Raw genomic sequence first — 112,788 nt, forward strand, 5'->3', positions numbered from 1 at the left:
CTCCAGCACGTCGGGCGCGAGGGCGGCGGTGTGCCGCTCGGCGGGGGTGCGGGAGGTGTCGCGCAGGGCGTCGACCGCGGCCAGCACCACGGCGCGGCCGTCCTTCTTGGGTACCCCGGCCGCCGCGCGCTCGTGCAGTTCGGCCCCCTCCGCGAGGACCAGTTCGGTGTCGATGCCCGCCGGGACCTTGATGCCCGCGTGGTGCCGCCAGGTGGCCACCGGATCGCTCCAGGCCTCCACCGTGTACGTCCAGCGGCCCTCCGCGGTGGGCGTCACCTCGGCGCCCCACCGGTCGGTGCCGGGGGCGAGTTCGCGCATGGGGATCCGTGGCCCGGAACGTCCGGCGGGGTTGCGCAGGACCACGTTCGCCGCCACCGCGTCGTGTCCCTCACGGAACACCGTGGCGGTGACCTGGAAGGTCTCGCCGACCACGGCCTTGGCGGGGCGGCGGCCGCAGTCGACCAGCGGGCGGACGTCCAGTACGGGGATGCGACCGATCATTGCGCCTCACCAGTTTGTGCGGGTGGCCGGACGGGTACCTTCCGCTCTTTTTATCTGCTCCTTCGGATGCCTGCCTGTGGGCATGACCGCTCCTGTCCGCGTTCACTCGGGTGGGCGGATACGAGTTGTGGTGGGGGAGGGTTCGGCGCCGCGTCGCGCAAGGTTGAGCCTGCCCATTGGATGACGGTCGAATACTCCCGGGGAAGGGGTACTGGCGCGTAAGTTGCGCTCCGGGGGCCCCGGCGGCGCCCGGACGCAGACAACCGGCCACCCTCCGGCGGGCCGGCGCGCGTCCCCCGCCGGGGCGCCGGGCCGCCCTCCGTGGCCCCGTCCCGGCCGTCCGTCGTAGCCCCCGCGGTGCGCTCCGGCCGACGGCCCTGCAGCGCCGGTCGTAGCCGCCGCCCGACACGCTGACGAGGCGTCGGCGGGACCGCGCGCGGGGGCCCCGGGGCGCCCGGGACGTGCCGGTACGCCAGGGCACGGGTGCCGCGCGGCGCCGCCCGGCTTCGGGATGTTGGGTCCCCGGTTGTCACCACCGCACCGAAAGATGCCGCTACCGTCGGAGATGTGAAGGCTATTCGTCGATTCACCGTGCGAACCGTCCTGCCCGAACCACTACGTCCCCTGGGGGAGCTCGCGCAGAATCTGCGCTGGTCCTGGCACAACGAGACCCGGGAGCTGTTCCAGTCCGTCGACCCCGAGGGCTGGAGAGCGGCGGCCGGCGACCCGGTGCGGCTGCTCGGCGCCGTCTCGAAGGACCGGCTGAACGCCCTCGCCAAGGACCGCAGGTTCCTCCGCCGGCTCGGCACCGCCGTCGAGGACCTCCACGACTACCTCGGCAACCCGCGCTGGTACCAGGGCGCGGCCGAGGCCGGGGAACTACCGGCCGCCGTGGCGTACTTCTCCCCGGAGTTCGGCATCACCGCCGCGCTGCCGCAGTACTCCGGGGGCCTCGGCATCCTGGCCGGCGACCATCTCAAGGCGGCCAGCGACCTGGGCGTGCCGCTGATCGGGGTCGGCCTGCTCTACCGGCACGGCTACTTCCGCCAGTCCCTGTCCCGGGACGGCTGGCAGCAGGAGCACTACCCGGTGCTCGACCCCAACGAGCTGCCGCTCTCGCTGCTGCGCGACGAGGACGGCGGTCCCGTCCTGATCACCCTGGACCTCCCCGGCGGACGCGGCCTGCGCGCCCACGTGTGGCTGGCCAGGGTCGGCCGCGTCCCGCTGCTGCTGCTCGACTCCGACGTCGAGGAGAACCACCCCAACGAACGGGACGTCACCGACCGCCTCTACGGCGGCGGCAGCGAGCACCGGCTGCTCCAGGAGATGCTGCTCGGCATCGGCGGCGTCCGCGCCGTACGCACCTACTGCGCGCTGACCGGGCACCCGGAGCCCGAGGTCTTCCACACCAACGAGGGGCACGCGGGCTTCCTGGGCCTGGAACGCATCCGCGAGCTCGCCGCCGAGGGAGAAGGGCTGGATTTCGACTCCGCCCTGGAGGCCGTGCGGGCCGGGACGGTCTTCACCACCCACACCCCTGTGCCGGCCGGCATCGACCGCTTCGACCGCGAGCTGGTCGCCCGGCACCTCGGCGACGAGGGCGAGCTGCGCGGCGTGGACGTCCAGCGGGTGCTGGAGCTGGGGATGGAGACCTACCCCGGCGGCGACCCCAACGTCTTCAACATGGCGGTGATGGGGCTGCGGCTCGCGCAGCGCGCCAACGGCGTGTCCACCCTGCACGGCGGGGTCAGCCGCGAGATGTTCGCCGGGCTGTGGCCGGGCTTCGACCCGGAGGAGGTGCCGATCACCTCCATCACCAACGGGGTGCACGCACCCACCTGGGTGGCGCCCGAGGTGTTCCGGCTCGGCGCCCGCCAGGCCGGTGCCCAGAACGCCGAGGACGCCATGACCACCGGGCTCGCCGACACCTGGGAGAGCGTCTTCCGCATCCCGGACGCCGCGATCTGGGAGCTCCGCCGGGACCTGCGCGAACAGCTGGTGCGGGAGGTGCGCCGCCGGGTGCGCGCCTCCTGGCGGCAGCGCGGCGCCGGTTCCGCCGAGCTGGGCTGGGTCGACGACGTCCTCGACCCGGACGTGCTGACCATCGGCTTCGCGCGCCGCGTGCCGTCGTACAAGCGGCTCACCCTGATGCTGCGCGACCAGGACCGGCTGATGGAGCTGCTGCTGCACCCGTCCCGGCCGATCCAGATCGTCGTCGCCGGCAAGGCGCACCCGGCCGACGACAGCGGCAAGCGGCTGGTGCAGGAGCTGGTGCGGTTCGCCGACGACCCCCGGGTGCGGCACCGCATCGTCTTCCTCCCGGACTACGACATGGCCATGGCGCAGCACCTCTACCCCGGGTGCGACGTCTGGCTGAACAACCCGCTGCGGCCGCTGGAGGCCTGCGGCACCTCGGGGATGAAGGCCGCGCTCAACGGCTGCCTCAACCTGTCCGTCCTGGACGGCTGGTGGGAGGAGTGGTTCGACGGCAACAACGGGTGGGCGATCCCCACCGCCGACGGGTTCGGCGCGGCCGGCGACCCCGACCGCCGCGACGACATCGAGGCCGCCGCCCTCTACGACCTGATCGAGAACCAGGTCGCGCCCCGCTTCTACGACCGCGGCGCGCACGGTCTGCCGGTCCGCTGGATCGAGATGGTCCGGCACACCCTGAGCACCCTGGGGCCGAAGGTGCTCGCCGGGCGCATGGTCCGCGAGTACGTGACCCGGCTGTACGCGCCCGCCGCGCGCGCCCACCGCCTGGCGGGCGGCGGGGAGTGCGTCGAACTCGCCGCGTGGAAGCGGCGGGTGCGCGAGCAGTGGCCCCTGGTCGGGGTCGACCACGTGGAGACCGGTGCCTCGGTCGGCGGCTCGCCCGAGCTCGGCACCACGCTCACCCTGCGGGTCCAGGTGGCCCTCGGCGGCCTGGAGCCCGGGGACGTGGACGTCCAGGTGGTGTCCGGGCGCGTCGACGAGTCCGACCGCATCGCCGACCCGACGGTGGTCTCCCTCAAACCGGGCGGCCGGCCTGACCTGGAGGGCCGCTGGCTCTACGAGGGCCCGCTCGCGCTCGACCGGACCGGCCCCTTCGGCTACACCGTCCGCGTCCTGCCGATGCACCGGCTGCTCGCCTCGGTCGCCGAACTCGGGCTGATCGCCGTACCGCCCGAGGCGGCGGGGATGACGGCCGGCGTGCTGCGCTGAACCGTACGCCCGCGGGAACCGGAGCGGACCGGGCCCCGGCCGTCGCTGTCGACGGCCGGGGCCCGGCGTGTGCGGTCAGCCGACGGGGATCAGCTGCTGGTGTTCACCGCGGTGTCGTCGACCACGAAGCTCGTCTGCAGCGAGGAGTCCTCGGTGCCGGTGAACTTCAGGGTGACGGTGGAGCCCGCGAAGGAGTTCAGGCTGAAGGACTTCTGGGTGTAGCCCGAGGCCTTGTTGAGGTTGGAGTAGGTGGCCAGGGTGGTCGACCCGGCGGTGACCGTCAGCTTGTCGTACTGGGTGCTGGTGGTCGTCTCGGCGGAGTCGATGTGCAGCCAGAAGGTGAAGGTCGCCTTGCAGCCGGCCGGGATGGTCACCGACTGGGTGAGCGTGTCGGTGTGGGTCGAGCCGTAGCCGTCCAGCCACGCCTTGTACGAACCGCCGTGGGCGGCCTGGCCGCTGTCATTGGTGATCACACCGCTGCTCGCCGTCCAGGAGGCGCTGCCCGACTCGAAGCCCGGGTTGCCGAGCAGTTGTGCCGAGGCGCAGCTGCCGGGCGTGGTGACGGTCCACGTGAACGAGGCGGTGCCGGTCTTGGCCGCGGAGTCGGTCACCGTGACCGTGGTGTTGTACGTGCCCGCGGCGGTCGGGGTGCCGGAGATCAGGCCCGTGGAGCCGTTGATCGACAGGCCGGCCGGCAGACCGCTCGCCGCGTAGCTCAGCGCGCCGCTGTTGGTGCTGCTCGCCTGGACCTGCAGGCTGACCGCGGTGCCCACGGTGCTGCTCTGGTTGCCCGGGTTGGTGACCGTCACGCCCGACACGGGCGCGTGGCTGCCGACGCCGATGCCCGCGAAGGCGTTCTGCACGCCCGCGTACTGTGCGGAGCCGGCGCCGTACAGCGCCTGGGCGGCGTTCAGGGCGGCGGTGCGGGCGCCCGCGTAGTTGGTGCTGCTCGTCATGTACGAGGTCAGCGCCTTGTACCAGATCTGAAGCGCGGCGGCGCGGCCGATGCCGGCGACGGCGATGCCGTCGGCGGTCGGGCTGTTGTAGCTGACCCCGTTGATGACCTTGGCGCCGCTGCCCTCGGAGAGCAGGTAGAACATGTGGTTCGCCGGGCCCGAGGAGTAGTGGACGTCCAGGTTGCCGATGCCGGAGTACCAGTTGTCCGGCGAGGTGCCGTCGCGGGACGGCTTGTCCTGGTAGCGCAGCGGGGTGCCGTTGCCGTTGATGTTGATCTCTTCACCGATGAGGTAGTCACCGATGTCGTTGCTGTTGTTGGCGTAGAACTCGACGCCGGTGCCGAAGATGTCGGAGGTCGCCTCGTTCAGGCCGCCCGACTCCCCGGAGTAGTTGAGGTTCGCGGTGGCCGAGGTGACGCCGTGGCTCATCTCGTGGCCCGCGACGTCCAGCGAGGTCAGCGCGTGGGTGTTGCCCGATCCGTCGCCGTAGGTCATGCAGAAGCAGCTGTCGTCCCAGAAGGCGTTGACGTAGCCGCTGCTGTAGTGGACCCGCGAGTACGCGGCGACACCGTCGTTGCGGATGCCGCTGCGGCCGAAGGTGCTCTTGTAGAAGTCCCAGGTGGTCTGGGCGCCGTAGGCGGCGTCGGCGCCGGCGGTCTGGGTGTTGGAGCCCGTGCCGTCGCCCCACACGTCGTCGGCGTCGGTGAACAGCGTGCCGGTGCCGGAGGTGCCGCGGTTGAGGTTGTACGTCTTGTGGCCGCCGCGGGTCGTGTCGTACAGCTGGTACGTCGAGCCGGACAGCGTCGTGGACAGCGTCACCTGGCCGCTGTACTGGGTGTTGCCGGTGCCGGTCTTGATGTCCTGGAACCGGTACAGCTCCTTGCCGGTCACGGCGTCGGTGACGACGTGCAGCCGGCTCGGCGTGCCGTCGTCCTGCAGACCGCTGACGACGCTCTCCCAGGCCAGCTTCGGCGTGCCCTGCCCGGCCCAGACGACCTTGCGGGCGCCGTCCGTGGCGGGTGCCTCGGCCTTCAGCGACTTGGCGGTCTTCAGCGCGGCGGTGGTCGCGGCGGACTCGGCGACCTTCGGCGTCGTCGAGGGGACCGTGATCCTCCGGTCGGTGTTGAACGTCGTGCCGACCGTGCCGGCGCCCTTGGCGGGCGTGTGCACCACGAGGTCGCCGCCCAGCACCGGGAGGCCGGCGTAGGTGCGCTCGTAGCGGGTGTGCAGCGTGCCGTCGGTGTCCTTGACGACGTCCTTGACGACCAGCTTCTCCTTGCTGCCCAGACCCAGGGACCCGGCCGTGACGGCCGTCCTTTCGCCGGCGCTCTTGATCAGCGCGGTGCGCTGGGCGGGGGTGAGCTTCGCCTCGAGGGCCCCGGTGCGGAGCTGGCTCGTGTGGGGGGCGGCGTTCGCCGTCGCGGACGTGGCCGGTATGCCGACGGCGATGAACGCGGCGGTGGCGACCACACTGGCGGCCGCGACTGCCTTGCGGGGGGATCGTCTCACTCGGACTCCTACTGCGTCGGCCGCGGTTGGCGGCCGGGGACAGCCGGGCAGACGGGGTGTGCTGCCCGGGCGGAACTAGCCGTGCGGGTGGGACGTGCGGAGTTCGGCCGGTGCGTCAGCACGAGGTGGTGCGGTGTGTGGGCGTACTGACGGCCGACCGGGGGAAGAGTGCCACTGTTCATGGCGTCGTGTCATGTACGTGACGAGAAGTTGGCCGAATTCGTCCTTTGAGGGGAACAGCGGGTTCGCATATCGGACAGGGTGGGGCGAAGTGCCGCTCCGGAGGCGGGGCCGAGGCGGGTGGGGGGTGGTGCGGCGGTGGGGGTGGCGCGGCGGTGGGTTGTTCGGGTGTCGCGCCGTCTCGCGCCCTTCGGGCGCAAAGATGCTGGCTGCGGACGGGAGGGTGGGGGGCCGGGGGCGGTCGGCAGTGTGCGGGCGCGTGGGTGGCTGGCGTTCAGGCGCCGGAGCGGGTTGCCTTTCCGGTGGCCTGGGGTCCCGTTGCCGTCCGCGAGTACAGACGGCCGCTTCCACGCCCACTGCCGGTGGTGGGCGCGCCCGCCGTAACCCGCGACTGCGGGTATTTCGGGGTGCTGTCGCGCGGTCGGTGGGAGATCGGGCCCGCTTTCGGCGGTATATCCGGCGGAACAGAGCCCGATCTTTGAGCGGACGGAGATCGGGCTCTCTTTCAGCGGTATAGACGTCGAAACAGAGCCCGATGTCGGGGAAGCACCCGCAGACGCCGGTTACGGCGGGCGCGCCACCCACGAACGGTGGGCGTGGTCACCGGCCATCTGCACCCGCGGACGGCAACGAGACCTCCGCCACTGGAAAGGCACCCCGCTCCGGCGCCTGAACCCCAGCCGACCACCGGGCCGCACACTGCACACAAGGCAAGCCCCCCCACCCTCCCCTCCGCAGCCAGCGCTGTGCGCCCGAAGGGCGCGAGACGCCGCGAAAGCCGAACAACCGGCCCGGCACCCACGGGCCCCAGCCCGGCACCCACCGGCCCCGGCCCCGCCCCGCCCCTACACGAGGCTGTCGCGCCAGGCCTGGTGGAGATCGGCGAAGCGGCCCGCGCCCGAGACGAGTTCGTCCGGGGTGCCGTCCTCCACGATGCGGCCCTGGTCCATCACCAGGACCCGGTCCGCGATCTCCACCGTCGACAGCCGGTGCGCGATGATCACGGCCGTGCGGCCGCGCAGCACCTCGCGCATCGCCTGCTGCACCGCGCGCTCGCCCGGTACGTCCAGGGAGGAGGTCGCCTCGTCCAGGATGAGCACCGCAGGGTCGGCGAGCAGCGCCCGGGCGAAGGCCACCAACTGGCGCTGGCCCGCCGAGATGCGGCCGCCCCGCTTGCGCACGTCGGTGTCGTAGCCCTCGGGCAGCGCCGCGATGAAGTCATGGGCGCCGATGGCCCTCGCGGCCGCCTCGATCTCCTCGCGGGTGGCCTCGGGGCGGCCGATGGAGATGTTCTCGGCGACGGTTCCCGAGAAGAGGAACGCCTCCTGGGTCACCATGACCACCCCGCGCCGCAGTTCGGGCAGGGCCAGGTCGCGCAGGTCCACCCCGTCCAGGGTGACCCGGCCGTCGGTCGGGTCGTAGAACCGCGCCAGCAGCTTGGCCAGCGTCGACTTGCCCGCGCCGGTGGCGCCGACCACCGCGACCGTCTGTCCGGCGGGCAGCCGCAGGTCGAAGCGGGGCAGCACCTCGCCGCCCGTGCGGTAGGCGAAGCGGACCCCCTCGAAGACGACCTCGCGGCCCGGGATGTCCTTCTCCGTGGCCGGCAGCGCCCGCGGCGTCTCCGGCTCGGGCACGGACGGCCGCTGGGCCAGCAGACCGGCGATCTTCTCCAGCGAGGCGGCCGCCGACTGGTAGGAGTTGAGGAACATGCCGAGCGGGTCGATCGGCGCGTACAGCCGCCGCAGGTAGAGCACGAAGGCGGCCAGCACACCCAGTGCGAGGGAGCCGGAGGCCACGCGGTACGCGCCCCACAGCACCACCAGCGCCACCGAGGTGTTGGCGATCAGCCAGGAACCGACGGTGAAGCGGCCCATCTCCAGGATCGCGTCGCCGTTGGCCTGCCGGTGGGCGGTGTTGAGCTCGTCGAACGCCTCGTCGTTGGCCTTCTCGCGGCGGAAGGCCTGTACGGGCCGGATGCCGTTCATCGTCTCGGTGAAGCGCACGATGACGGCGGCGATCGCCGCGGAGCGGCGCGTGTAGACCTTCGCCGACCGGCGCCGGAAGATCCGCACCGTCACCACCAGCGGCACGGCCGTGGCGAGCGCGAACAGGCCGAGCCCCCAGTCCAGCCACAACAGTACGGCCGAGATGTACAGCACCGACAGCCCGACGTTCAGCAGCTCCTGGAGGCCCTCGGTCAGCAGCTCCCGGATCGACTCCACGTCGGAGGTGGCGCGGGCGATGATCCGGCCCGAGGTGTACCGCTCGTGGAAGTCCAGGCCGAGCGCCTGGGCGTGCCGGAAGATCCGGCCGCGCAGGTCGACCAGCACGTCCTGGCAGACCCGGCCGGCCTGCCGGATGAACGAGCGCTGCAGCAGACCGCCGACGACGGCGCAGCCGATGTAGGCGACCGCCACCGCGATCAGCGGGCCGTGGTCGTCGCGGCGCAGCGCCGGGATGGCCCGGTCGATCGCCACGGCCACGATCAGCGGGCCCGCCTGCACGGCCGCCTGCTGCAGGAGAAGGAGTACGGCCGCCAGCCACACGCGCCGCCGGTGCGGTCCGACCAGTTCCCGGAGCAGGGCGCGTGACGCCCCCTCGGGTGCCGGCAGCCGGTCCTGGTCGAAGGGGTCGTCCGCCCGGCCGTCCCGGCCCTCCTGAGCCTTCCCGGTGTCCGGGCGCCCCGCCGGTTCCTCCTCGGCCGCCTGCTCGGCAGGCTGCGACTCCGTGACGGAGGTCATCGGGTGCTGCTCCCTTCGAATTGCGGGCGGTCCGGCCCGGCGGGCGTGCTCCCGTCCCGGCCGGACATCAGGCGGCGGTAGGCCGCGGAGGAGGACAGGAGCTCCTGGTGGGTGCCGACCGCCGTGATCCGGCCCTCCGACAGCAGCGCCACCCGGTCGGCGAGCATCACCGTGGACGGGCGGTGGGCGACCACCAGCGCCGTGGTGGTGGCCAGGACCTGGCGCAGGGCCGCCTCGACGAGGGCCTCGGTGTGCACGTCGAGGGCGGACAGCGGGTCGTCCAGTACCAGGAAGCGCGGGCGGCCGACGACCGCGCGGGCCAGCGCGAGCCGCTGCCGCTGACCGCCGGACAGGCTCAGGCCCTGCTCGCCGACCTGGGTGTCCACACCCTGCGGCAGCTTGTGGACGAAGTCGCACTGGGCGATCTCCAGCGCCCGCAGCAGGTCGGTCTCGTCGGCGTCGGGCGCGCCCATCAGCACGTTCTCCCGGACGGTGGCGGAGAACAGGGTCGGTTCCTCGAAGGCGGTCGCGACCAGGGAGCGCAGCGCGGACCGGGTCAGCAGCGCCGCGTCGGTGCCGTCCAGCGTGATGCGGCCGCCGGTCGGCTCGTACAGCCGTGGGATGAGCGAGGTCAGGCTCGTCTTGCCGCTGCCCGTGGCGCCGACCAGCGCCACCGTCTCGCCGCTGCGGATGTGGAGGTCGATCCCGGTGAGCAGGTCGGGGGTGCCCTCGGGGGCGTCGGGGTAGCGGAAGCGGACGGCGCCGAACCGGATGCCGTCGGCGGGCCGCCCCTCCTCGCCGGAGTCCGTTCCCGCCGCCGTTCCCGTACCGGTCTCCGGCGGGACCTCGGTGTCCAGGACCTCGAAGACGCGGTCGGCGGCGGTGGCCGCCTCGTTGCTGAAGGACAGCAGCCAGCCCAGCGACTCCACCGGCCAGCGCAGCGCGAGCGCCGTGGAGAGGAAGGCGACCAGGGTGCCCGCCGACAGGTCGCCGTCGGAGACCTGCACCACGCCGAGGACCAGCGCCGCCCCGAGCGCGACGTCCGGCAGCCCGACGATGACCATCCACAGGTCGGCCAGCAGCCGCGCCTTGCGCAGCTCGGTGCCGCGCAGCTCGCGCGACTGCCGGCGGAAGGCCTCGGCCTGGCTGCGGTGGCGGCCGAAGGCCTTGATGATGCGGATGCCGAGCACCGACTCCTCGACCAGCGTGGTCAGGTCGCCGACCTGGTCCTGCGCGGCCCGGGAGGCGAGCTGGTAGCGCGACTCGAAGTAGGAGCAGAGGATCACCAGCGGCACGACGGGGACCAGCAGGATCAGCCCCAGCGACCAGCGCTGCACGAACAGGATGCCGAAGCCCGCCACGATGGTGGCGGTGTTGACCACGAGGAAGACCATCGGGAAGGTCAGGAACATCCGCAGGATCTGCAGGTCGTTCGTGGCGCGCGAGAGCAGCTGCCCCGATCCCCAGCGGTCGTGGAAGGACACCGGCAGCCGCTGCAGCCGCCGGTACAGGTCGGCCCGCATCGTCGCCTCGAGACCGGCCATGGGCCGGGCCACCAGCCAGCGCCGCACGCCGAAGAGCCCGGCCTCCAGGAGACCGAGCAGCAGCACCAGCCCGCCGCCGAGCCACACCCCGGACGGGTCGTGGTGGGCGACCGGGCCGTCCACGATCCACTTCAGGACCAGCGGGATCAGCAGTGCCAGGCAGGAGGCGACCACGGCCACGCCCGCGGAGCCGAACAGCCGGTGGCTGACCGGCTTCGCGTACGGCCACAGGCGCAGCAGCGAGCGCACCGCGGATCGGGAACGTTCGGGCTCGGGTTGGTTGGTCGACTCAGGCATCGTTCCAGAGACTACGTGGCGCCGCCGACAACGCTCATCCGGATTTTCGGCCGAGGTCGCGCACGGCCGGCACCGCGAGCAGCGCCACGCACACCAGCAGGGTCACCGCACCCCCGGCGAGCAGCACCGGGCGCGCCCCGAACACGCCCGCCGCCGGCCCGGCGAGGGCCTGGCCGACGGGCAGCATGGCGACCGAGCCGGCGACCTCGTACGCGTGGATCCGGTTGAGGATCTCGCCGGGCACCTGGGTCTGGACGCTGGTGGCCCACATCACACTCCAGAACGCCCAGGCCGTCCCCGCGACCAGCACCGCCGCCGCGACCGCCGGCACCGGCAGCCCCGCGCCGACCGCCGCCGGGTAGAGCGCGAACCCGAACAGCGCCACGGCCCCGCCCCGCAGCGGCCGGGCCGGCCGCAGCCGTATCGCCAGCAGCCCGCCGAGCGCGGTGCCCGCCCCCAGCGCGGAGGAGACCAGGCCGTACGCCTTAGGACCGTGCTCCGGCAGGATCTCCCCGGCGGCCAGCGGGGTCACCGGTCCCATGACGAGGATCATGAAGCCCATCCAGATGACGATCACCGACCACATCCAGGTGCGGGCCCGGAACTCCCGCCACCCCTCGACCAGGTCGGCCCGGAAACTGCTGCGCGCGGCGGCCCCCCGCGCCTCCCGGGCGGTGCGCCCCGGCAGCCGGAGCAGCAGCAGGCAGACGGCGCTCACCGCGTAGGTGCCCGCGTGCACGGCGAACACCCCGCCCGCCGAGGTGAAGGCCACCAGCACTCCGGCGAGCGCCGGGCCGGCCAGCGCCATCAGCGACTCGGCGGTGCGCACCACCCCGTTCGCCTCCTGGACGTCCCGGGCCACCTGGGGCACCGTGCTGGCCACGCCCGGCTGGAACATGGCGCCCGCCACGCCGTTGACCGCGCCGATCACGCAGATCTGCCAGAGCACGACGTGGCCGGAGAAGAAGAGCCAGGCGGCCAGCGACTGCGTGCCGACCCGCGCCAGGTCCGCCCCGATCATCAGGCCGCGGGCGCTGAAGCGGTCGGCGAACACCCCGCCGAGGACGACCAGCCCGGCGAAGCAGGCGGTGAAGGAGGCCATGGCGTAGCCGATGTCGCCGGCGCCGTAGCCGTGCTGGAGCAGTCCCGCCGACAGCGCGACGGGCAGCATCGAGTCGCCGAGCATGGCGACGCTGCGGGCGGTGAAGTACAGGCTGAACCCCCGTGACCACAGGCGGTCCCGGGGAACGGCCGGCGTGTCGAGGCCGGAGGCGCACGGCGGCGAGGGCGGAGATGCGGAGGTCACGGACGACGAGTGTGGACTGGACCAATCGGCCGAGTCCACACCTTTGCCGCCGCGTCTCGTCCCTCAGACGGCGCGCAGCAGCAGCACCGTCCTCCCCGGCACGGTCAGCGCCCGTCCGCCGCGGTGCCGGGTCCCCGGCGGTTCGGCCTGGTCCTCCCGCGAGGTGTCGAGCAGCAACTCGTACTCCCGTGCCCACGGCCCGCCCGGCAGGGTGAAGCGGACCGGGCGGTGCGAGGCGTGGAAGACCGCCAGGAAGCTGTCGTCGGTGACCGGGCGGCCGCGCGCGTCGCGGTGCGGGATGTCGGCGCCCGACAGGTACATCCCGAGCGTGGACGTGGGTCCGTACCAGTCGGCGTCGGTCATCTCCCGCCCCTGCGCGGTGAACCAGGCCAGGTCCCGCAGCCCCTCGGCGGACTGCGGCCGGCCGGAGAAGAAGGCCCGCCGGCGCAGTACGGGGTGCGCGCGGCGCAGCGCGATCAGCCGGGCGGTCAGTTCGCGCAGCGAGGCCCAGGCCGGCTCCTCCGGCAGCGACCAGTCCAGCCAGCTGATCTCGTTGTCCTGGCAGTACGCGTTGTTGTTGCCGCCCTGGGTGCGGCCCGCCTCGTCGCCGGCCACCAGCATCGGCACACCGGTCGACAGCAGCAGGGTCGAGAGCATGTTGCGCAGCTGGCGGCGGCGCAGCTCGCCCACGGCCGGGTCGTCGGTCTCGCCCTCGTGGCCGCAGTTCCAGGCCCGGTTGTCGTCGGTGCCGTCGCGGTTGTCCTCGCCGTTGGCCTCGTTGTGCTTGCGCTCGTAGCTCACCAGGTCGCGCAGGGTGAAGCCGTCGTGCGCGGTGATGAAGTTGACCGAGGCGTACGGACGGCGACCGCCCCACGCGTACAGGTCGCTGGAGCCGGACAGCCGGTACCCCAGGTCGCGCACGTCGTGCCGGCTGCCGCGCCAGAAGTCCCGGACGGTGTCGCGGTAGCGGTCGTTCCACTCCGTCCACAGCGGCGGGAAGGCGCCGACCTGGTAGCCGCCGGAGCCGACGTCCCAGGGCTCGGCGATGAGCTTGACCCGGCGCAGCACCGGGTCCTGGGCGATGACGGCGAGGAAGGGGGAGAGCATGTCGACGTCGTGCATCGACCGGGCGAGCGCCGCGGCGAGGTCGAAGCGGAAGCCGTCGACGCCCATCTCGGTCACCCAGTAGCGCAGGGAGTCGGTGATCAGCCGCAGCACCTGGGGCTGGACGACGTGGAGGGTGTTGCCGCAGCCGGTGTAGTCCGCGTAGCGGCGCGCGTCGCCCGCCAGCCGGTAGTAGCCGCGGTTGTCGATGCCGCGCAGGGAGAGGGTGGGCCCGAACTCGCTGCCCTCGGCGGTGTGGTTGTAGACGACGTCCAGGATCACCTCCAGCCCCGCGTCGTGCAGGGCGCGCACCATGCGCTTGAACTCGCCCACCTGCTGCCCGCGGGTGCCGGTGGCGGCGTAGCCGGCGTGCGGGGCGAAGTAGCCGATCGAGTTGTAGCCCCAGTAGTTGCGCAGGCCCCGGCGGAGCAGGTGGTCCTCGTGCGCGAACTGGTGCACCGGCAGCAGTTCGACCGCCGTCACGCCGAGGCCGGTGAGGTACTCGATCGCCGCCGGGTGGGCCAGCCCGGCATAGGTGCCGCGCAGTTCGGGCGGGATGCCGGGGTGGCGCATGGTGAAGCCGCGCACGTGCAGTTCGTAGATGACGGAGTCGGCCCAGGGCGTCTTGGGCCGGCGGTCGTCCGTCCAGGGGTCGTCGTCGTCCACCACGACGCCCTTGGGCACGTACGGGGCCGAGTCGCGGTTGTCCCGGACGGTGTCGGCGACCGACTGCTCCGGCCAGTCGCGGACGTGGGCGTACACCTCGGGGGGCAGTGTGAAGTCGCCGTCGACCGCCCGCGCGTACGGGTCCAGCAGCAGTTTGGCCGGGTTCCAGCGGGCACCGGTCCACGGGTCCCAGCGGCCGCCCACCCGGTAGCCGTAGCGGTGGCCGGGCAGCACCCCCGGCACGAAGCCGTGCCAGATCTCGTGGGTCAGCTCGGTGAGCGGGACCCGGGTCTCGGTCCCCTCGTCGTCGAACAGGCACAGCTCGACCGCCTCGGCGCCGCCCGCCCACAGGGCGAAGTTCGTGCCCGGTCGTCCGTCCGGGCCGGTGTGGAAGCGGGCCCCCAGCGGCTGCGGGCTGCCCGGCCACACCACGGCGTCCCCGGCGGGCCCGGGCACCGCCGGGGCGGTCTCCGGGCGCGGCAGCGGCACGGCCACGGGGGCGGTCCGGTGGCCGTTCGGGCGCAGCTGTCCGGCCCGGTCGACCGATTCGTCCTCGCGCGTCTCCGACACGTGCTCGCCTCCTGCGGCTCGGGGGACGCCGGACCCGGCCGGCGCCGGCCGTGCCCGTGCGCGGCGCGGTGTCCCTCCGCGCGCGCGTCGCGCCCTCCCGCTTTACCTTCCCGTTCACCCTGCGGCGTCACACGCGTGATCGATCGGACGCATCGCAGACGTTTCCCCGGGGCCGTCCGGTCGTTGACCGAGCGTGACGACTGCGGTGCGGCGCGCTCTGCGCGCGGGGGCGGGGCTTGCCACCGCCATGTGGCTGACCGGGATGCTGACGGCGTGCGGGCTGGGGTTCGGGCCCGCGGACAGCGGGGCGCCGGCCGACGACACCCCGAAGGTGTCCGAGGCGAGGATCAGGATCATCCCGGTGGACGGGGCCGAGGACGTGAAGGCGGACGACCCGCTCACGGTCGAGGCCGAGGACGGCCGGCTCACCTCCGTCAACGTCGAGGACGGGGACGGGGAGGTGGTCGAGGGCGTGTTCACCGCCGACCGGTCGCGCTGGCACGCCAGGTCCCGGCTGTCGCTCTCGGAGAAGTACACGGTGGACGCCGTCGCCGAGGACACGGGCGGCCGGCGCGCCGCCAAGCACGCGGTGTTCACCACCCTCGTCCCCAAGAACACCCTCATCGGCTACTTCACCCCCGAGGACGGGCAGACCGTCGGCACCGGCATGATCGTCTCGCTGGACTTCAACCGGCCGGTCGCCGACCGCGAGGCCGTCGAGCGCGCCGTCGGCGTCACCTCCTCGCCCGCGGTGGAGGTCGCCCCCCACTGGTTCGGCGACCGCCGCCTCGACTTCCGTCCCCGCGAGCGCTGGGTGCCCGGTACGAAGGTGACGCTCTCGCTGCGGCTGCGCGACATCGAGACCGCCCCCGGTGTCTACGGGGTGCAGTCCAAGGACGTGACCTTCGACATCGGCCGGGACCAGACCAGCACCGTGGACGCCGCCGCGCACACCCTGACGGTGAGCCGCGGCGGGCAGGTCACGCGCGTCCTGCCGATCTCGGCGGGCGCCCCGTCCAACCCGACGTACAACGGCGCGATGGTGATCTCCGAGAAGCTCCGGCTGACCCGGATGAACGGGGACACCGTCGGCTTCGGCGGCGAGTACGACATCCCGGACGTCCCGCACGCCATGCGGCTCACCCGCTCCGGCACCTTCGTGCACGGCAGTTACTGGGCCGCGCCCGGCACCTTCGGCGCGGCCAACACCAGCCACGGCTGCGTCGGCCTCTACGACGTGAAGGGCGGCGGCACCGCCACCCCGGCGGGCTGGTTCTTCGCGCACTCGCTCGTCGGCGACCTCGTCACCGTGGTCAACTCCCACGACCGCACCGTCTCCCCGGACAACGGCCTGGGGGGCTGGAACATGTCCTGGGAGCAGTGGGCGGCCGGCGCCTGAGACCCGTACCGTCGACTGGGACGGAACGGTGACAAAACCGGGATCCCCAACACCGGTTCCGTGTGGTTCGCTAGCGCAAGGTGAGGGGGACTCACACGTGGGCAGCGGGCCACGGGCCGGTTTTGGGGAGACGACAGTTGAAGGCGATACAGGGCGCGCCGGGCGCGAGGCGGACCACCTTGGCCCTGGCGGTGGGGGCGATGCTGCTCCTGGTCAGTGCGTGCGGGGGCAGTGCCAACGGCGACAGCAAGGGCGGGGACAAGGCCAAACCCGGTGCCTCGGCCTCACAGGGCGGCAAGGGCGACACGACCGAGTCGCAGGCCGTCGTCACCATCGCGCCGGAGGACGGCGCCGACGAGGTGGCCACGACGGGGGACCTGAAGGTCACCGCCGGCAAGGGCAAGCTGACCTCGGTCGTGGTGAAGAGCGGCAAGGGCGACCCGGTCGAGGGCAAGATATCCGCCGACGGCGGCAGTTGGGAGCCGACGGAGACGCTGGGCACCTCCACCGAGTACTCGGTGGACGCGATAGCCAAGGACGGCGCGGGCCGTGAGTCGGCGAAGCACGCGAGCTTCACCACGGTCACCCCGAAGGACACCTTCATCGGTTTCTTCACCCCCGAGGACGGCCAGACGGTCGGCGTCGGCATGCCGGTCTCGCTCAAGTTCAACCGGGCGATCACCGACAAGAAGGCGGTCCAGGACGCGATCGAGGTGACCGCGAACCCCTCGGTCCCCGTCGTCGGCCACTGGTACGGCGACCAGCGCGTCGACTTCCGTCCCGAGAAGTACTGGGCCAAGGGCACCAAGATCACGCTCTCCCTGCGGCTGAACGGGGTCGAGGCCGCCAAGGGCGTCTACGGCACCCAGTCCAAGGACGTGCACTACACCATCGGGCGCAGCCAGGTCAGCATCGTCGACGCCGCCAAGCACACGATGAAGGTCTACCGCGACGGCAGCCTGCTGAAGACCATCCCGATCACCTCGGGCGGGCCCGGCACGACGACGTACAACGGCAAGATGGTCATCACCGAGCGGTACAAGGTGACCCGCATGAACGGCGACACCGTCGGCTTCGGCGGCGAGTACGACATCAAGGACGTGCCCAACGCCCAGCGGCTGACCACCTCGGGCACCTTCATCCACGGCAACTACTGGGCCTCGCCCGGTACCTTCGGCAACGCCAACGTCAGCCACGGCTGCGTGGGCCTGCGGGACGTGCGCGGCGGCAACGGCGACACCCCGTCCTCGTGGTTCTACAACAACTCGATGATCGGTGACGTCGTGCAGGTCAAGAACTCCCACGACAAGACGGTGCAGTGGTGGAACGGGCTCAACGGCTGGAACCTGCCGTGGAGCGAGTGGACCCCCGCCTCCTGACGCGCCCCGTGAGGCACGTCGCAGCGTAAACGGGCGTTCACGGATACCCTCGTCGGCCATGACAGTTAATCTCGAGGTCGACGAGGGTGTCGGCACCATCCGCCTGGACCGCCCCCCGATGAACGCCCTGGACGTCGCGACCCAGGACCGGCTCCGCGAGGTGGCGGAGGAGGCGTCCCGGCGCGAGGACGTACGGGCCGTCGTGATCTGGGGCGGCGAGAAGGTGTTCGCAGCGGGCGCGGACATCAAGGAGATGCAGGTCATGGACTACGAGGCCATGGCCGTGCGGGCCCGCGCACTGCAGGACTCCTTCACGGCGGTCGCCCGGATCCCCAAGCCGGTGGTGGCCGCCGTGACCGGTTACGCCCTCGGCGGCGGCTGCGAACTCGCGCTCTGCGCCGACATCCGGATCGCCGCGGAGGACGCCAGGCTCGGCCAGCCCGAGATCCTGCTCGGCCTCATCCCCGGCGCGGGCGGCACGCAGCGGCTGTCGCGCCTGGTGGGCCCCGCCAAGGCGAAGGACCTCATCTTCACCGGCCGCATGGTCAAGGCCGACGAGGCGCTCACCATCGGCCTGGTGGACAAGGTGGTCCCGGCCGCGGAGGTGTACGCGGCGGCCCGCGCCTGGGCCGAGCGGCTGGCCCGCGGGCCGGCCCTGGCGCTGCGCGCCGCCAAGGAGGCCGTGGACGCCGGTCTGGAGACCGATCTGGAGACCGGCCTGACCATCGAACGGAACCTGTTCGCAGGGCTGTTCGCCACCGAGGACCGTACGACGGGCATGCGCAGCTTCGTCGAGGAGGGTCCCGGCAAGGCGAAGTTCCGCTAGATCCAACCCGGTTGAGTGACAGCCGGCACCCGTCGGGTCGCCTTAAGCCGACCTTAAGAGGACCTTAAGGCGACCTGCGCCGAATTCACCGGCCGTTCCTCTCCGACCCCCTCTTCGTGCAGGTGGGAGGGGTCGTGTGAGATCCATCATTGCCCTTGACATATGCCGGTACGGCAACTCGGAATGACGCGTTCCGCCCCGTCAATTCCCCCGATCCGCCCCGAACCCCCGTCGCGTACGGCCATCATGAGAGCATGGCGGGGCAGCAGGGAGCATCTGAGCAGCCGCAACGGGTGACGATCCCGGCGGCGGGGTGGCCGCCCACGGCGGTCGACGATCTGGCGGCGACGTCCCTCGATCTGTTGGGGAATCCCTCCGTGGACGAGGTGCGGCTCTCCTCGCGCCCGGAGTCCGCGGCCACGGCGCGCCGGCTCGCCCGGTCGGTGCTGCGGCTGTGGGGCCTGCCCCAGTTCGACGACGTCGTGGAGTTACTCGTCTCCGAACTCGTGGGCAATGCCGTGCGTCACACGGGGGCCCGCACGTTCGGTCTGCGCATGCTGCGCCGCCGCGGCTGGATCCGGGTGGAGGTGCGCGACCCCTCCCGGGCGCTGCCCTGCCTGATGCCGGTCCGCGAGATGGACGTGAGCGGGCGGGGGCTCTTCCTGGTCGACAAGCTCGCCGACCGCTGGGGCGTCGATCTGCTTCCGCGCGGAAAGACCACCTGGTTCGAAATGCGGGTCATGGACCGCTGAACGGCAAATGAACAGCTAGCCTGCGTTTGCAAGGTCAGTGTCCCACCTCACTCCCACATCGTGAGGTTTCAGCTGCGATGTCTCGTATAGTTGTGAAGCAACGGCCCCCATGACCCGGGCTCGGCCGTCCCAAGGCGTCGTGGATCACACCCCCTGGCTCCACGGCGAATCGAGAGGCCCCGGCAGCGTCGCACAAGGACGCGCAGGGGCCTCTTTCGCTTTCCGGCGGGACACGCCGACAAGGGTGACCATTCCGGCGACCGGGCGATATGGGGGTGATCGTGGGCATATGATCGCACTGCGCATGCTGCGCCGGCTCTGCGCCGCCGCCCTTCCGCTGGGGGTGCTCGCACTCCCCGTCTGCACGGCCGCCGCGGCCGTCGACCCGGGTCTTCCACGCGACCCGGCCGTCCCCGAATGGTGCCCCGTCGTCCCCGACCGGCTCTACGCCGCCGCGGACCCCGGAGTCGACCTCGACCGGATCAGGCCCGACGAACCGGCCTGGCGCTCCAACTGCAACGCCCTCTTCCGCGGCGACGACCGCCCGCCGGAGTCCGTGTTCAAGGACGGGTTCCGCCCCGAGGACGTGGGCGACGGCGAGTACGACCTCCAGGCCTACGCCCGGCGGGAGCAGCCCTCGCCGTTCGTGGCCACCACCTACGACCGTTCGACCCTCGCACAGCACACGACCGCCTACCACTACTACATCGACGCCCCCGGGGGCATCGAGCTCGACGAGACCCTCGGAACCCGGGAACTGCGTTCGGCGCGCACGGGCGTGGTCTTCCCCGGGGGTGTCGCCCGGCAGTTCATCGTGAAGGCCTGCCCGGTGGACAAGGCCACCAAGGCCGAACTCACGGCCCGGTGCGTGCCCAACCCGGCGTACTCGCCGTGGCGCGGCTGGCCCGCCCCCGACTGGACGGGCGTCAAGGAGCCCGCCGCACCACCCGCCCAGCCACCCGCCGCCCAGCCACCCGCCGCACGGCCGCCCGCCGCCCCCCCGGCCGCGCGGCCGGGTACGCAACCGGGTACGCAACCGGGCGTCCGTCCGTCCGCGCCGCCGGCCGTCCAGCAGGGCACGCCTCCGGCCGCACGGCCGTCCGCGCCGCCGGCTGCCCGGCCGGGTACGTCACCGGCCGGCCGGCCCGCGGCACCGCCCGCCGTCCAGCAGGGCACGCCTCCGGGCGCCCAGCAGGGGGCGCCCCGGACCCCGGCGGAGGGCGGAGGCGGGGGCGGCCCGGTGGGCTGACCCCGCCCGCGGCGCCTCCTTCGCCCCGGGTGCGGCGACCGGTTCCGGCCGGTCACCGCACCCGGGGCCAAGGCCGTTGTCCTCGCGGGGCGTTCTGTCCGATCCCGGTCCCGAAGCCGGCCGGCCCGGGGAGCCGGGGTGCCCGGGAAAGCCGACGGCGGCCACCAGCGCTCCGGGGAGCGTGGTGGCCGCCGTTCGTCCTGTGCGGCGGCGTGGCCCTCAGCCGAGCCGCAGCACCGTGGTGAGCACCTCGGTCAGCGTCGCCGTGGGGTCCTCCACGGCGTCACGGCTCCGCCATGCCACGAAACCGTCCGGGCGGACCAGGATCGCGCCGCTCGGCGTCATGCCGTGCACCGCCGTCCAGTCCGTGCCCGCCTCGGGCACCAGGTCGGCCTGCGTGGACTCGCCGAGCCGGTAAGACTCCAGTGGCACCCCGAGGCGTTCCGCGACCGCGCGGGCCGCGTCGTGCCAGGCCGTGCCCTTCGGCCCGTCGCCGGTGAGCAGCACCATGGAGCGCTCGTACAGGTCCAGCGTGGAGCGGCGCTCGCCCTCCCGGGTGGTCACCCACACGTGCGGCGAACGGCCGCCGGGCTCGGCGACCGGCCGGAAGTCCTCGGGGACGACGGGCCGTCCGGGGTCCGCGCCGAGGAAGGCGCCTTCCGGGTAGCGGTAGCCCAGCGCGACCACCAGTACGCCCTTCTGGGGGCCGCCGCCGGCCGGCGGCGCGTAGCCCGGGTGGGCGTGCTCGGCGGAACGGGCGGAGGCCCGCTCGCCGGTGGCCACGGCGACCGGGCGGCGCTCCGCCTCGTACGTCTCCAGCAGCCCCGGTCCGGCCCAGCCGCCGGTCACCGCGGCGAGTTTCCACGCCAGGTTGTGGGCGTCCTGGATACCGGTGTTGGAGCCGAAGGCGCCGGTGGGGGACATCTCGTGGCACGAGTCGCCGGCCAGCAGCACCCGCCCGCGCCCGTAGGAGTCCGCGACCCGCTCCGCGGCCCGCCAGGGGGCCCGGCCGGTGATCTCGACCTCCAGGTCCGGCACGCCCACCGCGGTGCGGATGTGGGCGGCCAGCCGCTGGTCGGTGAAGTCCTCCGGCGTCTCGCCGCGCTCGGGGTGCCAGGGCGCGTGGAAGACCCAGTTCTCCTCGTTGTCGACGGGCAGCAGCACACCGTCGGCGTCCGGATTGGTCAGGTAGCACGCGATGAAGTAGCGGTCGCCCACCGCGTCGGCCAGCCGCTTGGCGCGGAAGGTGGCGCTGATGTTGGCGAAGAGGTCGCCGCGGCCGGAGTGCCCGATGCCCAGGGCGCCCCGCACGGGGCTGCGCGGGCCGTCGGCCGCCACCAGGTAGTCGGTCCTGACGGTGCTGCGCTCGCCGGTCTCCCGGTCCATCAGCTCGCAGGTGACGCCGTCGTCGTCCTGGGTGAACGACAGCAACTCGGTGCTGAAGCGCAGGTCGCCGCCGAGCGTGCGGGCGTAGTCCAGGAGCACCGGCTCCAGGTCGTTCTGGCTGCACAGGCACCAGCCGCTGGGGCTGATCCCGGACAGCCGTCCGCCCGGGTCGATCTCCCGGAACAGCCACTCCGCGTTGTCCGAGGTCAGCGATTCGGCCTGCAGGATGCCGTGGTTGTCGGCGAGTACGGAGGCGGCCCGCCGGATCAGCGGCTCCGCCCCGGCCGTACGGAACAGCTCCATGGTCCGCAGGTTGTTGCCGCGGCCACGGGGGTGGATGGAGGTACCCGGGTGCTTCTCGACGAGGACGTGCCGGACGCCGAGCCGGCCCAGGAAAACCGAGCTGGAGAGCCCGACGAGGGAGCCCCCCACGATGAGGACCGGAACCCGGTCTTCGGCCTGTGGAGTCATAGCTCCCTTGATGCCCGATTACCGGGGGTATTTTCGCCCGTCACCCAATTGGATCACATATCTCGCACCGGTTGGGCCACCACAGCACGATCGTTGGACGACGGACCTCGGGGGTTGCTCGCTCTCGGAAGAGGTGGAATATGCCGGCCCAGGCCGAAAAGGTCTCGCAGTCCGCGCTCGATGGCAATCGCCTGCGCGTCGTCCTCATGCTTGAAGTCGAGGACGGCGCCGAGCAGCGGTTTCTTGATGCGTATGACCAGATGTGCCGCCGTGTCGCTGCCGTGCCCGGACACGTCAGCGACCAGCTTTGCCAGTCGATCGAAAATCCCTCGCAATGGCTGATCACCAGTGAGTGGGACAGTGCCCTGCACTTCCTCGCCTGGGTGGACAGCCCGACCCATCTGGAGATGGTGCAGCCGATGCACGGCTGCGTGAAGGACACCCGCTCGCTCCGCTTCGGGGTGCTGCGGGAGACCCGTACCTCCTACGAGTCCGGTCGCATGCAGACCGTGCCGCGGGTCGGGGACGGGATCATCCGCCACGCCATCACCTTCACCGTGAAGCCCGGCAGCGAGCAGAAGGTGGCGGACATCCTGTCCGGCTACACCTCGCCGCAGGCCGTGGTCGACGAGAACACGCGGCTTTGCCGCACCTCGCTGTTCATGCACGGCAACCGTGTCGTGCGCGCCGTGGAGGTGGAGGGGGACCTGGCCAGGGCACTGCGCCACGTCGCCCGCCAGCCCGAGGTGCGGGCGGTCGAGGAAGCCATCAACCCCTACCTGGAGGTGGACCGGGACCTCAACGACCCGGGCTCGGCACGGGAGTTCTTCGCCCGCGCCGCGCTCCCGGCCGTGCACCACGTCGCCATGGGCGCCGACCGGCCGGAGGGCCTGAGCCGGCACGCCCTGATCTACCCGGCCAAGGCGGGTTCCGGCCCGGCGGTCGCCAAGATGCTCGCCCAGCAGGACGAGGAGGCCGTGGACGTCCCCAAGGGGCCGCTCGCGCGCAGCACCGTCTACCTCCGCGAGGACATCGTGGTGCGGCTGGTGGACCTGCGGGTCCCCGTCGAGGAGGCGCCGCTGGTCGCGGTGGGCACCGCCGGCAAGCACAAGGCCGGCGTCCTCGCCCGGCTGCTCGACCTCGGTCCCGACTGGGACCTCGGTGACGAGCAGGGCCTGAAGCGGTTCCTCGTCGAGTGCGACATGCGCATGGTCACCGACCGCAGCGCGACCACGTCCTGACCCGTCGAGCCATTGGCAGCCGGCAGGTACCGGCCGGTCCGGGGTGCGCCCCGGACCGGCCCCCGCCGGAGGAGGCAAGCTATGGATGATCTTCTGACCAACGAACGGAACGTCCCGTTCACGCCGACCGTCGTGAACCTGGCGGACACCCCGCACAACCGCCGCCGCGGCGGCGACCTGCGGGCGATGCTCACCCCGACCACGTGCGGCGCCACCAGCGGCTTCATGGGCGTGGCGCTCGTGGAACCCGGTGACCGGATCGGCGAGCACTACCACCCGTACTCCGAGGAGTTCGTGTACGTGGTCTGCGGCGCGCTGGAGGTGGACCTCGACGGTGAGCCCCACGTGCTCCGCCCGGAGCAGGGGCTGATGATCCCGCCGTACGTCCGCCACCGCTTCCGCAACGTGGGCGACACCGAGGCCCGGCTCGTCTTCCACCTCGGTCCGCTCGCGCCCCGCCCGGAGCTGGGCCACGTGGACACCGAGGTCACCGAGCAGACCGAGGACGCGGCGTCATGACCCGCCGGGTGGCGGTCACCGGGGCCGGTGTCGTCGCCCCCGGCGGTGTCGGGGTCCCCGCTTTCTGGGAACTGCTCACCGCCGGCCGGACGGCGACCCGAGGGATCACGCTCTTCGACCCGACGGGCTTCCGGTCCCGCATCGCCGCAGAGGTCGACTTCGACGCGGCGGCCTGCGGGCTCGGCCCGCAGGACGTGGAACGCGCCGACCGGTACGTCCAGTTCGCGCTCGTCGCGGCCGCCGAGGCGGTCCGCGACGCCGGGCTGGAACTGGACGAGGAGGACCCCTGGCGGGTCGGGGTCTCCCTCGGCACCGCCGTCGGAGGCACCACCCGGCTGGAACACGACTACATACGAGTCAGCGAACACGGCGCCCGCTGGGACGTCGACCACCGCCAGGCGGGGGCGCACCTGCACCGGGCGTTCGCGCCCAGCGCGCTCGCCTCGGAGATAGCCGAACGGCACGGCGCCCGCGGCCCCGTGCAGACCGTCTCCACGGGCTGCACCTCCGGCCTCGACGCCGTGGGCTACGCGTTCCAGACCATCGAGGAGGGACGCGCCGACATCGTCATCGCCGGCGCGTCCGACTCCCCGATCTCACCCATCACGGTGGCCTGCTTCGACGCCATCAAGGCCACCTCCCCCAACAACGACGACCCGGCGCACGCCTCCAGGCCCTTCGACGCCCGTCGCGACGGCTTCGTCATGGGCGAGGGCGGCGCCGTGCTCATCCTGGAGGAACTGGAGCACGCCAAGGCCCGCGGAGCCCGGATCTACTGCGAGATCGGGGGCTACGCCACGTTCGGCAACGCCTACCACATGACCGGGCTCACCACCGACGGCCTGGAGATGTCCGAGGCCATCGACCAGGCCCTGGACCACGCCAGGATCGACCCGGGCGACGTCGACTACGTCAACGCGCACGGCTCGGGCACCAAGCAGAACGACCGCCACGAGACCGCGGCGGTCAAGCGCTCGCTGGGCGCGCACGCCTACTCCACGCCCATGAGCTCCATCAAGTCCATGGTCGGCCACTCCCTGGGTGCGATCGGCGCCATCGAACTGGCCGCCTGCACCCTGGCCCTCGCCCACGGCGTGGTGCCGCCGACCGCCAACTACGAGACCCCGGACCCGGAGTGCGACCTGGACTACGTCCCGCGCACCGCCCGTGAGCTGAAGCTGCGCACCGTGCTGTCCGTCGGCAGCGGGTTCGGCGGCTTCCAGTCCGCGGTGGTCCTCAACCGACCGGAGGGGAGCCAGCGATGAACACGCAAGCGGTGGTCACCGGCATCGGCGTCGTCGCACCGAACGGCATCGGAGCCGACGCCTTCTGGAAGGCGACCAGGGAAGGTGTCGCCGTCCTCGACGCGGTCAGCCGCGAGGGCTGCCGGGACCTGCCGCTTCGCGTCGCGGGAGAGGTCCGCGGCTTTGACGTGTCGGCGGTCGTCGAGGACCGCTACACCGTGCAGACCGACCGGTTCACCCACTTCGCGATGGCGGCCGCCGACCAGGCACTCGCCGACTCCGGACTGCGCTTCGACGAGGAGGCCCCCTTCGACATCGGAGTGGTGACCGCGGCCTGTTCGGGCGGCGGCGAGTTCGGGCAGCGCGAGCTGCAGCACCTGTGGGGCAAGGGGCCACGCTTCGTCGGCCCGTACCAGTCCATCGCGTGGTTCTACGCCGCGAGCACCGGCCAGATCTCGATCCGCGGCGGCTTCAAGGGCCCCTGCGGTGTGGTCGCCAGCGACGAGGCCGGAGGTCTCGACGCCATCGCCCACGCCTGCCGCAACATCACCCGTGGCAACGGCACCCGGGCCGTCGTCGTCGGCGCCGCCGAGGCGCCGCTGGCGCCGTACTCGGGTGTCTGCCAGCTCGGATACGAAGAACTCAGCCTGGAGGAGGACCCCGAACGGGCCTATCTGCCCTTCACCCGGCACGCCCGCGGCTTCGCCCCCGCCGAGGGCGGCGCGATGCTCGTGGTCGAGGACCCGGCGCACGCCGCCGGCCGCGGGGCCGAGGTACAGGCCGTCATCGCGGGGCACGGCGCCACCTTCACCGGTGCCTCACGCTGGGCGGAGTCCCGCGAGGGACTGGGCCGCGCCATCCGCGACGCCCTCGCGGAGGCCGCGTGCGCCCCCGGGGACATCGATGTCGTCTTCGCCGACGCGCTCGGCACCCCGGAGGCGGACCGCGCCGAGGCACAGGCGCTGGCCGACGTGTTCGGCAAGCGCGCTCCCAGCATCCCCGTGACGGCCCCCAAGACCGGCACCGGCCGTGCCTACTGCGGCGCCCCGGTGCTCGACGTGGCCGCCGCCGTGTTCGCCCTGCGGCACGGAGTCGTGCCCCCCACCCCCAACATCACCGACATCTGCCTCGACCTCGACCTGGTCACCGGCCGGCCCCGGCCGGCGGAACTGCGGACCGCGCTGGTGCTCAGCCGCGGCCTGATGGGTTCCAACTCGGCCCTGGTCGTCCGGACATGACGCAGGCGCAGTGAAGGAGAGCTCTTCCATGAGCAAGGAACTGACCTACGGCGAACTCGCCGCCCTGATGAAGTCCAATGCCGGGATCACCGTCGACGCCGGCCTCCTCGACGGCCACCCGGAGACACCTTTCGCCGAGTACGGACTGGACTCGCTCGGCCTGCTCGGCATCGTCGGCGCCCTGGAGAACGACCGGGGCATCCCGATCGCCGGCGACGCCGACTCGTGCAAGACCCCCGGCGCCTTCATGGACGTCGTCAACAACTCACTCAAGGCAGGAGTCTGACCATGCCCGGCCACACCGAGAACGAGATCACCATCCCCGCCCCCATGGACGTCGTCTGGGACGTCACCAACGACGTGGAGGGCTGGCCGGACCTGTTCAGCGAGTACGCCTCCGTGGACATCGTGGAGCGCGAGGGCGACCGGGTCGTCTTCCGGCTCACCATGCACCCCGACGAGCACGGCCAGGTCTGGAGCTGGGTCTCCGAGCGGGTCGCCGACCGCGCCACCCGCACGGTGCGCGCGCACCGGGTCGAGACCGGCCCCTTCCAGTACATGGACATCCACTGGGCGTACGAGGAGGTCCCCGGCGGCACCCGGATGCGCTGGACCCAGGACTTCGCCATGAAGCCCGGCGCCCCCCTCGACGACGAGGCGATGACCGACCGCATCAACGACAACTCCAAGATCCAGCTGGAGCTGATCCGCGAGCGGATCGTGCAGCGCCACGGCGGCGCGGCATGAAGACCTACCGCAGCCTGATCGTGGCCAGGATGAAGCCCGGCGCCGATGAGCAGGTGGCGCAGGTCTTCGCCGAGTCGGACCGGGGCGAACTGCCCGGTCTGATCGGGGTCACCGGACGCAGCCTGTTCCAGTTCGGCGACGTCTACCTGCACCTGGTCGAGGCCGACCGGCCGCCCGGCCCGGAGGTCGGCCGGTACAAGGACCACCCGGCGTTCCAGGACATCAGCCGGCAGCTGTCGTCCTTCATCTCCGCGTACGACCCCGAGACCTGGCGCGAGCCCAAGGACGCCATGGCCCGGGAGTTCTACCGCTGGGAGCGCAGTGGCTGACGAGGCCACCGCCGAGCCGGACTGGGTGCGCTGCGAGCGCTGTGCCGCGCTCGTCTACGGCAAGCGCTACACCCGTACGCTGCGCGTCTGCCCCGAGTGCGGCGCGCACGGCCGGCTCACGGCCCGGCAGCGTCTGGACCAGCTGCTGGACCCCGGCTCCCGCAAGCCGCTCGCCGCGGAGCGCGGCGAGCGGCCGGCGGAGCCCGACCCGCTGGGCTTCACCGACACCCGCCCGTACGCCGAGCGGCTGCGCGAGGCCCGGGCGGCGACCGGGATGGACGAGGCCGTGGTGTGCGTGCACGGCACGATCGAGGACCAGCCGGTCGTCGTCGCCGCGATGGACTTCCGCTTCCTCGGCGGCAGCCTCGGCCTCGGGGTCGGTTCGCAGATCACCCGGGCCGCCCGGACCAGTCTGCGACGGCGCGTCCCCCTGCTGCTCGTGACCGCCTCAGGCGGCGCCCGCATGCAGGAGGGCGCCCTGTCGCTGATGCAGATGGCCAGGACCGCCCAGGCGCTCGCCGAACTCGACGAGGCGGGCGTCCTGGTGGTGTCCCTGGTGACCGACCCCACCTACGGCGGCGTCGCCGCCTCCTATGCGACCCTCGCCGACGTCATCCTCGCCGAGCCCGGCGCCCGGCTGGGCTTCGCCGGGCCGCGCGTCATCCAGCAGACCACCGGCCGGCGCCTCCCCGAGGGCTTCCAGAGGGCGGAGTTCCTCCTCTCGCGCGGCCTCATCGACGACGTCGTCCCCCGCGCGGCCCTCCGCCCGACGCTGGCCCGGTTGCTGCGGCTGCGCTCCGGGGACGGCGTCCCGCGGGCGGGGGCACGCCGCCGGGCCGAGCAGCCCCGGCCGGCGACCGTGCCGCGCGGACCGGCCGTCCGCGTCGTCCGTACGGCGGACGAACTGCCCGAGCGGGACGCCTGGGAGGCGGTCCGCCTGGCCCGGCACCCGCTGAGGCCCACGGCCGCCGACTACGCGACCCATCTGCTCCAGGACTTCCACGAACTGCACGGCGACCGGCTGGCCGCCGACTGCCCGGCCGTCATCGGGGGGCCGGGGCTGCTGCACGGCAGCCCCGTCATGCTGATCGGCCACCACAAGGGCGGCCCCGGGCTGGAGGAGCGCCGGCGACGGCACTTCGGCATGGCCACCCCGGCCGGCTACCGCAAGGCGGCACGCCTGATGCGGACCGCCGCCAAGCTGGGCATGCCGGTGGTGACCCTCATCGACACCCCGGGTGCCGACCCGGGCCCGGAGGCGGAGAGCGGCGGCCAGGCCCTCGCCATCGCCGAGAACCTGCGCCTGATGGCCCGGCTGCCCGTACCGGTCGTCGCGGTGATCACCGGCGAGGGCGGCAGCGGCGGGGCGCTGGCGTTCGCCGTCGCCGACCGGGTCCTGGTCAGCGCCAACGGCATCTACTCCGTGATCAGCCCCGAGGGCTGCGCCGCGATCCTGTGGAAGGACCCCGCTGCCGCCCCCGCCGCGGCGGCCGCGCTGCGGCTGCACGCCCGCGATCTGCTCCGGCTGGGCATCGTCGACGGTGTGGTCCCCGAGCCGCCCGACGGCGCCCACGCGGACCACGCCCACGCGGCCGCCCTCGTCGGCGGCGCGCTCTCGGCCGCTTTGGACGAACTGCGTCCCCGGCCCCCTGACCGGCTGCTGGCCGAGCGCCGCGACCGGTTCCACCGTTTCGGCCGACTGGAGGAGGAGGCAGCACCGTGACACTCCACGGCGACGACAGGACGGCCCGCCCCCCGGGCGCGGGCAAGAGCCTCAACGGATCGTCACCCGGCAGCGCGGCGGCCGCGCTCCCGGCGCTGGAAGCGGTCTGCCGCAGCGCCACCGAGCTGGCCCGCTCGATGCCGGTCCCGCCGCGGCGGATCAGGCTGCGGCACGGGCAGACGGCGGTCGAGATCGAGTGGCCGGAGCCGCGGGCACAGGACCGCGCGCACACTCGGGCGCCCGACCCGGCCGCCGAGGCCGCCGCGGTACCGGCGACCGCTCCCGCGGCGGCTTCCGCACCGGCTCCGGCGTCCGCCGCCGGACACCCGCGGGGCGCCGGCGCACCGGAGGCGCAAGAGGCGCACGGAGCGCGTGATTCCACATCACTTCACTACGTATGCGCCCCCACCGTGGGCACCTTCTACCACGCCCCCGACCCCGGCGAGCGCCCCTGCGTGTCCGTCGGCGACCTCGTCCGCCCCGGCCAGCCCGTGGGCGTCCTGGAGGTCATGAAGATGATGAGCGTCGTCGAGGCGGACGCGGTCGGCCGGGTCGTGGAGGTCGTCGTCCCCGACGGGCAGCCCGTCGAGTTCCAGCAGCCGCTGATCGCACTGGAGCCCGTACCGGTGGGGGAGTGAGGCCCGTGTTCTCCACCGTCCTGGTCGCCAACCGCGGCGAGATCGCCCTGCGGGTCGCCCGCGCCTGCCGGGAACTGGGCATCCGGACGGTCGCGGTGTACTCCACCGCCGACCGCGACTCGGCCGTCGTCCGCTTCGCCGACGAGGCCGTGCACATCGGGCCGCCCCCGGCGAGGGCGAGCTACCTCAACATCCCCGCCGTCGTCGAGGCCGCCCGTCGCACCGGCGCGCAGGCCGTCCACCCCGGTTACGGATTCCTCTCCGAGGACCCCGACTTCGCCGAGGTCTGCGAGGCCAACGGCCTCACCTTCATCGGGCCCTCCTCCGAGGTGCTCTCCCGGCTGGGCGACAAGGCCGCCTGCCGCGCGCTGATGGCCGAGGCGGGACTGCCCGTGCTGCCCGGCAGCGCCGGCCCGCTGGCCGGGACCGCCGACGCGAAGGAGGCGGCGCAGCGGACCGGTTACCCGGTGATCCTCAAGGCCGTCGCGGGCGGCGGGGGACGCGGCATGGCCGTGGTCACCGACCCGGACCGGCTGCTCGACACCTACCGGCGCACCGCGGCGCACGCCCGGTCCGTCTTCGGCGACGACCGGCTCTACCTGGAGCGCTTCGTCGAGCGGGCCCGCCACGTGGAGGTGCAGGTGCTCTGCGACCGGCACGGCGCGGTCGTCCACCTCGGCGAGCGCGACTGCTCGGTGCAGCGGCACCACCAGAAACTGGTCGAGGAGACCCCCGCCCCGGACCTTCCGGCGCGCCTGAGGTCGGCGATGTGCGACGCCGCCGTGCGCGGCGCCCGGGCGGTCGGCTACACGGGCGTGGGCACCTTCGAGTTCGTGCTCACCCCGGAGCGCGACTTCCACCTGATGGAGGTCAACTGCCGGCTCCAGGTGGAGCACCCGGTCACCGAGATGGTCACCGGGATCGACCTGGTCCGGGAGCAGATCCTGGTCGCCGCAGGCCATCCGCTGACCCTGCGCCAGGAGGACGTCGTGCACCGCGGGGTCGCCGTGGAGTGCCGGGTCAACGCCGAGGATCCCGCGCGGGACTTCGCGCCGACCCCGGGCCTGCTCACCGGCTTCGAGGTGCCCGGCGGGCCCTTCGTACGGGTGGACACCCACGCCTTCCCCGGCTGGCGGATCGGCCCCGACTACGACTCGCTGCTCGCCAAGGCCGTCGTCTGGGCCCCGGACCGGGACCGGGCGCTGGCCCGGATGGACCGCGTCCTGGAGGAACTGCGGGTGCGCGGCGAGGGCGTGTGCACCACGGCCGGCTTCCTGCGGAAGGTGCTGGCCCGCCCGGAGTTCCGGGCGGGCCGGCACACCACCGGTCTGGTGGCGGAGATGACCGGCTAGCGGGTCACTTCGCCCCGCCGACCGTGCTGTGCAGGGCGTGCAGGTAGGCGTTGACGGGGGCCACCTCGGCCACCTGCAGCCCGGCCTCCGTCATCAGCTTCACCATGCTGTCCCGCGTGTGCTTCTGGCCGCCGACGTTCAGCAGCAGGAGCAGGTCCATGGCGGTCGTGAAGCGCATGGACGGCGTGTCGTCGATGAGGTTCTCGATGACGATCACCCTCGCGCCGGCGCCACCCGCCGCGACGACGTTGCGCAGCGTCCGCCGCGTGCTGTCGTCGTCCCACTCCAGGATGTTCTTGATGATGTACATGTCGGCGGCCACCGGGATGTCCACCCGGCAGTCCCCGGGCACCAGCCGGGCGCGCGCGGCCAGCGGACCGCCCTCGCGCAGCCGCGGGTCGGCGCCGGCGACGACCTTCGGCAGGTCCAGCAGCGTGCCCTGCAGGTCGGGGTGCTTCTCCAGCAGCGCGGCCAGCACGTGCCCCTGGCCGCCGCCGATGTCGGCGACCGAGCTGACGCCGGTGAGGTCCAGCAGCTCGGCGATGTCCTCGGCGGACTGCCGGCTGGAGGCGGTCATGGCGCGGTCGAAGACCCGGGCGCTGTCCCGGGCGTCGTCGTGCAGGTACTGGAAGAACTCCTTGCCGAAGACCTCCGGGAAGACGTTGCGGCCGCCGCGCACCGCCTCGTCCAGCCGCGGCCAGACCTCCCACGTCCACGGCTCGGTGCACCACAGCGCGATGTAGTGCAGGGTGTTCGGGCTGTCCTTGCGGAGCATCCGGGACATCTCGGTGTGGGCGAAGCGGCCGTCGGCCTGCTCCTCGAAGACCCCGTACGAGGCCAGGGCGAGCAGCAGCCGGCGCAGCTGGCGCGGCGCCGTGCCGACCATGGCCGCGAGCTCGTCGACGGGCGACGGGTCCTTGCCGAGCGCGTCCGGTACGCCGAGTTTGACCGCGGCCCGTACGGCGGCGGCGCAGGCGGCGCCGAAGACGAGCTCGCGCAGCCGCATCGCCGGCGGCGTCGCGGCCTCGGCGGCCGCCGCGTTCGCGGTGCCGTCCGCGCTGGTGGTTTCTGTCAAGGTCATTCCTCGCACAACCCCTTCGGTTCGGAGACGCGGCACGTGTTGTCACGGAGGACATTCGCGGTGCCCCGGTCACGGTCGGCCAGGTCGGCCGGGCTGTTGCCCAGGGCCGTGTTGCCCCGGACGGTGTTGCCGGTGTCGGGGGCGCCCACCACGCTGCGGAAGAGGACGATCCCGCCGGACATCGGTGAGGTGCCGTGGTTGTCCACGACCCGGTTGCGGACCACCAGGGTCCGTTCCGCCCCCGTCAGCACGATCCCGGCGCCCTGGATGAACGGGAGCCGGGCGTCGGAGGGGCAGTACTTGTTGTTCGCCGCCACGAGGTTGTCGGAGACGGTCAGGGCCCCGGCGCGCGGCGTGCCCTCGTCCCCCACGACGAAGACGCCGCCGCAGTTGGCGGTGATGTGGTTGTCGACGACCCCCAGGTTGCGCACCCGGCGCAGCACGACCCCGATCCGGTTGCCCGTCAGCTCGTTGCCGCTGACGCGGGTGCGCCGGGTGTCCAGCGCGCCGCCCTCCCCGTCCGCGGTGTTGGCCAGGAAGATCCCCGACTCGCCGTTCTGCCGGGAGATGTTGTCGCGCAGCAGCGTGCGCACCGAGTGCTGGACACCGATCCCCTGGCGCCCGTTGTGCTCGGCGGTCACGTCACTGACCTCCAGGCCCTCGGTCCAGGAGGCGTCGACCCCGTTCTTGCGGAAGCCGGAGACCGACAGCGACAGCAGCCGGACGCCGCCCAGGCCGCTCTGCTCCGTTCCGGTGACGCACAGCCCGCTGCCCGCCCGGCCGCAGGTGTTCGCGCCGGGCCCCGCGCCCGGGGTGAGCACGGTGTCCGTGCCGTGGCCGACCAGCGTCAGCCGCGGCTTGGTCACGTCGACGCTGCCCGGGTAGGTCCCGGGGAGGATCCTGATGACGTCGCCGGGGCGGGCCCGGTCCACCGCGGCCTGGACGGACTCCCCGGGCCGGACGACCAGCGTGCCGCCGGGTGACGCGGCCTCGGCCGGGAGGAACGCGCACAGCCCCAGCACACTGACGACCGCGGCCGCGGCGGCCGCGTGGGGCCGACGAAGTGTCATGACTGCCGTACCTGCTTTCCGGGTGACGTCCCGAGTCACCCGAAATCTGACGCTATGAGTGGTTCTGTCGGATCGCCACTCTGCCGGGGCATCAGAGGCGGCAGCGGGCCGCGGGCCGCACGGGCACCACCACCCGGTGACCGAGCACCCCCGCGTCCACCGTTCCGTCGGCCGCCGCGTACCAGCGCCAATGGGCGCCCGGGACATGGCCGACCGTCAGGACCGTCCAGCCGCCGCCCTTCGGGCCCGCCAGCCCCGCCAGCAGGCGGGCCTCCTCGGCCTCCGGCCGGTGCAGCAGCACGATCAGCCCGGCCGCGGCCTGCGGCGTCCCCGCCCCGCGCAGCGCGGGGATCTGACGGAGGGTCCGGACCCGGAGCACCGCGGGCGGCCCGGGCAGGTCACGGGCACCGGGACCCACGGCGACCACCACGGTCCGGGGGACGGGCGCCACCTCCAACACCCCGTCCACCAGGGCGAGCACGGCGTCCCGTGCGACGGTGGGATCCCCGAGCACACTGAGGACGCCGCCGATCCGCGCGAGGTTCACCAGCACCTGGCCCCGGCCGACCGCGCCGAGCCTGGTCAGTTGGGGGAGCGGCCCCGGCCCGGCGGCGGGACCCTCGCCCGGTACGAGACCCGTGCGCTCCCAGCGGGTCGGCGTCAGCGCCGTCCACGGCGCCGGGGCCGGCCCGCACGCCGAGACCGTCGCCAGCACCCGGCCGGGCTCGGCGAGCACGCCCCGTACCCGGACCGGGCTGTCGGGCCGCCCCGCCAGGGCCAGTTCGCACAGCGCGTGCCGGACCAGCAGCGGGGTACGGGTGTCCGCGGCGAGCCGCCGTCCGAGCGCCGCCCGCCGGTGCCGCCGTGCCGCCCGCAGCAGCGGACGCCGCCCCGCGGCGAGACCGGCCAGCAGCACCACCGCCCCGATCGCCGCGGCCGTCGCGCCCTGGGACGGGGCACCCGCGGCCACGTCACGGGACGGCCGGGAGGCGGCGGACCCCGGTCCCTCCGGTGCCGGCCGTACGGGGGCGGCGGGCGGAGCGGGGGAGCGGTCCGCGGCGGCGCCGGGGGACGGGGCGACGGCGAACAGCACGGCGGCCGCCGCCAGCAGACGGACCGTCCTCTTCGCGGGGCTGTACCGCATCGTTCGTCTCCTCCTGTGGACCGGCCCGGGCGGGCGGGGGCGTGTGACCAGACACGGCCCGTGCCGCCCGGCGGTTCAACCACGGCCCGCGCGGTGTGAGGCGGCTCACCTGAACCCGGCCCGGGCGGGGGCCGTGTCTGCGTCGAGGCACCGCGGCACGGTCGGTGGGCGGACGGAGTGGGCGGATGGCGGCAATGCGGCCCCGTACCCGGCAGAGCCGGGGCACGAGCGACGAGGCGCTCGTCAGGGCGCTCTACGAGGAACACGGCAGGGCACTGCTCGCGTACGCGACCCGCCTCACCGGCGACCGCGCCGCGGCCGAGGACGTCGTCCAGGAGACCCTGATCCGGGCCTGGCGCCATCCCGACGCCCTGCTCAACGGCAAGGGCTCGGTGCGGGGTTGGCTGCTCACCGTGACCCGCAACATCATCACCGACCGGTACCGGGCCAGGGCCGCCCGCCCCACCGAGGTCGCCGCATCGACGGCGGCGCCACCGGTGCAGCGCGACCACGCGGAGGCGGTGGTGGACGCCGTGGTCGTCATGGAGGCACTGGAGCGGCTCTCCGCGGACCACCGCGACGTGCTCTACGTCCTCTACTTCCGCGGGCAGAGTGTCGCCGAGGCCGCCAGGACCCTGGGCATCCCCCCGGGAACGGTCAAGTCCCGGTCGCACTACGCGCTCAAGGCGCTGCGCGACTTCTGCCGCCACCGGCCCGTCGAGATGGGGGAGGTCGCCGCATGAGCGCGCCGGAGCGACACGGAGGGGAGGCGCTCACCGCCCGCGTCCTGGGCGCGCTGAACGAGGAGGAGGTCCGCGCCGTGGACGAGCACGCCGGGTCCTGCGAGTCCTGCCGGACCGAACTTGGCGAGCTGCGCGCCATGGCGCGGGCCCTCGGCGGCGTCCCGCCGGAGACCTTCCTCGACGGCCCGCCCGAGGGCGGTGACCTGCTGCTGCAGCGGACGTTGCGTCAGGTGCGCGCAGAGCGGGCGGGCGCACGGCGCCGCCGGCGGGCGGCCGCCGCGGTCGCGGCCGTGGTGGCGGCGGCCGCGCTCCTCCAGGGCGGTGTGCTCCTCGGGGAGCACCGGGCCGGCCGGGCGTCCCGGCCGCCGGCCGCGGCCTCGCCCCTGGGGCCCGTCCGTACCGCCTCGGGCGCCGACCCGTCCACCGGCGCCCGCTTGACCGTACGGCTCACCCCGGCCACCGCCTGGGTGCGGGTGCACGCCCGGGTCGGCGGCATCCCGCCGGGGGAGCACTGCCTGCTGGTGGTGGTGGCCCGGGACGGCGCCCGGACGATCGCCGGCAGCTGGGTGGTGTCGCCGGGCGGCGAGGGCCGCGGCGTCAGCCTGGACGGCTCCGCGGCGGTGGCCCCCGGTGAGGTCGCCGCGGTCGTCGTGGAGACCGCCGAGGGCAGGGCGTACGTGTCGGCGAAGCCGTGACCGCCCGCGCGAAATATTGGATCGTGCAATCCATATCGCGGGTCGGGCGGAGCGCGATCGGCGGTCGGTCGCCCCGCTACGGTAGGGGAAATGTCATTGAAAGATAAATTAATGAGGGTTCAATCACCCTCCGGAAGGGTGTGCGGGTTCAGGGTCGCCAGCATGCGCTGCAGGTCGGCGCGGACGCGTGCCCGCTCCTGGGCGCCGAAGGGGGAGAGGGCCTCCTCCTCGGCGGGGGCGATGGCCTGCTCGGCGCGGACCGCCAGCTCCTCGCCCTGCGGGGTGACGCTGATCTCGATGATCCGGCCGTGTGTCGGATGGGCCCGCCGCTCCACCAGTCCGCGCTCGGTCAGCCCCTGGACGGCGCTGCCCATGGACTGCGGTGTGACCCCGCAGCGGCGCGCCAGTTCGGCGCTCGACATGGCCCCGTAGGTGCTCAGGTGCATGAGGGCGCTGAACTGCGCCTGGGTCAGTCGGAGCGGGCGCATCGCCTGCTCGATGCGGATCGCGTAAGCCTGCGAGAGCTGCCAGATCAGATAGCCGATGTGCTCGCGGGGTTCGCGCGGGGGCATACCGGATGCCTTCCTTTTGTCTGTTAACTTATATAAGTCAGCTTACATTACAGGAGGGATCCGCCCTGGTGGACACCGTGATCATCACCGATGCGCAGCCCCCCGCGGACGAGCCTCCGTCGCACCACCGGCACCGGCACCGGCACGTCCCGGGACCGCAGACCGACGCACCGCCCGCCCGGGTGGGACTGACCGGCCCCAAGGCCGTGATCACCCCGGTGATCACGGTGCTCGTCGTCGGGCTCTCCTTTGTGAGCGTCTTCCTGGCCGCCTTCCACACGCCCACGGCGCACCGGCTGCCGGTGGCCGTCGTCGCCTCGGACCACTCGGCGGCCCTGTTCGACGTCCGCCTCCAGCGCATCGCGCCCGAGGCCTTCCAGGTCGACCGGTATCCCGACGCGGCCTCGGCCCGGCACGCCGTGGAGCACCGGGAGGCCTACGCGGCCTATCTGTCCGAGGGCGGCAAGCCCAAGGTCGTCTACGCCGGCGCGAACGGCCCGGCGGTGTCCGCTCTGCTCACCCCCCTGGCGTCCGTTCCGCACGGCGAGAGCCACAAGATCCCCGTGGTCGACATCCTGCCGCTGTCGTCCGGTGACAGCAGAGGGCTGTCGGTCTTCTACGCCTCCTTCGGGCTGATCCTGGCAGGTTTCCTGTTCGGCCAGCTCACCTACCAGGTCGCACCACGGCTCTCCTTCAACCAGCGCGTCCTGAGCATCGGTCTCTTCGCCGTCCTCGGCGGCCTGGCCACCACCCTCATCGCCAGTACGGCCTTCGGCGCGATACCCGGTTCCTTCTTCGGGATCTTCGGCGTCGTCACCCTCATGGCCGGCGCGGTGGCCGCCGCCACCGTCGCGCTCATCCGCGTCTTCGGCCCGGCCGGGGTGCTCCTGGGCTCCATCTTCATGCTCATCATCGGGAACGCCACCAGTGGCGGCGTCCTCCCGCCGTACTTCCTCCCGGGCTGGCTGGAGCCACTGACCTCCGTCATGCCGGCCGGGGTGGGCGTCCGCGCCATGGACGGAATCGCCTACTTCCACCACGACGGCCTGACCCGCGGGATCGTCATCCTCTGCAGCTGGATCGTGGCGAGCGTCGGCACCATGTTCCTGCTCGACCGCATCGCGGCGACCTCGGGCATCGTGCACGCTGCCACCCGCTGACGGGAACGGCTGCTCCCGGGGGCGCAGCCGGCCGGCCTCCCCCCGGACGACGACCGGCCGCGCCACCCACGGCAGCCTGGGGCCATGGCGACGACCACCACCCCCGCGGCCCCGGGACGGACCCTCGGCGGCCCCCGCACGGCAGACCGCCTGTGCCACGCGACCGGCGCCGTGCTGATCCTCTCGGGCCTGTTCCACCTCGCCGTCCTCGCGGTGGACGGCGGCCCCTGGGAGGGACCGGTGTCCTGGCGCAAGCCGGTGACCTTCGGGCTCTCCTTCGGCCCGACCCTCCTCGCCGTCGCCTGGGTCACCTCGTACCTCGACGTCGGCGCGCGCCTGCGCGCGCTGCTGCTCACCGTGTTCGCCGCCGACTGCGTCGTCGAGGTCGCCGGCATCACCCTGCAGGCGTGGCGGCACGTGCCGTCGCACCTCGACATGGAGACCGGCTTCGACACCGCGGTCTCCATGACGCTCGCCGCCGGCGGCGCCGTGCTGGTGGCCGTCCTGTCGGTCTTCGCCGCCGCGTCCTTCCGGCGCCGCCCCGGCGGGCCCACCGGGATGCCCCTCGCCCTGCGCGCCGGCTTCGCGATCCTGCTCGTCGGGCTGCTCTCCGGCGCGGCCATGATCGCCCGCGGCGTCTACCTCACCCGTACCGGCCACCAGGCCGCCGCGTACGCCTCGACGGCCCCCCTCAAGCCCCTCCACGGCGTCAGCCTCCACGCCGTCCTCGTCCTCCCCGCCCTGGCCTGGCTGCTGTCCCGCACCCGCCTGTCCGCCCGGGCGAAGCTCCGCCTCCTGCACGCCGCCACCGGCTGCTACGCCCTCGCGGTCGCGGCGACGGCGGTGTGGGCGGCGGCCACGTACCGCTGACGCGGGGTCCGGTTCCGGCGGCGCCTGGCATCATGCGGGGCATGGGCAGGCAGGACAGCGACGAGGCGTACGTACTCGACCTGTGCGACGAGGTGTTGGCCGAGCGCGGTAAGCGAGAGCACCGTTTCGACTGGCTGGTGGGCGATCCGAGCCCGTCGGGACGGAGAACACGCCTGCCGGTCGACTCCTACTGGCCGGGCTACGGCCTGGTGGTGGAGTACCGGGAGATCCAGCACGACCAGCCGGTCGCCTTCTTCGACAAGCCCGACCGCCTCACGGTCAGTGGCGTCCACCGGGGTGTCCAGCGCGCCCTGTACGACGGGCGGCGCGAGGCGCTGATCCCGGAGAACGGCCTGGACCTGCTGGTCATCCGCCCGGGGGACCTGGCGGCCGACGCCAGGGGACGATTGCGCCGGTTCCGCGAGGCCGACCTCGCCGCGCTGCGCGGACTCCTCGCCACGGCCGAGCACCGCGTGACCACCGACGAGGACCGTGTGGTCGCGGCCTTCCGCCGTTGGCTGCGCTCCGAAGGGTGGACGCCGGTGCTGCCGACCGACGAGTACGCCGACATCGAGGCCGTGCGGGACGGCGGGCGGATCGTGGGGGAGGCGAAGGGCCGCACCAAGGACCCGGGCATCGACGCGGACGTCGCGTACGGGCAGCTCCTGCGGAGGATGACCGACGCGTCGGCAACCACGCGCTACGCACTGGTCGTTCCCACCTGCGGCCTCGCTGCCGCCCGACGTGTGCCCGCAGCCGTGCGCCACGCGCTCAGGATCGACGTGTACGAGGTCGGCGACGACAACGCGGTACGGCCGGTCGGCGACTGACCTCCCCCGTGGCAGGGTTCAGGGAACCTCGGGTTCCGCTCAGGGGGACGGGAGGTCGCTGCGGGTACGGCGGGGCCCCGGCCGCCCGGAGGTCCGGGGCGGCCGGGGCGGCCGGGGCCCGCGACGTCAGCACTCGATGACGTTGACCGCGAGCCCGCCCCGCGCGGTCTCCTTGTACTTGACCTTCATGTCGGCCCCGGTCTCCTTCATGGTCTTGATGACCTTGTCGAGGGAGACGTGGTGCCGCCCGTCCCCGCGCATCGCCATGCGGGCGGCGGTGACGGCCTTGACCGCGGCCATGCCGTTGCGCTCGATGCAGGGGATCTGGACGAGCCCGCCGACGGGGTCGCAGGTGAGGCCCAGGTTGTGTTCCATGCCGATCTCCGCGGCGTTCTCGACCTTCTCCGGGCCGCCGCCGAGGACCTCGGCGAGCCCGCCCGCGGCCATGGAGCAGGCGGAGCCGACCTCCCCCTGGCAGCCGACCTCGGCGCCCGAGATGGAGGCGTTCTCCTTGAAGAGCATGCCGATCGCGCCCGCCGCGAGCAGGAAGCGGACGACGCCGTCCTCCTTCTCCGCCTCCGTCGACTGCCCGGCCACGAAGTTGACGTAGTAGTGCAGCACGGCCGGGATGATGCCGGCGGCACCGTTGGTCGGGGCGGTGACGACGCGGCCGCCCGCGGCGTTCTCCTCGTTGACGGCCATGGCGTACAGGGTGACCCACTCCATGGCGTGCGCCGCCGTGTTGCCCTCGGCGCGCAGCTGGCGGGCGGTGGCCGAGGCGCGGCGGCGGACCTTGAGGCCGCCGGGGAGGATGCCCTCGCGGGTCAGCCCGGCCTTGACGCAGTCCTGCATGACGCGCCAGATCTCCAGCAGGCCCGCGCGGATCTCCGCCTCGGTGCGCCACGCCTTCTCGTTCTCCAGCATCAGCCCGGAGATCGACAGCCCGGTCTCACGGGTGAGCCGCAGCAGCTCGTCGCCGGTGCGGAAGGGGTACCTCAGCACGGTGTCGTCGAGCTTGATGCGGTCCTCGCCGACCGCGTCCTCGTCGACGACGAAGCCGCCGCCCACCGAGTAGTAGGTCTTCTCCAGCACGGGTGCGCCGGTCTCGTCGTACGCGGCGAGCGTCATGCCGTTGGCGTGGTACGGCAGCGAGCGGCGCCGGTGCAGCACCAGGTCGTCGTCGGCGGAGAACGGGATCTCGTGGGCGCCGAGCAGGTTGATGCGGCGGCTTTCGCGGATCTGCTCGACCCGCTCGTCGGCGGTGTCCACGTCGACCGTGCGGGGGGAGTGCCCCTCCAGGCCCAGCAGCACCGCCTTGGGGGTGCCGTGGCCGTGGCCGGTCGCGCCGAGCGAGCCGAACAGTTCGGCGCGCACGGAGGCGACGCCCGCCAGCATGCCGTCGTTCTTCAACCGCTGGACGAACATCCGCGCGGCGCGCATCGGGCCCACGGTGTGGGAGCTGGAGGGGCCTATGCCGATCGAGAAGAGGTCGAAGACGGAGATGGCCACGGTGCGATGACTCCTCGGGTTCGCGGACCCCGTTGTCCGCGGGCGGCCGGCGGGTTCGCCGCCGGGTGGTACGTGGGCGCGGCGTGGGTGCGCCGCTTGTGTTCCAGTGTGCGGGACCGTCCTCACGGAGCGGCCCCGCACACCGGGTGACACTCGCTACTTCAGGCCGGGGTACAGCGGGTGCTTGCCGGCCAGGGCGGTGACCCGGGCGCCGAGCGCCTTGGCGGTCTCCGCGTCGAAGCCCGGCTTGAGGGCCTCGGCGATGACGTCGGCGACCTCACGGAAGTCCTCCGTGCCGAAGCCGCGGGTGGCCAGCGCCGGGGTGCCGATGCGCAGGCCGGAGGTGACCATCGGCGGGCGCGGGTCGTTCGGGACGGCGTTGCGGTTGACCGTGATGCCGATCTCGTGCAGCCGGTCCTCGGCCTGCTGCCCGTCGAGCTCGCTGTCGCGCAGGTCGACCAGGACCAGGTGGACGTCGGTGCCGCCGGACAGCACCGAGACGCCGGCCGCCGCGACGTCGTCCCGGGTCAGCCGCTCGGCGAGGATCCGCGCGCCCTCCAGGGTGCGGACCTGGCGGTCCTTGAACTCCTCGCTCGCCGCGATCTTGAAGGCGACCGCCTTCGCGGCGATGACGTGCTCCAGCGGGCCGCCCTGCTGGCCGGGGAAGACCGCCGAGTTGATCTTCTTGGCGAGTTCCGCCTTGCACAGGATGACGCCGCCGCGCGGGCCGCCCAGCGTCTTGTGCGTGGTCGTGGTGACGACGTCCGCGTACGGCACGGGGGAGGGGTGCAGGCCCGCGGCCACCAGACCGGCGAAGTGCGCCATGTCGACCATCAGGTAGGCGCCGACCTCGTCGGCGATCCGGCGGAAGGCCGCGAAGTCCAGCTGCCGCGGGTACGCCGACCAGCCGGCGATGATCAGCTTCGGCCGGGACTCCTTGGCCAGGCGCTCGACCTCGGCCATGTCGACCTGACCGGTCTCCTGGTCCACGTGGTAGGCGACCACGTCGTACAGCTTGCCGGAGAAGTTGATCTTCATGCCGTGGGTCAGGTGCCCGCCGTGGGCGAGGTTCAGACCCAGGATCGTGTCGCCGGGGTTCAGCAGCGCGAACATCGCGGCCGCGTTGGCCTGCGCGCCCGAGTGCGGCTGGACGTTGGCGTGCTCGGCGCCGAAGAGCGCCTTGATCCGGTCGATCGCGAGCTGCTCGACGACGTCGACGTGCTCGCAACCGCCGTAGTAGCGGCGGCCGGGGTACCCCTCGGCGTACTTGTTGGTCAGCACCGAGCCCTGGGCCTGGAGCACCGCGACCGGAGCGAAGTTCTCCGAGGCGATCATCTCGAGGGTGGACTGCTGACGGTGGAGTTCGGCGTCGACGGCGGCGGCGACGTCGGGGTCGAGCTCGTGCAGTGAGCTGTTGAGAAGCGACATCAGGGGGTCATCCGTCCGGAGGTCGGAGTGGACAGGGCGGAGCTGCCGGGAGGTCCCGAGCGGTCAGTTGCCGGTGAAGGCGGTGTACTCGTCCGCGGAGAGCAGGTCGCCCGGCTCCTCGGAGATCTTCACCTTGAACAGCCAGCCGCCCTCGAAGGCCGCCGAGTTCACCAGCGAGGGGTCGTTGACGACGTCCTCGTTGACCTCGGTGACCTCACCGGAGACCGGGGCGTACAGGTCGCTGACCGACTTGGTCGACTCCAGCTCACCGCAGGTCTCGCCCGCGGCGACCGTGTCGCCGACCGCCGGGAGCTGGACGTAGACGACATCGCCGAGGGCGTTCGCCGCGTGCTCGGTGATGCCCACCGACGACACGCCGTCCGCGTCGGCGGCCGAGACCCACTCGTGCTCCTTGCTGTACCGCAGCTGCTGGGGGTTGCTCATGGCGTGAATTCTCCTGGATGACGGTATGTGCTGGTGAACGGCTGTCTTGACAGGTGGGACGGGTGTGCCGGATGTGACCGGGAACTCAGCGCTGCCGCTTGTAGAACGGCAGGGCCACCACCTCGTACGGCTCATGCGTACCGCGGATGTCCACGCCCACACCGGAGGTACCCGGCGCGGCGTGCGCGGCGTCCACGTACGCGATGGCGATCGGCTTGCCCAGGGTCGGGGAGGGGGCGCCGGAGGTGACCTCGCCGACCACCTCGCCGCCCGCCACGACCGGGTAGCCCGCCCGGGGGACGCGGCGGCCCTCGGCGACCAGGCCGACCAGCTTGCGCGGCGGCGTGGCCTCGGCCTTGGCGGCGGCCGCGGTCAGCGCCTCGCGGCCCACGAAGTCACCCGGCTTGTCGAACTTCACGACCCTGCCGAGCCCGGCGTCGAAGGGGGTGAGCGCGGTGGTCAGCTCGTGCCCGTACAGGGGCATGCCCGCCTCCAGGCGCAGCGTGTCCCGGCAGGACAGGCCGCACGGCACCAGGCCGGCGTCCGCGCCCGCCTCGGTCAGCGCCTGCCAGAGCTTCTCCGCGTCGGCCGGGGCGACGAAGAGTTCGAAGCCGTCCTCGCCGGTGTAGCCCGTGCGGGCGATCAGCGCGGGGACGCCGGCCACGGTGCCGGGCAGGCCCGCGTAGTACTTCAGCCCGTCGAGGTCGGCGTCGGTGACCGACTTCAGGATGGCGGGGGAGTTCGGCCCCTGGACGGCGATCAGCGCGTAGGCGTCCCGGTCGTCGCGGACCGCGGCGTCGAAGCCGGCGGCGCGCTCGGTCACCGCGTCGAGGACGACCTGGGCGTTGGAGGCGTTGGCGACGACCATGTACTCCTCGTCGCCGAGGCGGTAGACGATCAGGTCGTCGAGGATGCCGCCGTCGGGCGCGCAGATCATCGTGTAGCGGGCACGGCCCACGGCCAGCGCCGAGATGTGGCCCACCAGCGCGTGGTCCAGGGCCTCGCCCGCACCCGGACCGGTGACCGTGATCTCACCCATGTGGGACAGGTCGAAGAGACCGGCCCGGGTCCGTACGGCGGTGTGCTCGTCGCGCTCGCTGGCGTACCGCAGCGGCATGTCCCAGCCCGCGAAGTCGGTCATGGTGGCGCCGAGGGCGCGGTGCAGCGCGTCCAGTGCGGTACGGCGGGATTCACTCATCGGGCGGGCTCCCAAGGCAAGGAAGAGACAGGTAGGGCGATGACGGGGCAGGTCCTCCCCATCTGTCATCGGAACCTGAGAGGTTCACCTGGACCCTCCGTGCGGAGGAGTCCCGGCTTGCACCTTGGGTGGGGCGGCACCCCCGTGGCCGGGAGGGCTCGCCCGCTTTTCAGATGTGCCTCGAACGCGCGGTATCTGTGCCTGAGAGATTCAAGGGAGGACTTGCTCCTTCGGCGTCCCGCCCGCCGCAGCGGTGCGGAAACTCTCCCGCGCGGCCTCGAACGGCCTATATGCGATTGAGGCGGCCATCATTGCACGGGCGCCCGCCGTTGTCGCGATCGCGTCCCGGATGTCCCGGTCCGGTCCCGATCCGGTAGTAACGCCGCCGTTCCTCTGGGTAGGCAAAGACACAGGATTTACCATTTCTTGAACGTCGGACCCGGAGGGCGAACTGTGCGGTGGCAGAGTGCGTATGCGACGGCCGGGGGTCCGGCCGTGTCCCGGCCGGTACCGGCGCGGGCCGGGGAAGCGCGTCGCGGGGGACGCGCCGTACGGCCGCGGCGGCTGATCGATCTGCGGCGGGGGCGCCGGCCCGTACGCACCCTGCGCTACCCGCCGGGGGACGTCCTGCTCGTCTCCGGCCTGCCGGGCGGCGGCAAGAGCACCCTCATGCGGCGCGCGACCGGCGGCGCCCGCCTGATCGACTCACAGGACGTCAGGGAACGCTGGCAGGCGCGGGTTCCGCGGCTGCTGCCGTACGCCCTCTACCGTCCCCTGGTGCGGATCGCGCACTACGCCGGGCTGTGGCGGGCGCTGCGCTCGGGCGACAGCGTCGTCCTCCACGACTGCGGAACCCTGCGCTGGGTGCGCGCCTGGGTCGCCCGTGAGGCCCGGCGCCGGGGAAGGGGCATGCACCTGGTGCTGCTGGACGTCCCCGTCCGGACCGCGCTGGACGGCCAGCGCGAACGCGGCCGCCGGGTGTCGGCGTACGCCATGGCCCGGCACCGTGCCGCCTCCCGCCGCCTGCTGACGGAGGCGGAGGCGGGCCGGCTGCCGGGGGCTTGCGCCTCGGTGGTGCTGCTGGACCGCGAAGCGGCCCGGGAGCTCGAGGCCATCGACTTCGACGGCTGAGCGGCCGGGCCGCGACGCGTGAGGGGCGGTACCGCTGAACGATCAACCAATCTGCGGATCCACCTGGGCCTGGGGCGCGATCTCCGCCTCGGGCGAGAGCTGCTGCCCCTGGTCGTTCAGGGGGAGCGGCAGCGGGAGCGGAAGCGGCAGCGGCAGTGCGCCGGTGAGCAGCTTCGGCACCGCCAGCAGCAGGGCCTGCAGGTCGGCGACGACGGCGGCGACACCGGCCGTCACACCCGCGAGGTCCTTGGCGACCACCTTGGCCAGCAGGTCCGTGACGTCCTGGACCAGCTTGGTGAGCGCGTTCTTGACGTCGGTGACGGCGTCCGCGGCGCCCTGATCGCCCGGACCGCCGACCTGGTCGATGGTGCTCGGGTCACCCGGCAGGCCGGGGTCCCCTGGCTCCAGGCCCGGTTGTGGCGCGCCCGGATCCATGGCCGCCGGGTCGGTGAAGCCGGGAGAAACCGCACCCGCCTGGTCGAGGACCGAGGCCAGCTGTCCGCTCGCCTCCTCCAGACCCTTGCGGAGTTCCTCGAGCTTCGCCGAGTCCGGGCTTTCGACCTGGGCTTCCTGGGTGAGCTTGGCCCCGATGGACAGCGTGTCACCGAGCTTGGAGATCAGTTCGGCGTTGCCCGTGTCCGCCGCGCGAGCGGCGAGGTGCTCGACCTCGACGGCCGTGCTCCGGGTGGGGGCCTGGGCACTCGCGACACCGCCGGTGAGGCCCATCGTCAGCGAGGCGCACACGGCCGCCGCTATGAGGGTGGAGTTGATCCTGGTGATGCGCATGTCGAGATATCTCCCGGTTGAGGGTGTTCTCCTTGCTCGTCCTACCTTCGGAGCCGCTGTGACGCTTCGCAACCGGACGATCGCAATATGTGACAACGGCGTGGTGCGGCCGATGTGACGGGCGCGTGATGCGGGGGTCGTCCGCGCCCGCCGCCGGATAGGGTTTCCAGGGAGCGCACCACCACAGGAAATTGCGAGGCGAAACGCAGTGAACATCCCGGGGCAGCGGATACCGGACGGCTTCGCCCCGCCGGGCCACGGCGCCGGCGGCTGGCCCGCCAACGAACTCGAGGAAGTGCTCTCCGCGGCACTCGGCGATCCGGGTGCCACGGCCCGCGTCCTGGAGGTGCTCGGACGCTCGCAGTTGTGGATCCCGCTGCCGAACGGCGGCAGCCCCGAGAGCGCCGACCTCGACCTGCCGACCCTCGAACTCGACGGCGGCGTCTACGTCCCCGTCTTCAGCTCCGAGCAGCAGTTCCTCGCCGCCGGTACCGGCATGAGCTTCGCCGTCGCCCCCGCCCGTGAGTTCGCCCGGGGGCTGCCCCCGCAGATCGGGATCGCCGTGAACCCCGGAGGCGCGGTGGGCATCCCGCTGCCGCCCGCCGCGGTGATGGAACTGTGCCGCACCGACCGCGAGCCCGGTACCCCCACCGGCGCCCGGGTCCGGCTGTGGGAACCCTCGCCGGACGAGGAGCCGGTCGACTTCCTGGCCGTCGCCGCGGGTGAGTTCGCCGTGACCCCGGTCGTGCTCTCCGCCCGCCGCGCGCTGGCCAGCGTCGAGGGCGACCCCGCCACCCTCTTCGTCGGCGTCGAACTCGACCGCTGGCAGGAGGAGGACCGGGCCGCCGCCATGGCCGCCCTCGGGCGCGCGCTCGGCGCCGTACCGCTGCCCTGGCAGGTCAATCTGGTGCTGCTGGACGTCGCACAGGACCCCATCGGCGACTGGATGCTGGAGCGCGTGCGACCCTTCTATGTCGGCACGGGCGCATAACCTGGGTCCCGTACGGCACCAGAGGCATTCGGCGGAGCAGACGACGCGGACGAGGCAGACGCGGAAGGGCGGGACACGTGAGCGCCGGCGTGGGAGGGGGCGGGGGGCTGGAGCATGCGCTCCGGCAGGTGACGCCCGGTAGGTACGACGCCTACGAGGAAGTGCTGCGGACCCTCGCCGACAGCCAGGTGTGGATGCTGCTCTGGCAGGGCACCCCCGGCGGGGCGGACGCGCAGTACGGCAACATGGAGGTCGCCGGCCACGGCTACGCGCCGTGTGTGACCTCGCCGCAGGAGTTCACCGCCTGCGGCTGGAACCGGGCCCACGAGGTGGTGTCCGGCCGCGAGATCGCGGCCTCGCTCTTCCCCGACCGCTGGGGCCTGTGGCTCAACCCGCACGCTCCCGGCGGCGGCGTCGGCGTCCCCTGGCTCGACCTGCGGCGCGTCAGCCTCGGCCTCGACCGCTCCCCGGCCGGACCGCTGCGGATCGGCGAGCCCGCGCTCCAGATCCCCCAGTACTACGCCCTGTTGTCCCAGCAGGCCCATCGCAGCCCGGCCGTCCGCTCCCTGCGGCGCGCCTGGGTCCAGCCCGTGCTGGGCGAGCCCTACCTGGCGATCGGCGTCGACCTCTACGACGCCGGGCCCCAGGCCGTGGAGTCGGTGCGCCTGATGATGCAGTCCGCCCTCGGGGCGGTGCCGCAGGGGCTGCCGGTCGCCACGGTCGCGCTCACCGACGAGTACGACCCGGTCGGCATGTGGATGCGGGCCTCGGCGCAGCCCTTCTACTCCCGTGACGCCCACGGCGCGCCGGGTGCACAGGGTGCACCGGGCGCGCCGGGTGCTCCCGGGGCGACGTACGGGTGGGCCCCGCAGCCCTACTGACGCTCCCGGCGGGCCTCTCCCACCCGCCCCCCGGACGGCGCCTCCGTGCAGGTCAGGAAGGCGGTGACGGGCGGGTGGTGAGTGGGTGGGAGGCGGCCCGCCGCAGGCGCGAGGGACCCGCTCCGCGGGGCACCCCGGTCACAGGATCGCGTCGATGAGCCCCAGCGGCGGGCTCCCCATTTCCAGCAGCGCCCCGTGGAACCGCTGGAGCGAGAACTCCGGCCCCCAGGCGCGCCGGGCGCGCTCCCGCAGCCGCATGATCTCCAACTTGCCCCAGGTGTAGCGCCCGTAGGCCGCGTCGAAGGTGCCGCGCCGGGCCTCGGAGGCCGCGCCGGCCCGCGCGAGGTGGGCGTCCCGCATGAAGCGCTGCGTGGCCTCCTCCAGCGTCATCGCCCCCGTGTGCAGACCGATCGCGCACGCCAGCCGGGTGACGCGTACGAGCGCCTCCAGCGCCACGCCGATCGCGAAGCGGGGGTCGCGGGCGCGGAAGCCCTCCTCCAGGCAGACCTCCTCGACGTAGTGCGCCCAGCCCTCGCAGAAGGAGAGCGAGTGCAGGACACGCCGTACCTGCGTGGGTGCGTGCCGCAATGCCCGGCCGTGGGCGAAATGGCCGGGCGCGACCTCGTGGACGGTGATCGCCGGCAGGCTCGTGCGGCTGAAGACCGAGAGCCACTCCTCGCGTTCCTCCTCCGGCCAGTCCGGCTCCGGCGGGGTGACGTGGTACCAGGAGGCGGAGTCGGCCTCCTCCGGCGCGGCCCAGGTCATCATCGCCATGGACCAGCGGCGTGACGGCGGTGCCGGCCCGACGAGGCAGTCCCCGTCGAGCCAGGGCACGAGCCCCCGCTGCCGGGTGAACTCGATGACCTCCTCGGTGAGCCGGGCGGCCTCGGGGATGACCCCGTCCGCGTCCGGGTGGTCGGCCAGCAGCCGCGGGATGAGCTCGTCCACGCCGGCCTTCGGGTCCAGCCGCCCGCACGACTCCGTGAGGAGCGCGGTGAGCCGGTCCCGCTCGCGCTCGGCCTCGTCGGCCAGGGCCGACAGGTCGACGCGCAGGCCCTCCTGACTGCCCATCAGCAGGGCCAGCGCCTCGCCGCCGAGCCGCGGGTCGGGGTCGCCGGTCTCGGCGGCGCGGGCGATGTGGTCGACCAGCCGGGCGTGCGCGGCGAGCGCGGGACCCGCCTCCGGCTCGGCCTCCGGGTCGAGGTCGGCGGCGAGTCCGCGGACCGCCCCGAGGAGTGCCCCGGCGACCGGCGCGCTCACCCGGTCGAGCGACGCGATGGCCGCGTCGACGGCGTCCGGCCATTGCTGCAGGTGGCGTCTGCGGGCCTCGGCCAGCTCCTCGCGGGGCGCGTACTCACGGTCGTAGGCGGTGAGTTCGAGATTGGACAAATGCGGATATGGGTCGCGGCGGTGCAGTTCCAGTTCCCCGTACTGGACCTTGAGGGTGTCCTCGAAGACCGAGAGGTGCCGTTCGTCGTGGGGGTCGGCGAGGGCCGGCTCACGCAGCCGGGCGTGGGCGAGCGAGGACAGTCCCCGGCGGACGCCGGCGGGCGACAGATCCTGCACCTGGCCGTCGTACTCGTGGAGTCCCGCCATCTCCCTGACCACGGGGACCATCAGGTCGCACACCGAGCGAAGCCGATCATTCATGGCATCGAAGGTAGCGACTCCCGTTGCCTCGCGGCGATCTGTCAACGCGCGTAACACTGCGGTAATAACGGACGAAGGTTCACCACATCACGGTTGCGCATCGCTTCCCTGCGGGGTCTGGCGCGTGATCCACGCCCCATGAAGACTCGCGCACCAAGGCGCTGCACGCGTCGCCTTAACGATTCATCACCAGCCAAACACACAGCCCAGCGCCACCGCACCACCATCAAGAGCTGCGCCCGACATGGTCGGTCCGCTCCGTCGACCCGGGCGGACGGCCAGGCGAAGCCGGCCACCGCCGGCAGGGGGATGCACGAGGAGACATGACAGCACCGCTGCACGACACCGCTGAGACGACCGTCGCCGACGTCGCCGCCGACATACCCGCGAAGGCGATCGAGGGGCGTTCGCCCGGGCGCATCGCATGGATGCGCCTCAAGCGCGACAAGGTCGCGCTGGCGGGCGGCGTGATCGTCGTCCTCCTCATCCTGGTCGCGATCTTCGCCCCCCTCATCGTCAGCGCCTTCGGCCACCCGCCGAACGACTTCCACGAGGACAAGATCGACCCGCTGTTCGGCACGCCCACCGGCAAGTGGGGCGGCATCAGCGGGGATTACCTCTTCGGCGTGGAGCCCGTCAACGGCCGCGACGTCTTCAGCCGCATCGTCTACGGTACGCGGATCTCCCTGCTGGTGGCCTTCCTGTCGGCGATCGTCGCGGTCGTCCTCGGCACCTTCTTCGGCATCATGGCCGGTTACTTCGGCGGCTGGGTCGACGCCGCCATCGGCCGTGTCATGGACGTCCTCCTGGCCTTCCCCCAGCTGCTGTTCATCATGTCCCTGGTCTCGGTCATGCCGAACTCGCTGCTGGGCTTCAGCGGCACCGGCGTGCGCATGGGCGTCCTGGTGGTCGTGATCGGGTTCTTCGGGTGGCCGTACGTCGGCCGCATCGTCCGCGGCCAGACCCTGAGCCTGCGCGAACGCGAGTACGTCGACGCGGCTCGCAGCCTCGGCGCCGGCCGCGGCTACATCCTCTTCCGGGAACTGCTGCCCAACCTCGTCGCCCCGATCACCGTCTACGCGACGCTGATGATCCCGACGAACATCCTCACCGAGGCCGCCCTGAGCTTCCTCGGGGTCGGCGTGAAGCCGCCCACCTCGTCGTGGGGACAGATGCTCTTCAAGGCGCTGTCCTTCTACGAGACGGACCCGATCTTCATGCTGATCCCGGGTCTGGCCATCTTCGTCACCGTGCTCGCCTTCAACCTCTTCGGTGACGGCGTACGGGATGCGCTGGACCCGAAGGGCTCCCGCTAGCCCTCGCACACCGCCCCTGCCATTCCCGTCAGGTGGCTTCTCACCGAGAAGGACCGCAGGTCCGCGGAAAGTCGCGGACCGCGAATCACGGAGGTTACGAAAAAGTGACATCCCCACGCTCATCGAGGCGCAGGCTGGCCGCAGGGACGGCCGTCGTGGTCGTCGCGCTGCTGTCCACCGCCGCTTGCGGCGGAGGCGGCGGTGGCAAGTCCGACGGCAACGCCAAGGCCCCCGGATTCAACGCCGCCGTCAACAAGGTGGCGAACGCGTCCGACAAGAAGGGCGGCACGCTCAAGTTCATCGGCACGCAGGACGCCGACTCCTGGGACCCGCAGCGCGGTTACTACGGCTTCATGTGGGACTTCGCCCGGTACTACACGCGCCAGCTGGTCTCCTTCACCCCGGAGCCGGGTCTCGCCAGCACCACGCTGAAGCCGGACCTCGCGACCGGCCTCGCGAAGGTCGAGGACGGCGGCAAGACCTACACGTACACCCTGAAGGACGGCCTGAAGTGGGAGGACGGCTCCCCGCTGACCTCCAAGGACGTCAAGTACGGCATCGAGCGCATCTGGGCGCAGGACGTCATCTCCGGTGGCCCGATCTACCTGCAGCAGGTGCTCGACCCCAAGGGTGAGTACAAGGGCCCGTACAAGGACACCTCGGCCGACAAGCTCGGTCTGAAGTCCATCGAGACCCCGGACGACAAGACCATCGTCTTCCGCCTGCCGAAGCCCAACAGCGACTTCGAGCAGATGCTGGCGATGCCGTCCGGCTCCCCGGTGCCCGCGGCCAAGGACACCGCCGCGAAGTACGGCCTCAAGCCGTTCTCCAGCGGCCCGTACAAGTTCCAGTCGTACACGCCGAACAAGTCGATGGTGCTGGTCCGCAACACCAACTGGAGCGCGTCCACCGACGACCTCCGCAAGGCGCTGCCGGACAAGATCACGGTCACCCTGACCACCAACGCCGACGACATGGACAAGCGCCTGATCAACGGCGACTACGACCTGGACCTCAACGCCACCGGCGTCGGCCAGGCCGCGCGCGCCGAGGTGCTCGGCAAGAACAAGGCCAACGCCGACAACCCGGACACCGGCTTCATCCGCTACGCGGTCTTCCCGACCACGGTCAAGCCGATGGACAACATCCACTGCCGCAAGGCGGTCATCCTCGCCGCCGACCACAAGTCGCTGCAGACCGCCCGCGGCGGCCCGCAGGCCGGTGGCGCGATCGCCCCGAACATGCTCCCGCTGGGCATCAAGGGCGCCGACGGCAAGTACGACCCGTACAACGTCCTGAAGGACACCACGGGCAACGTCGAGGAGGCCAAGAAGGAGCTCAAGGCCTGCGGCCAGCCCGACGGCTTCAAGACCACGATCGCGGTCCGCAACAACAAGCCGATCGAGATCGCCACGGCCGAGTCGCTTCAGGAGTCGCTGAAGAAGGTCGGCATCACCACCGAGCTCGACGAGTTCGACGGTGCGCAGACGTCCGGCATCATCGGTGCCCCGAAGACCGTCAAGTCCAAGGGCTACGGCATCATCATCATGGGCTGGGGCGCCGACTTCCCGTCGGGCCAGGGCTTCCTCCAGCCGCTGGTCGACAGCCGGTTCATCCTCGAGAGCGGCAACAACAACTTCGCCGAGATCAAGGACAAGGCCATCGACGGCCTGTTCGACCAGGCGCTGACCCAGACCGACGCGAACGCGGCGGCCGAGGTGTACAAGCAGATCAACCAGAAGGTCTCCGAGGGCGCGTACTACCTGCCCTTCACCTTCGAGAAGAACATCATCTGGCGCAGCTCGCGCCTGACCAACGTCTACACGGCCGACGCGTACAACGGCCGCTACGACTACGCCTCGCTGGGCGTGCAGTAACAACCCTCGAATCGATCGAGTGCCACACCCGCTAGGCACGAAGGGCAGGTGATGGCCGCGTGCGGCGGCCCGGGGAACCCCCGGGCCGCCGCCGGGCCGAGCACAGTGCTTGCATACATCATCCGGCGACTGTTCGCTGTCGTCGTCATGTTGCTGGTCATCACATTGGTGACCTTCGGGATCTTCTTCCTGATCCCCAAATGGGTCGGTGTCGACCCCGCCACCTACTTCATCGGGAAGCAGGCGGACCCGGCCTCGCTTGAGGGCATTCGGAAGAAGATGGGCCTCGACGACCCCATCCTCGTGCAGTTCGGCAAGTTCCTGTGGGGGCTGGTCGCCGGGCGTGACTACGCCAACGGCACGGACGTCACCCACTGCTCCGCCCCCTGCTTCGGCTACTCCTTCCGCAACGAGCAGGCGATCTGGCCGGTCCTGACCGACCGTCTTCCGGTGACCATGCAGCTGGCCGCCGGCGCCTGCGTCATCTGGGTCGTCGTCGGCGTCGGCACCGGTGTCGTCTCCGCTCTCAAGCGCGGCTCCGCGCTCGACCGCACCCTGATGACGGTCGCGCTCGCCGGCGTCTCGCTCCCCATCTACTTCACCGGAATGATCGCCCTCGCGGTGGTCGTCTACGGACTCGGATGGATCGACGGCCAATACGTGCCGTTCGGTGATTCGCCATCCGGGTGGTTCGGCGGCATGCTGCTGCCCTGGGTCACGCTCGCCTTCCTCTACGCAGCCATGTACGCCCGGATGACCCGGGCCACCATGCTGGAGATCATGGGCGAGGACTACATCCGCACCGCCCGTGCCAAGGGCCTGCGCGAGCCGGTCGTCATCGGCAAGCACGCCATGCGCTCGACCATGACGCCGGTGCTGACCATCCTCGGCATGGACCTCGGCGCCCTCGTCGGCGGCGCGATCCTCACCGAGACGACGTTCAGCCTGCCCGGCATCGGCCAGGCGGCGGTGAAGGCGATCGGGGACAAGGACTTCCCGCTGATCCTCGGCGTCACGCTGATCGCGGCCGTCGCCGTGGTGGTGGCCAACCTCCTCGTAGACCTGCTGTACGCCGTCGTCGACCCGCGCGTGAGGCTGTCATGACCGACCTCCCCATCCAGAAGTCCGGTACCGGGGCGGATTCCGCGCCGAACGAGCCGGTGGCCGGGAAGGCGCAGCCCACGTCGTTCCTCGAGGTCCGCGACCTCAAGGTGCACTTCCCGACCGACGACGGCCTGGTGAAGTCCGTCGACGGCCTCTCCTTCCAGCTGGAGAAGGGCAAGACCCTCGGCATCGTCGGCGAGTCCGGCTCCGGCAAGTCCGTCACGTCGCTCGCCATCATGGGCCTGCACCGGACCGGTCAGTACGGCCGGAGCAAGGCCCGGATGTCCGGCGAGATCTGGCTCGAGGGCAAGGAACTGATCTCGGCCGACCCGGACGAGGTCCGGCGGCTGCGCGGCAAGGACGTCGCGATGATCTTCCAGGACCCGCTGTCGGCGATGCACCCCTACTTCACCGTAGGGGCGCAGATCGTCGAGGCGTACCGGGTCCACCACGACGTGTCCAAGGCTGTGGCGCGCAAGCGCGCCATCGAGATGCTCGACCGCGTCGGCATCCCGCAGCCCGACAAGCGCGTCGACGACTACCCGCACCAGTTCTCCGGCGGCATGCGGCAGCGCGCCATGATCGCGATGGCGCTGTCCAACAACCCCGACCTGCTCATCGCGGACGAGCCGACCACCGCGCTCGACGTGACCGTGCAGGCGCAGATCCTGGACCTCATCCGGGACCTGCAGAAGGAGTTCGGCTCCGCGGTCATCATCATCACCCACGACCTCGGCGTCGTCGCCGAGCTCGCGGACGACATCCTGGTGATGTACGGCGGTCGCTGTGTGGAGCGCGGGCCGGCCGACAAGGTCTTCTACGAGCCGCAGCACCCCTACACCTGGGGCCTGCTGGGCTCGATGCCCCGCCTGGACCGTGAGCGCACCGAACGGCTCAACCCGGTCAAGGGGTCTCCGCCCAGCCTGATCAACGTGCCGTCCGGCTGCGCCTTCCACCCGCGCTGCCCGTACGCGGAGCTCACCGGCGGCGCCAGCACCACCGTCGTTCCGGAACTGAGCGAGGTCGGCAGCCGGCACCACGCCGCCTGCCACCTGGGCGTGGCGGACCGGGAGCGCATCTGGACCGAAGAGATTGCGCCGAAGCTGTGAAAGGCCAGGAGATGACGATCCCCCAGCAGTCGACCGCCGACGGGTCGGATGCGCTGCTCAAGGTGAGCGGCCTGGTCAAGCACTTCCCGATCACCAAGGGCCTGCTGCGCCGTCAGGTCGGCGCGGTCAAGGCGGTCGACGGCATCGACTTCCACGTCAACCCCGGGGAGACCCTGGGCGTGGTCGGCGAGTCCGGGTGCGGCAAGTCCACCATGGGCCGGCTGATCACCCGGCTGCTCGAACCGACCGGCGGTACGATCGAGTTCGAGGGCCGCGACATCACGCACCTGGGCACCGCGGGCATGCGCCCGCTCCGCCGCGACGTGCAGATGATCTTCCAGGACCCGTACTCCTCCCTCAACCCGCGGCACACCGTCGGCACCATCGTCGGCGCGCCGTTCCGGCTGCAGAAGGTGCAGACGGAGAACGGGGTGAAGAAGGAGGTCCAGAACCTCCTGGAGCTGGTCGGCCTCAACCCCGAGCACTACAACCGCTACCCGCACGAGTTCTCCGGCGGACAGCGGCAGCGCATCGGCATCGCCCGCGCGCTGGCGCTCAAGCCCAAGCTCGTCGTCGCGGACGAGCCGGTCTCGGCGCTCGACGTCTCCATCCAGGCCCAGGTGGTCAACCTCCTGGACGACCTGCAGAGCGAGCTCGGCCTGACCTACGTGATCATCGCGCACGACCTGTCGGTCATCCGGCACGTGTCGGACCGCATCGCGGTCATGTACCTCGGCAAGATCGTGGAGGTCGCGGACCGCGAGGACCTCTACACCAAGCCGATGCACCCCTACACCAACGCACTGCTCTCCGCGGTGCCGGTGCCGGACCCCAAGCGGCGCGCCAAGCGCGAGCGGATCCTGCTGACCGGTGACGTCCCGTCGCCGATCTCCCCGCCGTCCGGCTGCCGCTTCCACACCCGCTGCTGGAAGGCGACCGAGGTCTGCAAGACCACGGAGCCCCCGCTGGCGACCCTGGCCACCGGGCACCAGGTGGCCTGCCACCACCCGGAGAACACCGGGGACTCCGGTGCCTCCGGCGACGGCACGGCGGGGAAGACGACCGAAAAGGCGTAACCCCGGCACCCTGCACAATGGGACCGGTGCACACCGAACTGTTCAGCCACTCCGTCCAGCACGCGCTCGACCTCGTCGGAATCTTCGTCTTCGCGATCTCCGGCGCACTGCTCGCCGTACGCAAGAACTACGACGTCTTCGGCATGGCGGTGCTCGCCGAGGTCACCGCGCTGGGCGGAGGGCTGATCAGGGACCTGATCATCGGGGCGGTCCCGCCGGCCGCCTTCACCGACCTCGGGTACTTCCTCACCCCGCTGATCGCCACCACGGTGGTGTTCTTCCTGCACCCCCAGGTCGAGCGGATCAACACCACGATCAACGTCTTCGACGCCGCCGGCCTCGGCCTCTTCTGCGTCGCCGGCACCACCAAGGCCTACGACCACGGCCTCAACCTCACCGCCTCGGCCACCCTCGGGCTCGCCACCGCCGTCGGCGGCGGCGTACTGCGCGACCTGCTCGGCAACGAGGTCCCCTCCCTGCTGCGCTGGGACCGCGACCTGTACGCGGTGCCGGCCATCGTGGGGGCGACCGTGGTGGCGGTACTGATCAAGTTCGAGGCCCTGACCCCCGGCACCGGGGTCCTCGCCGTGATCAGCGCCTTCACCCTCCGGCTGCTGGCCATGCGCTACCACTGGCGGGCCCCCCGCGCCTGGCACCGGCGCACCACCGCGGCGGAACAGCTCCACCTGTAGGCCACCCCCCGCGGGGCACCCCCGCGACGGCGTACCCGGGGCAGGCCTCGGTCCGGGAAGGCGCCGCAGCGGCCGTAGAATCGCGTTCATCATGGCCTACCTCGACCACGCCGCCACGACCCCGATGCTGCCGGAGGCGGTCGAGGCGATGACCGCGCACCTCGCCGTCACGGGCAACGCGTCCTCCCTGCACGCCGCCGGCCGCCGGGCCCGGCGCACGGTGGAGGAGTCCCGCGAGTCCCTGGCCGCCGCGCTCGGCGCCCGCCCCAGCGAGATCGTCTTCACCTCGGGCGGCACCGAGGCCGACAACCTCGCGGTCAAGGGCCTGTACTGGGCCCGCCGCGACGCGGACCCCCGGCGCACCCGGGTCCTCGCCAGCCCCGTCGAGCACCACGCCGTCCTCGACGCCGTCGACTGGCTCGCCACGCACGAGGGTGCCCGGGTCGAATGGCTCCCGGTCGACGCCCACGGACGCGTCCACCCCGAGGCCCTGCGCGAGGCCGTCGCCCGTGACCCCGGCGATGTGGCGCTCGCCACCGTGATGTGGGCCAACAACGAGGTCGGCACGGTCTTCCCGGTCGCCGAACTCGCGGCGGTGGCCAGGGAATTCGAGGTGCCGCTGCACTCCGACGCCGTCCAGGCCCTCGGTCAGGTCGAGGTCGACTTCGCGGCGTCCGGGCTCGACGCGATGACCGTCACCGGGCACAAGGTCGGCGGCCCGTACGGGGTCGGCGCGCTGGTGCTCCGGCGTGAGCTCGGCCCGGTCCCCGTCCTCCACGGCGGCGGCCAGGAGCGCGGCGTACGCTCCGGCACGCTCGACGTCCCCGCGGTCGCCGCGTTCGCCGTCGCCGGGACGCTGGCCGCGGAACGGCACGAGGCGTTCGCGCGGGACATCGGTGCCCTGCGCGACGACCTGGTCGCCCGGGTCCGGGAGGCCGTCCCCGAGGCCATCCTCAACGGCGACCCCGCCCTCGGCGGCCGCCTCCCCGCCAGCGCCCACTTCTCCTTCCCCGGGTGCGAGGGGGACTCCCTGCTGATGCTGCTCGACGCCCAGGGCATCGAGTGCTCCACCGGGTCCGCGTGCACCGCCGGCGTGCCCCAGCCCAGCCACGTCCTCCTCGCGATGGGCGCCGACCCCGACCTCGCGCGGGGCTCCCTGCGGTTCTCCCTCGGGCACACCTCGACGGCCCAGGACGTCGCGGCCCTCGGCGACGCCATCGCCCCCGCGGTGTCCCGCGCCCGCAGCGCGGGCCTGATGTAGCGCCGGCGGCAGCGTGCCGCCCCCGCGTTCACGCACCGCAGGCGGTGTAACGGGCGGGTGGGCGGGACAGCCCGTCGCAGGCGCGACGCATCCGCACGCGCCCACGCACGGGCACCCGCGTTCACGCACCGCCGGCCGCCCCGCGAAGCCCCGCCGGGGCGCCGTACCCTAGGAGGCGCTATGACTGACTTCCCCGGTGCACCCACAGGCCCTGGCGACGGCCGTCGCCTCCGCGTGCTCGCCGCGATGAGCGGTGGCGTCGACTCGGCCGTGGCGGCCGCCCGCGCCGCCGAAGCGGGGCACGACGTCACGGGCGTGCACCTCGCGCTCTCCGCGAACCCGCAGTCCTTCCGTACCGGCGCGCGCGGCTGCTGCACGATCGAGGACAGCCACGACGCCCGCCGCGCCGCCGACGTGATCGGCATCCCCTTCTACGTCTGGGACCTCGCCGACCGCTTCCGCGCCGACGTCGTCGACGACTTCGTCGCCGAGTACGCCGCCGGCCGCACCCCCAACCCCTGCCTGCGCTGCAACGAGAAGATCAAGTTCGCCGCGCTGCTCGACAAGGCGATCGCCCTCGGCTTCGACGCCGTGTGCACCGGCCACTACGCCACCGTCGTCGTCGACCCCGACGGCTCCCGCGAGCTGCACCGCGCCTCCGACGCGGCCAAGGACCAGTCGTACGTGCTGGGCGTCCTCGACGAGCGGCAGCTGGCGCACGCCATGTTCCCGCTCGGCGACACCCTCACCACCAAGGACGAGATCCGGGCGGAGGCGGCCCGGCGCGGCCTGTCCGTCGCCAAGAAGCCCGACAGCCACGACATCTGCTTCATCGCGGACGGCGACACCCAGGGCTTCCTCGCGCGGCGCCTCGGCGCCGCCGAGGGCGACATCCTGGACGAGGACGGCAACCGCCTGGGCACCCACTCCGGCGCCTTCGGCTACACCGTGGGACAGCGCAAGGGCCTGCGCCTGGGCGTGCCCGCCGCCGACGGCAAGCCGCGCTACGTGCTCGACATCTCCCCGGTGAACAACACGGTGACCGTCGGCCCGGCCGAGGCCCTGGACGTCACGGCCCTGACCGCGATCCGCCCGCGCTGGTGCGGTACCGCGCCCGACGGCGCCGGGCCGCGCACGTACACCGCCCAGCTGCGCGCCCACGGCGACGACGTGCCCGTCACCGCCGAGCTGACCGACGGCGAACTGCGCGTCCGCTTCACCGGCGGCGCCGTCCGCGGCGTCGCGCCCGGCCAGGCGGTCGTGCTCTACGACGGCACGCGCGTCGTCGGCTCGGCGACCATCGCCACCACGGAGCGCAGCCGGCGCGCCACCGCGAGCGCCTGAGCGCCGCCACGCGGCTCCCGGACGGGCCGGGCGCCCCCCTGCCCGGCCCGCGGCGTCATGCGCGAGACTGGCCCGCATGAACATCTGCGTCTTCCTCTCCGCCGCCGACCTCGAGCCCCGCTACACCGAACCCGCCCGCCAGTTCGCCGAGTTGATCGGCAAGGGCGGTCACACCCTGGTGTGGGGAGGCTCGGACGTGGGCCTGATGAAGGTGATGGCGGACGGGGTGCAGGAGCACGGCGGACGCCTGGTCGGGGTCTCGGTGGAGTTCCTGGCGGCCAAGGCGCGCAAGGGCGCCGACGAGATGGTGATCGCGGCCGACCTCGCCGAGCGCAAGGCGGAGCTGCTGGCCCGCGCCGACGCCGTGGTGGTCATGGTGGGCGGTACCGGCACGCTGGACGAGGCGACCGAGATCCTGGAGCTGAAGAAGCACGGGCTGCACACCAAGCCTGTCGTCCTGCTCAACACGGCGGGCTTCTACGACGGGCTCAAGGAGCAGTTCCAGCGCATGGACGCGGAGGGCTTCCTGCCGCTGCCCCTCACCGACCTGGTGTTCTTCGCCGAGGACGGCGTCTCGGCGCTCGCCTACCTGGAGGAGGGCGCCGGAATCGTGTGAGCCGGCCGGGATGACAGCATGGGGCCCATGTCGATTCACCTGATCACCGGCGCGGGCTCCGGCATCGGAGCCGTCGTGGCCCGGCGCCTCCTCGACCGCGGCGACGAACTGTGGCTGCTGGCCCGCAACGCCGGACGCGCCAAGGAACTGGCCGACCGCTTCCCGGGCGCGCGGACCCTCGTCGGCGACCTCGCGGAGCCGGAGCGGCTGTCCTGGGCGCTGGGCCAGCAGGCGCCGCCGGACCGGCTGGACTCCCTGATGCACATCGCGGGCGTCGTGGACCTGGCGCAGGTCGGCGAGCTCACCCCGAAGATCTGGAACCGGACGCTCGCCGCGAACCTCGTCGCCCCCGCCGAGCTGACCCGTCTCCTCCTTCCCCAACTGCGGCTGTCCCGCGGCCACGTGCTCTTCGTCAACTCCGGCGCCGGGCTCAACGCGCACGCCGAGTGGGGCGCCTACGCGGCCAGCAAGCACGGCCTCAAGGCGCTCGCCGACTCCCTGCGCGAGGAGGAGCACGCCAACGGGGTACGGGTCACCTCCGTCTACCCGGGCCGCACCGCCACGCCGATGCAGGCCAAGGTGCACCAGCAGGAGGGCAAGACGTACGACCCCTCGCGGTGGATCGACCCCGGGTCGGTCGCGACGGCGATCCTGACCGCGATCGACCTGCCGCGGGACGCGGAGGTCAACGACCTGACCATCCGGCCGGGAGCCTGACCCGCCGGTCGTCGTAGGCTGCACCGGTGAGCACGGAAGGTACCGAAGCGAAGTTCCGGCTGCCCGAAGGGGCGGCCACCGGTGTGGGCTCGATGCCCGGAGGCGACGCGCGCGAGGCGGCACGGACGGCGACCGGGGCGCTGGAGGCGCTGCCGTTCCTGCCGGAGCTGCCCGCGCGCGGTCCGGGGGCCGACATGATCGGCCGCACCCTCGGGATGCTGGTCGAGCTGTACGCGCGCGTGGAGCCCAGTGGATGGCGGTTCGGCGACCGCCCCGGCCGGGACACCCGCCGGGCCAGGGCGTGGCTGGGGGAGGACCTCGACGCCGTCGAGGAGTTCACCCAGGACTACCGGGGCCCCCTCAAGCTCCAGGCGGTCGGCCCGTGGACGCTCGCGGCCTCGGTCGAGCTGAAGAACGGCGAGGCCGCGCTCTCCGACCCGGGTGCCTGTCGCGACCTGGCCGCCTCGCTCGGCGAGGGGCTGCGGCTGCACCTGGAGGACGTGCGCCGGCGCGTGCCGGGCGCACAGCCCGTGCTGCAGCTGGACGAGCCCTCGCTGACCGCCGTCCTCCAGGGCCGGGTCAGGTCCGCCAGCGGCTACCGCACGCACCGCGCGGCGGACCGGGGCGTCGTCGAGGGCGCGCTGCGGGACGTCATGGCGGCCGCCGGCGCCGGCGCGGACGGTGTGCCCGTGATCGTGCACTCCTGCGCTCCCGAGGTGCCCTTCGCACTGCTGCGCAGGGCCGGGGTGGCGGGGGTGTCGTTCGACTTCTCGCTGCTCACGGAGGGTGACTGGGACGCCTTCGGTGAGGCGGCCGAGGCGGGAACCGCGCTCTTCACCGGTGTCGTCCCGGGTACCGATGCCCCATTGTCGGACCCTGCGGGTAGCGTCAGTGGTGTTCGGGCGCTGTGGCGCAGGCTGGGGCTGTCCCCGGGGGATCTGGGCACCTCCGTGGCGGTGACCCCGTCCTGCGGTCTGGCGGGGGCCTCGCCGGCCTATGCCCGTGCCGCGCTCGTGCACTGCGCGAAGGCGGCACGCTCGCTCGTCGACAACCCTGAGTGAGGATGGGAAGAGGAAGGACGTGGACGTGGAGGACTCCGTGATCCCCGAGGGCGCCAGGAACGAGGACGTGCCGGCGAAGGCGCGCGAGCTGCACGCCTCCCTGGCCGAGCAGGTCGAGGAGCACCGCTTCCGCTACTACGTCAAGGACCAGCCGGTCATCAGCGACGCGGACTTCGACAAGCTGCTGCGGCGGCTGGAGGCGCTGGAGGACGAGCACCCCTCGCTGCGCACACCGGATTCGCCGACCCAGAAGGTCTCCGGCGCGTATGCGACGGAGTTCACCTCCGTCGAGCACCGCGAGCGCATGCTCTCCCTCGACAACGCCTTCACCGAGGAGGAGTTGGACGCCTGGGCCGACCGCCTCGCCGCGGAGCTGGGCCCCCCGGCGGGCGAGGGCGGCACCTACCACTTCCTGTGCGAGCTGAAGGTCGACGGCCTCGCCGTCAACCTCACGTACGAGAACGGCCGTCTGGTGCGCGGTGCCACGCGCGGCGACGGCCGCACCGGTGAGGACATCACGCCCAACGTCCGCACGATCGCCGAGATCCCGGACCGGCTGGCGGGGGAGCGCGTCCCCGCCCTGGTCGAGATCCGCGGCGAGGTCTTCTTCCCCATGGAGAAGTTCGAGGAGCTCAACGCCCGCCTGGTCGAGGCCGGCGACAAGCCCTTCGCCAACCCGCGCAACGCGGCGGCCGGTTCCCTGCGGCAGAAGGACCCCCGGGTCACCGCGAGCCGCCCGCTGCACATGGTGGTGCACGGCATCGGCGCCCGCGAGGGCTTCACCATCGACTGCCAGTCGCACGCCTACGAGCTGCTGCACGAGTGGGGCCTGCCCACCACCAGGTACGCCCGGGTGGTCGGCACGCTCGCCGAGGTCAAGGAGGCCATCGCCTACTACGGCGAGCACCGCCACGACGTCGAGCACGAGATCGACGGCATCGTCGTCAAGGTCGACGAGATCCCGCTGCAGGGCCGGCTCGGCTCCACCGCCCGCGCACCGCGCTGGGCCATCGCGTGGAAGTACGCGCCGGAGGAGGTCAACACCAAGCTGGTCGACATCCGCGTCGGCGTGGGCCGTACGGGCCGCGTGACGCCGTACGCGGTGGTCGAGCCGGTCACGGTGGCCGGCTCCGAGGTCGAGTTCGCGACCCTGCACAACCAGGACGTGGTCAAGGCCAAGGGCGTGCTCATCGGCGACACCGTCGTGCTGCGCAAGGCCGGTGACGTCATCCCGGAGATCCTCGGCCCGGTCGTCGACCTGCGGGACGGCGGTGAGCGCGAGTTCGTGATGCCCGCCGACTGCCCCGAGTGCGGCACCCCGCTGCGCCCCATGAAGGAGGGCGACATCGACCTGCGCTGCCCCAACGCGCGGGGCTGCCCGGCGCAGATCCGGGAACGGCTGTTCTACCTGACCGGCCGCAAGTGCCTGGACATCGAGAACTTCGGCTACGTCGCGGCGGCCGCGCTCACCCGGCCGCTGGAGCCCGCGGAGCCGGCGCTGCGCGACGAGGGCGACCTGTTCGACCTCACGCCTGAGGACCTGCTGCCGATCCGCGCCCACGTCCTCGACCAGAACACCGGCCTGCCCAAGCGCGACCCGGAGACCGGCGAGGAGAAGGTCGTCTCGGTCTTCGCCAACCAGCAGGGCGAGCTGAAGAAGAACGCGGCGGCCATGCTGGAGCACATCCAGGACGCCAAGGAGCGCCCGCTCGCCCGCATCATCGCGGGCCTGTCGATCCGTCACGTCGGCCCGGTCGCCGCCGAGGCCCTGGCCCGCGAGTTCCGTGACCTGGACGCCGTCTTCGCCGCCGACGAGGAGCGCCTGGCGGGCGTCGACGGCGTCGGCGGCATCATCGCCGCCTCCCTCAAGCAGTGGTACGAGGAGGAGTGGCACCGCGAGATCCTCCGCAAGTGGAAGGCGGCCGGGGTCCGCTTCACCGAGGAGGGCTCCGACGAGGGACCGCGCCCGCTGGAGGGCCTCACCGTCGTCGTCACCGGCACCCTCGCCACCCACACCCGGGACGGCGCGAAGGAGGCGCTCGTGAGCCGCGGGGCCAAGGTCACCGGATCGGTCTCCAAGAAGACCGACTTCGTGGTCGTCGGCGACAGCCCGGGCTCCAAGTACGACAAGGCGGTGCAGCTGAAGGTGCCGGTGCTGGACGAGGACGGCTTCGCCGTCCTGCTCGGACAGGGTGCGGACGCCGCCCGGGAGGCCGCCGTGAACCCGGAGGCCTGACACCCCATCATCACCCTTTCGGCCCAGAGCGGGACGATCCGGGATGGTGGGATCCATTCGGGCAACAGCAGCCGATCGGTGCCCGTGACAGCCTTTATCGGCCTACTGTTGAGAGGCGCGCCTTCCGGGCACGGGCCCTCCGGCAGCCCGGCCGTCAATCCCGCGGGCAAGGGCGTGTGGTGGAACGGCACACGCGGCTGCGAGAGGGTACGGGCATGGAACCGACGGACAGCGCCGGACCGGCGCAGCGGCTGCTCGGACCGGCCGCGCCGGTGCTGCCCACGGCGGCACTCAGGTACTCGGTCGTGGGCGCTGCCGCGGCGGCCCTGGCCGTGGGCGTCGTCCGGATGCTCGTGGACGGCAACGCCTTCTTCCCCGGCGGCGACGTCGGCTGGGCGTTCGCCGTGCTCACCGGCATCATCGTCGGCCACCTGGTCGCGATGGGCCGGGACCGCTGGTGGGGCGGCACGGGCTCCGGCGCCGCACTGACCCTCGCCATGCTGCTGCTCTACGGCTGGGTGCCCGCGGTGCTGATCAGCCTGGCCGTCGTCGTCCTGGTCGGCGCGGCCCGCCGGCACCGCTGGCGCGAGGCGCTGCTGCACGGCGCCGTGGACATCCTGGGCATCGGCGCGGCCTCGCTGGCGCTGTCCGCCTTCGGCACCCACCCGTCCGTCGAACAGCCCTGGCAACCCGCCACTTGGGGGGTGGCCGCCGTCCCCGCGGTGCTCGCCGCCGCGCTCGGTTACCTCGCTGCGACCCGCACGCTCCTGTGGTACGCGATCGTGCCGCGCGCCGGAGCGCTGCCCACCGTGGCCCGTACCGCGCTGATACGCCAGGGCTTCGTCGGCGTCGCACTGCTCGGCATCTCCCCGCTGATCATCATCGTCGCGGCCGATCTGCCCCTGCTGCTGCCGCTGTTCGCCGTGCCCCTGATCGCACTCGACTCCACCCTCTGGATCGCCCACGCCCGCGCCGAGGAGCAACTGCGCGACCCGCTCACCGGACTGCCCAACCGTCAGTGGCTGCTGGAGCGCACCTGGACCGCGCTGGACGACGCCGCCCGCAGCGGCGAACGCGCCGCCCTGGTCCTCATCGACCTCGACAAGTTCCGCTCCGTCAACGACACACTCGGCCACATGGCCGGCGACCGGCTGCTGCTGCAGATCGCCGACCGCCTGCGGCTCGCCCTGCCGCGCGGCGCCGAGGTCGCCCGGCTCGGCGGCGACGAGTTCGCCGTCCTGCTCCCCACCTGCGACGCGCCGACCCGCGCCCAGCGCATCGCCAGGGCCCTGGTCGCCGCGCTGGGCTCGCCGTTGAGCCTCGACGGCCTGACCCTGGTCCTCGAGGCCAGCGCCGGGGTCGCCGTCTACCCCGATCACGCCGGTGACGCCGAGGGCCTGCTGCGCCGCGCCGACGTCGCGATGTACCAGGCGAAACGTGACCGCAGCGGGGTCGAGGTCTACGAGTCCTCCCGCGACGGCAACACCCCCGACCGCCTCGGTCTCCTCGGCGACCTGCGCCGGGCCCTGGACCGCGGCGAGGTCGAGCTGCACTACCAGCCGAAGGTCCGCTTCGACGGGCAGGTCGCCGGCCTGGAGGCGCTGGTCCGCTGGGTGCACCCCGAGCGCGGCCGGGTCAGCCCCGAGGAGTTCATCGCGATCGCCGAGACCTCCGGGCTGATGCCGCAGCTCACCGAGTACGTCCTGGAGACCGCCCTCGGGCAGGTCGCCCGGTGGCGGGCGATGGGCCTCGACGTCCCCGTCGCCGTCAACGTCTCGCCGCGCGACGTCCACTCGCCCGGCTTCGCCGGGGCCGTCGCCGCGCGGCTGGCCCGGCACGGCGTCCCGCCGGGGGCCCTGCAGCTGGAGATCACCGAGCACGTGCTGCTGGAGGACCCGCAGCGCGCCGCCGACACCATGGCCGGGCTGACCGGGCACGGGGTGAAGATGTCGCTCGACGACTTCGGCACCGGTTACTCCTCGCTGGTGCACCTGCGGCGGCTGCCGGTCAGCGAGCTGAAGATCGACCGCTCGTTCGTGGCCCGGCTGTCCGTCGACGCCGAGGACGCGGAGATCGTGCGCTGCACGGTCGACCTCGCCCACTCCCTCGGCCTCCTCGTCGTGGCGGAGGGCGTCGAGGACGACGAGACGTGGGAGCGCCTGCGGGACCTGGGCTGCGACGCGATCCAGGGCTGGCTGGTCGCCGCGGCGATGCCCCCGGAGGAGACCACGGCCTGGCTGCGGCTGCGCGGCCGCGCCGGATGGCGCCGTCCGGCGGAGCTGGAGGCCGCGAAGGAGAGGGCCGCCGTCCCCGACGCGCAGTAACGTTTGCGGGGCCGTGACCTGCGGACCCGTACCCGCCGCAGGGCGCGCCTCGGGCGCCCCGCGCACCCCACCGTTCCCGGCGGCACCACCGGTACGGCCGGTGCCGCCCGGCGCACCCCGGCCCGGCGAAGCGCAAACCGTTTCGCCCCCGGGGCGCCCGCGCCCATAGGATTGGGCGCGAAAAGACCAAACTCACCCCCAGAGGATCGCTGCATGCCAGGCATCACGCGCGAGGAGGTCGCCCACCTCGGCCGGCTGTCGCGTCTGGAGCTGAAGGACGAAGAGCTCGATCACTTCGCCGGACAGCTCGACGCCATCATCGGCGCGGTCGCCCGCGTCTCCGAGGTGGCCGGCGAGGACGTACCGCCGACCTCCCACCCGCTGCCGCTGACGAACGTCATGCGCCCCGACGAGGTCCGGCCCAGCCTGACCCCGGACCAGGCGCTGTCCGGCGCTCCCGCCGAGGAGCAGCAGCGCTTCAAGGTGCCGCAGATCCTGGGGGAGGACTGATCACGATGACCGATCTGACCAGGCTCACCGCCGCGCAGACCGCGGCCGCCGTCGCCTCCGGCGAGACCTCCGCCGTCGAGGTCGCCCAGGCCCACCTGGACCGCATCGCCGCCGTCGACGAGAAGGTGCACGCCTTCCTGCACGTCGACACCGAGGGCGCCCTGAAGGCCGCCAAGGCCGTCGACGACAAGCGCGCCGCCGGTGAGAAGCTCGGCCCGCTCGCGGGCGTCCCGCTGGCGCTGAAGGACATCTTCACCACCAAGGGCGTCCCGACGACCGTGGGTTCCAAGATCCTCGAGGGCTGGGTCCCGCCGTACGACGCGACGCTGACCGCCCGCCTCAAGCAGGCCGGCATCGTCATCCTCGGCAAGACCAACATGGACGAGTTCGCCATGGGGTCCTCCACCGAGAACAGCGCCTACGGCCCGACCGGCAACCCGTGGGACCTCACCCGCATCCCCGGTGGCTCCGGCGGCGGTTCCTCCGCCGCCCTGGCCTCCTTCCAGGCCCCGCTGGCCATCGGCACCGACACCGGCGGTTCCATCCGCCAGCCGGCCGCCGTCACCGGCACGGTCGGCGTCAAGCCCACCTACGGCGGCGTCTCCCGCTACGGCATGGTCGCCTTCAGCTCCTCCCTGGACCAGGGCGGCCCCTGCGCCCGCACGGTGCTGGACGCGGCGCTGCTGCACGAGGTCATCGCGGGCCACGACCCGATGGACTCCACCTCCATCGACGCCCCCGTCCCGCCGGTCGTCGAGGCCGCGCGCAACGGCGACGTCAAGGGCCTGCGGGTCGGCGTCATCAAGGAGTTCGCGGGCGAGGGCTACCAGGCCGGCGTCATGGAGCGGTTCAACGAGTCCGTCGAGCTGCTGCGCGAGCTCGGCGCCGAGGTCGTCGAACTGTCCTGCCCGTCCTTCCAGTACGCGCTCGCCGCGTACTACCTGATCGCGCCGTCCGAGGCCTCGTCCAACCTGGCCCGCTTCGACGGCCTGCGCTACGGCCTGCGGGTCGGCGACGACGGCACGCGCAGCGCCGAGGACGTCACCGCCCTCACCCGCGAGGCCGGCTTCGGCGCCGAGGTCAAGCGCCGCATCATGCTCGGCACGTACGCGCTCAGCTCCGGCTACTACGACGCGTACTACGGCAGCGCCCAGAAGGTCCGCACCCTGATCTCACGCGACTTCGAGCGCGCCTTCGGGCAGGTCGACGTGGTGATCTCGCCGACCACCCCCACCACCGCGTTCCCGATCGGCGAGCGCGTGGACGACCCGATGGCGATGTACCTCGCCGACCTGTGCACCATCCCGGCCAACCTGGCCGGCAACGCCGCCATGTCCGTGCCCTGCGGCCTCGCGGCCGAGGACGGGCTCCCGGTCGGTCTGCAGATCATCGCCCCGGCCATGGCCGACGACCGCCTCTACCGTGTCGGTGCGGCCGTCGAGGCGGCGTTCACCGCACGCTGGGGTCACCCGCTGCTGGAGGAGGCACCGATCCTGTGAGCAAGCTCGAGAAGGCCAAGGGCTTCAAGAAGAGCAAGTCCGGCACCTACCTGTCGATCGGCACCACGCTCTTCGGCGCGGTCGGTGTCGCACGGCAGATGAAGCGGGGCCGCGCGGAGAGCGACACGCTGCTGCTGATCGACGCGGTGGTGAGCGCCGCGGCGATCGCCACCGGTGTCGCCCTGCTGCTCCGGCAACTGCGCCGGATCGGCGACGACGACGTGCTGTCATCCTGACGGGGAACTGAGAGGTATCAAGACTGTGACCGTCACGGACCTGGTGTCGTACGAGGACGCGCTCGCGTCCTATGACCCGGTGATGGGCCTCGAGGTCCACGTCGAGCTCGGCACCAAGACGAAGATGTTCTGCGGCTGCTCCACCACCCTGGGCGCCGAGCCGAACAGCCAGGTGTGTCCCGTGTGCCTCGGGATGCCCGGCGCGCTGCCGGTCGTCAACGCGACCGGCGTGGAGTCCGCGATCAAGATCGGTCTCGCGCTCAACTGCGAGATCGCCGAGTGGTGCCGCTTCGCGCGGAAGAACTACTTCTACCCGGACATGCCGAAGAACTTCCAGACCTCCCAGTACGACGAGCCGATCGCCTTCAACGGCTACCTCGACGTGCAGCTGGAGGACGGCGAGATCTTCCGCGTGGAGATCGAGCGCGCCCACATGGAGGAGGACACCGGCAAGTCCACGCACGTGGGCGGTGCCACCGGCCGCATCCACGGCGCCTCGCACTCGCTGCTGGACTACAACCGGGCCGGCATCCCGCTGATCGAGATCGTCACCAAGCCGATCGAGGGCGCCGGCGAACGCGCGCCCGAGGTCGCCAAGGCGTACGTCACCGAACTGCGCGAGCTGATCAAGGCGCTGGGCGTCTCCGAGGCCCGCATGGAGATGGGCCAGATGCGCTGCGACGTCAACCTGTCGCTGCGCCCCCACGGCCGGGAGAAGTTCGGCACCCGCAGCGAGACCAAGAACGTCAACTCGCTGCGCAGCGTCGAGCGGGCCGTCCGCTTCGAGGTCCAGCGGCACGCGGCCGTGCTCTCCTCCGGCGGCACGATCGTCCAGGAGACCCGGCACTTCCACGAGGACACCGGCTCCACCACCTCCGGCCGCATCAAGGAGGAGGCGGAGGACTACCGGTACTTCCCGGAGCCCGACCTCGTCCCGGTGGCGCCGGCCCGCGAGTGGGTCGAGGAGCTGCGGGGCGGCCTGCCGGAGCTCCCGCGGGTGCGCCGGATGCGCCTCCAGGAGGACTGGGGCATCTCGGACCACGAGATGCAGTCGGTGCTCAACGCGGGCGCGATCGACCCGATCGTCGCCACCATCGAGGCCGGGGCCGACTCGGCCTCCGCGCGCAAGTGGTGGATGGGCGAGCTGGCCCGCCGCTCCAACGAGGACGGCGTGGAACTGTCCGCGCTGCCCATCACCCCGGTCCAGGTGGCCCGGGTGGCGGCGCTGGTGGCCGAGGGCTCGCTCAACGACAAGCTGGCCCGCCAGGTCATCGAGGGCGTGCTGGCCGGTGAGGGCGAGCCGGACGAGGTCGTCGACAAGCGCGGTCTGAAGGTCGTCTCGGACGAGGGCGCGCTCGGCGCCGCCGTCGACGAGGCCATCGCGGCCAACGCCGCCGTCGCGGACAAGATCCGCGGTGGCAACCTCGCGGCGGCGGGCGCGCTCATCGGCGCCGTCATGAAGATCACCCGCGGTCAGGCCGACGCCAAGCGCGTGCGCGAGCTCGTGCTGGAGAAGCTGGGCGTCCAGGGCTGATCCGGCGGCCGGCGCGGCCGGCCGGCATACGAGGGGCGGACTCCCGGTCAGGGGGCCCGCCCTTCGGCGTCGCCGCAGGTCCGTGGCGTGTAAGGGCGACATAAATTCCCCGGGCGATATGTGATTAAGCGCACGAACGCGGCCAACGATCTCTTCTTCCTGGTTCAGTCGAGGACGTACGTGTTGTGTTCTTTGCGGGCTCTTCCCCGGCCTGAAAGATCCGCGCAATCCCAGGGAGAGCAATGGCTGCACTCGCCCGCTGGTGCCTCGACCGTCGTCTCGCCGTCGTCCTGCTGTGGCTCGTCGCCCTGCTCGGCCTCTCCACGGCCGCCCTGCTCGCCGGTTCCGCGTACTCCAACGACTACGACATCAAGGGCACCGACTCCAGCAAGGCCACCGCCCTGCTGAAGGAGGCCTTCCCGGGCTCGGCGGGCGACAGCGACACCATCGTCTGGCACACCGACAAGGGCACCGTCGGTGTCGCGTCCGTCAGGGAACGGCTGACCGGCACGCTGGACGAGGTGGCCGGGCTCCCCGGCGTCGCCTCGGTGACCAGCCCCTACAGCACCGAGGGCGCCACGCAGATCAGCCAGGACGGGCACACCGCCTACGCGACCGTGGTGTTCGACAGGCCCTCGGACGACCTGCAGGCCGGTCAGGTGCAGAAGGTCGTCGACACGGCCAGGGCCGCCGCCGACGACAACACGCAGGTCGCCCTGGGCGGCGGCGCCATCGCGCTGACCGAGGGCGGCGGCGGGCACATGAGCGAGGTCGTGGGCGTCGCCGTCGCGGCCGTGGTGCTGCTGGTGGCCTTCGGCTCGCTCTTCGCGATGTTCATGCCGATCGTCACCGCGCTGGTCAGCGTCGGTACCGCGTACATGACGATCCAACTGCTCGGCCACCTGATCAGGGTCGCCGACTTCGCCCCGATGCTCGGCCTGCTCATCGGCCTGGGCGTCGGCATCGACTACGCCCTGTTCATCGTCACCCGCCACCGCAGGGGCCTCAAGCAGGGCCTGCCGGTGCGGGAGGCCGCCGAGAAGGCGGTCGCCACCACCGGCAGGGCGGTGGTCTTCGCCGGCGGCACGGTCTGCGTGGCCCTGCTCGGCATGCTGATCCTGCGGCTGTCGTTCCTCAACGGCGTGGCGATCGCCGCCTCCCTCACCGTGATGCTCACCGTCGCCGCCTCGGTGACGCTGCTGCCCGCACTGCTGGGTGCCATCGGCATGAAGGCGCTCAGCCGTCGGGAACGGCGCCGGCTGGTCGAGCACGGCCCGTCGCCCGAACTGCCGACCGGGTTCGCCGCCCGCTGGTCCGCCTTCGTCGAACGGCACCCCAAGGTCCTCGGCGCGGTCGCCGCCGTCGTCATGCTCGCGCTGGCCCTGCCCACGACCTCCCTCCACCTGGGCGCCTCCGACCAGGGCAACAGCGCCGCGGGCACCACCACCCGCCAGGCGTACGACCTGCTCTCCGAGGGCTTCGGCCCGGGCTTCAACGGCCCGCTGCAACTGGTCGCCAAGTCCGGCGACGCCGCCGACCGGGCGGCCCTGGAGCAACTCACCGCCGACCTCGGGCGCACCGAGGGCGTCGCCGCGGTGCACAAGGAGCAGGCACAGCACGGCAGCGGGCTGGACGTCATCGACGTCGTCCCGACCACCTCCCCGCAGGACCAGGCCACCGACCGGCTCGTCACGCACCTGCGCGAGGACGTCATCCCGGAGGCGACCGAGGGCACCTCCCTCGAGGTGTACGTCGGCGGTGTCACCGCGGGCTACGCGGACTTCGCCTCGGTGATCGTCGGCAAGCTGCCGCTCTTCGTGGGCTCGGTCATCGGGCTGGGCTGCGTGCTCCTGCTGCTGGCCTTCCGCAGCTTCGGCATCCCGATCAAGGCCGCGGTCATGAACGTCGTCGCCGTCGCCTCCTCCTTCGGCATCGTGGTCGCGATCTTCCAGTGGGGCTGGGGGAGCGAACTGCTGGGGCTGGGAGCGGCCGGACCGATCGAGCCCTTCCTACCGGTGATCATGGTCTCGGTACTGTTCGGGCTCTCCATGGACTACCAGGTCTTCCTCGTCAGCCGCATGTACGAGGAGTGGCGCGAGACCCGCGACAACCGCCGTGCGGTCCGGGTGGGCCTCGCCGAGACCAGCCGCGTGATCAACTCCGCCGCGGTCATCATGATCTCCGTCTTCCTCGCCTTCGTGCTCAGCGGCGACCGCGTGATCGCGATGTTCGGCATCGGCCTGGCGGCTGCCGTCGCGCTCGACGCCTTCGTCCTGCGGACCCTGCTCGTACCGGCGCTGATGCACATGATGGGCGACTGGAACTGGTGGCTGCCCCGGTGGCTGGAACGCCGGCTGCCGCGGATCTGCATCGAGGGCCCAGTGGGGCAGCGCACGCCCGTCGCCGTGGAGGAGCCCGGTTCTCAGAAGGCTCTCAGAATGTGACCGTACGGTTGCCGCCCATGGAGACCACCAAGACCCACGAGGCGGCAGCCGGCGACCTCGCCGCGGACGCCGAGCGCGACCGAACCGGTGACGACGGCGCGCATCCCGCGACCGCCCCCGGCGCCGAACCCACGACGGCCGACCAGCCGCAGGCCCTCGACGAGCCCGGCCGACGCGAAGACCCGCAAGACTCCGAAGCCCGCGAAGAGGCCGAGGCCCGCCAAGAGGCCGACGACGTCGACGCGGCCGAGCAGAGCGACGCCACCGGCACCCCGGAGGCGGCGGACGCCTCCACCCCCGCGGTCGTCCCGGGCGCCGCGGCCGTCGTCGGCGCCGCCCTCGGCCTCGCGTCCCTCACCGGCACCTGGCTGGGCACCGTACTGGCCGAGCGGCGGCAGCTCGTCGGGCAGATCCACGCCTCCTCCGGCACCGCCGCCCAGCAGATCGAGCAGATATACGGCGCCCCCTGGCACACCACCGCCGTCGTCAACGGCGTCTGCGCGCTGGTCGCCCTCGTCGTCCTCGGCGCCGTGCTCCTCGCCGGACGGAACGCCGCGCCCTGGGTGCGCGCGGTCGCCTGGGGCGGTCTCGCCCTCGGCGTCCTCGGGCTGTTCGTCGCGGCCGGAACGTGGTTCGACCTCTTCGGCGGCCTGCCGAGCGTGGCCGAGGCCCCGGTCTCGACCGGCGGCTGAGGAACCCGCCGAGGCACCTGAGGCCGAGGCGTCCGAGCCCCCTGAGGAGGGGCCGCGCGGTCGCCCCGGGGACCTGGGCGCTTCGCCGCGCGGCCTAAGGCATCCGCACCCTTCAAGCATGGGCGGTTGCCCGATGTGGCCCACCCCCCTCGGGGACGAGGCTGATGGCACGGAGAAGAAGACTCCGGACCATCGGTCCCGGACCCGAGGAGCAACGATGTACCCACACGAACTGCTGGGCCGCGAAAGGGCGGAGCAGCTGCTGCGCGAGGCCGCCGAGTACCGGCTGGCCCGCCAGGCCGACCAGGCCCGCCGGGCCGCGCGGCAGGCCGCCCGCGAGTCCGGCGGCGCCCGCGTGACCGCCGCCGGCCAGGACGGGGGAAGGTGGCACGGAAGGAGGGCCGGCCGGCTCTCCCGCCGGCTGCGGGCCGCCGGATGAGCACCGTGGTGCCGGTGCAAACCGGTACCGCGCCGTCAGGGCCCCGTGCGATGCTCGGGACCGTGCAGAACCAGTCGGTCAGCCCGGTGTTCGTCGGACGCAGCCGCGAACTGACCCGCCTCACCTCCGCGCTCGCCCGCGCCCACGCGGGCGAGCCGCAGGCGCTGGTGATCGGCGGCGAGGCAGGCGTCGGCAAGACCCGGCTCGTGGAGGAGTTCCTCGCCGCGGCCCAGGACGGACCGGCGACCATGACCGCCGTCGGCGCCTGCGTGGAGATCGGCGCGGACGGACTGCCCTTCGCCCCCGTCGCGACGATCCTGCGCGCCCTGCACCGCCGGCTCGGCGACGAACTGGTCGCCGCGGCCGCCGGCAGCGAGGCCGAACTCGCCCGCCTGCTGCCCGGGCTCGGCGGCACGGACGGCCCCGACCCCCTCGCCGACCAGCGCGACGAGCACGGCCGCGCCCGGCTCTTCGAGCTCACCTCGCGGCTGCTGGAGCGGCTGTCGGAGGAACGCACGCTCGTCGTCGCGCTGGAGGACCTGCACTGGGCCGACCGCTCGACCCGCGAACTCCTCGGCTACCTGCTGCGTTCGCTCTCCCGCGGCCGGCTCGTCGTCCTGGCCACGTACCGTTCCGACGACATCCACCGTCGGCACCCGCTGCGGCCCTTCCTCGCCGAACTCGACCGGATGCGTTCCGTCGCGCGGCTGGAACTGGCCCGCTTCAACCGCGCCGAGGTCCGCGCCCAGGTCGCCGGGATCCTCGACTCCGAGCCCGCCCCGACCCTGGTCGACCGGGTGTTCAGCCGCTCCGACGGCAACCCCTTCTTCGTCGAGGAACTCGCCTGCAGCATCACCCAGGGCTGCCGCACCGGGCTCAGCGACAGCCTGCGCGACCTGCTGCTGGTCCGCGTCGAGACACTGCCCGAGACCGCGCAGCGCGTCGCGCGCGTCGTCGCCGAGGGCGGCTCCGCCGTCGAGTACCGGCTGCTGGAAGCCGTCGCCGGGCTCGGCGAGGACGAACTCATCGAGGCCCTGCGTTCGGCCGTCGGCGCCAAGATCCTGCTGCCCACCGACGACGGCGACGGCTACCGCTTCCGGCACTCGCTGGTCCGCGAGGCCGTCGGCGACGACCTGCTGCCGGGCGAGCGCAGCCGCATCAACCGCCGCTACGCGCAGGCCCTGGAGGCCGACCCCGCTCTGGTGCCCGCCGACGAACTCCCCGCCCGGCTGGCCAGTTACTGGTACCACGCCCACGAGCCCGCCAAGGCGCTGCCCGCGGTGCTGAGCGCCTCCGTCGAGGCGCGACGCCGGCACGCCTACGCCGAACAGCACCGGCTGCTCGAACGCGCCCTGGAGCTGTGGGACGACACGCCCGCGGACGTCCGCGAGGAGCTGCGCCCCGTCGACTACGTCGAGGTGTTCCCCCCGTGCGGCTGCGACCCGGGCAGCAAGCCCCTGCAGTACATGGACCTGCTCGCCGAGACGACCGTGGCCGCCCGCCTCAGCGCCGACCGCGAGGGCGCCTACGAGGTCACCAAGCGCGCGCTGCGCCTGCTGGAGCGCTCCGGCAGCAACCCGCTGCGCGCCGCGTGGTTCTGGATCCAGCGCTCCCGGCTGATGGTCGCCATGGGCCGCGGCGACGGCTGGGCGGAGATCGCCGAGGCCCAGGAACTCGTCCGCGGGCTGCCGCCGTCACCGGTCCACGCCGAGGTGCTGGAGAGCGCGGCCGGCTGGGACATGATGCACGACCCGGGGCCGGACAGCATCACCACGGCCGAGCGCGCCATCGAACTGGCCCGGCTGGTCGGCGCCGAGGAGACCGAGCTCCACGCCCGGGTCACCCTCGGCATCCTCCTCGCCGACTCGGGTGACACCGCGGCCGGCATCGCCGAACTGGAGGCGGCCCGAGAACGGGCCGCCGCCGCCCGGTACGGCAACCTCACGGTGAACACCGACGCCAACCTCGCCGCCCTGCTGGAGTCCGTGGGCCGCTCGGAGGAGGCGATCGCGGTGGCCCGCAGGGGCGTGGAGAGCGCCACCCGCCACGGGCTGCGCGACGGAGCCACCTTCGCCTCCGCCAACCAGGCCGAATCGCTGCTCGCCCTCGGCCGCTGGGACGAGGCCGCCGAGGTCGCCGTCCGCGGCCGGGAGAACACCAACCACGCCCTGTACCTCGGCTGGGCGGCGACGCTGCTGGCCCACCTCGCCGTGCTGCGCGGGGAGTACGACCGCGCCGAGGCCGAGGTCGCCGCCGCCCGGGACCACCTGGGCCCGCAGGACCACCAGCCGCAGAACACCCTGCCGCTGCGCCATCTGACCATCGCCGTCGCCGCCGGGCGCGGACGCTTCCTGGAGGCCCGCGCCGCGGTGATGACGGCCCTCGAAGCCGGGTTCCCGCCCGCGTTCCACCGTTACGCCTGGCCCATGCTGCACACCGCGGCGGCCCTGGAGGCGGACGCCCTCGGGCTGCCCGGCGCGGAGGCCGGCCGGCCCGCGATGCTCGCCCTCATCCGCAAGGCGGCGGGGCGGCTGCCCCGGCTGTCCCCGGTGTGGGCCGCCCACGCCCTGCTGGTCGAGGCCGAACTGCTGCGCGCCGACGGGAGCACCGACCCCGGTCCCTGGGCCGCCGCCGAGGAGGCCTACGCCGCCCTCGACCGCCCCTACCCGCTCGCCCTGGTACGGCTGCGGCTCGCCGAGACCCTGCTCGCGCGGCACGATCCCGGCGCCCGCGAGCGTGCGGCCGCCCTGCTGCGCCTGGCGTGCGAGGTCGCCGACTCCCTCGGTGCCGTCCCGCTGCGCGAGGCCGTCCGGCTGCTCGCCCGCCGCGGCCGGCTCGCGCTGGACGAACCGGAGGCCGCCGCCCCCGAAGCGGCCGGGGAACCCGAGCCCTTCGGGCTGACCGCGCGCGAACGCGAGGTACTGCGCCGGGTCGCCGCCGGCTACACCAACCGCCGGATCGCCGAGGAACTCTTCATCTCACCGAAGACCGCCAGCGTGCACGTCTCCAACATCCTCGCCAAGCTGGGCGTCTCGGGCCGCGGCGAGGCGGCCGCGCTCGCCCACCGGCTGCGGCTGTTCGCCGGGCAGCCGGGCTGAACCCCGCACCGCGGGCCGGTGGGCCTGACCGCCGGCGCGCGGCGGACGTATCAGGACGGCGCCCGAGTCGAGGTCGACCGGGCCCCGGCCGGGATCCGCGTCGCCCTCCTCGTCCCGCACGAGCTCCAGGCGGTTGCGTTCGTCCTCGGCGTGCCTGCGGCCCGGAGCGAACAGCTCGTCCAGCGCGTTGAACATCGCACCCCCCAAGGTGTCGTCGGTCAGCTCACCCGCAGCCGCAGGATCCGGTCGTCGCCCTTGCGGGGCTCGCCGCGGCCGTCGGTGTTGCTGGTGGTCAGCAGCAGCCCGCCGTCCGGATCGGCGAGGACGGTGCGCAGCCGCCCGTACGTGCCGACGAGGAAGGCCTGCGGGTCGGCCGCGGCCTTCGTACCGGCCAGGGGGATCCGCCACAGGCGGGCGCCGCGCAGCGAGGCCATCCAGATCGAGCCGTCCGCGTAGGCGATGCCGCTGGGCGAGGCGTCGTCCGTGCGCCACTGCGCGACCGGGTCCGCGTAGCCGTCGCGGTGGGCGAGGCCCTCCACGACCGGCCAGCCGTAGTTCCTGCCCGGCTCGATCAGGTTGAGCTCGTCCCAGGTGTCCTGCCCGAACTCCGAGGCCCACAGCCGCCCCTGGCCGTCCCAGGCCAGACCCTGCACGTTGCGGTGCCCGTAGGAGTAGACGACGGAGTCCGCCTCGGGGTTGCCGTGCACGGGCTCGCCGTCCGGGGTCATCCGCAGGATCTTGCCGCCCAGGGACTTCTTGTCCTGCGCCAGGCCCCGTTCGCCGCTCTCGCCCGTGCCCGCGTAGAGCATGCCGTCGGGGCCGAAGGCGATCCGCCCGCCGTTGTGGATGGCGCCGTGCGGGATGCCGCGCAGGATGGTGTCCGGCGCGCCCAGTTGTTCCCCGGCGGGCTTCGCCGGGTCGTAGAGCATGCGCGCGATGCGGTTGTCCGAGTCGGTGGTGAAGTACGCGTACACCATGTGGTCGGTGGCGAAGTCCCGCGAGACGGCGAGCCCCAGCAGGCCGCCCTCGCCGCCGGAGGAGACCCCGGGCACCGTGCCGAGGACGGTCGTACGGCCGCCGTCCGCGGCGACCCGGACGATCCTTCCGGTGTCCCGGGAGGCCACCAGCAGATCGCCCTCCGCGAGCGCGGCCACGCCCCACGGGGTGGTGAGCCCGGTCGCGACCGTGCCGGTCACCTCCGCCGTGCCCTTCGCCGGCGCCGCGGGCCCCTCACTGCCGCCGGGGGCCGGCGCCGACTTCGTGGCGGAAGAGGAGGAGGCCGGGGGAGCGGGCGCGGCACCACCGTCCGAGGAGCATCCGGTGGCGAGCAGCGCGGCACTGGCCAGCGCGGCGGTCACGACGGCGGCACGGCGTCCCACGCTTCCCTCCCGGGGGTTGTCCGGCTCGGACTCCAAGAACATCACATCCCTCACTACACCGCCCGGCCGTTCGGGGTTCCCGCCGTACGACGTCGGTTTCCGGCGCCGCCCGGCTCCGGGCCCGTCCAAGGTGCAGCGCGGCCTTGTCGCCACGGGGGTCCCTCCGGCCCCGCCCGTCCCGGCCGTTGCCCTCAGTCCCAGGAGCCCCGCGCCGGCGGCAGCGCGGCGATCTCCGCGAAGTCCTCCTCGGTCAGCCGCAGTTCCGCGGCCCCGGCGTTCTCCACCGTCCACCGCTGCTGCTTCGCGCCGGGGATCGGCACGACCTGCGGTCCCTGGGCCAGCACCCAGGCCAGCGCGACCTGCGCGGGCGTCGCCCCGTGCACCTCGGCGACCCGGCGCAGCCCCGCGACGATCGGCTGGTTGGCGGCCATCATCTCGGCCGTGAAGCGGGGGTGGCGGGCCCGTACGTCGTCCGGCTCGAAGCCCTGGCCGGGGGTGAGGGTGCCCGTCAGGAAGCCGTTGCCGAGCGGCATCGCGGCCATGAAGCCGACCCCGCGCTGCCTGCACCAGGGCAGCAGCTCGGCCAGCGCCTCGGGCGACCACACCGACAGCTCGGCCTGCACGCAGCTCACCGGGAAGACCTGCTGGGCGCGGCGCAACTGCCGCAGCGTCTCGTCGTATATGCCCGCACCCGCGCGCCGTGCCGCCCGGGCGCCCACCGCGCACCACCCCAGCGCGCGCACCTTGCCGGCCGCCACCAGTTCCGCCATCGCGCCCCACGTCTCCTCGACGGGGACCTCGGGGTCGGCGCGGTGCAGTTGGTAGAGGTCGATCACATCGGTCTGCAGCCGCCGCAGCGAGGCGTCGCAGGCCCGCTTCACGTACGAGGGGCGGCCGTTGGCCACCAGGTGCTGCTCGCCGACGAGCAGTCCGCACTTGGTGGAGACGAAGACCTCCCGCCGACGCTCCCTCAGCACCCGCCCCAGCAGCAGCTCGTTGGTGAACGGCCCGTACATGTCGGCGGTGTCCAGCAGTGTCGTGCCGCGGTCGACCGCCGCGTGCACGGCCCGCAGTGACGATTCGCCTTCCTGCCGGGACGCCGTGTAGGCCCAGCTCATCGGCATGCATCCCAGACCGACGGCGCCCACCTCCAGAGCCGCCGATCCGACCGTCCTGCGCTCCACCTGGCTGACCTCCGCTGACCTCTCGCGCCGCCCCACTGTGCCATAGCCTCCTGACCATGGCTGACATCACCCGGAACCACCGCCCCACGGTCTGGCTCCCGATCCCCGCGCAGGACGTCGAAGGGCTCCCCGCCGGACTCGACTACCTCTTCTGGGACGGGGGCGACGAGTTCCCGGCCGACCCCGCCGACGCCGCGTTCTACGTGGTGCCCTACATGAAGGGTCCGGAGGTCGCCGGCCGTCCGCTGCCCCGCATGTCCGGGGTCAGGGTCGTGCAGACCCTCAGCGCGGGTGTCGACCACGTCACGCCGTACCTCCGGCAGCTCCCCCAGGGGGTGCGGCTGTGCAACGCCCGCGGGGTGCACGAGGCGAGCACCGCCGAACTGGCCGTCGCCCTCACCCTGGCGGCCCTGCGCGGCATCCCCCGCTTCGTGCGCGGCCAGGACGCCGAGGAGTGGCACGCCGGCTTCTACCCCGCCCTCGCCGACAAGCAGGTGCTCATCGTCGGCTACGGCTCGATCGGCGCCGCCATCGAGGACCGGCTCACCCCGTTCGAATGCCACGTCACCCGGGTCGCGCGGCTGGCCCGGCGCTCCCCGCACGGCCCGGTGCACGCCCTGGGGGAGTTGCCCCGGCTGCTGCCGCGGGCGGACGTGGTCGTCCTGTCGACCCCGCTCACCCCGGACACCCGCCATCTGGCCGACGCGCGGTTCCTGGCCGGGATGAAGGACGGGGCCCTGCTGGTGAACGTGGCCCGCGGGCCCGTGGTGGACACCAAGGCGCTCCTCGCGGAGCTGGAGGCAGGCCGTCTCCTGGCGGCACTCGATGTCACCGATCCGGAACCGCTTCCTCCGGGGCACCCGCTGTGGCACGCGCCGGGCGTCCTGGTCAGTCCGCACGTCGGCGGCAGCACCTCCGCCTTCCTGCCCAGGGCCAAGCGGCTGCTCCGCGAGCAACTGGGCCGCTTCGCGGCCGGCCAGGACCTCACGAACGTCGTCCTGACCACCTGAGCACCCGCACCACACGTCCTGGCACCGGGTGCCCCACGCGTGGGGCAGGGCGCTACGCGTGGTCACGCTGTGTAGAGGAACTATGTCCCTGAGTGACTGAACTGGTGTATCGTCCCGCACTGGGGGAACACGACCGGCGTGGCTCGGCGAGCCGCGAACGGGCGTGGGACGACTCGGCACTTGATGGGGGGCGACGGGCGATGCACGGCCAATGGAGAGAGCATCCGACGCTGGACCACGGCACACCGTGCCGGGGACGCTCACGGTTCCACGGGACGACACCGTGAGCGCGCCCGGTGCGGTCCTCTCGCAGGCCTCCGCGCCGGGCAGCCGCTCCGGCCTGCTGCCCCAGATGCTGCTGGCCGTGCTCTGCGGCGGCTACGCCATCGGGGCAACCCTCGGCTGGGGCTCCAGGGGGCTGGCCGTCGTCATGGGCGACTTCGGCCTCTCCGCGGCCGCGCTGGCCGCTGCCGTCTCCTGTCTGGTGTACGTCCGCAAGGCGGCCGACGACCGCTACCGCCCCGCGTGGGCGCTGTTCGCCGTCTCCTCCGCCATGGTGGCGCTCGGCAACGGCATCTGGGGTTGGTACGAGGTCGTGCTGCGCGACGACGTGCCGCGCACCTCGGTCGCCGACTTCTGCTTCCTGCTCTTCGCACCTCCCGCGATCATCGGGCTGCTGGTGCTCGCCAAACGGCCGGTCACCCGGGCCGGCTGGGTCTGCCTCGGGCTGGACGCCTGGCTCATCGGCGGCTCCCTGCTGACGCTCTCCTGGACCCTCGCCCTGGCCCAGACGGCCCTGTGGGAGGGCCGCAGCACCGCGCGCATCGCCCTGTCCCTGGCCTACCCCCTGCTGGACATCATGCTGGTGAGCATGGTGCTGGCGCTGCACTTCCGGCGGTCCTCGGCCAACCGGGCCGCGGTGAACACCGCCATCGCCTCGCTCGCCCTCACCGTGTTGTGCGACGCGCTGTTCACCTCGCCCCTGCTGCGCGAGCACTACAGCTCCGGCCAGATCCTGGACGCCGGGTGGTTCGCCGGCAGCATGCTGCTCGCCTACGCCCCCTGGGTCGGTGAACGCGCCACGGCCGAGCCGGGCACGCCCGAGCGGGGGACGGCGCGACGGCAGCAGGAGCAGGGCCGCCGGGTGAGCGGCTCGCTGGCGGCCCTGACCCCGTACCTGGCCGCCGCGGTCTGCGTGCTCGGGATCCTCTACAACGTCATCGACGGCCGCAAGAGCGACCGGGTGGTGCTCCTGACCGGCTGCACCGTCGTGCTCGCCCTGGTCGTGCGGCAGGGCATCATGCTGCTCGACAACATGGCCCTCACCCAGGAGCTGGCCCAGAAGGAGAACCACTTCCGGTCCCTCGTGCAGGGCTCCAGCGACGTCATCATGATCGCCTCGCCGACCGGCGCGCTGCGCTACGTCAGCCCCGCCGCCAAGGGCGTGTACGGCTGCGACCCGGAGGAGTGGGTCGGCACCGAGTTCGCCACCCACATCCATCCCGACGACCTGGGCCGGGTGGTGCACGAGGTGCGGCGCTTCCTGGCCGCCCACGCGGCCGAGGAACCCGCCACCCGCATCGAGTGCCGCATACGGCACGGGGACGGCAGCTGGCTCAACGTGGAGTCGAGCGTCAACCGCCACCAGGGCGGCCTGATCTTCAACAGCCGCGACGTCACCGAACGGGTCCGGCTCCAGGCCCAGCTGCAGCACAACGCCGAGCACGACCCGCTCACCGACCTGCCCAACCGGGCCCTGTTCACCGAACGGATCCGCCAGGCGATCGGTGGCCGCCGGGCCGGCGACGGCGACACCGGCACCACCGCGGTGCTCTTCATCGACCTGGACGGCTTCAAGGCGGTCAACGACACCGTCGGCCACCAGGCCGGCGACGAGCTGCTCGTCCAGGCCGCGCGACGCCTGCAGGACTCGGTGCGCGCCGGCGACACCGCCGCGCGCCTGGGCGGCGACGAGTTCGCCGCCCTCATCTGCGGCACCAGCGCCGACCGCCATCTGCGCGAGTACCAGGTCCACGAGGTGGCCGACCGGCTCCGCGCCGCGCTGTCCGAGCCCTACCGGGTGGACGGCACCGAGGTCCGGGTGGCCGCCAGCATCGGGGTGGCCTTCGCCGACCCCGGGGTCAGCGCCGGCGAGCTGCTGCGCAACGCCGACCTGGCGATGTACCGGGCCAAGCAGGCCGGCAAGGGCCGGGTCGAGATGTACGCGCCCGCGATGCAGGCCGAGGTCGTGCGCCGCGCCGAGCTCGCGGGACGGCTGCGCACCGCCCTGCGGGACGGCGAGTTCGCCCTGCTCCACCAGCCCGTGGTCGACCTCGGCAGCGGCGAGGTGGCGGCGGTCGAGGCGCAGGCCCGCTGGCGTTCCGCGCAGGGCATCCTCTTCACCCCCGCCGAGTTCCTCCGGGTCGCCGAGGACACCGACCGCACCGCGCAACTGGCCCGCTGGCTGCTGGAGGAGGCGGTCGGGCAGGCCGCGCTGCGCCATGCCGCGGGCTGCCCGGTGCCCGTCGCCGTACGGCTGTCCACCCGGCGCCTGATGCACCGCGAGCTGCCCACCAAGGACGTCGAGGCGCTGCTCGAACGGCACGGGCTGCCGCCGGACTCCCTCGTCCTGCAGATCGCCGACCAGGATCCGCGGATCTCCCTGGACGAGCTGGAGCGGCGGCTCACCGCGCTCAACCGGCTCGGGGTGCGCATCGCCCTGGAGGGCTTCGGCAGCGGCTACGCGCCCATGGACGCGCTGCGTCGGCTCCCCGTCGACGTGCTGAAACTGGACCGCGGGCTCACCGAGGGCCTCGTGGAGTCACCGCGCCTCCGGAAGATCACCGCCGGGCTGCTGCGCATCGCCGCGGACCTCGGGATCCGCTCGGTGGCCGAGGGCGTGGACCGTCCGGAGCAGGTGCTGGCGCTGCGCGAGATGGACTGCACCCATGGTCAGGGCATGGCGTTCTCGGGGCCGCTGGACGAGCACCGGCTGCGCAGCTCGCTGACCCGCGGGAGCTATCCCGTGCCCGGCGGGCCGGTCCCGCTGAACAGCACCCGGATCTCCGTGCGCGGCACACGGAAGACGGAGGAGCTACGCTCAAATAATGAGACGCCCGTCCCACCCGCTTGACACTCCCCGCAGGCGAGGAGGAAGGTCAGTCCCATGCGCACCCGAATTCTCGTACTTGGAAAGCGCGTCGGCTGACCCGGGGCCCCTGACCGCCTCGTGGAACGCACCGACGCGCTCCCCTCGCTTGCCTGCCGGCACGGGGGGTTTTTTGTTGCCTGGGATCCAGACATACCGCCCTCTCCACCCTCACCCTCCTGAGAGATGAGAACCAGATGACCGAGCAGGCCACCGGGGCCCACCACCCGCAGCCGCGGGCCCGCGGCGCCGCGCCGCAGCCCACTCCCGCCGAGCGCGTCACGGGCGCCCAGTCCCTCATCCGCTCTCTCGAGGCGGTCGGCGCGGACACCGTGTTCGGCATTCCGGGTGGTGCGATCCTCCCCGCGTACGACCCGCTCATGGACTCCTCCAAGGTGCGCCACGTCCTCGTCCGGCACGAGCAGGGGGCCGGCCACGCCGCCACCGGCTACGCGCAGGCCACCGGCAAGGTCGGCGTCTGCATGGCGACCTCGGGCCCGGGCGCGACCAACCTGGTCACCCCGATCGCCGACGCCCACATGGACTCGGTCCCCATCGTCGCGATCACCGGCCAGGTGGCCTCCAAGGCGATCGGCACCGACGCCTTCCAGGAGGCGGACATCTGCGGCATCACGATGCCGATCACCAAGCACAACTTCCTCGTCACCAACGCGGACGAGATCCCGCGCACCATCGCCGAGGCCTTCCACATCGCGTCCACCGGCCGCCCCGGCCCGGTCCTGGTCGACATCGCCAAGGACGCGCTGCAGGCGCAGACCACGTTCTCCTGGCCGCCCGCCACCGACCTGCCCGGCTACCGCCCGGTCACCAAGCCGCACGCCAAGCAGATCCGCGAGGCCGCCCGCCTGATCAACGAGGCCAAGCGCCCCGTGCTGTACGTCGGCGGCGGCGTCCTCAAGGCCCGCGCCACCGGCGAACTGCGCATCCTGGCCGAGCTGACCGGCGCCCCGGTCACCACCACGCTGATGGCGCTGGGCGCGTTCCCCGACAGCCACCCCCAGCACGTCGGCATGCCCGGCATGCACGGCTCGGTCTCCGCCGTCGCGGCCCTGCAGAAGGCCGACCTGATCGTCACCCTGGGCGCCCGCTTCGACGACCGCGTCACCGGCAAGCTCGACTCCTTCGCCCCGTACGCCAAGATCGTCCACGCCGACATCGACCCGGCCGAGATCTCCAAGAACCGCGTGGCCGACGTGCCGATCGTCGGTGACGCCCGCGAGGTCATCGCCGACCTGATCGTCGCCGTCCAGGCCGACCACGACGCCGGCCGCCGCGGGGACTACGCGGACTGGTGGAAGCTGCTGAGCGGCCTGCGCGACACCTACCCGCTCGGGTACGACCTGCCCGCCGACGGCAGCCTGTCCCCGCAGCAGGTCATCCAGCGGATCGGCGAGCTGGCCCCGGAGGGCACCCTCTTCGCGGCCGGCGTCGGCCAGCACCAGATGTGGGCCTCGCAGTTCATCTCCTTCGAGCGGCCCAACACCTGGTTCAACTCCGGCGGCGCCGGGACGATGGGGTACGCCGTGCCCGCCGCCATGGGTGCCAAGGCCGGCCGGCCCGGTACGACCGTGTGGGCGATCGACGGCGACGGCTGCTTCCAGATGACCAACCAGGAGCTGGTCACCTGCGCGCTGAACAACATCCCGATCAAGGTCGCCATCATCAACAACGGCGCCCTCGGCATGGTCCGGCAGTGGCAGTCGCTCTTCTACAACGAGCGCTACTCCAACACCGTCCTGCACGCCGGTAAGACCAACGCGGGCCGCGGCTCCCAGCAGGGCGTCAGCCAGACCCCGGCGCCCGGCACCCGGGTCCCGGACTTCGTGAAGCTGTCGGAGGCGATGGGCTGCGTGGGCCTGCGCTGCGAGTCGCCCGACGAGCTGGACGAGGTCATCGAGAAGGCCAACGCGATCAACGACCGCCCGGTGGTCGTGGACTTCATCGTCCACGAGGACGCCATGGTGTGGCCGATGGTCGCCGCCGGCACCTCCAACGACGAGATCATGGCCGCCCGCGACGTCCGCCCCGACTTCGGCGACGCCGCGGACGACTGAGGACCGAGAGAGAAGCAGAGGAACGACGCGACATGTCCAAGCACACGCTCTCCGTCCTGGTGGAGAACAAGCCCGGTGTCCTGGCCAGGATCACCGCCCTGTTCTCCCGCCGCGGCTTCAACATCGACTCCCTCGCCGTCGGCACCACCGAGCACGCCGACATCTCCCGCATCACCATCGTGGTGAACGTGATCGAGGAGCTCCCGCTGGAGCAGGTCACCAAGCAGCTGAACAAGCTGGTGAACGTCCTGAAGATCGTCGAGCTGGAGCCCTCCGCCGCCGTCCAGCGCGAGCTGGTCCTGGTGAAGGTGCGCGCCGACAACGAGTCCCGCTCCCAGATCGTGGAGATCGTCCAGCTGTTCCGCGCCAAGACCGTGGACGTCTCGCCCGAGGCGGTCACCATCGAGGCCACCGGCGGCGCCGACAAGCTCGAGGCCATGCTGAAGATGCTGGAGCCCTTCGGCATCAAGGAGCTCGTCCAGTCCGGCACGATCGCGATCGGCCGGGGTGCACGCTCGATCACCGACCGGTCTCTGCGCGCCCTCGACCGGACCGCATAGCGAGACCCCCAGACTTGATCCCGGCCCGCGGACGTACTGTGTGGGCAACCCCCCAGATCACCAAGGAGAGACCCGAAGTGGCCGAGCTGTTCTACGACGACGACGCCGACCTGTCCATCATCCAGGGCCGCAAGGTCGCGGTCATCGGATACGGCAGCCAGGGCCACGCCCACGCGCTGTCGCTGCGCGACTCCGGGGTCGACGTGCGCGTCGGCCTGCACGAGGGCTCCAAGTCCAAGGCGAAGGCCGAGGAGCAGGGCCTGCGCGTGGTCACCCCCGCCGAGGCCGCCGCCGAGGCCGACGTCATCATGATCCTGGTCCCGGACCCGATCCAGGCGCGGGTCTACGAGGAGTCCATCAAGGACAACCTGAAGGACGGCGACGCGCTGTTCTTCGGACACGGCCTGAACATCCGCTACGGCTTCATCAAGCCCCCGGCCGGCGTCGACGTGTGCATGGTCGCCCCCAAGGGCCCGGGCCACCTGGTGCGCCGTCAGTACGAGGAGGGCCGCGGCGTCCCGTGCATCGCGGCCGTCGAGCAGGACGCGACCGGGAACGGCTTCGCGCTGACGCTGTCCTACGCCAAGGCCATCGGCGGCACCCGCGCCGGCGTCATCAAGACGACCTTCACCGAGGAGACCGAGACCGACCTGTTCGGCGAGCAGGCGGTCCTCTGCGGTGGTACCACCGCCCTGGTCAAGGCCGGTTTCGAGACCCTGACCGAGGCCGGCTACCAGCCGGAGATCGCGTACTTCGAGTGCCTGCACGAGCTGAAGCTCATCGTGGACCTCATGTACGAGGGCGGCCTGGAGAAGATGCGCTGGTCCATCTCCGAGACCGCCGAGTGGGGCGACTACGTCACCGGCCCCCGCATCATCACCGACGCCACCAAGGCCGAGATGAAGAAGATCCTCGGCGAGATCCAGGACGGCTCCTTCGCCAACAACTGGATCGCCGAGTACAACGCCGGCCTGCCGCGCTACAACGAGTACAAGAAGGCCGACGAGAGCCACCTGCTGGAGACCACCGGCAAGAAGCTGCGCAAGCTGATGAGCTGGGTGGACGAGGAGGCGTAGGTCCTCCGCACCGACGTCGACACGGTCCCGGGGGCGCCGCGCCCCCGGGACCTGCCGCTTTGGCCACCCCGTACACCCTCGTGCGGGTGATCCTTCCACGTTGGCGCAGGATGCCGGGGCCGCCGCCGATACACTCCATGAACAAGCGCGTCAGGCTCACAGCGTCGTGCGTCTTCCACGCGGCATGCCATTCCCCTCCACCGCCTTCGGCCGTCGGGACGCGGCCGTTGACCTGGGACTAGTGAGGACTCACGTGAGCAACCCCGTCGTACTCATCGCTGAAGAGCTGTCGCCCGCCACCGTCGACGCCCTCGGACCGGACTTCGAGATCCGGCACTGCAACGGCGCCGACCGGGCCGAGCTGCTGAGCGCGATCACCGACGCCGACGCCATCCTGATCCGCAGCGCCACGAAGGTGGACGCCGAGGCGATCGCCGCCGCCTCGAAGCTCAAGGTCGTCGCCCGTGCGGGCGTCGGACTCGACAACGTGGACGTCTCCGCCGCCACCAAGGCCGGCGTGATGGTCGTCAACGCCCCGACCTCCAACATCGTCACCGCCGCCGAGCTCGCGTGCGGCCTGCTGATCTCCGTCGCCCGCAACATCGCCCCGGCGAACGCGGCCCTGAAGCAGGGCGAGTGGAAGCGCAACAAGTACACCGGTGTGGAGCTCGCCGAGAAGACCCTCGGCGTGGTCGGACTCGGCCGCATCGGCGCCCTGGTGGCCCAGCGCATGTCGGCCTTCGGGATGAAGATCGTCGCGTACGACCCCTACATCCAGCCCGCGCGCGCCGCCCAGATGGGTGTGAAGATCCTCAGCCTCGACGAGCTGCTGCAGGTCTCCGACTTCATCACGGTGCACCTCCCCAAGACCCCCGAGACGGTCGGGCTCATCGGGGACGAGGCGCTGCGCAAGGTCAAGCCGCACGTCCGCATCGTCAACGCCGCCCGCGGCGGGATCGTGGACGAGGAGGCGCTGTTCGCCGCGCTGAAGGAGGGCCGGGTGGGCGGCGCCGGCCTGGACGTGTACGCCAAGGAGCCGTGCACGGACTCGCCGCTCTTCCAGTTCGACAACGTCGTGGCCACCCCGCACCTGGGCGCCTCCACCGACGAGGCGCAGGAGAAGGCCGGCATCGCGGTCGCCCGCTCGGTGCGCCTCGCGCTCGCCGGTGAGCTGGTGCCGGACGCGGTCAACGTCCAGGGCGGGGTCATCGCCGAGGACGTCCGCCCGGGCCTGCCGCTCGCCGAGAAGCTCGGCCGGATCTTCACCGCCCTCGCGGGCGAGGTCGCGGTCCGCCTCGACGTCGAGGTGCGCGGCGAGATCACCCAGCACGACGTGAAGGTGCTGGAACTCTCCGCCCTCAAGGGCGTCTTCGAGGACGTCGTCGACGAGACCGTCAGCTACGTCAACGCCCCGCTCTTCGCGCAGGAGCGCGGCGTCGAGGTCCGTCTCACCACGAGCAGCGAGTCGCCCGACCACCGCAACCTGGTCACCGTGCGGGGCACCCTCTCGGACGGCACCGAGGTGTCCGTCTCCGGCACGCTGGCGGGCCCCAAGCACATCCAGAAGATCGTCGCCGTGGGCGACGACGACGTGGACCTGGTCTTCGCCGACCACATGGGCTTCCTGCGCTACACCGACCGCCCTGGTGTCGTCGGCACCATCGGCCGCATCCTGGGCGAGGCCGGCATCAACATCGCGGGCATGCAGGTCGCCCGTGACCAGGCGGGTGGCGAGGCGCTGGTCGCGCTGACCGTCGACACCGCCATCCCGGCGCCGGTGCTGGCCGAGATCGCCGAGGAGATCGGCGCGTCCTCGGCCCGCGCGGTCAATCTCGAGGACTGACGGCCGGTTCGCTCCGCTGGGGGCGGCCGACCCGGGCGATCCGGGCCGGCCGCCCCTTCGCCGTCTGCGCCGCCGTCGCGGGGGAGCCGGGCCGGAAGCGGAGCGCCACCGCGGCCAGGAAGACCAGACCCAGCACGGGGTAGGGGGAGGCGAAGGGCTGCAGCCACCACGCCAGGTGCAGATCGAGGTCACCGGCCTTCGGCACGATCCACAGGGTGCGGGCCAGGAAGACCACCGCGGCCACCCGCAGCGCCCAGCGCGGCGCCTCGGCGGCGAGGAGGATCAGCATCGGCACGCACCACACCCAGTGGTGCGACCAGCTGATCGGTGTGATGAGCAGCGCGGTCACCGCGCAGCACACCACGCCCCAGGCCTCCCGGCCCAGCCGGCCCATCCGCACCGAGACCGCGAGCCCCGCGCAGGCCACGAGCAGCGCGACGGCCGCCCACACCGCGCCGGGGTGCTCGGTGTGCAGCACCCGGGCGACGAGGCCCTGCAGCGACTGGTTGTCGACGATCCAGACCTTGCCGATGCGGCTGGTGTCGAAGAGGCAGCGGGTCCAGTAGTCGACCGTCGCGCCGGGCAGCGCGAGCGCACCGAGCAGTGCGGTGCCGGCGAAGCTCGCGGCGGCGACCGCGGCCTCCTTGCGGCGGCCGGTGAGCAGCAGGTAGACGGCGAAGATCGCGGGGGTGAGCTTGATGCCCGCCGCCACGCCGATGGCGATGCCCTTGCCGCGTGCGCCGTCCGGCCGGCTCAGGTCCCACAGCACGAGCACCGTGAGCAGCAGGTTGATCTGGCCGTAGAGCATCGTCTGGAAGACGGGCTCCAGCCACAGCCCGAGGGCCACGGCCAGCAGCACCACGACCCACCGCGAGCCGCGGGCGCGGGGCCAGCCCGTCGCCCGGCAGGAAAGGTGCGCGAGGAGCCCGAGCAGCAGCAGGTTCCCGCCCATGAAGACCGGCTTCAGCAGCGCCACGGGCAGCCACGTCGTCGGCACGAACAGCATCGCGGCGAAGGGCGGGTAGGTCGCCGGGAGCTTCCACTCGGTGACGGTGAAGCCGTACAGGTCGGTGCCGTTCACGACGGCGGCGCCCTCGGCCCGGTAGACCTGCATGTCGGCCATGGGGACGGCCATCGACAGGCACAGCGCGGTGAAGGCGGCCAGTGACACGACCAGCAGCAGCCCGGCGAGGAGGAGCCTGCGGTCGGCGCGCGGTCTGCCGGGGACGGCAGGCGGTGTCCTCCACAGCGCCGGGCGTTCGCGTCCGTGGGCCTCCGTGGAATGAGTCACCGGCTCCAGATCCCCTTGTTCGCCATCCGCGGTGTCCGCGCCGGACGCGCGGTCCGGCCGCGTCCCACGCGTACTGATCAAGCCCCCCTGGGCCTTGCTGCCGAAGCCCGGTCGCCCCGCGGCGCCTGGCCGCGCGCCACGTTACTTGTGCCCCCTCGGGTCGGCAACAGTCCCTTCAGCCCCCGAGCCCGGCCGTCTTGAGGGCTATGTGGAGCAGCAGCCGGTCCTCCCCGTCGTCCAGGTCGAGGCCGGTCAGCCGCTCGACGCGGGACAGCCGGTAGTAGAGCGTCTGCCGGTGTATCCGGAGCTCCGCGGCGGCGCGCCCGGCCTGCCCCGCACGGTCGAGGTACACCTCGGCGGTACGTGCGAGGTCGGCGTGCGAGGGGTCGAGGAGCGGACGCACCGAGGGGTCCACCGCCCCGGAGGGCAGCGCGGCCAGCATCCGGTAGGGGCCGATGGCGTCCCACTCCGCGGTGCGCCCGAGCCTCGGCTGGGCGCGGGCGGCGCGGGCCGCGGAGACGGCCTCGTGCCATGCCTCGGGCAGTTCGGCGAGTCCATGGCGCGGGGTGCTGATCCCGGCCCTGGCGTCCGGCTCCGCCGCCTTGCCGTTGCCCTCCATCAGCCGTGCGGCGGCGGTGAGCGCGGGCCCCGACATCGTCGCCGAGCGCAGCCTGACCAGCGCGGCGAGCGCCGCGACCGGGGGCTCCCGGTGCTTGTCGACCGTGCTCTCCTGGGGCGGCACCACGCACAGCGCGGCGGCGCCCGGCACGCCGCGCGGTCCCGGGGCCTCGCCGTCCTCGCCGCCCGGCCAGGGCAGGACGCACACCACCGCGTGGGCCTCGTCGGCGTCCGGGCCGAGCGCGGCGCGCAGCGCCTCGCGGGCGGCCGTGCGGCCGGGCCCGGGGGACGAGCCGAGGAGGTCGGCCAGCGCCCGGCCGGCGTCCGCGCCCGCACGGGACTCGGCGGCCAGCAGCGCGCCGATCCGGGCCGCGACCGCCATGGCGGCGGCCAGCTGGGCACCGGTGTGCCCGCTGGTGTCCAGCAGCCAGACGTAACCGTGGACGACGCCGCCGTGCCGCACGGGCAGGCACAGCCGGGGCCGGAAGACCCCGGCGTCGGGGGCGGCCGGGATGCGGACCGGGGCCGTGGCGCGGGCGATGCCGAACCGCTCGAACCAGGAGCGGACCTCGGCGGTGGAACGGCGGGTGAGGATCGACCGGGTGCGCACCGGGTCCATGGCGCCGTCGTCGTCGCTGTCGTGCGCGCCGAAGGCGATCAGCCGGAAGTCGCGGTCCTCCAGGGTCGCCGGGGCGCCGAGCAGCGCCGAGACCTCGTCGACCAGCTCCTGGTAGTCACCGCGCACGCCGCCATTCTCCCTCATACATCTGTATGAGGGATGCCGATCGGATGCGTGACAGCTGTCGATGGCGAGCGGGGTAGGTGAATCCTAGATTTCACGGCGACGCTGCCTTCCCCCTGGGCAGCCCTTCATCCAGGAGGAGACCGTGCTGGGTCCCGTGCTGCTCGCCGCCTCGCGCAGCGACCGTATGCGCCGCGTCGTCGCGGGCGCGCCGATCACCCGTCCCGTGGTGAACCGCTTCATCGCGGGTGACGAACTGGTGCCCGCCATGGACACCGTGCGGTCGCTGACCGCCTCCGGCCTGGAGGTCACGCTCGACCACCTGGGTGAGGACGTCACGGACAAGGCGACCGCGCTCGCCACCCGCGACGCGTACCTGCGGCTGCTGGAGGCCCTCCAGGCCGAGGGACTGGGCACCCGCGCCGAGGTCTCCGTCAAGCTGTCGGCGTTCGGGCAGGCCCTGCCGGCCGGCGGCCACGACATCGCGCTGGAGAACGTCCGCCCCGTCGCCGACCTGGCGAGCGAGATCGGCACCACCGTCACGCTCGACATGGAGGACCACACCACGGTCGACTCCACCCTCGCGATCCTCGCCGACCTGCGGCTGCGCCACCCGGGCACCGGCGCCGTCCTGCAGTCGTACCTCTTCCGCACCGAGGAGGACGCCCGCGCCCTGGCCGTCGCCGGCTCCCGCGTGCGCCTGGTCAAGGGCGCCTACAAGGAGCCCGCCACCGTCGCCCACCAGGACAAGGCCGAGGTCGACCGCGCCTACGTGCGCTGCCTGAAGATCCTGATGGCGGGCGAGGGCTACCCGATGATCGGCTCCCACGACCCGCGGTTGATCTCCATCGCCCAGGACCTCGCCCACCGCCACGGCCGCAAGCAGGGCTCGTACGAGTTCCAGATGCTCTACGGCATCCGCACCGCCGAGCAGCGGCGGCTGGCCGAAGAGGGCGAGCGCATGCGCATCTACGTCCCGTACGGCGCAGACTGGTACGGGTACTTCATGCGGCGTCTCGCGGAGCGGCCGGCGAACCTGGCCTTCTTCCTGCGGTCCTTCCTCCCCACCCGCTGAGCCCACGACCCCTCAAGGACACAAGGAGATGTCTTCCATGGACGCTGTGACCCAGGTCCCCGCCCCGGTGAACGAGCCGGTGCACTCCTACGCCCCGGGGAGCCCGGAGCGGGCCCGGCTGGAGGCGAAGCTGAAGGAGCTGTCCGGGAACCCGGTCGAGCTGCCGATGACCATCGGCGGCGTGCGACGGATGGGCGGCGGCGAGCGCTTCGACGTCGTGCAGCCGCACAACCACGGCGCCCGCCTCGGCACCTACGCCAACGCCACCCAGGACGACGCCCGCGACGCGATCGACGCCGCGCTGACCGCCGCACCGGCCTGGCGCGCCATGTCCTTCGACGACCGCGCCGCCATCATCCTGCGCGCGGCCGACCTGCTGGCCGGCCCCTGGCGCGAGACCATCGCGGCCTCGACGATGCTCGGCCAGTCCAAGACCGCGCAGCAGGCCGAGATCGACAGCCCCTGCGAGCTGGTCGACTTCTGGCGCTTCAACGTGCACTTCGCCCGCCAGATCCTGGCCGAGCAGCCGATCGCCAACTCCCCGGGCGTCTGGAACCGCCTCGACCACCGCCCGCTCGAGGGCTTCGTCTACGCGATCACGCCCTTCAACTTCACCGCGATCGCCGGCAACCTGCCGACCGCCCCGGCCCTCATGGGCAACGTCGTGGTGTGGAAGCCCTCCCCGACCCAGACGCACGCCGCCGTTCTGCTGATGGAGCTGCTGGAGGAGGCCGGGCTGCCCAAGGGCGTCATCAACCTGGTCACCGGCGACGGCATCGCGGTCTCCGAGGTCGCCCTGGAGCACCCGGACCTGGCCGGCATCCACTTCACCGGCTCCACCCGGACCTTCCAGCACCTGTGGCGGACCGTCGGCAACAACATCGACAAGTACCGCTCCTACCCGCGGATCGTCGGCGAGACCGGCGGCAAGGACTTCGTCGTCGCCCACCCCTCGGCCGACCCGGCGGTGCTGAAGACCGCGCTGACCCGAGGCTCCTTCGAGTACCAGGGCCAGAAGTGCTCCGCGACCTCCCGTGCCTACATCCCGCGCTCCCTGTGGGAGAACGGCTTCAAGGAGGAGTTCGCGGCCGAGGTCGACGGCCTCACCATGGGTGACGTCACCGACCTGTCGAACTTCATCGGCGCCGTGATCGACGAGCGCGCCTTCGCCAAGAACAAGGCCGCCATCGACCGCGCCAAGTCCGACCCGACCGTCGAGGTCGTCGCCGGCGGCACCTACGACGACAGCGTCGGCTACTTCGTCCGGCCGACCGTGCTGGTCTCCTCCGACCCGGAGAACGAGATCTTCCGCGAGGAGTACTTCGGCCCGGTCCTCGGCGTCCACGTCTACGACGACGCCGACGAGGACGCCTTCGAGGCGATGCTCACCCAGATGGAATCGGTCGCCGCGTACGCGCTGACCGGCTCGGTCGTCGCCCGTGACCGTGCCGCCGTCGCCCACGTCATGGAGCGGCTGCGCTTCGCCGCGGGCAACTTCTACATCAACGACAAGTCCACCGGCGCCGTGGTCGGCCAGCAGCCTTTCGGCGGCGGCCGCGCCTCCGGCACCAACGACAAGGCGGGTGCCGCGCAGAACCTCATGCGCTGGACGTCGACCCGGTCGATCAAGGAGGCCCTGGTGCCCCCGACCGACTACCGCTACCCGCACATGGGCTGACCTCCGCGTCACCCGGACGAGCCCGCAAGGGGCAGGGCCCGGTACCCCCGATTCCGTGGGGTGCCGGGCCTTCGCCGTCTCAGATAGTAGGAAGTCCGAGTAATTGTGGAGACAGATCGGCGGAGCTGTCCTAGCTTTGTAGGAGCCGAACGTCTCGCTCCACCAGCGACCGGCGGACGTCAGCCGCGCACCTTCGCGGGGTCACCCCCCGCAGCGCCGCTCCCCGCCCCGTTCTATGGCGACACAACCCTCCTCTTCTTCTCCGGGAGCTGTTCACCATGGACGAGACCGCCCGCAAGAACGCCGCCGAAGCCCTCCAGCGCGCCCTGGACCGTCGTGACAACGGCGGCTCGACGGGTCACGAGCCGCGATGAGCGGCCTGATCGTTCCCCGCCGGATCAGCCGCCTGCGGCGCCTGGCCTACCTGGCCGTGCGCGCGATGGTGAAGTGATCGATCCGTCCGCCGTTCTCGGCCAGTGCCGAGACGACCAGCCGCGCCGTCCTGCCGGGCGGTGCCGGCTGAGACTCCACGGCCAGGAACGAGTGGCCCGTGTAGCGGACGCGTGACCACTCCACCGTCTCCACGGCCTTGTGGGCGCCCTTCACCCAGCGGTAGGTGTCCACGCTGTCCAGGTCCTTGACCTGCCCTTCGTGACTGTCCGGGACGGGGAAGGCGTACAGGCTCTTCCCCGCGCCGCCCGCCGTGACGTAGACGATGCCGTCCTGCTCGGGGTACGTGGTCGCCCCGACGGGGACGGCCCTGCCCACCGCGTCGCGGCGCACCGCGTCGGTGCGCTCGTAGACGTGGTTGTGCCCGTTCACCACCAGGTCGACCCGGTGCTCCTCGAAGAGCGGCACCCAGGCCTCCCGCACCCCGCCCTCGGAGGCGTGCGCGCTGGTGGTCGAGTAGGCGCAGTGGTGGAAGAAGACGACCACGAAGTCGACCCCGCGCCGCGCCCGCAGCTCGCCCAGCCGCCGGTCCAGCCAGGCGGTCTGACGGCCGCCGCTGATCCCGTGGTTGGCCGGGATCTCGTACGACACGTCGTTGGCGTCCAGCGCCAGGACGGCCACGTTGCCGTACGTGAACGAGTAGGCGCCGGGGATCCGCGCCGGGTCGGGGCCGTTGCCCGGCAGGGCCCAGCGGGCCTCCTGGCCGCCGTAGCCATTGGGGGAGTACCAGGCTTCCATGTCGTGGTTGCCGAACGCGACCATCCACGGGACGCGGGAGGCGACGCTCTCGGTCTGGGCGAGGAACTGGTCCCACACCCGTGCGTCGTAGGTGTCGTCCGCCTTGCCGTGGCCCGAGTCGTCGGCGTAGCAGATGTCGCCCGCGTGGAGGTGGAAGGCGGGGTTCTGCGCCAGGACCAGGCTGTCGTTGGCCAGCGCGTGGTAGCTGACGCCCTGGTCGCCGAAGGCCGTGAACACGAACGGCCGGCGCTGTGCGGGGTCCGCGGCGGTGGTGAAGGAGCCGATCGTGGCGTAGGCGGACGCCGTGGCGGGGTCGAAGCCCCGGTGCCCCACGCCGTAGTAGTACGTGGTGCCCGGTCGCAGCCCGTCGAGCGCCGCGTGCAGGTAGTACTGCTCGACCGGGGGCAGGTCCTTGCCGAGCGCGGCCGTGTGGAGCGGCCGCACCTCGGCCTCGATCCGCTGCCCGAGCTCCCAGGGCCGCAGGCCCACCCGTACGAACGGCCCCCGGACCGGCAGCGGCACCTGCCAGGAGACCCGCATCTGGGTACCGGGGTCGCCGCCGAAGGCCAGGTGCCGGCCGAACGGGGCCACCAGCGCGCCGTCCACGCGGGCGACGGCCGGCGGGGCGAGCACCTGCGGGAAGCGCACCGGCGCGGAGACCTCCCCGCCGGGGTGGGCGGACGCGCCCAGGACACCGGCCCCGGCGACGATCCCGGCGGCCGCGACACCGCCCCGGACCACCCGTCTGCGGGAGTGCCGCTCCCGGAGCCAGGCGTGCTGCTCCGCCATGCTCAGACGGCCGGCGAGGTGCTCGTCGATGCCCATCCGTGGAGTGTCCATGGACAGGGAATTCCCATCCGCCGCCAACTCAGCACGGTCAGACGGGTGAACAGCGCCTGGCGGGTACGCGGCGCGTCCGCCATGCGGACATCACATGTCATTCCATGGACGGGGGAGTAGGGTTCTCGCCATGTCTCGCAGCATCAGTCTCGCAGTGATCCCCGGTGACGGAATCGGCCAGGAGGTGGTGGCCGAGGGCCTGAAGGTCCTGTCCGCCGTCCTTCCGCAGGACGTGAAGCTGGAGACCAAGGAGTACAGCCTCGGCGCCAAGCGCTGGCACGAGACCGGCGAGACCCTGCCGGACGCGGAGCTGGAGCAGCTCAAGGCGCACGACGCGATCCTGCTGGGCGCGGTGGGCGACCCGTCGGTTCCCTCCGGCGTCCTGGAGCGCGGGTTGCTGCTGAAGCTCCGCTTCGCCTTCGACCACCACGTCAACCTGCGGCCCTCCCGGCTCTTCCCCGGGGTGAAGGGCCCGCTGGCCGGCGAGCCGGACATCGACTTCGTCGTGGTCCGCGAGGGCACCGAGGGCCCGTACGTCGGCAACGGCGGTTCCCTGCGTACCGGTACGCCGCAGGAGGTGGCCACCGAGGTCAGCCTCAACACGGCGTTCGGCATCGAGCGTGTGGTGCGCGACGCCTACGCCCGCGCCCAGGCGCGCCCCCGCAGGAAGCTGACGCTGGTCCACAAGAACAACGTCCTCGTGCACGCCGGCCACCTGTGGAAGAACATCTTCGACAAGGTCGGCGAGGAGTACCCCGAGGTCACCACCGACTACCTGCACGTGGACGCGGCGACGATCTTCTTCGTCACCCAGCCCGAGCGGTTCGACGTGATCGTCACCGACAACCTCTTCGGTGACATCCTCACCGACCTGGCCGCCGCCGTGACCGGTGGTATCGGCCTCGCCGCCAGCGGCAACATCAACCCCGGCGGCGAGTTCCCGTCGATGTTCGAGCCGGTGCACGGCTCCGCGCCGGACATCGCGGGCCAGGGCAAGGCCGACCCGACCGCCACCGTGCTCTCGGTCGGCATGCTGCTGCGGCACCTCGGCTACACCGCCGAGGCCGAGCGGATCGAGGCCGCCGTCGCCGCGGACCTCGCCGAGCGCTCCGGTACGCGCAGCACCGCCGTGATCGGTGACGCGCTTGCCGCGCGAGTAGCCGGCTGACCGCCGGGTAAGCCCCCGCCAGTCGGCCCGGCCGGTCAGCGACCGTTCCACGACTGCCCTCGACCTCTCGGGCCGCGCATGTATGTCCTCGGCCCCGCCGCTGCGATAATCAGCGGTGGGGCCGCTGTGCGAGGGGAAACTCGGACGTCCTAGCAGCTGGGGACGGCGGGTGCGGTCCGCCCTGACCCTGACGCGAAGGACACCACACATGACGACGCCCACGATCGAGCTCAAGCCCTCCTCGCGCCCGCTGCCCGACGCGCAGCGGGAGGCGATCCTCGCCAGCCCCGGGTTCGGCCGCCACTTCACCGACCACATGGTGACGATCCGGTGGACCGAGGGCCGCGGCTGGCACGACGCCGAGCTCGTCCCGTACGCGCCGCTGTCCATCGACCCCGCGAACATGACGCTGCACTACGCGCAGACGATCTTCGAGGGCCTCAAGGCGTACCGCCAGCCCGACGGGTCGGTCGCCACCTTCCGTCCCGAGGCCAACGCCGAGCGCTTCCAGGCCTCCGCCCGCCGTCTGGCCATGCCCGAGCTGCCCGTCGAGACCTTCATCGCCGCGGTCGACGCGCTCGTCACCCAGGACGAGGCATGGGTTCCCAGCCAGGGCGAGCAGTCCCTCTACCTGCGTCCGTTCATGTTCGCCACCGAGGTCGGCCTCGGCGTCAAGCCGGCCAACGAGTACCTGTTCATGGTCATCGCCTCGCCGGCCGGCGCCTACTTCCCCGGTGGCGTCAAGCCCGTCTCCGTCTGGCTCTCCGAGGAGTACGTGCGTGCCGCGCCCGGTGGCACCGGCGCCGCGAAGGCGGGCGGCAACTACGCCGCGTCCCTGGTCGCGCAGGCCCAGGCCATCCAGCACGGCTGCGACCAGGTCGTGTGGCTCGACGCGATGGAGCGCCGCTGGATCGAGGAGATGGGCGGCATGAACCTGTACTTCGTGTACGGGAACACGATCGTCACCCCCGAGCTCACCGGCTCCCTCCTCCCCGGCATCACCCGGGCCTCGTTGCTGCGCATCGCCGCCGACCTCGGCTACGAGGTCAGCGAGGGCCGCATCTCCGTGGACGACTGGAAGAACGGCAACGCGGACGGATCGCTGACCGAGGTCTTCGCCTGCGGCACCGCGGCGGTCATCACGCCGGTCGGTTCCGTGAAGTCCACCCGCGCGGACTGGACCGTCGGCGACGGCCGGCCCGGTGAGGTCACCATGAAGCTGCGCAAGGCGCTGCTCGACATCCAGACCGGCCAGTCCCCCGACACCCACGGCTGGATGCACCCCCTGGGCGGCTGACCCTCCGCCGTGTCCGCGCGGCGCCGCACGGGGCAGGGCCCGTGCGGCGCCGCGCCGACGTCTGCGCGGGGCGGGCGCCGGGCGGGGGAGCGGGGCCGGCCTCACACGGTGACCGCCACCCGCTCCGGGACCCGCGTCGGCGGCACGGGATGCGGGCGGCCCGCGTGGAGCACGAGGTACACGGCGGCCGAGAACCGGCGCCGCGATATGTAGCGGGTGTAGTCGCCCAGCAGCGTGATGAACGCGATCGGTCCGTTCAGGCCCGCCGAGACCGTGGCGAGCAGCCAGGTCGGCCAGAAGCCGCCGAGCAGGTACCCCGCGCCGGCGGGCGCGGCCGTGGTGAAGTCCCCCGCGTACGCGAGGACCCCGACGAGCAGCAGCACCGTCAGCGCTGTGGACAGGGCGCGGCTGAGCCGTAGCAGCATGCGGTAGCCGAAGACCGCGGACGTGGCGGTGCAGGCCGCGAGCAACGCGTGGACGACCGCGTAGCTCCGGCCGCCGGCCGGGAGCCCGGCGATCCGGTGGAGGCAGCCGACGACGGCGTCGCCGACCCACAGGGTCAGCGCGGTGCAGCCCAGCGACAGCAGCAGCCCGATGACCGGGCCGAGCAGTCTGCCGCGCACGCCGAAGTGGGCCCCGCTACTGGTGGACAGGTTGGTGGCGGTGCGCAGCGAGACCAGTGCCGGCGGCGCGACGAGCACCGTGCCGACCACGGTGCCCACGAGCAGGGACGTGAAGGAGGCCCACCAGCCGAGACCGAAGGAGACCGGGAGCCAGCCGAGGACGATCACGCCCAGCGCCAGGTTGGAGCCCAGCAGGACGCTGACCGGATCGCGCGGACGACTCGTCCGTTCCTCCTCGGGGACCGTGTCCGCTCCGTGTCGTTCGATCTGCATGGCTGGCTCCCTTGCCGTGCCCGGATATTTAGAACGTCACTCAATTTCCTCCGGTCCTCGGCTCCCGGTCAATCCTTCCCGCGGGTGACTGCGAGGTTTAGAGTGGTGCTCTAACATGTGATCGATGTGGGAGGTGCGGAGGCGTGAGGCTCACCCCGACCGAGCGCGACCGGCTGCTGCTGTTCGGCGCCGCCGAGCTGGCCCGGGCCCGGCGGGCCCGCGGGCTCCGGCTCAACGTGCCCGAGACCACCGCGTTGATCGCCGACGCGGTCTGCGAGGCCGCGCGGGACGGCGCGCGCCTCGCGGAGGCCGTCGAGGCAGGCCGTGCCGTGCTCGGCCCCGAGGACGTGCTGCCCGGCGTGGCCGACGTCGTCACCGAGGTCCACGTGGAGGCCGTCTTCGACGACGGCTCGCGGCTGGCCGTGGTCCCGGACCCGATCGGCGGGGGCTCGCTGGGGGCGGAGGCGCCCGGCGCCGTGCTGCCCGGCCCGGCCCTGCCCGAGCGGTCCCCGGACATGGTGCTCGCCGTGCGCAACACCGCCCCGGTGCCGGTCAGCGTGACCTCGCACTTCCACTTCTTCGAGGCCAACCCCCGGCTGGACTTCGACCGTTCGGCGGCGTACGGCATGCGGCTGAACGTCCTGGCCGGCTCCTCCGTCCGCTTCGGGCCCGGGGAGGAGCGGGAGGTCGGGCTCGTCCCGATCGGCGGGGACCGCGTCGTGATCGGCTTCGCCGGGCTCGTCGACGGTCCGCTCGATGCGCCCGGCGCGAAGGCGGAGGCCCTGCGGCGGGCCGCCGCCTGCGGATACCTGGGGGCGCGGCGATGACCATCGACCCGTACGAGTACGCCGCCGTCCACGGACCGCGCGCCGGGGACCGGGTCCGGCTGGGCGACTCGGGCCTGGTGGTCCGCGTCGAGTCGGACTCCCAGCGGCCCGGGGACGAGTTCCTCGCCGGCTTCGGCAAGACCGCCCGCGACGGGCTGGCCCTCAAGGCCGCCGCCGTACGCGAGACCTGCGACGTGGTGATCAGCAACGTCCTGGTCATCGACGCCGCCGTCGGCATCCGCAAGGTGTCCGTCGGCATCCGCGAGGGCCGCATCCACGCCATCGGCAGGGCCGGCAACCCGGACACCCTCGACGGGGTGGACGTCGTGGTCGGCACGGGCACCTCCATCGTCTCCGGCGAGGGCCTGATCGCCACCGCCGGGGCCGTGGACACCCACGTCCACCTGCTCTCACCGCGGATCATGGAGGCCTCGCTCGCCTCCGGTGTCACCACGATCATCGGCCAGGAGTTCGGGCCCGTCTGGGGCGTCGGCGTCAACTCGCCCTGGGCGCTGCGGCACGCGTTCAGCTCCTTCGACGCCTGGCCCGTCAACATCGGCTTCCTCGGCCGCGGTTCCTCCTCCGACCCGGCGCCACTGGTCGAGGCGCTCGCCGAGGGAGGGGCCTGCGGCTTCAAGGTCCACGAGGACATGGGCGCCCACACCCGGGCCCTGGACACCGCGCTGCGGGTCGCCGAGGAGTACGACGTCCAGGTCGCCCTGCACAGCGACGGCCTGAACGAGTGCCTGTCGGTGGAGGACACCCTGCGGGTGCTGGAGGGCCGGACGATCCACGCCTTCCACATCGAGGGCTGCGGCGGCGGGCACGTCCCCAACGTCCTGAAGATGGCGGGCGTCCCCAACGTCATCGGCTCCTCGACCAACCCCACCCTGCCCTTCGGCCGGGACGCGGTCGGCGAGCACTACGGGATGATCGTCTCCGTCCACGACCTGAAGCCGGACCTGCCGGGCGACGCCGCCATGGCCCGCGACCGCATCCGCGCCGGCACGATGGGCGCCGAGGACGTGCTGCACGACCTGGGCGCGATCGGCATCACCTCCTCCGACGCCCAGGGCATGGGCCGCGCCGGCGAGACCGTGCGCCGCACCTTCGCCATGGCGGGGAAGATGAAGGCCGAGCGCGGCCCCCTGGAGGGGGACGGCCCGGACGACGACAACGCCCGGGTGCTGCGCTACGTCGCCAAGCTCACCATCAACCCGGCCATCGCCCACGGCCTCGCCCACGAGATCGGCTCGATCGAGGTCGGCAAGCTCGCCGACATCGTGCTGTGGCGGCCGCAGTACTTCGGCGCCAAGCCGCAGATGGTGCTCAAGTCCGGCTTCCCCGCCTACGGGGTCACCGGCGATCCCAACGCGGCCACCGACACCTGCGAACCCCTCGTCCTCGGACCGCTGTTCGGGGCCCACGGCGCCACGGCGGCGGAGCTGTCCGTGGCGTTCGTGGCCCGCCCCGCACTGGAGCTGGAGCACGACCGGATGCCCACCCGGCGGCGGCGCGTCGCCGTGCGCGGCACCCGCGGCATCGGCCCGGCCGACCTCGTCCTCAACTCCCGCACCGGGCAGGTGGACGTGGAGGACACCACGGGCCTGGTGACCCTCGACGGCGACCCGCTGCGCTCCGAGCCCGCGGAGCGGGTGTCGCTCAGCCGTCTCTACTTCTTGTGACAAGGACCGGCACCATGCCCACCACCCCCGCCGCCGACGGCTACACGATGCCGCCCGAGTGGGCCCCGCACACCCGCACCTGGATGGCGTGGCCGTCGCCCAGCGTCACCTTCGACGGCGCGGACGACCTCGCCGTGTCCCGCGCCGCCTGGGCCGCGGTGGCCCGGACGGTCGCCCGCTTCGAGCCGGTGACCGTCGTGGCCCGTCCCGAGGACGCGGCGGGCGCCCGGGAGCTGCTCGGCGCCGGCGGCGCGGACGTCACGGTCACCGAGGCGCCGCTGGACGACGCCTGGATGCGCGACATGGGCCCCACCTTCCTGACCGGCGGCGGACGCCTCGCCGCCGCCGACTGGACGTTCAACGGCTGGGGCGCCCAGGAGTGGGCGTCCTGGGGGCACGACGCCGAGATCGGCGCCTTCGTCGCCGGGCAGGCCGGCGCCGCCCGCTACGCCACGTCCTTCGTCAACGAGGGCGGGGGCCTCCACGTCGACGGAGAGGGCACCGTGCTGCTCACCGAGACCGTGCAGCTCGATCCGGGCCGCAACCCGGGCTGGACGAGGGAGCGGGCGGAGGCCGAGGTCCACGCCTTCCTCGGCACCCGCAAGGCGATCTGGCTGCCCCGCGGCCTCACCGCCGACTACGGCCGCTTCGGCACCCGCGGCCACGTCGACATCGTGGCGGCCTTCGCGCGTCCCGGTGTGGTCGTCGTCCACAGCCGGCAGGACCCGGCCCACCCCGACCACGCCGTCTCCCGGGAGGTCGCGTCCCTGCTGCGGGCCGCCACCGACGCCCGGGGCCGGTCGCTGGAGGTCGTGGAGCTGCCCGCGCCCCAGGTCCGGGAGGTGGACGGCGAACTCGTCGACTACTCGTACGTCAACCACTACCTCTGCAACGGCGCCGTGATCCTCTGCGCCTTCGACGACCCGGCGGACGAGGTCAACAGGGCGGTCTTCGAGCGGCTCTTCCCGGACCGGGAGGTCGTACTGGTGGACGCTCGTACGATCTTCGCCCACGGTGGTGGTATTCATTGCATCACCCAGCAGCAGCCCCAGGTGTGACCGTCCCACCGCCCCCGGAGGAACCGTGACCGGACCCGCCCGCCCGCGGCGGCGGCTCAAGCAGCCCCGCGAGGACGTGATGGCCGCCGCCATGGCGACCATCGCCGAGCGCGGTCTGGCCGAACTGACCATCGCGGGCCTCGGCCGGCAGGTCGGCATGAGCAGCGGCCACATCCTCTACTACTTCGGCAGCAAGGACGAGCTGCTGCTGCAGACCCTCGAATGGAGCGAGGAGCAGCTCGCCGCCGAGCGCCGGCGGGTGCTGGGCGGCCCCAGCGCCCCACGGGAACGGCTCGACGCCGTGATCGACCTCTACCTCCCCGACGGGCGCCGGGACCCGCGCTGGACGCTCTGGTCCGAGATCTGGAACAGGACGACGGCCGCCGAGGACGTCCTGCGCCGCCAGCTCGACCTCGAACTGGTCTGGCACCGCGACCTGGTCGCCCTGCTCGCCGAGGGCATCTCGCGCGGCGACTTCCGGCGGCTGGACCCCGAGCGCTTCACCGTGCGGCTGCGCGCGCTGCTGGACGGCTTCGGGGTGCCCCTGGTCATCGGGCTGCCGGGAATGGACCGCGAGCAGGCCCTGGAGCACGTCCGGGAGTTCCTGGACGACGCCCTCACCCCGGCCCCCGCGGCGGGCTGAGGGGCGGCCGGGACACCGCTCTTCCGCCCGCCGACGAGCAGGTGCCCGCATCCTGAGACCGTGTCCCACGTCCGCGGGTCCTGTGGCAGACTGCCGATGTGCCCTCGTTCGCCATGATTATCGGCAGCAGGCGCGCCGGTCCTCAGTGATCGCACCACCGCAGACCATCGCGGAAGCGACCACCGTGTCCCAGACCCGCGCGCAGACCTCTCGCACCCGCGAGAGGTTTTTTCGTTTCCCGGCCCACCCGCGCCGGGGGCGGCGCAGCGCGAGGGATGATGGGGGCAAGTGGAGCCCGGTCTTCCGGAACCACTCACCCGACAGGAGTTGGAACGAACCATGACGGCCGTACTGGACGACAGCTTCCACGTCTTCGACACCACGCTGCGCGACGGCGCGCAGCGCGAGGGCATCAACCTCACCGTCGCCGACAAGCTGACGATCGCCCGGCACCTGGACGACTTCGGGGTGGGCTTCATCGAGGGCGGCTGGCCCGGCGCCAACCCCCGCGACACCGAGTTCTTCGCACGCGCCGCCGACGAGCTCGACCTGCAGCACGCCCAGCTGGTGGCCTTCGGCGCCACGCGCCGGGCCGGAGGCAGCGCCGCCGAGGACCCCCAGGTCAGGGCGCTGCTGGAGTCGGGCGCCCCGGTCGTCACCCTGGTCGCCAAGTCCCACGACCGGCACGTCGAGCTGGCCCTGCGCACCACGCTCGAGGAGAACCTGGAGATGGTCCGGGACACCGTCTCCCACCTGCGTTCCCAGGGCCGCCGCGTCTTCGTCGACTGCGAGCACTTCTTCGACGGCTACAAGGCCAACCCGGCGTACGCCAAGGAGGTCGTGCGCGCCGCCCACGAGGCCGGCGCCGACGTCGTCGTCCTCTGCGACACCAACGGCGGGATGCTGCCCGCACAGATCACCGCCGTCGTCCGCACCGTGCTCGCCGACACCGGCGCCCGTCTGGGGATCCACGCCCAGGACGACACCGGCTGCGCGGTCGCCAACACCCTCGCCGCCGTCGACGCCGGGGCCACCCACGTCCAGTGCACCGCCAACGGCTACGGCGAGCGGGTCGGCAACGCCAACCTCTTCCCGGTCGTGGCGGCCCTGGAGCTCAAGTACGGCCGCAAGGTGCTGCCCGCCGGTTCCCTCGCCGAGATGACCCGCATCTCGCACGCCATCGCCGAGGTCGTCAACCTCACGCCCTCCACCCACCAGCCGTACGTGGGAATCTCGGCCTTCGCCCACAAGGCGGGGCTGCACGCCTCGGCGATCAAGGTCGACCCCGACCTCTACCAGCACATCGACCCGGAACTGGTCGGCAACACCATGCGCATGCTGGTCTCCGACATGGCGGGGCGCGCCTCGGTGGAGCTCAAGGGCAAGGAGCTCGGCATCGACCTCGGCGACGACCGCGAGCTGATCGGCCGCGTCGTCGAGCGGGTCAAGGAGCGCGAACTCGCGGGCTACACCTACGAGGCGGCCGACGCCTCCTTCGAACTCCTGCTGCGCGAGGAGGTCGAGCGCCGGCCGCTGCACTACTTCCGGGTCGAGTCCTGGCGCGCCATCGTCGAGGACCGCCCCGACGGCACCCACGCCAACGAGGCGACGGTAAAGGTGTGGGCCGACGGCCAGCGCATCGTCGCCACCGCCGAGGGCAACGGCCCGGTCAACGCGCTCGACCGCGCGCTGCGCGTCGCACTGGAGCGCACCTACCCGCAGCTGGCGAAGCTGGAGCTGGTGGACTACAAGGTGCGCATCCTGGAGGGCAAGCACGGCACGGAGTCCATCACTCGGGTGCTGGTCGCCACCTCGGACGGCAGTTGCGAGTGGTCCACCGTCGGCGTCGGCGAGAACGTCATCGCCGCCTCCTGGCAGGCTCTGGAGGACGCGTACGCCTACGGGCTGCTGCGCGCCGGCGTGGAGCCGCTCCGGAACGGCTGAAGGGCGCGGACCGAAGTGGCGGACGCGGCGCATTCGCCCGCGTCCGCCGCGCCGAAAGGGCGTCCGGGCACGCGACGCGGCTGCCGCGCCGGAATAATTGCCGTGGGCACCGGAATTCCCGCTCCGGCAATTCCGCGTGATTGATCCGTCCACGCCGGGCCACCGTCCATGAGTGGACACCCGGCTCCCGTGTCGTTACGGTCGAATTGTCGGCGTCATCGACATGGGATGACTTGATCCGCAGGTCAGATGGCGTCCGCAGCCGGAATCGCCCGGCTGTCATGGTGCCCCGCGCATTGCATTGCAGATTTCGCCCTCCGGCCCGCTGCCGCATGTCCTCCATGTGCCCCGGCCGGGTCGAGGCACCATCCGCGCGTACCAGATTCCAGGGAAGAAGAAAGTCATGCGCGCCAAGCGAAGCATCGCATTGCTGGCAAGCCCCCTCGTCGCGGCCGCGGCGCTGGCGTTCTCGTCGGCGGTACCGGCAACGGCACACGCGGACACGGCGCACCCCGCGACGGCGTCCGCGCAGCAGGCTCCCGGCAAGGACGACCCGAAGTACCAGCAGGGTTACAACGCCGGGCTCCTCGACGGACGCTTCGACGGAAAGTCCTGCTCGTACTACGACTCCTACAGCCCGGAGACGACGAACTCGAAGTACAAGTCGGGCTACTCCAGCGGCTACAACGTCGGATACAGCGCCAAGTGCGCCCACTAGCGCCCCGCGGGATCCGCGTGCGTGCGCCCCGACTGCCGCGCATACGCGCGTAGAACACCGGGCACACTCCTCCTGCTCCACCTGCTCCACCTGCACCGCCGCCCCACCGGAAGCACGGTCCCCAGCAGGAGGAATCGCCCATGAAGTTCCGCTCCGTCCTGAGCGCGCTCGTCCTCGCGCTCGGGGTGCTGTTCGCTCCCGGCGTCGGTCTCGCCGCGTCCCACGACGCCTACGCCGTCACGAAGCTGACGCATGCCCAGGCCACCACGATGTTCCGCAACGCCGGGATCACCTGGTCCTCGTCAGGCGGCTGTTCCAACCGCAACAACGCGACCTGCACGTCCTTCGACCAGCTCAACCAGCCGACCGCCCAGGGTGCGGTGACCCTGAAGCACGCCACCGGATGCGCCCTGAACATCACCGGCGGCACCGAGACCGGTCACGCGAGCGGCACCTACTCGCACTGGAACGGCTACAAGCTCGACTACGGCAAGAACAGTTGCGTCACCAACTACATCCACAGCGCCTTCACCTACATCGGCCTGCGCGGTGACGGCGCCCCCCAGTACCGCTCCGGCTCGGGCAACGTCTACGCCGACGAGGGCAACCACTGGGACGTCCTCTACTACAACTGCGGCGGCTGCTGACCCCGTTCGGTGAGCCGCCCGCGGCCCGGTCCCGGCCGGGCCGCGGGCGGTCCTCTCCCGCGGGCGGTCCTCTCCCGCGTGGCGCGCAGCCGGGCGACGGGATCCGCGTTCCCGCCGAAGTCACCAATGCCGGGCGGCTGTTCGTGCCGGTTCCACTTGCACGGCACGCGGCGCGGTGTGCGCGGCCGGTGCGGGAGGGGCCTCACGCCCAGGCCAGGACCTCCACCGGGTCGCCGACCGCGATCGTGCCCGGCCGGAGCACCGCCGCCTTCATCGCGAAGCTCACCTTGTTGCCGTACTCCGGCTCCCGCCGGTAGCCGGCCAGGGTGCGCACCGGTTCGGGGCCCGCCGTACGACCGGTCGCCTGGTCGACCAGCGGTACGGAGCAGCGCATCGCGCGCACGGAGTAGCCGAGCCGGGCGGCGCCGGCGTCCATGACCCGCACCCGGTCCTCGGTGTGCGGCTCGGTCCAGCCGGCGACCACGACGTTGGACCGGAAGCGGTCCACGGGCACGGGTGCGCCACCGCGTTCGGTGATGCGCCGGTTGAGGTCGTCGAGCGAGGCCAGCGAGGCCACCGAGAGGGCGTGGGCGTCGGCGAAGTTGACCTTGCCCGGGTGCTCGCCCCAGCCGTCCCGGTCGAAGCCCGGACGCACACGCACCAGGCGCGAGGGCGCGCCCAGCGCCTCGGAGAACCAGCGCGCGGCCTCCTCGCCCTGGTCCACCGCCGGCCCCAGCGGCCGGCCGAACAGGACGACCTCGCGCGGTGGCCCCTCGTACGCCACCTCCAGCGCCAGCTCCCCGGCGCCGGGCGCGGACAGCGCCAGGTGCTTGCCGTCGTCGGTGACCTCCGCGCGCACCACGGCCATCCGCGGCAGCGTCCGCTGGCTGCGGAAGGTCCCGTCGGCCGCGTCGACCACCATGAACGTACGGTCGTGGACCAGACCGGTCGCGGTGACAGAGGCGTTCGCCAGCGGAACGCCGGCGCAGCCCTTGACGGGGTAGCAGGTCAGCGAGTGCACGGTCGCTGCGGTCATGGGGCTCGTCCTTCCGGGGCGGGTAAACCCATTCGATCACGCCCCCGGGCCCGGCGTACGTTCATCGCGTGACCGACGACACAGCGATACGGATCAGGGGCGCGGGGGCTGCGGACGCGGACGCGATCACCGCCGTCTTCCTCGCCTCCCGGGCCGCCGCCATGCCCTGGCTGCCCCGGCTGCACACCGACGCCGAGACCCGGTGGTGGGTCGCGAACGTGGTGCTGGAGCAGTGCCGGGTGTGGCTCGCGGAGGAGACCGGCACGGGTGCCGCGGCCGGCTTCGCGGCGCTCGACGGCGACTGGCTGGAGCACCTCTACCTGCGGCCCGACGTGCGCGGACGCGGCATCGGGACGCGGCTGCTCGACGAGGTCGTGCGCCACCACCCGGACGGCCCACTGTCGTTGCACGTCTTCCGGCGCAACACCGCGGCCCGCGCGTTCTACGAACGGCGCGGCTTCCGGGCCGTCCCCGGCAGCGGGAGCACCGCGAACGAGGAGGGCGAGCCGGACCTGACCTACCGTCTGCCGTCCGTGGCGGACCGGTGACCAACGGCACACGTACCGACCAGTAACGCGAGCACCCCGCGGATCATAGGGTGAGCGCCGTACGCTCCCCAACCCTCGAACCCCGGGAGACCGCATGCGTTCCGCGAAGGACTTCTTCCGACCGCTGGCCGTGGGGGCCCCGGCGCCCGTACGGGAAGTGCCGTTCCGGCCGTCGCGGATGATCCACTTCTTCGATCCGAGCAACGAGAAGATGGCGGCGAAGGTCCCCTCCATCGCCCCCAAGGTGGACGTCCTGCTGGGCAACCTGGAGGACGCCGTCTCCGCCGACCGCAAGGAGGCCGCCCGTGCGGGGCTGGTCGCCACGGCCAAGGCCAACGACTTCGGCGACACCCAGTTGTGGACCCGGATCAACAGCCTCGACTCGCCCTGGGCGCTGGACGACCTGCTGACCCTGGTCGCCGAGATCGGCCACAAGCTCGACGTCGTGATGGTGCCCAAGGTCGAGGGCGCCGAGGACATCCACTACGTCGACCGGCTGCTGGCCCAGCTGGAGGCGAAGGCGGGCGTCGAGCGGCCGATCCTCGTCCACGCGATCCTGGAGACCGCGACGGGGGTGGCGGCCGTCGAGGAGATCGCCGGGGCCAGCCCCCGGATGCAGGGCATCTCCCTCGGCCCGGCCGACCTGGCGGCGAGCCGCCGCATGAAGACCACCCGCGTCGGCGGGGGACACCCCGGGTACCTCGTGCGGGAGGACCCCAAGGACCCCGACATGGAGCTGCCGCGGCTGACCTTCCAGCAGGACCTGTGGCACTACACGATCGCGCGGATGGTCGACGCCTGCGCCGCGCACGGGATCCTGCCCTACTACGGCCCCTTCGGCGACATCAAGGACACCACCGCCTGCGAGGACCAGTTCCGCAACGCCTTCCTGCTCGGCTGCGTCGGCGCGTGGAGCCTGCACCCGGTCCAGATCGACATCGCCAAGCGGGTCTTCTCCCCGGCGCCGGCGGACGTGGCCTGGGCGCGCCGGGTCATCGACGCCATGGGCGACGGCACCGGCGCGGTGATGATCGACGGCAAGATGCAGGACGACGCCACGGTCAAGCAGTGCCACGTCGTCGTCGAGCTCGCGGAGGCGCTGGCCGCCCGCGACCCGGAGCTGGCCGAGGCGTACGAGTCCGCGTACAAGGAGCAGGAGCAGAACCGATGACCGACGCGATCCTGCGGCCGCGCCGCTCCGTCCTGTACATGCCCGGGGCGAACGAGCGCGCCCTGGAGAAGGCGAAGTCCCTCCCCACCGACGCGCTCATCCTCGACCTGGAGGACTCCGTCGCGCCCGACGCCAAGGCCGAGGCCCGCAAGCGGGTCGCCGCGGCCGCCGCCTCGGGCGAGTACGGGTACCGGGAGGTCACCATCCGGGTGAACTCGCCGGGCACCCCCTGGCACGAGGACGACCTGCGGGCCGCCGCCGAGGCGGGCCCGGACGCCGTGGTCGTCCCCAAGGTCGACTCGGCCGCGACCGTGCACGCCGTCGAGCGCGCCCTGGAGGCCGCCGGCGCCCCGGACCGCACCGCCATCTGGGCGATGGTGGAGACCCCCCGCGCGATGCTGGACGCCCGGGCCGTCGCGGCGGCCTCGGAGCGACTGCGCGTGCTGGTCATGGGCACCAACGACCTCGCCAAGGAGCTGCACGCCGAGCACGTCCCGGGCCGCGCCCCGCTGCTCACCGGGCTCTCCCTCGCCCTTCTGGGTGCACGCGAGGCAGGCAAGGTGATTTTGGACGGTGTCTACAACGACGTCACGGACGAGACCGGCTTCGAGGCCGAGTGCGTCCAGGGCCGGCAGTTCGGCTTCGACGGCAAGACCCTCATCCACCCACGGCAGGTGGAGATCTGCAACAGGGTCTTCGCCCCTTCGGAGGAGGAAGCCGACAAGGCGCGGCGCGTCATCGCGGCCTTCGAGGAGGCCGTGGCCGAGGGCCGCGGGGTCGTCACGGTGGACGGCCGGATGGTCGAGAACCTCCATGTGGATGACGCCCGGCGTGTCCTTGCCCTGGCCGAGGCGGTATCCGGAAGGTAGCGCTCCCGTAGAGTCCGGGTGGACGACCGCTACAAAGAAAAGGTCCCGCACGTGCCGTGCGGGGCCTTTCTTGTGTTGGTTCTGTCCAGATGCTCCATGAAGCGGGTCCGGACACTGTACGAAGTCGACGCCGATTTCCGCGGCCCTCCGCTCGTATGGTCGATGGCATGAGCGTTTTGGACGAGGTGCCGACCCAGCCCGCCGAGGCCGGAGGGGCCGAAGAGGCCGCGCAGCCGGCGAACGACGCCCGCGGGCGCGTCGCGGAACTGCGCGCCATCCGCGAGCAGGTCCGGCTCGGCCCCAGCGAGAAGGCCACCCAGGCCCAGAAGGCCAAGGGCAAGCTGACCGCGCGCGAGCGCATCGAGCTGCTGCTCGACGAGGGCACCTTCAACGAGGTCGAGCCGCTGCGCCGGCACCGCGCCAGCGGCTTCGGCCTGGAGGCGAAGAAGCCCTACACCGACGGTGTCATCACCGGCTGGGGCACCGTCCACGGGCGGACCGTCTTCGTGTACGCCCATGACTTCCGGATCTTCGGCGGCGCGCTGGGCGAGGCCCACGCCAGCAAGATCCACAAGATCATGGACATGGCCATCTCGGCCGGCGCCCCGCTGGTCTCGCTCAACGACGGTGCCGGCGCCCGCATCCAGGAGGGCGTCTCGGCGCTCGCCGGCTACGGCGGCATCTTCCAGCGCAACACCCGCGCCTCCGGTGTGATCCCGCAGATCTCGGTGATGCTCGGCCCCTGCGCCGGCGGCGCCGCGTACTCCCCGGCCCTGACCGACTTCGTGTTCATGGTCCGCGAGACCTCCCAGATGTTCATCACCGGCCCGGACGTCGTCCAGGCCGTCACCGGCGAGAAGATCTCCCAGAACGGGCTCGGCGGCGCCGACGTCCACTCGGAGGTCTCCGGCGTCTCGCACTTCGCGTACGACGACGAGCAGACCTGCCTCGAGGAGGTCCGCTACCTGCTGTCGATGCTGCCGCAGAACAACCGCGAGAACCCCCCGTCGATCCCCGCCGCGGACCCGGCCGACCGGCGCGGCGACGTCCTGCTGGACATCGTCCCCGCCGACGGCAACCGCTCGTACGACATGCACCAGGTCATCGAGGAGCTCGTCGACGACGGCGAGTACCTGGAGATCCACGAGCGCTGGGCGACCAACATCATCGTGGCCCTGGCCCGCCTCGACGGCCAGGTCGTCGGCATCATCGCCAACCAGCCCGCCTCCCTCGCCGGCGTCCTCGACATCGAGGCCAGCGAGAAGGCCGCGCGCTTCGTGCAGATGTGCGACGCCTTCAACATCCCGCTCCTCACCCTTCTGGACGTACCCGGCTTCCTCCCCGGCGTCGACCAGGAGCACGGTGGGATCATCCGGCACGGCGCCAAGCTGCTGTACGCGTACTGCAACGCGACCGTGCCCCGGATCTCGCTGATCCTGCGCAAGGCGTACGGAGGTGCCTACATCGTCATGGACAGCCAGTCGATCGGCGCCGACCTGACCTACGCCTGGCCGACCAACGAGATCGCCGTCATGGGCGCCGAGGGCGCCGCGAACGTGATCTTCCGCCGCCAGATCGCCGAGGCCGACGACCCCGACGCCATGCGCGCCCGCATGGTGAAGGAGTACAAGTCCGAGCTGATGCACCCCTACTACGCCGCCGAGCGCGGCCTGGTGGACGACGTGATCGACCCCGCCGAGACGCGCGAGGTCCTCATCCGCTCGCTCGCGATGCTGCGCACCAAGCACGCCGACCTGCCGTCCCGCAAGCACGGCAACCCGCCCCAGTAAGGGAGAAGACGAACCCCGTGAGCACCCCTGCCGACAGCACCTCCGCCGCCCTCGTGCGCGTGGAGCGCGGCCACGTCAGCGACGAGGAGCTGGCCGCCCTCACCGCTGTCCTGCTCGCCCGCGCCGCGGCCCAGGGCCAGGACGCGACCGACTACGTCAAGCCCCGCTCCACGGCCGGCTGGCGCCGCCTGGAGCGGCAGTCCGGCTTCAGCGCGCCCCACAGCTGGCGCAGCTGACCCTCCGGCCCCGTACGGCGGCGGGGGGGGGGGGCGCCGGGGGGGCGCCGCCCCCGCGCGCCGCGGGCGGGGGGGGGCGGGCGGGCGCGCCCGGCGCCCCGCCACCACC

General features: G+C 72.5%; 91 protein-coding genes, 1 pseudogene and 1 riboswitch (1 of these 93 cut by a window edge). Of the genes and pseudogenes, 67 read left to right on the top strand and 25 right to left on the bottom strand.

What is annotated here, in order from left to right; genetic code table 11:
• Positions 1-501: the start of an alpha-1,4-glucan--maltose-1-phosphate maltosyltransferase gene (locus ABZ479_RS21700; protein WP_500463112.1), read on the bottom strand. Its footprint begins 1,497 nt before the window's first position; the window shows 501 of its 1,998 coding nt (coding positions 1-501); the start codon lies at positions 499-501; its stop codon lies off the left edge, out of view.
• 567 nt (positions 502-1,068) lie between these two features.
• On the opposite strand from ABZ479_RS21700, the gene glgP reads away from it, so the two are divergent.
• Positions 1,069-3,705: an alpha-glucan family phosphorylase gene (glgP, locus tag ABZ479_RS21705; protein WP_500463113.1), complete on the top strand. Its 2,637-nt coding sequence runs from the start codon at positions 1,069-1,071 to the stop codon at positions 3,703-3,705.
• An 89-nt stretch (positions 3,706-3,794) separates the two neighbouring features.
• Here glgP and ABZ479_RS21710 read toward each other — a convergent pair whose 3' ends face one another.
• From ABZ479_RS21710 to glgX, 5 genes are all read right to left on the bottom strand, one after another.
• The gene (locus ABZ479_RS21710) at positions 3,795-6,170 is read right to left on the bottom strand and encodes a M4 family metallopeptidase (protein ID WP_500463114.1); all 2,376 of its coding nucleotides are present in this window, start codon (positions 6,168-6,170) and stop codon (positions 3,795-3,797) included.
• Positions 6,171-7,195: 1,025 nt separating this feature from the next.
• Positions 7,196-9,091, bottom strand: a complete 1,896-nt coding sequence (locus tag ABZ479_RS21715) for an ABC transporter ATP-binding protein (RefSeq protein ID WP_500463115.1) — start codon at positions 9,089-9,091, stop codon at positions 7,196-7,198.
• On the bottom strand, positions 9,088-10,932 hold the full coding sequence (locus tag ABZ479_RS21720; protein WP_500463116.1) for an ABC transporter ATP-binding protein: 1,845 nt from the start codon (positions 10,930-10,932) through the stop codon (positions 9,088-9,090). Before ABZ479_RS21720 ends, ABZ479_RS21715 begins: the two co-directional genes overlap by 4 nt.
• A gap of 34 nt (positions 10,933-10,966) precedes the next feature.
• A complete protein-coding gene (locus ABZ479_RS21725; protein ID WP_500463182.1) occupies positions 10,967-12,166 on the bottom strand; it encodes an MFS transporter in 1,200 nt (399 codons plus the stop codon).
• A 135-nt stretch (positions 12,167-12,301) separates the two neighbouring features.
• Positions 12,302-14,533 carry a glycogen debranching protein GlgX gene (gene glgX, locus ABZ479_RS21730; RefSeq protein WP_500463183.1) on the bottom strand — a complete coding sequence of 744 codons (2,232 nt, stop codon included), beginning with the start codon at positions 14,531-14,533 and terminating at the stop codon, positions 12,302-12,304.
• Between the two features lie 307 nt (positions 14,534-14,840).
• Here glgX and ABZ479_RS21735 point away from each other — a divergent pair, with 307 nt between their 5' ends.
• The 5 genes from ABZ479_RS21735 (at position 14,841) to ABZ479_RS21755 (ending at position 20,183) form a co-directional block, all read left to right on the top strand.
• Positions 14,841-15,977 carry a L,D-transpeptidase gene (locus tag ABZ479_RS21735; RefSeq protein WP_500463184.1) on the top strand — a complete coding sequence of 379 codons (1,137 nt, stop codon included), beginning with the start codon at positions 14,841-14,843 and terminating at the stop codon, positions 15,975-15,977.
• A gap of 200 nt (positions 15,978-16,177) precedes the next feature.
• Positions 16,178-17,356, top strand: a complete 1,179-nt coding sequence (locus ABZ479_RS21740) for a L,D-transpeptidase (protein WP_500463185.1) — start codon at positions 16,178-16,180, stop codon at positions 17,354-17,356.
• 58 nt (positions 17,357-17,414) lie between these two features.
• Positions 17,415-18,182 (top strand): enoyl-CoA hydratase/isomerase family protein, encoded by a 768-nt coding sequence (locus ABZ479_RS21745; RefSeq protein WP_499602377.1) that lies wholly within the window; start codon positions 17,415-17,417, stop codon positions 18,180-18,182.
• A 254-nt stretch (positions 18,183-18,436) separates the two neighbouring features.
• Positions 18,437-18,934: an ATP-binding protein gene (locus tag ABZ479_RS21750; RefSeq protein ID WP_499602375.1), complete on the top strand. Its 498-nt coding sequence runs from the start codon at positions 18,437-18,439 to the stop codon at positions 18,932-18,934.
• Between the two features lie 289 nt (positions 18,935-19,223).
• The gene (locus tag ABZ479_RS21755; protein ID WP_500463117.1) at positions 19,224-20,183 is read left to right on the top strand and encodes a scabin-related ADP-ribosyltransferase; all 960 of its coding nucleotides are present in this window, start codon (positions 19,224-19,226) and stop codon (positions 20,181-20,183) included.
• 219 nt (positions 20,184-20,402) lie between these two features.
• Here the strand turns inward: ABZ479_RS21755 and ABZ479_RS21760 are convergent, their stop codons facing one another.
• Complete coding sequence (locus tag ABZ479_RS21760) at positions 20,403-22,040, bottom strand: FAD-dependent oxidoreductase (RefSeq protein ID WP_500463118.1); 1,638 nt, start codon at positions 22,038-22,040, stop codon at positions 20,403-20,405.
• Positions 22,041-22,180: 140 nt separating this feature from the next.
• Here ABZ479_RS21760 and ABZ479_RS21765 point away from each other — a divergent pair, with 140 nt between their 5' ends.
• From ABZ479_RS21765 to ABZ479_RS21810, 10 genes are all read left to right on the top strand, one after another.
• Entirely contained in the window at positions 22,181-23,281 is a 1,101-nt protein-coding gene (locus tag ABZ479_RS21765; protein WP_500463119.1) for a SchA/CurD-like domain-containing protein, read from the top strand.
• Between the two features lie 186 nt (positions 23,282-23,467).
• Positions 23,468-23,800: a cupin domain-containing protein gene (locus ABZ479_RS21770; RefSeq protein WP_499602747.1), complete on the top strand. Its 333-nt coding sequence runs from the start codon at positions 23,468-23,470 to the stop codon at positions 23,798-23,800.
• Entirely contained in the window at positions 23,797-25,065 is a 1,269-nt protein-coding gene (locus tag ABZ479_RS21775) for a beta-ketoacyl-[acyl-carrier-protein] synthase family protein (RefSeq protein ID WP_499602370.1), read from the top strand. The genes ABZ479_RS21770 and ABZ479_RS21775 overlap by 4 nt, the downstream gene beginning before the upstream one ends.
• Positions 25,062-26,282 (top strand): ketosynthase chain-length factor, encoded by a 1,221-nt coding sequence (locus ABZ479_RS21780; protein ID WP_500463120.1) that lies wholly within the window; start codon positions 25,062-25,064, stop codon positions 26,280-26,282. The genes ABZ479_RS21775 and ABZ479_RS21780 overlap by 4 nt, the downstream gene beginning before the upstream one ends.
• 28 nt (positions 26,283-26,310) lie before the next feature.
• Entirely contained in the window at positions 26,311-26,568 is a 258-nt protein-coding gene (locus ABZ479_RS21785) for an acyl carrier protein (protein ID WP_499602367.1), read from the top strand.
• A gap of 2 nt (positions 26,569-26,570) precedes the next feature.
• A complete protein-coding gene (locus tag ABZ479_RS21790; RefSeq protein ID WP_499602365.1) occupies positions 26,571-27,029 on the top strand; it encodes an SRPBCC family protein in 459 nt (152 codons plus the stop codon).
• Positions 27,026-27,358, top strand: a complete 333-nt coding sequence (locus ABZ479_RS21795; protein ID WP_499602363.1) for a TcmI family type II polyketide cyclase — start codon at positions 27,026-27,028, stop codon at positions 27,356-27,358. The genes ABZ479_RS21790 and ABZ479_RS21795 overlap by 4 nt, the downstream gene beginning before the upstream one ends.
• Positions 27,351-29,081 carry a carboxyltransferase subunit alpha gene (gene accA / locus ABZ479_RS21800; RefSeq protein WP_500463121.1) on the top strand — a complete coding sequence of 577 codons (1,731 nt, stop codon included), beginning with the start codon at positions 27,351-27,353 and terminating at the stop codon, positions 29,079-29,081. The genes ABZ479_RS21795 and accA overlap by 8 nt, the downstream gene beginning before the upstream one ends.
• Positions 29,078-29,719 (top strand): acetyl-CoA carboxylase biotin carboxyl carrier protein, encoded by a 642-nt coding sequence (locus ABZ479_RS21805; protein ID WP_500463122.1) that lies wholly within the window; start codon positions 29,078-29,080, stop codon positions 29,717-29,719. Before accA ends, ABZ479_RS21805 begins: the two co-directional genes overlap by 4 nt.
• 5 nt (positions 29,720-29,724) lie before the next feature.
• The gene (locus ABZ479_RS21810; protein ID WP_500463123.1) at positions 29,725-31,071 is read left to right on the top strand and encodes an acetyl-CoA carboxylase biotin carboxylase subunit; all 1,347 of its coding nucleotides are present in this window, start codon (positions 29,725-29,727) and stop codon (positions 31,069-31,071) included.
• 4 nt (positions 31,072-31,075) lie between these two features.
• Here the strand turns inward: ABZ479_RS21810 and ABZ479_RS21815 are convergent, their stop codons facing one another.
• The 3 genes from ABZ479_RS21815 to ABZ479_RS21825 all read right to left on the bottom strand — a co-directional run bounded on the left by ABZ479_RS21815 (position 31,076) and on the right by ABZ479_RS21825 (position 34,366).
• Positions 31,076-32,152 carry a methyltransferase gene (locus ABZ479_RS21815; RefSeq protein ID WP_500463124.1) on the bottom strand — a complete coding sequence of 359 codons (1,077 nt, stop codon included), beginning with the start codon at positions 32,150-32,152 and terminating at the stop codon, positions 31,076-31,078.
• The gene (locus ABZ479_RS21820; protein WP_500463125.1) at positions 32,149-33,222 is read right to left on the bottom strand and encodes a right-handed parallel beta-helix repeat-containing protein; all 1,074 of its coding nucleotides are present in this window, start codon (positions 33,220-33,222) and stop codon (positions 32,149-32,151) included. Before ABZ479_RS21820 ends, ABZ479_RS21815 begins: the two co-directional genes overlap by 4 nt.
• A 91-nt stretch (positions 33,223-33,313) precedes the next feature.
• On the bottom strand, positions 33,314-34,366 hold the full coding sequence (locus ABZ479_RS21825; RefSeq protein WP_500463126.1) for a hypothetical protein: 1,053 nt from the start codon (positions 34,364-34,366) through the stop codon (positions 33,314-33,316).
• 185 nt (positions 34,367-34,551) lie between these two features.
• Between ABZ479_RS21825 and ABZ479_RS21830 the strand changes: the two genes are divergently transcribed.
• Both ABZ479_RS21830 and ABZ479_RS21835 read left to right on the top strand, forming a co-directional pair.
• Positions 34,552-35,109 carry a sigma-70 family RNA polymerase sigma factor gene (locus tag ABZ479_RS21830; protein ID WP_500463127.1) on the top strand — a complete coding sequence of 186 codons (558 nt, stop codon included), beginning with the start codon at positions 34,552-34,554 and terminating at the stop codon, positions 35,107-35,109.
• On the top strand, positions 35,106-35,804 hold the full coding sequence (locus ABZ479_RS21835) for an anti-sigma factor family protein (RefSeq protein ID WP_500463128.1): 699 nt from the start codon (positions 35,106-35,108) through the stop codon (positions 35,802-35,804). The genes ABZ479_RS21830 and ABZ479_RS21835 overlap by 4 nt, the downstream gene beginning before the upstream one ends.
• Positions 35,805-35,923: 119 nt before the next feature.
• On the opposite strand, the gene ABZ479_RS21840 is transcribed toward ABZ479_RS21835, so the two are convergent.
• Positions 35,924-36,376: a MarR family winged helix-turn-helix transcriptional regulator gene (locus ABZ479_RS21840; RefSeq protein ID WP_500463129.1), complete on the bottom strand. Its 453-nt coding sequence runs from the start codon at positions 36,374-36,376 to the stop codon at positions 35,924-35,926.
• 68 nt (positions 36,377-36,444) lie between these two features.
• Between ABZ479_RS21840 and ABZ479_RS21845 the strand changes: the two genes are divergently transcribed.
• From ABZ479_RS21845 to ABZ479_RS21855, 3 genes are all read left to right on the top strand, one after another.
• On the top strand, positions 36,445-37,536 hold the full coding sequence (locus tag ABZ479_RS21845) for a YhgE/Pip domain-containing protein (RefSeq protein WP_500463130.1): 1,092 nt from the start codon (positions 36,445-36,447) through the stop codon (positions 37,534-37,536).
• A gap of 84 nt (positions 37,537-37,620) precedes the next feature.
• Entirely contained in the window at positions 37,621-38,406 is a 786-nt protein-coding gene (locus tag ABZ479_RS21850) for a hypothetical protein (protein ID WP_500463131.1), read from the top strand.
• A 41-nt stretch (positions 38,407-38,447) separates the two neighbouring features.
• The gene (locus tag ABZ479_RS21855) at positions 38,448-39,236 is read left to right on the top strand and encodes a hypothetical protein (RefSeq protein ID WP_500463132.1); all 789 of its coding nucleotides are present in this window, start codon (positions 38,448-38,450) and stop codon (positions 39,234-39,236) included.
• Between the two features lie 126 nt (positions 39,237-39,362).
• On the opposite strand, the gene ABZ479_RS21860 is transcribed toward ABZ479_RS21855, so the two are convergent.
• The 4 genes from ABZ479_RS21860 to gcvT form a co-directional block, all read right to left on the bottom strand.
• Positions 39,363-40,745: an L-serine ammonia-lyase gene (locus ABZ479_RS21860; RefSeq protein WP_500463133.1), complete on the bottom strand. Its 1,383-nt coding sequence runs from the start codon at positions 40,743-40,745 to the stop codon at positions 39,363-39,365.
• Positions 40,746-40,901: 156 nt separating this feature from the next.
• Positions 40,902-42,173, bottom strand: coding sequence for a serine hydroxymethyltransferase (gene glyA, locus ABZ479_RS21865; RefSeq protein ID WP_499602335.1), 1,272 nt, complete (start codon positions 42,171-42,173; stop codon positions 40,902-40,904).
• Between the two features lie 63 nt (positions 42,174-42,236).
• Positions 42,237-42,617, bottom strand: coding sequence for a glycine cleavage system protein GcvH (gene gcvH / locus ABZ479_RS21870; RefSeq protein WP_500463134.1), 381 nt, complete (start codon positions 42,615-42,617; stop codon positions 42,237-42,239).
• Between the two features lie 85 nt (positions 42,618-42,702).
• Positions 42,703-43,815, bottom strand: a complete 1,113-nt coding sequence (gene gcvT, locus ABZ479_RS21875) for a glycine cleavage system aminomethyltransferase GcvT (RefSeq protein WP_500463135.1) — start codon at positions 43,813-43,815, stop codon at positions 42,703-42,705.
• Positions 43,816-43,994: 179 nt separating this feature from the next.
• A riboswitch (glycine riboswitch) is annotated at positions 43,995-44,095 on the bottom strand.
• 173 nt (positions 44,096-44,268) lie between these two features.
• On the opposite strand from gcvT, the gene ABZ479_RS21880 reads away from it, so the two are divergent.
• Positions 44,269-44,946 (top strand): AAA family ATPase, encoded by a 678-nt coding sequence (locus ABZ479_RS21880; RefSeq protein WP_499602329.1) that lies wholly within the window; start codon positions 44,269-44,271, stop codon positions 44,944-44,946.
• Positions 44,947-44,988: 42 nt separating this feature from the next.
• Here ABZ479_RS21880 and ABZ479_RS21885 read toward each other — a convergent pair whose 3' ends face one another.
• The gene (locus ABZ479_RS21885) at positions 44,989-45,732 is read right to left on the bottom strand and encodes a hypothetical protein (protein ID WP_500463136.1); all 744 of its coding nucleotides are present in this window, start codon (positions 45,730-45,732) and stop codon (positions 44,989-44,991) included.
• A 208-nt stretch (positions 45,733-45,940) separates the two neighbouring features.
• Here ABZ479_RS21885 and ABZ479_RS21890 point away from each other — a divergent pair, with 208 nt between their 5' ends.
• Both ABZ479_RS21890 and ABZ479_RS21895 read left to right on the top strand, forming a co-directional pair.
• Positions 45,941-46,723, top strand: coding sequence for an enhanced serine sensitivity protein SseB (locus ABZ479_RS21890; RefSeq protein WP_500463137.1), 783 nt, complete (start codon positions 45,941-45,943; stop codon positions 46,721-46,723).
• Positions 46,724-46,800: 77 nt separating this feature from the next.
• A complete protein-coding gene (locus ABZ479_RS21895; protein WP_500463138.1) occupies positions 46,801-47,604 on the top strand; it encodes an enhanced serine sensitivity protein SseB C-terminal domain-containing protein in 804 nt (267 codons plus the stop codon).
• A 138-nt stretch (positions 47,605-47,742) separates the two neighbouring features.
• On the opposite strand, the gene ABZ479_RS21900 is transcribed toward ABZ479_RS21895, so the two are convergent.
• Positions 47,743-49,254, bottom strand: a complete 1,512-nt coding sequence (locus ABZ479_RS21900; RefSeq protein WP_500463139.1) for a DUF885 family protein — start codon at positions 49,252-49,254, stop codon at positions 47,743-47,745.
• Positions 49,255-49,577: 323 nt separating this feature from the next.
• On the opposite strand from ABZ479_RS21900, the gene ABZ479_RS21905 reads away from it, so the two are divergent.
• The 21 genes from ABZ479_RS21905 to ABZ479_RS22005 all read left to right on the top strand — a co-directional run bounded on the left by ABZ479_RS21905 (position 49,578) and on the right by ABZ479_RS22005 (position 76,439).
• Complete coding sequence (locus ABZ479_RS21905; protein WP_500463140.1) at positions 49,578-50,570, top strand: ABC transporter permease; 993 nt, start codon at positions 49,578-49,580, stop codon at positions 50,568-50,570.
• A 104-nt stretch (positions 50,571-50,674) separates the two neighbouring features.
• Positions 50,675-52,447, top strand: coding sequence for an ABC transporter substrate-binding protein (locus ABZ479_RS21910; protein WP_179279868.1), 1,773 nt, complete (start codon positions 50,675-50,677; stop codon positions 52,445-52,447).
• A 105-nt stretch (positions 52,448-52,552) separates the two neighbouring features.
• Complete coding sequence (locus ABZ479_RS21915) at positions 52,553-53,551, top strand: ABC transporter permease (RefSeq protein WP_500463141.1); 999 nt, start codon at positions 52,553-52,555, stop codon at positions 53,549-53,551.
• Positions 53,548-54,660, top strand: a complete 1,113-nt coding sequence (locus ABZ479_RS21920) for an ABC transporter ATP-binding protein (RefSeq protein WP_500463142.1) — start codon at positions 53,548-53,550, stop codon at positions 54,658-54,660. Before ABZ479_RS21915 ends, ABZ479_RS21920 begins: the two co-directional genes overlap by 4 nt.
• An 11-nt stretch (positions 54,661-54,671) precedes the next feature.
• Positions 54,672-55,736, top strand: coding sequence for an ABC transporter ATP-binding protein (locus ABZ479_RS21925; RefSeq protein WP_499602313.1), 1,065 nt, complete (start codon positions 54,672-54,674; stop codon positions 55,734-55,736).
• Positions 55,737-55,762: 26 nt separating this feature from the next.
• On the top strand, positions 55,763-56,428 hold the full coding sequence (locus tag ABZ479_RS21930) for a trimeric intracellular cation channel family protein (protein WP_500463143.1): 666 nt from the start codon (positions 55,763-55,765) through the stop codon (positions 56,426-56,428).
• A gap of 91 nt (positions 56,429-56,519) precedes the next feature.
• Positions 56,520-57,689: a cysteine desulfurase family protein gene (locus ABZ479_RS21935; RefSeq protein WP_500463144.1), complete on the top strand. Its 1,170-nt coding sequence runs from the start codon at positions 56,520-56,522 to the stop codon at positions 57,687-57,689.
• Positions 57,690-57,869: 180 nt separating this feature from the next.
• On the top strand, positions 57,870-59,033 hold the full coding sequence (gene mnmA, locus ABZ479_RS21940; RefSeq protein ID WP_500463145.1) for a tRNA 2-thiouridine(34) synthase MnmA: 1,164 nt from the start codon (positions 57,870-57,872) through the stop codon (positions 59,031-59,033).
• 76 nt (positions 59,034-59,109) lie between these two features.
• Positions 59,110-59,649 (top strand): LOG family protein, encoded by a 540-nt coding sequence (locus tag ABZ479_RS21945; protein ID WP_500463146.1) that lies wholly within the window; start codon positions 59,110-59,112, stop codon positions 59,647-59,649.
• A 27-nt stretch (positions 59,650-59,676) separates the two neighbouring features.
• Positions 59,677-60,366 (top strand): SDR family oxidoreductase, encoded by a 690-nt coding sequence (locus ABZ479_RS21950; protein ID WP_500463147.1) that lies wholly within the window; start codon positions 59,677-59,679, stop codon positions 60,364-60,366.
• A 26-nt stretch (positions 60,367-60,392) separates the two neighbouring features.
• Positions 60,393-61,427 carry a methionine synthase gene (locus ABZ479_RS21955; RefSeq protein ID WP_500463148.1) on the top strand — a complete coding sequence of 345 codons (1,035 nt, stop codon included), beginning with the start codon at positions 60,393-60,395 and terminating at the stop codon, positions 61,425-61,427.
• A gap of 25 nt (positions 61,428-61,452) precedes the next feature.
• The gene (gene ligA / locus ABZ479_RS21960; RefSeq protein WP_500463149.1) at positions 61,453-63,663 is read left to right on the top strand and encodes an NAD-dependent DNA ligase LigA; all 2,211 of its coding nucleotides are present in this window, start codon (positions 61,453-61,455) and stop codon (positions 63,661-63,663) included.
• 215 nt (positions 63,664-63,878) lie between these two features.
• Complete coding sequence (locus ABZ479_RS21965; RefSeq protein ID WP_500463150.1) at positions 63,879-65,987, top strand: putative bifunctional diguanylate cyclase/phosphodiesterase; 2,109 nt, start codon at positions 63,879-63,881, stop codon at positions 65,985-65,987.
• Between the two features lie 213 nt (positions 65,988-66,200).
• A complete protein-coding gene (gene gatC / locus ABZ479_RS21970; RefSeq protein WP_500463151.1) occupies positions 66,201-66,497 on the top strand; it encodes an Asp-tRNA(Asn)/Glu-tRNA(Gln) amidotransferase subunit GatC in 297 nt (98 codons plus the stop codon).
• A gap of 5 nt (positions 66,498-66,502) precedes the next feature.
• Positions 66,503-67,996, top strand: a complete 1,494-nt coding sequence (gene gatA / locus ABZ479_RS21975; RefSeq protein WP_500463152.1) for an Asp-tRNA(Asn)/Glu-tRNA(Gln) amidotransferase subunit GatA — start codon at positions 66,503-66,505, stop codon at positions 67,994-67,996.
• Entirely contained in the window at positions 67,993-68,232 is a 240-nt protein-coding gene (locus ABZ479_RS21980; RefSeq protein WP_499602291.1) for a hypothetical protein, read from the top strand. Before gatA ends, ABZ479_RS21980 begins: the two co-directional genes overlap by 4 nt.
• Before the next feature lie 25 nt (positions 68,233-68,257).
• Positions 68,258-69,766, top strand: coding sequence for an Asp-tRNA(Asn)/Glu-tRNA(Gln) amidotransferase subunit GatB (gene gatB, locus ABZ479_RS21985; protein ID WP_500463153.1), 1,509 nt, complete (start codon positions 68,258-68,260; stop codon positions 69,764-69,766).
• 242 nt (positions 69,767-70,008) lie between these two features.
• On the top strand, positions 70,009-72,210 hold the full coding sequence (locus tag ABZ479_RS21990; protein WP_500463154.1) for an MMPL family transporter: 2,202 nt from the start codon (positions 70,009-70,011) through the stop codon (positions 72,208-72,210).
• Positions 72,211-72,227: 17 nt separating this feature from the next.
• On the top strand, positions 72,228-72,902 hold the full coding sequence (locus ABZ479_RS21995; protein WP_500463155.1) for a hypothetical protein: 675 nt from the start codon (positions 72,228-72,230) through the stop codon (positions 72,900-72,902).
• A 217-nt stretch (positions 72,903-73,119) separates the two neighbouring features.
• Positions 73,120-73,341, top strand: coding sequence for a hypothetical protein (locus ABZ479_RS22000; RefSeq protein ID WP_500463156.1), 222 nt, complete (start codon positions 73,120-73,122; stop codon positions 73,339-73,341).
• 50 nt (positions 73,342-73,391) lie between these two features.
• On the top strand, positions 73,392-76,439 hold the full coding sequence (locus ABZ479_RS22005; protein ID WP_500463157.1) for a helix-turn-helix transcriptional regulator: 3,048 nt from the start codon (positions 73,392-73,394) through the stop codon (positions 76,437-76,439).
• Here ABZ479_RS22005 and ABZ479_RS22010 read toward each other — a convergent pair.
• The 3 genes from ABZ479_RS22010 to ABZ479_RS22020 form a co-directional block, all read right to left on the bottom strand.
• Complete coding sequence (locus ABZ479_RS22010) at positions 76,320-76,634, bottom strand: DUF6191 domain-containing protein (RefSeq protein ID WP_500463158.1); 315 nt, start codon at positions 76,632-76,634, stop codon at positions 76,320-76,322. The two genes, ABZ479_RS22005 and ABZ479_RS22010, sit on opposite strands and share 120 nt — an antisense overlap.
• Before the next feature lie 23 nt (positions 76,635-76,657).
• Positions 76,658-77,797, bottom strand: a complete 1,140-nt coding sequence (locus ABZ479_RS22015; RefSeq protein WP_500463186.1) for a PQQ-dependent sugar dehydrogenase — start codon at positions 77,795-77,797, stop codon at positions 76,658-76,660.
• Between the two features lie 212 nt (positions 77,798-78,009).
• Positions 78,010-79,002: an aldo/keto reductase gene (locus ABZ479_RS22020; RefSeq protein ID WP_500463159.1), complete on the bottom strand. Its 993-nt coding sequence runs from the start codon at positions 79,000-79,002 to the stop codon at positions 78,010-78,012.
• Positions 79,003-79,058: 56 nt separating this feature from the next.
• Here ABZ479_RS22020 and ABZ479_RS22025 point away from each other — a divergent pair, with 56 nt between their 5' ends.
• The 6 genes from ABZ479_RS22025 to serA all read left to right on the top strand — a co-directional run bounded on the left by ABZ479_RS22025 (position 79,059) and on the right by serA (position 88,714).
• Complete coding sequence (locus ABZ479_RS22025; protein WP_500463160.1) at positions 79,059-80,012, top strand: 2-hydroxyacid dehydrogenase; 954 nt, start codon at positions 79,059-79,061, stop codon at positions 80,010-80,012.
• 283 nt (positions 80,013-80,295) lie between these two features.
• Entirely contained in the window at positions 80,296-83,145 is a 2,850-nt protein-coding gene (locus tag ABZ479_RS22030) for a putative bifunctional diguanylate cyclase/phosphodiesterase (RefSeq protein ID WP_500463161.1), read from the top strand.
• 212 nt (positions 83,146-83,357) lie between these two features.
• Positions 83,358-85,235, top strand: a complete 1,878-nt coding sequence (locus ABZ479_RS22035; protein ID WP_500463162.1) for an acetolactate synthase large subunit — start codon at positions 83,358-83,360, stop codon at positions 85,233-85,235.
• A 32-nt stretch (positions 85,236-85,267) separates the two neighbouring features.
• Positions 85,268-85,795: an acetolactate synthase small subunit gene (gene ilvN / locus ABZ479_RS22040; RefSeq protein WP_400802304.1), complete on the top strand. Its 528-nt coding sequence runs from the start codon at positions 85,268-85,270 to the stop codon at positions 85,793-85,795.
• 77 nt (positions 85,796-85,872) lie between these two features.
• The gene (ilvC, locus tag ABZ479_RS22045; protein WP_500463163.1) at positions 85,873-86,871 is read left to right on the top strand and encodes a ketol-acid reductoisomerase; all 999 of its coding nucleotides are present in this window, start codon (positions 85,873-85,875) and stop codon (positions 86,869-86,871) included.
• Between the two features lie 253 nt (positions 86,872-87,124).
• Positions 87,125-88,714, top strand: coding sequence for a phosphoglycerate dehydrogenase (gene serA, locus ABZ479_RS22050; RefSeq protein WP_500463164.1), 1,590 nt, complete (start codon positions 87,125-87,127; stop codon positions 88,712-88,714).
• Here the strand turns inward: serA and ABZ479_RS22055 are convergent.
• Positions 88,698-90,005: a glycosyltransferase 87 family protein gene (locus ABZ479_RS22055; RefSeq protein WP_500463165.1), complete on the bottom strand. Its 1,308-nt coding sequence runs from the start codon at positions 90,003-90,005 to the stop codon at positions 88,698-88,700. The genes serA and ABZ479_RS22055 overlap by 17 nt on opposite strands.
• Positions 90,006-90,180: 175 nt before the next feature.
• A complete protein-coding gene (locus tag ABZ479_RS22060; protein WP_500463166.1) occupies positions 90,181-91,368 on the bottom strand; it encodes a PucR family transcriptional regulator in 1,188 nt (395 codons plus the stop codon).
• Positions 91,369-91,510: 142 nt separating this feature from the next.
• Here ABZ479_RS22060 and ABZ479_RS22065 point away from each other — a divergent pair, with 142 nt between their 5' ends.
• Positions 91,511-92,440, top strand: coding sequence for a proline dehydrogenase family protein (locus ABZ479_RS22065; protein ID WP_500463167.1), 930 nt, complete (start codon positions 91,511-91,513; stop codon positions 92,438-92,440).
• 37 nt (positions 92,441-92,477) lie between these two features.
• Positions 92,478-94,118 carry an L-glutamate gamma-semialdehyde dehydrogenase gene (gene pruA / locus ABZ479_RS22070; protein ID WP_500463168.1) on the top strand — a complete coding sequence of 547 codons (1,641 nt, stop codon included), beginning with the start codon at positions 92,478-92,480 and terminating at the stop codon, positions 94,116-94,118.
• Between the two features lie 420 nt (positions 94,119-94,538).
• Here pruA and ABZ479_RS22075 read toward each other — a convergent pair whose 3' ends face one another.
• Entirely contained in the window at positions 94,539-96,146 is a 1,608-nt protein-coding gene (locus ABZ479_RS22075; protein WP_500463169.1) for a purple acid phosphatase family protein, read from the bottom strand.
• A gap of 130 nt (positions 96,147-96,276) precedes the next feature.
• On the opposite strand from ABZ479_RS22075, the gene ABZ479_RS22080 reads away from it, so the two are divergent.
• Together ABZ479_RS22080 and ABZ479_RS22085 are read left to right on the top strand one after the other, a co-directional pair.
• The gene (locus ABZ479_RS22080) at positions 96,277-97,314 is read left to right on the top strand and encodes a 3-isopropylmalate dehydrogenase (protein WP_499602266.1); all 1,038 of its coding nucleotides are present in this window, start codon (positions 96,277-96,279) and stop codon (positions 97,312-97,314) included.
• Between the two features lie 208 nt (positions 97,315-97,522).
• Positions 97,523-98,611 (top strand): branched-chain amino acid aminotransferase, encoded by a 1,089-nt coding sequence (locus tag ABZ479_RS22085; protein ID WP_500463170.1) that lies wholly within the window; start codon positions 97,523-97,525, stop codon positions 98,609-98,611.
• A gap of 161 nt (positions 98,612-98,772) precedes the next feature.
• Here ABZ479_RS22085 and ABZ479_RS22090 read toward each other — a convergent pair.
• Positions 98,773-99,507 (bottom strand): annotated as a pseudogene (locus tag ABZ479_RS22090) (cytosine permease); the annotation flags it as partial.
• A gap of 143 nt (positions 99,508-99,650) precedes the next feature.
• Here ABZ479_RS22090 and ureA point away from each other — a divergent pair.
• The 7 genes from ureA (at position 99,651) to ABZ479_RS22125 (ending at position 107,029) form a co-directional block, all read left to right on the top strand.
• Positions 99,651-100,334, top strand: a complete 684-nt coding sequence (gene ureA, locus ABZ479_RS22095) for an urease subunit gamma (RefSeq protein WP_500463171.1) — start codon at positions 99,651-99,653, stop codon at positions 100,332-100,334.
• Positions 100,331-102,019, top strand: a complete 1,689-nt coding sequence (locus tag ABZ479_RS22100; protein WP_500463172.1) for an urease subunit alpha — start codon at positions 100,331-100,333, stop codon at positions 102,017-102,019. Before ureA ends, ABZ479_RS22100 begins: the two co-directional genes overlap by 4 nt.
• A gap of 14 nt (positions 102,020-102,033) precedes the next feature.
• Positions 102,034-103,077, top strand: a complete 1,044-nt coding sequence (locus ABZ479_RS22105) for an agmatine deiminase family protein (RefSeq protein WP_500463173.1) — start codon at positions 102,034-102,036, stop codon at positions 103,075-103,077.
• Positions 103,078-103,102: 25 nt separating this feature from the next.
• On the top strand, positions 103,103-103,720 hold the full coding sequence (locus tag ABZ479_RS22110) for a TetR/AcrR family transcriptional regulator (RefSeq protein ID WP_500463174.1): 618 nt from the start codon (positions 103,103-103,105) through the stop codon (positions 103,718-103,720).
• Between the two features lie 339 nt (positions 103,721-104,059).
• Positions 104,060-105,664: a citramalate synthase gene (gene cimA / locus ABZ479_RS22115; RefSeq protein WP_500463175.1), complete on the top strand. Its 1,605-nt coding sequence runs from the start codon at positions 104,060-104,062 to the stop codon at positions 105,662-105,664.
• Positions 105,665-106,067: 403 nt separating this feature from the next.
• On the top strand, positions 106,068-106,382 hold the full coding sequence (locus ABZ479_RS22120; RefSeq protein WP_500463176.1) for a hypothetical protein: 315 nt from the start codon (positions 106,068-106,070) through the stop codon (positions 106,380-106,382).
• A 140-nt stretch (positions 106,383-106,522) separates the two neighbouring features.
• Positions 106,523-107,029, top strand: a complete 507-nt coding sequence (locus tag ABZ479_RS22125) for a hypothetical protein (protein WP_499602251.1) — start codon at positions 106,523-106,525, stop codon at positions 107,027-107,029.
• A gap of 202 nt (positions 107,030-107,231) precedes the next feature.
• On the opposite strand, the gene ABZ479_RS22130 is transcribed toward ABZ479_RS22125, so the two are convergent.
• The gene (locus ABZ479_RS22130; RefSeq protein ID WP_500463177.1) at positions 107,232-108,065 is read right to left on the bottom strand and encodes an MOSC domain-containing protein; all 834 of its coding nucleotides are present in this window, start codon (positions 108,063-108,065) and stop codon (positions 107,232-107,234) included.
• Between the two features lie 68 nt (positions 108,066-108,133).
• Between ABZ479_RS22130 and ABZ479_RS22135 the strand changes: the two genes are divergently transcribed.
• The 5 genes from ABZ479_RS22135 to ABZ479_RS22155 all read left to right on the top strand — a co-directional run bounded on the left by ABZ479_RS22135 (position 108,134) and on the right by ABZ479_RS22155 (position 112,679).
• Complete coding sequence (locus ABZ479_RS22135) at positions 108,134-108,613, top strand: GNAT family N-acetyltransferase (RefSeq protein WP_500463178.1); 480 nt, start codon at positions 108,134-108,136, stop codon at positions 108,611-108,613.
• Positions 108,614-108,707: 94 nt separating this feature from the next.
• Positions 108,708-109,784, top strand: coding sequence for an HpcH/HpaI aldolase/citrate lyase family protein (locus ABZ479_RS22140; protein ID WP_499602247.1), 1,077 nt, complete (start codon positions 108,708-108,710; stop codon positions 109,782-109,784).
• Positions 109,781-110,653 (top strand): HpcH/HpaI aldolase/citrate lyase family protein, encoded by an 873-nt coding sequence (locus ABZ479_RS22145; RefSeq protein WP_500463179.1) that lies wholly within the window; start codon positions 109,781-109,783, stop codon positions 110,651-110,653. The genes ABZ479_RS22140 and ABZ479_RS22145 overlap by 4 nt, the downstream gene beginning before the upstream one ends.
• Positions 110,654-110,820: 167 nt before the next feature.
• On the top strand, positions 110,821-112,443 hold the full coding sequence (locus ABZ479_RS22150) for an acyl-CoA carboxylase subunit beta (RefSeq protein WP_499602243.1): 1,623 nt from the start codon (positions 110,821-110,823) through the stop codon (positions 112,441-112,443).
• 17 nt (positions 112,444-112,460) lie between these two features.
• Positions 112,461-112,679, top strand: coding sequence for an acyl-CoA carboxylase epsilon subunit (locus ABZ479_RS22155; RefSeq protein ID WP_500463180.1), 219 nt, complete (start codon positions 112,461-112,463; stop codon positions 112,677-112,679).
• Positions 112,680-112,788: the final 109 nt, after the last annotated feature.

The sequence above is a fragment of the Streptomyces sp. NPDC005722 genome (genome assembly GCF_040630935.1).
Lineage (GTDB): Bacteria > Actinomycetota > Actinomycetes > Streptomycetales > Streptomycetaceae > Actinacidiphila.

Coding starts and splice junctions, on each gene's coding strand:
- ABZ479_RS21815 (WP_500463124.1), bottom strand. CDS start 32,152: ATGACCTTGACAGAAACCACCAGCGCGGACGGCACCGCGAACGCGGCG.
- ABZ479_RS22000 (WP_500463156.1), top strand. CDS start 73,120: ATGTACCCACACGAACTGCTGGGCCGCGAAAGGGCGGAGCAGCTGCTG.
- ABZ479_RS21785 (WP_499602367.1), top strand. CDS start 26,311: ATGAGCAAGGAACTGACCTACGGCGAACTCGCCGCCCTGATGAAGTCC.
- ABZ479_RS21775 (WP_499602370.1), top strand. CDS start 23,797: ATGACCCGCCGGGTGGCGGTCACCGGGGCCGGTGTCGTCGCCCCCGGC.
- ABZ479_RS21715 (WP_500463115.1), bottom strand. CDS start 9,091: ATGACCTCCGTCACGGAGTCGCAGCCTGCCGAGCAGGCGGCCGAGGAG.
- mnmA (WP_500463145.1), top strand. CDS start 57,870: ATGACTGACTTCCCCGGTGCACCCACAGGCCCTGGCGACGGCCGTCGC.
- ABZ479_RS21790 (WP_499602365.1), top strand. CDS start 26,571: ATGCCCGGCCACACCGAGAACGAGATCACCATCCCCGCCCCCATGGAC.
- ABZ479_RS21965 (WP_500463150.1), top strand. CDS start 63,879: ATGGAACCGACGGACAGCGCCGGACCGGCGCAGCGGCTGCTCGGACCG.
- ABZ479_RS22130 (WP_500463177.1), bottom strand. CDS start 108,065: ATGACCGCAGCGACCGTGCACTCGCTGACCTGCTACCCCGTCAAGGGC.
- ABZ479_RS21900 (WP_500463139.1), bottom strand. CDS start 49,254: ATGAATGATCGGCTTCGCTCGGTGTGCGACCTGATGGTCCCCGTGGTC.
- gatA (WP_500463152.1), top strand. CDS start 66,503: ATGACCGATCTGACCAGGCTCACCGCCGCGCAGACCGCGGCCGCCGTC.
- glyA (WP_499602335.1), bottom strand. CDS start 42,173: ATGTCGCTTCTCAACAGCTCACTGCACGAGCTCGACCCCGACGTCGCC.
- pruA (WP_500463168.1), top strand. CDS start 92,478: ATGGACGCTGTGACCCAGGTCCCCGCCCCGGTGAACGAGCCGGTGCAC.
- ABZ479_RS21755 (WP_500463117.1), top strand. CDS start 19,224: ATGATCGCACTGCGCATGCTGCGCCGGCTCTGCGCCGCCGCCCTTCCG.
- ABZ479_RS21745 (WP_499602377.1), top strand. CDS start 17,415: ATGACAGTTAATCTCGAGGTCGACGAGGGTGTCGGCACCATCCGCCTG.
- ABZ479_RS21740 (WP_500463185.1), top strand. CDS start 16,178: ATGCTGCTCCTGGTCAGTGCGTGCGGGGGCAGTGCCAACGGCGACAGC.
- ABZ479_RS21820 (WP_500463125.1), bottom strand. CDS start 33,222: ATGACACTTCGTCGGCCCCACGCGGCCGCCGCGGCCGCGGTCGTCAGT.
- ABZ479_RS21885 (WP_500463136.1), bottom strand. CDS start 45,732: ATGCGCATCACCAGGATCAACTCCACCCTCATAGCGGCGGCCGTGTGC.
- ABZ479_RS22010 (WP_500463158.1), bottom strand. CDS start 76,634: ATGTTCAACGCGCTGGACGAGCTGTTCGCTCCGGGCCGCAGGCACGCC.
- ABZ479_RS22075 (WP_500463169.1), bottom strand. CDS start 96,146: ATGGACACTCCACGGATGGGCATCGACGAGCACCTCGCCGGCCGTCTG.
- ABZ479_RS21935 (WP_500463144.1), top strand. CDS start 56,520: ATGGCCTACCTCGACCACGCCGCCACGACCCCGATGCTGCCGGAGGCG.
- ABZ479_RS21765 (WP_500463119.1), top strand. CDS start 22,181: ATGCCGGCCCAGGCCGAAAAGGTCTCGCAGTCCGCGCTCGATGGCAAT.
- ABZ479_RS21950 (WP_500463147.1), top strand. CDS start 59,677: ATGTCGATTCACCTGATCACCGGCGCGGGCTCCGGCATCGGAGCCGTC.
- ABZ479_RS22035 (WP_500463162.1), top strand. CDS start 83,358: ATGACCGAGCAGGCCACCGGGGCCCACCACCCGCAGCCGCGGGCCCGC.
- ABZ479_RS21720 (WP_500463116.1), bottom strand. CDS start 10,932: ATGCCTGAGTCGACCAACCAACCCGAGCCCGAACGTTCCCGATCCGCG.
- ABZ479_RS21840 (WP_500463129.1), bottom strand. CDS start 36,376: ATGCCCCCGCGCGAACCCCGCGAGCACATCGGCTATCTGATCTGGCAG.
- gatC (WP_500463151.1), top strand. CDS start 66,201: ATGCCAGGCATCACGCGCGAGGAGGTCGCCCACCTCGGCCGGCTGTCG.
- ABZ479_RS22025 (WP_500463160.1), top strand. CDS start 79,059: ATGGCTGACATCACCCGGAACCACCGCCCCACGGTCTGGCTCCCGATC.
- ilvN (WP_400802304.1), top strand. CDS start 85,268: ATGTCCAAGCACACGCTCTCCGTCCTGGTGGAGAACAAGCCCGGTGTC.
- ABZ479_RS22140 (WP_499602247.1), top strand. CDS start 108,708: ATGCGTTCCGCGAAGGACTTCTTCCGACCGCTGGCCGTGGGGGCCCCG.
- gcvT (WP_500463135.1), bottom strand. CDS start 43,815: ATGAGTGAATCCCGCCGTACCGCACTGGACGCGCTGCACCGCGCCCTC.
- ABZ479_RS21750 (WP_499602375.1), top strand. CDS start 18,437: ATGGCGGGGCAGCAGGGAGCATCTGAGCAGCCGCAACGGGTGACGATC.
- ABZ479_RS22125 (WP_499602251.1), top strand. CDS start 106,523: ATGAAGTTCCGCTCCGTCCTGAGCGCGCTCGTCCTCGCGCTCGGGGTG.
- ABZ479_RS22005 (WP_500463157.1), top strand. CDS start 73,392: ATGCTCGGGACCGTGCAGAACCAGTCGGTCAGCCCGGTGTTCGTCGGA.
- ABZ479_RS21925 (WP_499602313.1), top strand. CDS start 54,672: ATGACGATCCCCCAGCAGTCGACCGCCGACGGGTCGGATGCGCTGCTC.
- ABZ479_RS22145 (WP_500463179.1), top strand. CDS start 109,781: ATGACCGACGCGATCCTGCGGCCGCGCCGCTCCGTCCTGTACATGCCC.
- ABZ479_RS21920 (WP_500463142.1), top strand. CDS start 53,548: ATGACCGACCTCCCCATCCAGAAGTCCGGTACCGGGGCGGATTCCGCG.
- ABZ479_RS22150 (WP_499602243.1), top strand. CDS start 110,821: ATGAGCGTTTTGGACGAGGTGCCGACCCAGCCCGCCGAGGCCGGAGGG.
- ABZ479_RS22100 (WP_500463172.1), top strand. CDS start 100,331: ATGACCATCGACCCGTACGAGTACGCCGCCGTCCACGGACCGCGCGCC.
- ABZ479_RS22085 (WP_500463170.1), top strand. CDS start 97,523: ATGACGACGCCCACGATCGAGCTCAAGCCCTCCTCGCGCCCGCTGCCC.
- ABZ479_RS21770 (WP_499602747.1), top strand. CDS start 23,468: ATGCTCACCCCGACCACGTGCGGCGCCACCAGCGGCTTCATGGGCGTG.
- ABZ479_RS22120 (WP_500463176.1), top strand. CDS start 106,068: ATGCGCGCCAAGCGAAGCATCGCATTGCTGGCAAGCCCCCTCGTCGCG.
- ABZ479_RS21735 (WP_500463184.1), top strand. CDS start 14,841: ATGCTGACGGCGTGCGGGCTGGGGTTCGGGCCCGCGGACAGCGGGGCG.
- ABZ479_RS21795 (WP_499602363.1), top strand. CDS start 27,026: ATGAAGACCTACCGCAGCCTGATCGTGGCCAGGATGAAGCCCGGCGCC.
- ABZ479_RS22080 (WP_499602266.1), top strand. CDS start 96,277: ATGTCTCGCAGCATCAGTCTCGCAGTGATCCCCGGTGACGGAATCGGC.
- ABZ479_RS21780 (WP_500463120.1), top strand. CDS start 25,062: ATGAACACGCAAGCGGTGGTCACCGGCATCGGCGTCGTCGCACCGAAC.
- ABZ479_RS21830 (WP_500463127.1), top strand. CDS start 34,552: ATGGCGGCAATGCGGCCCCGTACCCGGCAGAGCCGGGGCACGAGCGAC.
- ABZ479_RS22105 (WP_500463173.1), top strand. CDS start 102,034: ATGCCCACCACCCCCGCCGCCGACGGCTACACGATGCCGCCCGAGTGG.
- ABZ479_RS21945 (WP_500463146.1), top strand. CDS start 59,110: ATGAACATCTGCGTCTTCCTCTCCGCCGCCGACCTCGAGCCCCGCTAC.
- ABZ479_RS21835 (WP_500463128.1), top strand. CDS start 35,106: ATGAGCGCGCCGGAGCGACACGGAGGGGAGGCGCTCACCGCCCGCGTC.
- ABZ479_RS21760 (WP_500463118.1), bottom strand. CDS start 22,040: ATGACTCCACAGGCCGAAGACCGGGTTCCGGTCCTCATCGTGGGGGGC.
- ABZ479_RS21995 (WP_500463155.1), top strand. CDS start 72,228: ATGGAGACCACCAAGACCCACGAGGCGGCAGCCGGCGACCTCGCCGCG.
- ABZ479_RS21855 (WP_500463132.1), top strand. CDS start 38,448: ATGGGCAGGCAGGACAGCGACGAGGCGTACGTACTCGACCTGTGCGAC.
- ABZ479_RS21990 (WP_500463154.1), top strand. CDS start 70,009: ATGGCTGCACTCGCCCGCTGGTGCCTCGACCGTCGTCTCGCCGTCGTC.
- ABZ479_RS21905 (WP_500463140.1), top strand. CDS start 49,578: ATGACAGCACCGCTGCACGACACCGCTGAGACGACCGTCGCCGACGTC.
- ABZ479_RS21850 (WP_500463131.1), top strand. CDS start 37,621: ATGGCGACGACCACCACCCCCGCGGCCCCGGGACGGACCCTCGGCGGC.
- ABZ479_RS21825 (WP_500463126.1), bottom strand. CDS start 34,366: ATGCGGTACAGCCCCGCGAAGAGGACGGTCCGTCTGCTGGCGGCGGCC.
- cimA (WP_500463175.1), top strand. CDS start 104,060: ATGACGGCCGTACTGGACGACAGCTTCCACGTCTTCGACACCACGCTG.
- gcvH (WP_500463134.1), bottom strand. CDS start 42,617: ATGAGCAACCCCCAGCAGCTGCGGTACAGCAAGGAGCACGAGTGGGTC.